Genomic DNA, 113,562 nt, shown 5'->3' with positions numbered 1-113,562 from the left:
AGTTCACTATGTGCCTCCTTGGAGCTTCTGTGTTCATCGCCTATGTCGTCATCGCTGTCCTGCTGTCCCTGATGCTGCTCATGTCCGCTCGGGGCGACATCGTCCGCGACCCGAAAATCGTCGAGCCGCTCAAGGCGATCGGGGTGCGTGACAGCTGGTTCCTGCCCCTCGGCCTTGTCAAGATCGCGGGCGCGCTGGGGCTGCTCGCCGGCATCGCCTACCGCCCGCTGGGCATCGCGGCGGCGATCGGGGTCGTCCTGTACTTCCTGGGCGCCGTGATCACGCATCTCCGTGCGGGCGACAATAAGGGGGTCGTTACGCCGGCCGTCGTCATGCTCGTCGCCGTGGCCCCCCTGGCGCTGGGCGTTGCCACGGCCTGAGGGCATCGGTGGGCCATTGATGGTCATCACTTGACACGTGGTGGTGGCTCACCGATGATTTGGCCACTACGCGCTGCAGCGACGTGACCGTCGGTCGGGCGTGGGTGGCGGCGAGCCCGTCTGCGGCGTACGGCTTTGTGGGGAGTCGGCGTCGCCGGTTGTTTTCGGCCACCCACTCGTTTGTGCCTTCCCGGCGGAAGTTCGCGCGCCGCGCGCCCCGCTACGAAGGACCCCGCATGCCCGTACAGCTCTCCCGGCCCTTGATCGCCCTCGTCGCCACCGGCGCTGTCGCCGCCGGCGCCGTTCTCTCCCCTGCTCTCGCCGCGCACGCCGCCGGCGGCTGCACGGTCGCCTACCGGGTGACCAGCCAATGGCCCGGCGGTTTCGGCGCGAGCGTCGATGTCACCAACCTCGGCGATCCGCTGACCGGCTGGAAGCTGACCTGGTCGTTCGCCGCCGGGCAGACGATCGGTCAGCTGTGGAACGGCACGGTGACACAGTCCGGCAAGAACGTCACGGTCGCCAACGCCGGCTGGAACGGCAACCTCGGCACCGGGGCGGGCACCTCGCTCGGCTTCAACGGCTCCAGCGGCGCGTCCAACCCGGTTCCGGCCGACTTCGCCCTCAACGGCGTCGCCTGCACGGGGAGGGTGGAACCCACGCCCCCGGCAACAGTGAGCCCGACGCCGACGGTCAGCCCGACACCGAGTCCTGGCACACCTGCGGGAGACGTCCTCGGGCAGGTCAGCACGCCGGGCCGGGTACGGGCGGTCACCGCGGGCGTGCAGTTCACCTGGCCCGGCACGTACTTCGAGGGACGTTTCCGCGGCACCGGCGTGGGCCTGAAACTTAACGACTCCAACAACGACTACGTGGTCGAGGTGGACGGGACGATCGCCGGCACCCTCGTGACTCCGGGACAGACCACCTACTGGGTACGGGGCCTGGCGAACGGCGAGCACACCGTACGGCTGGCCAAGCGTACGGAAAGCCCGTGGGCCGTCGGTGAGTTCGGCGGCCTGGTCGCCGCCGACGGGGGCGCGATCCTCGGCAAACCGGCGGCGCGGGGCCGGCAGATCGAGTTCATCGGCGACTCATGGACCGCCGGGTACGGCAACATGTCGGCGACGCGGGACTGCAACAGCAACGGCGGCGTCACCCGCAATTCGAACGCCGACGTGAGCTTCGGGGCGCTGACCGCCAAGGGCCTGAACGCCGACTACCAGCTCAACGCCTGGTCCGGTCTCGGCATGGTCCGCAACTACAACGGCGGGAACCCGTCGTACGACTTCCGCACCTACTACGACACCGACCTGCAGGCCCTCTACAACAGCACGACCTGGCCGGTGCCGCCCACGTGGCGGCCGCAGGTGGTGGTGATCGGCCTGGGCATCAACGACTTCTCCACGGCACTCAACGCCGGCGAGCGGTGGGCGACCATCGACGCGCTGGCCGCCGACTACCGGACGGCGTACCTGGCCTTCATCGGCAAACTGCGGATCCGGTACGGCTCCGGCACCCAGATCGTGCTCACCTACCCCGATCTGTCGTACCAGACCACCGCGTTCGCCAGCTCGGTGCAGCAGATCGTCGAGACGCGCCGCGCCGGAGGCGACACCCGCGTGTCCTCGCTATACTACGACAACAACGCCCTCGGGCTCGATCTCCTCGGCTGCGACTGGCACCCGTCGCAGCGCGACCACCAGATCCTCTCCGGCGCGCTGACCCGGCACCTCACGACGCTGGGGCTGACATGGTGAAAGTCCGAGGCCGATTCCGTACGCTCATGTCCGCCTTTGTTCTCAGCGTCGCCGCGGCTGTCCCGGCCGTCGCCGTGGCCCAGCCCGCCGTCTTCGCGGCCGACGCCGTACGGGTCATGCCGCTCGGCGACTCGACCACCGCCGGTCCCGGATGCTGGCGCGCCAAGCTCTGGAACCGCCTGCAGACCGCGGGCTACAACGGCATCGACTTCGTCGGCACCCAGTCGGACGGGGGAGGCTGCAACCCGGGCTACTCGTACGACTTCGACCACGAGGGTCACGGCGGCTACTCGGCCACCGGCATCGCCGCCAACAACCAGCTGCCACCGTGGCTGGCCGCCGCCCGGCCCGACGTCGTCCTGATGCACTTGGGCACCAACGACATGTGGGGTGGCTACATCCCGCTGGCGGACAAGCTGGCCGCGTACACCAAGCTGATCGGCCAGATGCGGGCCGCGAACCCGGCGATGAAGGTCGTCGTCGCCAAAATCATCCCAATGAGCGCCGCCGCCTGCGCGACCTGCCCGGCCGACGTGGTGGCGCTGAACAACGCGATTCCCGCCTGGGCGGCCGGCCTGAGCACGGCACAGTCGCCGATCACGGTCGCCGATCTGTGGACCGGCTACGACGCCGTGGCCGACAACTCGGACGGCGTCCATCCCAACAACGCCGGGTTCCAGAAGATGGCCGACGCCTGGTACCCGGCCGTCGCCCGTGTGCTCGGCGGCACAGTCCCGACCACCCCACCGACCACCGCCCCGCCGACGACCGCCCCGCCGACCACCGCCCCTCCCTCGCCGGTCGGCGCCTGCACCGCGACCTATGCGGTCGCTTCCCAGTGGACCGGCGGCTTCCAGGGCGAGGTGACCGTCCGCAATGCCTCGGCCTCGACCTCCTCCGGGTGGACCGCGACGCTCGCCTTCGCCGATGGACAGCAGATCAGCCAGGCCTGGAATGCCACCGTCACGCAGTCCGGCTCCGTGGCGACCGCCCGCGACGCCGGCTGGAACGGCCGCCTGGCCACCGGCACAACGGCCACCTTCGGCTTCTTGGCATCCGGGGCCGGCACCAACCCACTCCCGGCGGTGAGCTGCACACTCAACTGAAAGCCGCGATGTTGCGTTGTACCCAATCAGCGAAGGTGCGGGGCGCTCGGCCGAGAACCCGTTCGACGTCGCGGCTGATCCGCTGCTCGGCCGGGTTGGGCTCGCCGATGGCATCCAGCGTGGTCTCGACCACGGGCTCGGGCATGAACTGCAACATCTGCGTACGGGCCTCCTCGCGAGTTTGCTCGACGAACCGCACCGGCTCGCCGAACGCGTCGCCGATCGCCTCGGCTCCTTGCCGGGGTGTGTTGAGGGCAGGCCCGGTCAGCTCGTAGACCTGTCCGGCATGGCCGTCCTCGCGCAGGGCCGCGGCGGCGACTTCGGCGATATCGGCCGGGTCGATGGTCGGCAGACCGATGTCACCGAAGGGGGCGGCGACCGTCCGCTGGGCACGGACCATCGGCGCCCAGGCGTACGCGTTGGAGTTGAAGGCGCCAGGCCGCAGAATCGTCCAGTCCATGCCTGATTGCCGGACGGCGTCCTCCATGGTCCGCATCATGCCGCCATGGGATGCCGACTGCGGTCGAGTGGCGACTCCTATGGATGACAGCAACACAATCCGGCCGACTCCGCCGGCTTTCGCGATGTCGAGGATGTCCCGTGGGCTCAGCCGGTGGGCGCCGGCCCCGCCGTCGTGGAGAAACAGCGCGTCAGCGCCGTCAAAGATGGGCCGAAGACTCTCTGGTTCGGTCAGGTCGGCCTGCCGGTGCCACACGCCGTCCGGTACGGCCGCGTCCGGAATTCTTCGGGATACTGCCGTCACGTGCTCGCTGGCCGCGGCCAGTGCCTGCACGAGCGGTCGGCCGACGTTGCCGGTCGCTCCCGTCACTACGATCATGAACAACTCCTGAGTCAGTCTTCTGGTCGTTCACGGGCCACGGTGGCCTTGCTGCGGCTCGGTGACGCTAACAGCGTCGATACGTTAGGTACCTAGGGGAAAGTGGCTATCCGAGGGGATCGCCAACGGTGGCCACCCGTACGTCCACGCCGATCAACCCGGAACCGACTTGCCCTGTCTCCTAGTGGCATACATCGACCACTTCATATAGGCGAACATAAATGTTAACGTTCACCTCATGACGTCATCCAGGAGACTCTTTCGCTGGTGTTCGGGCGCGGCGGCCGCGGCCGGCATTCTTGCCGCCACGGCTGTGATGGCTCCGAATGCCTCCGCGGCGGTGACCATCACGGTGGCGGCCGACGGCAGCGGCAACTTCAGATCCGTCCAGGCGGCGGTCGACAGCGTGGCGGCGAACAACGGCGTCCCGGTCACCATCACCATCAAGCCCGGCACCTACCGTGGCGTAGTCACCATCCCCGCCAACAAGCCGTACCTCACGCTGGCCGGGGCCGGTAGCACTGCCAGTCAGGTGGTGATCGTCGAAGGGCACGCTTCCGGCCAGACCAAATCCGGTGGCGGCACGTACGGCACGTCCGGCAGCGCCTCGGTGTTCGTCAACGCGAACGACACCACGATCCGGAATCTGACGATGTCGAACGACTTCAACGAGGCCGCCAACAATCTCGACGCCGAGCAGGCCGTCGCGGTCAACACCTACGGCGACCGGGTGCAGTTCGACAACGTCCGCATTCTCGGCAACCAGGACACCCTGCTCGTCAACGCGCCCAACGCCGGCACGGTGCGGCGGCTCTACGTACGTAATTCGTACGTGGAAGGGGATGTTGACTTCATCTTCGGCCGGGGCACCATGGTCTTCCAGAACGGCACGGTGCACTCGCTGACCCGCGGTTCGTCGTCGAACAACGGCTACCTCACCGCTGCGGCCACCGACATCAACAACAAGTTCGGCTTCCTGTTCTGGGGAACCACACTCACCAGCAACGCTGCCGCCAAGACTGTCTACCTGGGCCGCCCTTGGCACCCCAGCGGCGACGTCAACGCCCGCGGTCAGGTTCTCTACCGCGGCGTCACCATGGGCGCGCACATCCGCGATGACCCCTGGACGGACATGTCCGGCTTCTCGTGGAAGAACGCCCGGTTCGCCGAGTACAGCAGCACCGGCGCCGGCGCCGTCATCAACGCCAACCGGCCCCAGATGAGCGCTTCCACCGCCACCCAGTACACACCGACCGCCTACCTGGCCGGTACGGACGGCTGGAACCCCATTCGCTGACCCGAGGAACCTCATGATCGCATGGCGAATCACCCGTACCGGGACGCTCCTCGCCGTCGCCACGGCGGTGCTCATCGCCGCTCTGCCGGCCGCCCGGGCTGACGCGGCGGCCGGTGACGGCACCCCGGGCGACCCGAACATCAGCTTCGTCGGCCGGTGGAACAAGACGAACGCCGCGGCCTACGTTCCGTACTGGGCGGGGGCCTACCTGCGAGTCGGCTTCACCGGCCGAACCGTGAAGCTCAAGCAGCGCAACACCATCCAGCTGTGGGCAAGCATCGACGGCAAGGCGTTCACCTCGTTCACCGGCTCCGGCACCCTCAACCTGACCCCGACCGCGCTGGCGGCCGGCAACCACACGCTGATCGTGAGCTACCGGCAGGTGGCCGGTTCCTACACCGGTGACGCGGTCTTCCGGGGACTGACCCTGGATTCGGGGGCGAGCACGTTCAGGGCGCCGGTCCGCCCCAAGCTGGTCGAGTTCATCGGCGACTCGATCACCGCGGGGACCACGAGCAGTCAGCTGGCCGTGACCGACTACGGCTTCAAGGCCGGTGAGAAGCTCGGCTACGACCACACGCAGATCGCGATCGGTGGCATGTGCCTGGCGGACACCACCGATGGATGCTGGGCCCACGAGACCCGCTATTGGATGTCGTCCGGCGGTCAGGCCGGCTCCGACCAGTGGGACTTCGCCCGCTACACCGCGGACGGCGTAGTGATCAACCTGGGGACCAACGACAAGAGCCACGGCGTGAGCGGTACGGATTTCCAGGCGAAGTACATCACCTTCCTCACCAGGATCCGGGCAAAGTTCCCGAACGCCAAACTCTTCGCCATGCGTACGTTCATCGGACGGTACGCGGCCGAAACCCAGGCGGCGGTGCAGGCGCGCAACGCCGCGGGCGATGCCGGCGTGTACTACGTGGACACGACCGGCTGGCTGCCGGCGGGTGGTCTCAGCGATTCGGTGCACCCGAACGACGCGGGCCATCAGGCCATCACCGACAGACTGGCCCCGATTCTCAGCGCCCGGCTGACCACCACCACCGCCTGCGCGGTCGCCTACCGCAAGACCCCCTGCGCCGCCACTTCCTGATGTCGAGCATTCCCAGCGAGGCAGGAGCAACCCGATGAAGCTCGAACGCTCGCGTGTCGCGGTCGTGGCGGCCACCGCCCTGGCCGTCGTGGCCGGCGGGCTCAGCCTCGCCACCGCGCCGGCAGCCACCGCGCAAGCGGCCGCCACGGCCTGCAGCGTCACCTACAAGGTCACGAGCCAGTGGGCCGGCGGCTTCGGCGCCGACATCGCCATCACTAATCTCGGTGACGCGGTGACCAGCTGGACCCTGGGCTGGACGCTCGCCCCTGGGCAGGGCGTGACGCAGGCCTGGAACGCGGGCGTCACGGTCACCGGCACGGCGGCCACGGCCACCAACGCAAGCTACAACGGCGCCATCGCCACCGGGGCGTCCGTCAGCTTCGGCTTCACCGGCTCGTGGACCGGCAGCAACCCGGTGCCGTCCTCGTTCACGTTCAACGGGGTGACGTGTGGCGCGCCGCAGTCGCCGTCGCCGACGCCTTGCCCCGGCCCGAGCACCCCACCGGTAACCCCACCCACGTCGGCGCCCGCACAGGTCAAGGTCTGGATGGCCGGCGACTCCACGATGATGAATGCCGCCGCCTGCCCGATCGGCTGGGGCAGCCAATTCGGCTCCTACCTCACATCGAACGCCACCGTGCAGAACAGTGCCGTCGGCGGCCGGAGCATCCAGACGTGGCTGTACGAGGGAAACGTGACCTCCACCAAGAACGCCGCCGGCGAGTGCACCCTCAGCTCGACCGCCTACAGCTCGCGGTGGACGGCCATGCTGAACACCAGCACCGGCTTCCAGACCGGCGACTACCTGATCATCCAGTTCGGCATCAACGACGGCGATACGGCGTGTCCGAGGCACGTAGGCGCCGCCCGCTTCAAGGAGCTGCTCGGCGTCATGGCGACGGCCGCCAAAGCGAGAGGCGTGAAGCCCATCTTCGTCACCCCGGTCGCGGCGATCACGTGCAGCGGCAGCACCGCCGTCGGCAACCGCGGCTTCGTCACGGAGACAACCGCGGCGGCAACCGCGAACGGTGTGCCGGTGATCGACCTGCACGCGAGGAGCGTGGCGCTCTACAACACGCTCAAGCTATGCCCCAACAACGGCGACTATTCAACGGGCGCGGTCGGGGCGTTCTTCTGCAACGACCACACGCACTTCGAGACCGCCGGAGCCCGGCAGATCGCCGGCCTGATCGCCACCGCCCTCAGGGCACAGAACATTCCGCTCGCCGCCTATCTGAAATGAGGGCGCAGCAAGTCACGACTTGCGCTCTTTAAAAGCCATGCGCGTGAGCGAGTACGTCCCGGCGTCTCGCTTGTTCCCGACGTCAGCGGCATATCGAGGAGCAGCTGAGCCTCAGCACCGACTGAGAACCGAGGCTGCCGTCTTCCCCCTGCCGAGATCTACGACGTGCGCACCCGGCTTCCGCGTTCCAACAAGGGGATCCCGTGCTGCCCCACGACGCCTGCCTCGACGGGCTTCACTCGACATTTCTTCGACATCGCTTCAACACGGTGAGTGCACCCTGGCAACCAACCTGATCGCGTTAGGTGTCGATCGGGTACGCCATGTCGGCGACGACAACCCGGCGCATCGGCAGGCGATTCCTACTGGCATTCGCCGATCGTCGTGGGGCGTCGGTTCCTCTGGAGGTCCACATGCGCAAGCTGTTCGCCACACTCGTGTCCGTGTTCACGTTGATGGGCGCCCTGACCTGGGCGGCGCCGGCGTACGCGGCTGATTCGCTCGGTTGGGACTCGGGGATGAAGTGCTTCTACTCGGGCACCAACTTGCACTACTCGATCGTGAAGGTTCAATGGGCCTATCACACCTCGAACGGAATCTATCTCTACAAGCCCTATGCGGTGCACGTGCTGGAGGCCGATGGCGCTCACCACTACACGGTCCGGTCCGCGCTCATGAGCCTTTTGATCAACCAGGCTGGAGTGGGCCAGTGGGACAGATGGAGCGGGACGACGACCTACACCTTCGGTCCTACCCGGCTCAGTTCCATTACGAACTACGCGAGCCGTGGGGCGGTTGCGCTGCAGACTTCTCTCACCGCGCCGGACGGCAAAGTCTGCACAGTCCAGAACTCGCCTTCCTGATCGTCGCCGAGGTCTTCGAGCCGCGTTGCTCAGGCAGGCGGCCGCTGTCCCCCACGACGGTCAGGTTCCTCGAGAGCCACGCAATCCCGGATCGGTAGCAGCTCAGGAACCCGCCTCGGTCGACTTCGCCCAGGCGGGTTCCTTCGCCACCGGGCAGCGTCGTAACCACCAACGGCCCGGCACACCAGGCAACCCCGGCCAGCGTAAGCCGTCGAGTCCACACCATGAAAGGGAAGCTACAGGCGGACCCGGCCCCGCGCTGTCCTCAGGTGGGGAGGGGGCGCCTGCGCAACGGCGCCTTGCGCACCTTGCCCGACCCGGTCCGCGGCAGGGACGGCACCACGTCGATGTGAACCGGCAGCTTGTAGCGGGCCAGCCGCCCGGCGAGGAAGGCCAGCAACTCGGCCCGGTCGAGGCGCCGGCCCGGCGTCACCACCACGAAGGCCCGGCCCACCTCGCCCCATTTCTGGTCGGGCACGCCGACCACGGCCACCTCGGCCACCGCCGGATGTTCGAAGCACGCCGCCTCCACCTCGGCCGGGTAGACGTTCTCGCCGCCCGAGATGTACATGTCCTTGAGCCGGTCGACAATGTGGAAATGGCCGTCGGTGTCGACCGTCGCGATGTCCCCGGACCGGAACCAGCCGCCGTCGGCGAACGCGGCCGCGGTGGCGTCGGGGTCGTCCCAGTAGCCGGGCGTGACGTTCGGCCCCCGCACCAGGATCTCGCCCGGCTCCCCCACCGCGACCGGCGTCAGATCGGGCCGCACACACCGCACCTCGGCGAAGAAGACCGGGACCCCGGCCGAGCCGACGTGGGCCGGGCTCTCGCGGGCCTCGAGGAAGGTGGCGCCCGGCGCGGTCTCGGTCATCCCGTAGCCCTGGCAGAAGACCAGACCGCGTTCCTGGTACGCCGTGATCAGGCCGGGCGGGATCGACGCGCCCCCGCTCATCACGCTGCGCACCGACGAAAGGTCGGCCGACGCCCAGCGCGGGGACCGGGTCAGTCCGGCGAACATGGCGGCCACGCCGAACATCCAGGTCACCCGGTGGGCGGCGATCTGGTCGAGGACCGCGTCGACGTCCCAGGCCGGCAGGATCAGGCCGGCGCCGCCCTTGAGGAAGGTGGGCAGCAGACATTGGTCGAGCGCGGCCACGTGAAACAGGGGCGCCCCGATCAGGCACACCTCGTCCCCGCCGACGTCGACGCCGACCAGCAGGTTGAAGCAGTTCCAGACGACGTTGCCGTGGGTCAGCACGGCGCCCTTGGGCCGCCCGGTGGTGCCGGAGGTGTAGAGGATGAATGCCGGGTCGTCGAGCGGGACCTCCACGTCCGCATCCAGTGCCTGACCGGCAAAGGGCTCGTCCCGGGGGACGAGCGGAGGCGGCATGGTCAGCTCCCGCACGGTCGCGGCGCACGTGGGGGCGTACACGAGAAGCTTGGCCCCGCTGTGCGCGAGCATGTAGTCGATCTCGGGCGCGGTCAGGCGGAAGTTCAGCGGCACAAAGGTGGCGCCGAGCCGGTGGGTGGCGAACATCGTCTCGACGAAGGCCGGATGGTTGGGCCCGAGGTAGGCGACCCGGTCACCCCGGCCGACCCCGGCCGTACGCAGGTGCCCGGCCCGGCGGCCGACGCGCTCGTGCACCTCGGCGTACGTGATGGGGTGGTTCTCGAAGATCAGGGCGGTGCGGTCCGGCGAGATCGCCGCTCGCCGGGCCGGCCACCCCCCGAGGCCCGCGTTGCTCATGTCAGGCGTAGTAGCGGTAGAGCGGCCGGGCGACGCAGGCGGGCTTGTCGACGCCGTCGATCTGGACGGTGAAGTTCAGGGCCATCTGCACGCAGCGCTTCGCCACCTCCTCGACCGTGTCGACGGTCGCGGCCAGGCGGATCTTGGAGCCGACCCGGACGGGGCTGGGGAAGCGCACCTTGTCCAGCCCGTAGTTGACGCCCATCTTGAGGCCCTCGACCGCCAGCAGTTCGGAGAAGAACGGGATGACCAGCGACAGCGTGAGATAGCCGTGCGCGATCGTGCCGCCGAACGGTCCGGCCGCGGCCCGCTCGACGTCGACGTGGATCCACTGGTGGTCGCCGGTGGCCTCGGCGAACGCGTTCACCCGATCCTGGGTGATCTCGACCCACGAGCTGTGCCCGAGGTCGCGGCCGGCCAGGGTCCTGAGCTCATCCAGTCCGGTCACGGTGATCATGTGGTGGTCTCCTTGTCGTCGGTCAGCCCGAGCAGCCGGGCGGCGTTGTGCTTGAGGATTCGGGGCCGCACCTCCGGCTTGATGTCCAGGGCGGAGAAGTCGGCCAGCCAGCGGTCGGGAGTCAGCACGGGGTAGTCCGAGCCGAACAGCACCTTGTCCTTCAGCAGGGTGTTGGCGTACCGGATCAGCTGTGGCGGGAAGTATTTGGGCGACCAGCCGGAGAGGTCGATGTGCACGAGCGGCTTGTGGGTGGCCACGGCGAGGGCCTCGTCCTGCCACGGGAACGACGGGTGGGCCAGGACGATCGTCAGGTCGGGGAAGTCCACGGCCACGTCGTCGACCAGCATCGGGTTGGAGTAGCGCAGCCGGATACCGCCTCCGCCGCGCACGCCGGCGCCGATCCCGGTCTGGCCACTGTGGAACAGCGCGGGCACGCCGAGTTCCTCGATCGCCTCGTAGAGCGGGTAGGCGATCCGGTCGTCGGGCGCGAAACCCTGCAGGCTCGGATGAAACTTGAATCCCCGTACGCCGTGGTCGCCGACCAGCCGGCGGGCCTCGCGAACGCCGGCCCGGCCGCGGTGCGGGTCGATCGACGCGAACGGGATCAGCACGTCGGGGTGGGCGGCGCAGCCCTCGGCGACGTCCTCGTTGCCGATGCGGGGATGCCCGGTCGCGTGCTCGGCGTCGACGGTGAAGACGACCGCCGCCATCCGGCGTTCGCGGTAGTAGGCGGCCATCTCGTCGATCGTGGGCTGCCGCGGGCCGCCGGCCGAGAAGTAGGCGGCGGACGCGTCGAGCAGTTCCGGGCTCAGCGATGCGTGTCCGTCCCGGCCGATCTCGCAGTGGGTGTGGACGTCGATGGCCACCAGATCGTCGAGGTTCACGTCAGGCCCCGGGCATTTTCGGGGCCGGGATCCCGTACGTCTCGGGCTCGGCGCCGATCCCGCCGGGCCACTGGGCGGCGATCGCGTCGGCGCTCCATCCGCCTTCGGCGAACGCGACCGTCTTCTCCTTCGGGTGCGACCAGAGGGCGAGCCGGTCGCCGCCGATGCCGATGGCCTGGCCGGTGATGTCGCGGGCCGCGTCCGAGGCGAGGAAGACGATCAGCCCGGCGGCGTCGTCGGCCGTGCCCATGCCCTCGTCGCGCCGCAGCCAGCCGGGTAACGGGTCGCCGGTCCGTTCGGCCTCGGCGATCACGGGCGCGAAGGCCGGGATGGTCTTGGTCATCTCGGTGACCGCGACCGGCACGACGGCGTTGACCGTGATGCCGGCGCGATCCAGCTCGAGCGCCCAGGTGCGGGCCATCGCGGCGATGCCGGCCTTGGCCGCCGCGTAGTTGGTCTGACCGAAGTTGCCACGCTGCCCGGCCGGCGAGGACACCAGGATCAGCCGCCCGCCCTCGCCCTGCTGCCGCAGGTGGATGGCGGCGGCCCGCGCGCAGGTGAAGGTGCCCCGCAGATGTACGTCGATCACGGCGTCGAAGTCGTCGTCGGTCATCTTCCACAGCACCCGGTCGCGCAGGATGCCGGCGTTGGTGACGAGCACGTCGAGCCGGCCGAACTCCCGCACCGCGGCCGCCACGAGCTGGTCGGCGGCCGACGAGTCGCCGACCGCCGCGGTGACCCCGGTGGCGCGGCCGCCGGACGCGGTGATCGCGCCGACCGCCGCTTCCACGGCCGTCTTGTCGACGTCGTTGACGACCACGGCGGCCCCGGCCGCGGCGAGCGCCCGGGCATAGGCGAGCCCGAGCCCGCGTCCGCTGCCGGTCACGACGGCGACCTTGCCGTTGAGATTCATCGGTTCTCCTGCCGATCGGACGGAGGCGGGTACGGAGCCGGCACGTGCGCCCGGCCGGGCCGGATTCTCATGCGCGGCCCTTCCGGGGGACGAGTCGCCGGGCGGCGGGGACCAGGCCGCGCGGCAGATAGCGGACGACGGCGACGAGCAGCAGCGCGTAGACGGCGTAGGACAGCACGCTGGGCGCGTAGCCGGGCATGCCGGGCTGGGTGCCGAGCGTGTTGAGGGCCTGCACGCCCAGCACGATCACGGTGGCCCCGACGACCGGGCCGGCGATGGTGCCCAGCCCGCCCACCACCGCCATCACCACGACCTCGATGGACAGCAGCACCGGGAACGATCCCGGCGACAGGTAGCCGAGGTAGAACGCGTAGACGCCGCCGGCCAGGCCGGCGAACCCGGCCGAGAGGGCGAACACGGCCAGCCGGTAGGCGCTCACCGGGACCCCGCTGGCCGCGGCCGCGGTCTCCCCCGTCGCGGCGGCCCGCAGACCCCGGCCGGCCCGCGACCGCACGACGTTGCGGGAGACCAGCAGGACCACGGCCAGGACGACCCAGGCGACGTACGCGAAGCCGAGGTCCTCGCGCAGTTCGGCGCCGCCGAGGGAGAACCGCGGGATGCCCTGCAGGCCGATCGCGCCGCCGGCCCACGAGCCCTGGCCCAGCAGCGAGAGCAGGATGAGGTGCACGGCCAGCGTGGCGAACGCCAGATGGTGCCCGCGCAGCCGCAGCAGCGGGGCGCCCAGCAGAACCGCGGCCACCGCCGCGATCACCGGCGCGGCCAGCAGGCCTACCAGCGGCGGGAGGCCGTGCACGGCGAGCAGGCCGGCCGCGTACGCCCCGATCGCGTAGAACGCCGCCTGGCCGAGCGAGACCTGACCGGCGTACCCCATCAGCAACGAGACCCCGGCCGTAACGGTCGCGGTGAGCAGGAGCAGCACGTAGGTCGCGAGATACCGCTCGGGCAGCAGCGGCGGGATCGCCAGCGTGACGAGGCCGGCCGCCGGGAGGAGCCACCTGGTCATCGGACCACCGCCCGGATCGAGCCCGCCCGCGCCGCCTGGGCGATCATCACGGTCAGCATGAGCAGCAGCGCGACCTCGAGCTGGTAGGCGCCGCCGCCGTAGCCGGCGATCAGGGTCTGCGCGACCCCGAGCAGCAGACCCCCGGCGAGCGCCACGGCCGGCCGGGTCAGGCCACCGAGGACGGCGGCCGCGAAGCCGTTCACGATCAGGGCCACGTCGCTGTCGAAGGTGACCTGTTGCACCGGTGTGGTGAGCACCCCGGCCAGGCCGCCCAGGGCGCCGCCCAGCGCGAACGCGAACAGCCCCATGCGGCGCACGTCGATGCCGACGACCCGGGCCGCGTACCGGTTGCCGGCGCAGGCGGTGAGCGCCTTGCCGAGGTCGGTGCGGGCGAAGAACGCGGCCAGGGCCACGAAGACCGGCACGGCGACCGCGAGGATCAGCAGGTAGTGGGCCTGGACGCGGGCCCCGCCGACGGTCGCCACGCCGGACAGGCCGGCGAACGAGCGCGGCTGGTCACCCCACAGGACGATTTCGACCGCGTACGCGAACACGCCCAGCCCCAGCGTGATGATGAGCGCCGCGCCGGGCTCGGTTCCGGGCCGGCCGATCGCGACGACGCCGACCAGCAGCCCGACGCCCGCCGCGACCAGCACCGCCAGCGGTTCGGCGAGGCCGTGCGGCAGCCCGGAGGCGAGCAGGGTCGAGGTGAGCATGGCCGCGAGGACGGCGAACGCCCCCTGTGCGAAGTTCACCACGCCGGTGACCCGGTAGATCGCCACCAGGCCGCTGGCCACCAGGGCGTACCCGGCGCCGATGCCGAGACCGGTGAGCACGTACGCGATCAGGTCGCTCATCGTGCCGGCCCGTCGGTGACGACGTGGCCGCCCAGGTAGGCCGCCGCCACCCGGGGATCGCCGGCCAGCTCGGCCGACTCCCCGGACAGCACGACGCGGCCGGCCTCCAGCACGTAGGCCCGCCGGCACAGCGACAGCGCGAGTCTCGCGTTCTGCTCGATGAGCAGCACGGCCAGCCCGCGGTCGCGGTGCAGCGCGCGCAGGTGGTCGACGAGCGAGCCGATCACCAGCGGGGCCAGGCCGAGGCTGAGCTCGTCGACGACCAGCACGTCGGGCCGGGCCATGAGCGCGCGAGCGATCGCGACCATCTGCTGCTGGCCGCCGGACAGGGTTCCGGCGGCGCGGCGGCGCAGGGCGGTCAGCTCGGGCAGCAGCTCGTACATGGCTGTGGTGTCGCGGCCCCGGCGGCCGTTGCGCCAGCCCCCGAGGCGCAGGTTGTCGTCCACGCTGAGGTCGGCGAAGACCTCCCGGCCTTCGGGGACCTGAGCCAGGCGCCCCCGTACGGTGATCCGGCCGCTCGCCACGGCCACCAGGCCGGAGAGCGCCTTGACCAGAGTGGACTTGCCCGCGCCGTTGGCCCCGATCAGCGCGACCATCTCGCCCGCGCCGACGGTCAGGTCGACGCCGTCGAGCGCGGTCGCCCCGCCGTACCGGACGGTCAGGCCCCCGACCTCGACGACCGGGTTCACGCCGGGGACTCCTGCCGGTCGCCCAGGTAGGCGCCGATCACGCGGGGGTCGGCGCGGACCGTGGCCGGCGTGCCCTCGGCGATGACCCGGCCCAGGTCGAGCACGGTGATCCGGTCGGCCAGCCGCATGACGAAGGCGACGTCGTGCTCGACCACGAGCATGGTCAGACCCTCGCGGCGCAGGTCGCCGAGCAGCGCGGCCAGATCTTCGCGTTCCCCGGCGCGCAACCCGGAGGCGGGCTCGTCGAGCAGCAGCAACCGGGGCTGCCCGCAGAGCGCCCGGGCCAGCTGAAGCGCCCGCTGCCGGCCCAGCGGCAACGTCTCGGCCGGCTGCGAGGCCCACTCGGCCAGGCCGACCCGGGCCAGGCAGTCCAGGGCCCGCGCCCGGATCAGCCGCTCCGAGCGGCGGTGGGCGGGCAGCCGCAGCGCCGCCGCCAGAAATCCGTCTCGGGTCAGGCTGTGCGCGCCGACCATCACGTTCTCCAGCGCGGTCATCCCGGTGAAGACGCGGGCCGCCTGGAAGACCACGCCGATTCCGAGCCGGGCCCGGCGGTGGGCCGGGAGCCGGTCGATGCGGGCGCCGTCGAGCGAGACGGTCCCGGCGTCCGGGGCGAGCTGGCCACCGATCAGCGCGAACAGCGTCGACTTGCCGGCGCCGTTCGGGCCGATCACGGCGCGCAGCTCACCCGGTGCGACGGTGAGGTCGACCTCCCGTACGGCGTAGACCCCGCCGAACGCCCGGGACGCGCCGGTCACCGTGAGGGCGGCTCCCATCAGCGGCCCACCGTGGCCAGCTTGGCCTTGGAGTAGGCGGTCGGCTCGAACGCGCCGCCCTTCACCGTGTTGACCGAGATGAAGTCGGTGGTCAGTCCACTGTGGTTGTCGGCGGTGTAGGCGTAGGCGCCGTTCGGCGTGGTGAGCGTGAGGCCTTCGAGGGCGTCGCGCACCTTGTCACGTTCGGCGCTGCCGGCCTTGGTGATGGCGGCGGCGAGCAGTTTGACGCCGCTGTAACCGTCCTGCGCGAACTGCGGCGGCGGGTAGCCGTACTTGGCGGCGAACGTGGTCGACAGTTCCTCGATCGCGGTCTTCTGCTCGCCGGCGGGCAGAGCCGGGCCGACCACGCCGATCGAGCTGATCACGGTGACGCCCTCGGCGGCGGGTCCGGCCGGGTCGAGGAAGAGTTTGCTGGCTTGTGATCCGGTGAGTACCAGCGGCACGTCGAGGCCGCTCGCCGCGTACTGCTTGGTGAGCGCGACCGCGGGAGCGCCGGTCGCCCAGACCATCAGCGCCTGCGCGTCCGACGAGCGTACGTGGGTGAGAACCGCGCTGAACTCGGTGGCGGTGGTCTGGAACTGCTCGATCGGGTTCAGGGTCACGCCGTACTGCTGAGCCTTGGCCTGTAATCCTTTGAAACCCGCGGTGGCATAGCTGCTCCGGGTGTCGTAGGCGACGGCGACCCGGGACAGCTTGCCCGCCTGGAAGTACTGCAGCGCGGCCTCGGCGTAGGTGCCGGAGAGGGCGGGCACCACGAAGACGTACGGATGGACGGGGTTGACCTGCTCGTCGGCCGGGGTCAGCGAGAGGTACGGGATCTGCTCCCGGTCGACCAGCGGGATGGTGGCCAGCGCCGAGTTCGAGAACGGCGAGCCGATGATCGCGTCGGAGTCGGTCTTGAGCTCGTTGAAGGCGAGGACGGCCTGGTCGGGCAGGCTCTTGTCGTCGCGGACGGCAAGCTCGATCCGGCGGCCGCCGACGCCCCCGGCCGCGTTGATCTGATCGACCGCCAGGGCCACGGACTTCTGGTTCTCGGTGCCCAGCGGCGAGTAGTTGCCGGTGAGCGAGACGATCTGGCCGACCCGGATCGGGTCGTCGCCCCCGGACGTCGAGTCGTCGCCGCAGGCAGCAGTGGTCAGGGCCAGGGTCAGCGTGACGAGGATCGGGACAGTGCCGCGCACGGGTGCCTCCCCAAGCGTTGCCAAACGATTTCGGGAGCGTGAAAACCGTCGATGACTGCCATGAAGTTAGGCTCGTCTTCTGCAGCCGTCAAGAATCTGCCTAACATCTTCCTCATGGCGCAACCGCAGACCCTCTTGCTGATGCTTTTCGGCGACTTCGTGCTCGACCGGGAGGTCTGCGTCTTCTCGGGCAGCGTGATCGACGTGTGCGGGCGGCTCGGCATCTCGGAGCACGCCGCCCGCTCGACGCTGACCCGGATGGCGAGCCGCGACCTGCTCCGCCGGCAGCGTGCCGGGCGCCGTATGTATTTCGGGCTCACCGACCGGTCGACGGCGATCCTGCGCGACGGCCGCACCCGCATCTGGCAGACCGGCGCGGTCAACGACCGGTGGGACGGCACGTGGACGCTGCTCAGCTTCTCGCTGCCCGGGTCGTGGCAGCGCCAGCGCCACGACCTGCGCTCCCAGCTGGCCTGGGCGGGCTTCGGCCCCCTGCAGGGCGGGCTCTGGATCGCCCCCGGCCAGGTCGACGCCCACCCGATCGTCAGCTCGCTCGGCCTCGAGGCCCACGCCCGGGTCTTCCACGCCCGCACGGGCGCGCTCACCGACGTCGACACCATGGTCCGGGACGCGTACGACCTGCCGGCGCTGGCCGCCCGCTACGACGAGTTCCTCGCCCGGTGGGACGGCCCGCCGCCGCTGGCCGATCCGCTGGCCGCCCGGCTGAGCCTGATCGCCGAGTGGCTGCACGCCATTCGCCGCGATCCCCGGCTGCCGGTCGAGCATCTGCCCCCGCAATGGCCGGCCGTCCGCGCCCAGAAGCTGTTCCGCGAGCTCGAGACGGCCTCCCTCGAGCCGGCCCGTGCGATCGCCGACGACCTCCTCGAGGTGATCCGCTAACCGTTGACGTCACTGCGGTGAAAGATGATGACGCCTCTGGTGCGCAGCGTGACCTGGTACCCGTAACCCGGTAAGCGGTCGAGGGCGGCAGCCATCGTCACGGGCGCCGCCATCGTGGTGTCCGGCGGGTTGCTGACGGCGACCCACTGGGGTCGTACGCCGGCCTGCGGGTACGCGGGGAAGAAGTAGACGATGCGGCGGGAGGTGAGCTGCGGCGCCAGCCGGTTGTCCGCGGCGACCTGGGCGTTGTCCGGTATCCGGGCCAACGCCAGGCGTACCTGCCGGGCCTCGGCATCGGTGGTCCAGGTGGTCGTGCTCAGCAGGCCGCGTAGCGGTAAGGGGGTCAGCATCGTCGCGGCCACGGCGACCATGCAGGTGGCGTGGACACCCGCCCGGGCCGCGCGTCCGGTCCCCGTCGTGTTGAGCGTGTCGAGGAACGCGACGAACACGATCGGCATCAAGATGGCGCTGTACTGGAAACCGGTGCCCCAGTAGAGCGGGTTCGCCGACCAGAACCGCCAGGCGAGGGTCGGCACGGCGGCGAGGAGCAGCGGTGAGCGTAGTGCGAGGAACAGCGTCGGCGCGACGAGCCACAGCAGAGTGTGCAGCTTCACGGCGGGCAGGAACAGGCGGTGCAGCGGGCCCTGGCCGTCGAGGGTCGCGCTTTCGGCGTACGGGTAGACGTGCGCGGGATGCAGCGCCGGCAGGATCGCGCCGACGATCACCAGGCCCGAGCAGATCGCGATCAGGATCGTCGCCGTGCCGAGACGTCGCCGGCCGCGCAGCATCACCAGCAGGCCGATGACCGCCACCGTTGCCGGCAGGTCCTCCTTCACCGCGATGAGCGGCAGTGTCCATGCGACGGCGGCGAACAAGCGCCGCTCGACGAGCGCGGTCAGACCGAACGCCAGCAAAGGAACGGCGAAGGCGACCTCGTGGAAGTCGAAATCGACAGCCGATTGCAAACCCCAGGACAGCCCGTACGCCAGTCCGGCGCTCACCGCAACCCCCTGGCCCGCGATGCGGACGGCGAGCCGGGTGATCGGTATCGACGACGCGGCGATCAGGGCGGCCTGCGCGACCAGGAGGGTGATCGGGCTCGGGAACAGCCGGTACATCGGGGCGAGCACGACCAGGATGGGATGAAAGTGGTCGCCCAGCAGGTTGAAGCCGGGTGCCTTGATCGTCGCCGCAGGGGCGCCGAGGTGCGCGTAGCCGCGTACCGCCTGTTCGAAGAGGCCAAGGTCGTATCCGCTGGTCTCCAGCCGCATATGTCGATGTATCGACCAGCATGCGTAGGCGAGGAACAGTGCGGCGGACAGCAGATACGGTGCCGCGGCACCGCGGGGTGCGGCCGGCGCGGTGGCAGCCGGGGAACGGACAGCTGTTGCGGACATGCGAGCGAGATTTGAGCGTCGCGGCTGAACCGTCGCTGAAACGACCTGAAGAAGTTTCAGGCATGCGGCGACTTCGGCAGCTCCGCGACGAAGCGGGCGCCGCGGGTGGCATCGGTCGCGGACAAGCGACCTCCGTAGCGTCCGGCGATGTCCCGGGCGATCGCCAGGCCCAGGCCGGCGCCGCCGTGGCGGCGATCGCGGGCCTCGTCGACACGCGCGAACCGCTCGAAAATCCGTTCCCGGTCGGCTTGCGGGATGCCCGGGCCGTCGTCGTGGACCTCGACTCGGACAAGGCCGGGCTCGGGTTCGGTAACGGTCACGGTAATGCGGTCGAGCGCGTATCGGGAGGCATTGTCCAGAAGGTTCTCCAGCATTCTGGCCAGCTCTTCCTCACGCCCGATCACCAGTGCGGGCCCATCGGCCACCACGACGAACCGCTTGTCGGGCGGCACCCGGTAGCGCCGCTCGCCGACCAGTTCTTCCGCGATCGCGGCGATGTCGACCGGCTTCCCGTGAGCCGGTGCCGTGCGTTCCAGGCGCGCGAGCAGCAGCAGGTCGTCGGTGAGCCGTTGCAACCGCTCGGTTCCGGTGCGCAGCGCCTCCGGGTCGACAGCGCCGCCGTGCGTGGCGGCGACCTCGGCGGTGGCGCGCAAGCCGGCGAGCGGGCTGCGCAGCTCGTGCGCCGCGTCGGCGACGAACCGGCGCTGCCGGTCGGCCGCGTCGGCGAGCCGGTCGAGGGTTTCGTTCATGGTGGTGGCCAGCCGGGCGATCTCGTCGCCGGTGCGCGGCTGAGGCACCCGGCTGCTCATGTCCGCGGCAGTGATGCGCGCCAGTTCGTCGCGCATCCGCTCGACCGGGCGCAGCGCACGTCCGGCGGCCCACCAGGCGATCGCGGCGACGAACAGCACGGCGGCGGGAAGACCGAGGCGGAGCCAGCGGTCGACCGGGGCTACGGCGGCCTCCGCGTCGAGCGGAGAGACGAGCAGGTAGACGGTCGCGCCCGAAGGGCTGACGTTGTAGGTCACCAGGGTGACCTCGCGATCGTCGAGCTGCCCTGGTGCGCCGCTGCGGGCGGCTCGCAGGTGGACGTCGATGCGGCCGAAGAAGGCATCATCGTACTGTGGCGGAATGGTCGGGAAGGTCAGACCGCCTTCCCGTACGTAATAGGCCAGTTGATTCTGTGCCAGCAGCACTTTGCCGCGATCGTCGACCACCGCGAAGCTGATCCCCATGCCGTAATAAGGGAACTCGTACCACTTGTCGTAGGCGCAGAGCGCAGGATCCCTCTCGATATCGCAGTCACCCAGGCTGTTGGCCAGTGCGCCTCCGTCCGCGTTGATCCTTGCCGCAGGCGTGTCGTAGGTCGAGGCGATGGCGCGGGCCTGTGACTGCGCGGTGGCGAGGGAACCCGCCACGCTGTTCGCGTAGATCACCTGGCGCAGCCAGAACGCCCCGCCCCCGAGGCACAATGCGGCCGCCAGCGCCGCGGCCGCCGCCGCCCGGACCCGTACCGGTAGCTGTGGCCTAGGCATGGGCGTCGACCAGCCGGTAGCCGGCGCCGCGAATCGTCTCGATGCTCAGCAGGCCGAACGGCACGTCGATCCGGCGACGCAGTGCGCGGATATAGACCTCGACGATGTTCACATCGCCGTCGTAGGCCGCATCCCATACCTCATCCAGGATCTCCGCCTTACTCACCACCGTGTTGGCCCGGCGGGCCAGGCAGGCCAGCACCGAGAACTGCTTGGCCGTCAACGTGATCGGCGCCGGCCCGCGCGAACAGACCCGCCGCGCCTGGTCGACAACCAGATCACCAACCTTCAGCAGCGCCGGCCTCGGCTCACCACCCCGGCGCAGCAGGGCGCGTACGCGAGCAAGCAGGACGACGTACGAAAATGGCTTCGTCAGATAGTCGTCCGCCCCGGTGTCCAGGGCCTCCGCCTCGTCGTACTCGCCGTCCTTGGCCGTCAGGACCAGCACCGGTGTACTCACCCGCGACTCCCGCAGCCGAGCGCACACCTGATAGCCGTTCATCTTGGGCAGCATCAGATCCAGGATGACCGCCTGATAGCCCTCGCTCAACGCCAGTTCGAGCCCGATGTTCCCGTCATGAGCCACATCGACGGCGTAACCCTCCGCTGTCAGCCCGCGACGCAGAGATTCAGCCAGCTCACGCTCGTCTTCGACAATCAGCAGCCGCACCAGGCCATCCTGCCTGCTTCCGGCGATCCGGCCCTGAAATCCTCTTCAGCTTGCCGAGGCGCCGCCAGATCCACCTGGGCCACGGCTATGGTTCTGCCGGGCTGCTCGGGCCTTGCCCGAGCAGCCCGGTCCGGATCCCAGCCGGGGACTACGGGGTCGTGAACAGGGCGAGACCGCTCGGCACCCGGATGTCGTACGCCTTGACCGAGGTGCCGTTCATCTGGAAACGGACGTAGAACGTGTAGGAGCGGGAGCAGGGATATCCGACCCGCGGCAGGCAGGTGCTCGCGCTGATCACACCCTGCATGTAGCGGTAGGCACTGTTGCTGCTCGTGGTCCGCACCGAGGCGCCGTCCAGGAAGAAGCCCAGGTTCTTACCGGTGGAATTGACCTGCGTCTTGGTGACCGAAGCGCTCCACGACGAGGGCGACTGATTGGTGCACACGCCGAAGGAGAAATCCACTTCCGCATAGCGCAATTTACTGGTCGGTGACCCCGGGAAATACTTGAACGTCGGGTAATGACAGCTGGCCGCCTGCGCCGATGCGGGTGTCACCAGTGCCAGGGCGAGCACGGACAGAATTGCGGTCAGGAACGTGGTGAGCAGCTTTCGTGTCGATGACATCGACTTTTCCTCCCAGTGTTGTCGGCGGGACGAAAAGATCGTGATGGCAGCCGGCGGGCACGGACAACGGTCAACTGTCCCCGGCCGCGTCGAACTGTCCCCGGCCGACAGCTAAGACAGCTCGTACGCTGGGCGGGGTCAGATCGGGTGGCAGTCGTCGCTCTCGCCGGGGCGCGCGTCGTAGCAGCCGTACTGGAGGCCGTCCGCGGATTGATCCAGGACGCCGCCCGTGAAATGAACGAGCGAGACCCAGCCCCATTGACCGTTGTCCGACCGCGTGTAGGCCCACCAGAAATTGTGCTTCGAGTTGTTGCTGTCCTCCGCGCCCGGCTGCTGACCGAGGAACCATTGACGACTGCCGCCCGCGACGCCCCCGACGCGCGACGATCGGGAATCCGGCCGGCTCATCACGGGCACATCGCCGGCGGTCAACGAGCAATATTGGCCGTACAGCCGGGCCGGGGCCACCCAGGAGGGAACAGCACAGTTGCCGCCGCCGCCACCGGCCGCGGTGGTGGCGAGCCAGTCGCCCAGCGGTGCCAGGTGATTGCCGCTGAGATAATCAACGCCGGCATACAGCGCGTCGGTCCAATCGCTACGGTCGGGACAATCCGTCAGACCCCACACCCGTACGTGATGTCCGGTGCTCTGCGCCTTGATGATGTCGTCCCAGCGTGCCGTCTGGATCGGCTGCCGGTCGGGGTCAGCGCAATCCTCGTCCGTGCCCGGATTCCGGAAGCTGATCATGGGGACGAGGTCCGCGTTGTACTGATCCTTGTCGACGTCGAAACTGCCGTCCAGGAACGCGTAGGTGTCGAGCTGTTTCGCCAGCAGTCCGCGCACCGAGTCGTGCCCGTCGGGGCCGGCCGGAACCTGGTCGTCGTTGTGGTCGCCGGTGATGACCACCTGCACCGGTCCCCACCGCCGTGCCGTCCCGTCGACGTGGTAAAGCATGCTGCGGTACGGGACGAGTGCGTCCATGATCTTACTGGCCACCACCAGCGGATTGTTGGGGTCGGCGGCGGCCGCGGCTCGATCGGCGGGCAGCGTGCAGCCGTCCGGGCCCGCCGAGCAGGTGATCTCGACGAGGAGCAGGACCGGCTGGTGGAACCCCGGGTACACCCGGCCGTCGTTGGCGGTCACCCGGGTGGCGAGTCCTTGCAGATAGGTCGGCGCGAACGGGTTCGCGGCGATCCGGGTGTTGCCCGGGCCCTGGCAGACAGCCCCCTGGAAATGGTGGCAGAGCATCAGGCGGCCGTCGCGCAGCACGACGTCTGTCCCGAGGCTGGTGAAGCCGTGGTCGAGCGCGTCCTGCAGCGGCCGCGGGTTGAGGTAGTCGTCGTGGGCGTCCCCGTGGTCCAGGACCCTCACCCCGGCCACCGCGGGCGGTTGATCGGCCGGCCCCTGAGCGCGAACAACGACGTCCTGGCTGCGCACGACGGCAAAGACGGCGACCCCGGCCAGCACCAGTACGCCGAGAGCGCCGGCGATCAGTGCCCGGCGCCGGCCGGGGTGGCGAGTGGTGAAGTACCCGGGTTCCTTGACCGGCCGGTCGCCGCCGATGGACCGGGTGGTCCCGGCCGCGGGAGGCGCGGGCGCCGGGAGCGGGTTCCGTTCGTCCGCCAGTCGCGCGGCGTCGAGGAGCGACGACACGTGGGCGCTGGCGACCACCAGACGGTCGGCGTCGGCATCAAGAAACGGTGCGCCGGCGATGAGGTGGCTGGCCCGGGCGACCGACACGACAAGAATCGGATCGGTGATGCGGCGCAGTTCGCCGGCGAGGACCGCGGCCACGTCGTCCTTGTCGACCGAGGTGCCGGGGGCCAGCCGGTGACTTCGGATGACCTCCGCCAGATGGCGCAGGGAGCCGGGCTGCCGGCGGCGGCGCGGGGGCGGCGACCCGGGCGGCGGGGTGTAGACGCCGACCCGGGCGGCATGCGCCACCGAGGCGTTGAGCTGGGAGGCCAGCAACTGCGCGGCGTCGTGCACCTTGGCCCACCCCGGAGACAACGGTTCCTGCACCCTGATCCCCCTCGGGCAAGCCGAACCGACCGGCGCCCCGCACCGTCCGGATATCGACGGCAATTATTACCCGTCGAGGCGGCGGCACGAGGAGCGCGCGCAGCGCGCCTCCTCTCAGCGGTTCCCGCTCTGATCGCGTGGCGGGCTGTTCGACGCGAGCGCAGTGGTTCGTAGTTCAACGAACGGCGTTGCGCAGTGTGCGGAAGAGTTGTCCCAGGCGCTGACGATGGTGCAGGACTATCTCGGTGGAAGGTTCGCCGGCGATGAGGCGGCGCGCGTTGTCGATCAGCACGGTGGTGTAGCCGGATAGGAAGAATGCGGCGAGCAGTGTGCTGTCGCCGTCGAAGTCCGGATCGCGTTCGAGTTCGTCAGCCAGCAGGTGCTGCAGGTCAGCGGCGATTTCTCGCGCCCGCGCGATGAGGGGGGTGGAGCCCGCCACGGTGCGGAAGAACGGGACGGACTCGGCGGCGATGCCCGACAGCCCGTGCTGGTCGTCGGTCAGCCGCAGCACCATGGCCTCCAGCGAGTCCAGTACATCGGTTCCTCGAGGACGGTCGCGGACCGCCGAGCGCAGCATCTGCATGGCGTCCTCGGCCCGGTCCAGCAGGAGGTCTTCCTTGCGCGGGAAGTGCTTGAACACGGTGACGGTGGAGACTCCGGCCTCGCGGGCGACGTCGGCCACGGTGACGGCGTCGAACCCGTGGTCGAGGAAGAGCCGGGTGGCGATCTGCGAGATCCGCGCGCGCGTCTGCGGGCCCCCGCGAGCATCGGTGCGTGGCATGTGGCCCCCTTCTGGCTGCCGCCAGCATAGTAGTTGTGTGACTAACCTTAGTGAGTTAACATAGTGGCATGTCTACTGCTGAGGCGAGCCCCGCCGCCACGGCTCGATCCGAGTCGCTGGGTGACCGATGGATCGCCCTGACCGGGTTGTCCGCAGTGTTCCTGTTCGAGATGCTCGACAACTCCATCCTCAACGTCGCGCTGCCCACGATCGGCCGTGAGCTGCAGGCGACGACGACCGCACTGCAGTGGGTGACAGGCGCGTACTCGGTCGTTTTCGGCGGGCTGATGCTGCTCTTCGGGGCGATCGCCGACCGGTTCGGGCGACGCCGGGTCATGCTGGCCGGCTTGGTCCTGCTGGGCGCCGCGAGCCTTGCGACCGTGTTCGTGTCGACTGCCGGGCAGCTCATCGCGGTACGGGCATGCATGGGAGTCGCGGCGGCGATGACCACCCCGGGCTCGATGGCGCTGGCCTTCCGGTTGTTCCGGGCCGACGACCTGCGTGTGCGGGCCATCACGGTCATCTCGACCGCGGGGCTGGTGGGCCTGGCGATCGGCCCGACCGCCGGTGGGTTCGTGCTCGCCGTCGCCCCGTGGCAGGTCCTCCTGCTGGCCAATGTGCCGATCGCGGCGCTGGCGTTCGCCGGGATCCGCTTCGGCGTCGCCGCGGATGAGCCGAGCGGCCTGCATGCCGGCCCGCTCGACATTCCGGGCGCGGCGCTGGGCACGGCGACGATCATCCTGGCCCTGGTCACGCCGACCTTGTTCGTGGACGAGGGCGCCGGCTCGTGGGCGCCCTGGACCACCGCGGCGGCGGCGATCGCCGTGGCTGCGGCCTTCGTCCGGCGCGAGCGGACGGCACGTCACCCCCTACTCGACCTGCGGTTGCTGGCAGTGCCGCTGGTTTCGAGCGGCCTGGCTTACAAGGCCGCCGCCGGCCTGGCCGTCGCCGGCCTCGGCTACCTGGTGACGCTGCTGCTGCAGTTCGCCTGGGGCTGGTCCCCCGCGATGGCGGCCGTCGGCATGCTGCCGCAGGTCGTCGTGCTGCTCGCCGGCGGCCGCCTCGTGGCGCCCTTCGTGCGGCGCGTCGGCCTTCAGCGGGCGGCCTGGCTCAGCGCCGCAGCGGTCGTCACCGGTCTCGCCGCCTTCGCCGCGCTGAGCAGGTTCGGCTACCCCGGGGTGCTCGTCGCGCTCGTGCTCGTCGCCGCAGGCATGCGCGTCGTCGGGGTGGTGGCCGGCACCAACGTGCTGCGCGGCCTGCCCGAGAACCGCACCTCGATCGGCGCGGCACTCGTCGACACCTCCAGCGAACTCGCCACCGGGGTCGGCATCGCCGCCACCGGCACCATCCTGGCCGTCCTGTTCACCGGCAGCCTCACCGCCTCGAGCTGGAGCCCCGCACAAGCCGGGCAATTCCAGCAGGCGCTGACGATCGCGGCTCTCACCCTCACCGCCATCGCGGCCGCGCTCGTCACCTACGGCCTCATCCGCTCGCACACCACCATTTCCGCCGAGGAGACCCACCATGTCTGACGTCCTGCCGCACCCGCCGTTCGACCCCGAACTCGACGTGTTCCTCAGCGCCATGCACGAACGCGGCCCCTTCACCCTGACCACCGAGATACTGCCGCACATGCGGATGCTGGACACCACCGAACAGGCCATCGACGAGCGGCTGCACGCCCAGGGCCGGCAACGCCGCACCGTCACCGTTCCCGGCTACCGGGGCGCCCCCATCAACCTGGCCGTCATCAGCCGCATCGGGCACACCGGCCCGGCCACGTGCTTCTACACCATGCACGGCGGCGGCATGATGTTCGGCCACTACCTCGGCAACCTCGACTCCTACGACGAATGGCTGCTCTCCCACGACGACGTGGTTCTCATCAGCGTCGACTACCGCCTCGCGCCCGAGCATCCCGATCCCTACCCGGTCGAGGACTGCTACGCCGGTCTGCTGTGGACCGCTGCCCACGCCGGCGAGCTGGGAATCGACCCCGCGCGCATCGTGCTGACCGGGCAGAGCGCCGGCGGCGGACTCGCCGCGGGCACCGCGCTACTGGCCCGCGACCGGCAAGGACCACCACTGTTCGGCCAGATCCTGATCTCCCCGATGCTCGACGACACCGACTCGACCGTCTCGACCCGCCAGATCGACGGCGTCGGCGTTGCTGACCGCGCCATGACCCGCTTCGGGTGGACCGCCTACCTCGGCGACCGGCGCGGCGGTGACAACGTATCCCCCTACGCCGCCCCGGCCCGGGCCACCGACCTGACCGGCATGCCACCCACCTACCTCGACTGCGCGAGCGCCGAGGTGTTCCGCGACGAAACCGTGGCCTACGCCGGCAAGCTCTGGCAGGCCGGCATCGACGCCGAACTGCACGTCTGGCCCGGCGGATTCCACGGCTTCACCAGCATGATGCCCCAAGCAGCACTGTCCCGGACCGCCACCGCAGCACTGACAACCTGGACCAGCCGGCTGCTCGCGGCATGACCGTCGGCAACGAGCAACCCTGCGTTCCGCCTCAGACGCGTGGTGACGAAACGATTCCGGGTGGCTTCCCTCATAGCGAGCGTGAACCGGCTCCTGCTGTAGTTTCCGGTGCGGCGGTGACCCGGTTGCGGCCCTCGTGCTTCGACCGGTACAGCGCCTCGTCCGCCCGGGCCACGAGCTGCTCCGGGATCTCCCGGCCGTCCCACAGCGCGACACCGGCCGAGAAGCTCTGGCCGCTCGGAGTGACCGCGCGCATCCGGTCGAGTACGGCGATCGCGGTCTCCAGGGACTGGCCGACCAGTACCACGCCGAACTCTTCGCCGCCGTAGCGAGCCAGCAGGTCCCCGGCGCGCAGCTGGTCGCGCCAGGCGGCCGCGGCCTCCTTGAGCAGCCGGTCGCCGGCCGGGTGGCCGTGGGTGTCGTTGAACCGCTTGAAGTGGTCGATGTCCATCAGGGCGACGGCAACCGGCTCGCCGCTGCGGACCGCTTTGGCCATCTCCCGGCTGAGCTCGAGGTCCCAGGCCCGGCGATTCGGCACCCCGGTGAGCGCGTCGTTGTGGGCCAGCGCCCGCAGCTGGGCGGCCTGGTCCTGGACCCGCGAGATCAGGCCGGCCATCCGGGCGAGCACCAGGAGGAAGAGCACGACCGAGCTGATGGCGATCGCCGGCCAGTCGATGTCGGCCGGAGTGGTCAGGCCCTGCACGGTCAGGACAACCGGGGCCAGCAGCGAGGCGACCGCCAGCAGGGTGAGGCGGCTCCTGGTGAACCGTTCCGTCCGGTCCGGCGCGATCTCCGACAGTGCCCGCATCGACGGATGCAGGGCGGCGGCGCCGAACAGCACGTACATGCCGAGCCAGCCGGCGTCGAGGATGCCGTCGCTGTAGGTGGTGAACATGTTCACCACCGCGTAGCCGATGTCGCTGACCAACTCGGCGATGAGCCCCGCGATCACCAGGCGGTAGCTGGCGGTGCGGGCTCCCGGCGTGGTGAACAAGCGCACCACCATGATCAGCAGCAACAGATCTCCCGCCGGATAGGCGAGCGAGGCCAGCCGCTCGAGCACGCTGAGGGACTCGTCGACGGCGATCGGCCGCATCAGGAACGACCAGCACAACAACGACAGGCTGGTGGAGACGATGGCCGCGTCGAGCAGGCCGGCCCGGTCACGGCCGGAGATGCGACCCTTGATCAGCTGGAAGGCGCCGGCCGCCAGCATCGGATAGGCCAGCAGGTAGAGCCCGTCGGCCGGGGCCGGGAAGGTCTCCCAGTTCCAGACGAAGAACTGCACCTGATAGACGACGTCGCCGGTCGCCCACACGGCCAGCGCCGCCGCGAACCAGTACCACGGTCCGGACCGGCGCGGCCGGTTGCGGCGGACCCCGATCACGATGGCCGCGGCCGAGGCGAACCCGACCACGTTGTAGAGCCCCCAGGCCCACGGATTGTTTGACGGAAGAGCCAGATAGACGGCACCCATCAAGGCGCCGACCAGAAGCCACCAGTGCCACACCGGCCGACCACGCAGAAGCATCACGCCGCAGCCATCGACCGCCGGAACATCGGCTTGAGGTCACATGCCCATGGCATGGCTCACACCCTCCGCGATACCGGCCCGCACCCATGGCGCAACCCCCAGCACGTCAGCGATCTCGCACATGGCGCCCGAACCACGCCGAGGCCCCGGGCGCCCGGGGCCGGCGCGTATCACCGCGAACAGGGGCCAGTCGCCCTCGCACTTTCGGTTAGCAACGACGGGTTGCCTGTTGACAACGCCGCGTCGCGGGTACGGTGGTCGGCGTCACCGTCCACATGGGGTTGGCAAGGCGGAGGTAAGGGTGCCGGTCACAGGCCAACGCGTGGTGCGGCGAGCGTTGGGGCGGCGATTGACGCGCCTGCGCACGGCGTCCGGGATGAGCCGGCGTGATGTGGTGGAAGCGCGCCTGGGCATCTCCGAGCCGACGCTGCACCGCATCGAGACGGGCAAGGTGCCGGTCACCGGGGCCAACGTACGCGCGCTGTGCTGGCTCTACGGCGCTGACCAGAGCATCACTGACGCGCTGGCCGACCTCGCGCTGGGCACATCACAGCAGGAGTGGTGGGACGCCAGCCCGGTCATCCCCGAGTGGTTCAAGCTGTATGTCGGGCTCGAGGCGTCCGCATCCCGGATGTTCGGGTACGACGGCGAGATCGTTCCCGGCGAGCTGCAGACTCCGGAGTACGCGAGCGCCATCTTCGGCGCCGAGCAGCCGGTCGACTCGGAGCTGGCCGAGCGCCACATCAACCTCCGCATGCAGCGGCAGAAGACGCTTTTCGCTCGTACCCCGCCGATCCACCTCGTGACGGTTCTGGGCGAGGGAGCGTTGACCCGGCCGGTCGGCGGCGAACAAGTGATGAAAGGGCAGATCGAGCATCTCCGACGGCTGTCCCGGGAAGATACCGTCGACATCCGGGTGCTGCCGTTCTCGATCGGGGCGCACGCGGCGATGGCCGGCGCCTTCCGGATCCTGGAGTTCAACGACCCGGACGATCCCGACGTGGTCTACCTCGAATCGCACGTCGGCGCGCTCTACCTGGAAGAGCAGGTCGAGGTGGACGAATACCGGCGGATCTTCGATCTCATCAGCAAAGACTCCGTACCGGTCGGAGAGTTCCGCTGACGAACTGATCAGTCGGCCAAGAGCTGGTCGAACTCGCCGCGCTTGGCGCCGAACAGGAACGAGTCCCACTCCTCCGTCGTGAAAACCACGGTGCCGGCCTCGCGCGCCTTGCTGTTGCGGACCTCGATGAGGCCGTCCTGGCGGCGGGCCTCGACGCAACTGCCCCCGTTGCCTGTCGACCTGCTGGAAATGATCCAGCCGGATTCGCCACTCATCAGTGCCCCTCCTTTTGGAGTTGCTCACTGTGGGTCATCAACTTGCCACTGGTTCGGAGGCTTGGCGTGCCTCCCAATGCCCGCCTGACGTGCAAAATCAGTGCACCAGGCTCAACGGCGACTCTTTCACCACGAAAGTGCACGCACCTAGAGTAGCCGAAACCCTTCTTGGATGCATCTTGTCATCGTGATAGTCGTCGCCGTGAAATCTTGCACGTCCCCCGTACGGCTGCCATGATTCGCATGTGGCGCTCGGCGATGCCTCGCCGTCGACTCGACAGCTCCCGCTGGTCCGCCGCAGTTCTGAGAGGACGGCCGATGCGGATCCTCGATCCTGCCGCCGCCGACACGGGTGGCTCACTGCAAGACGACGCTCCGCTGCGGACCCAGCCGGAAACTGCCCGCCTCCAGGCCCGCATCGATCAGCTCTCGGCGCACGTCCAGCGGCTCGAGCAGGAACGGGCCTCGCTCCGATGGATGGCCGGCCACGACGAGCTCACCGGGCTCGCCAACCGCCGGCTCTTCCACGCGCTCGCCTCGGACCTGCTGCGCGGCGACGACGGCTCGTCGGCCGTTCTGGTTCTCGACCTCAACGGATTCAAGCCCATCAACGACACGTACGGGCACGATGCCGGCGATGAGGTCCTCTGCGTGGTTGCCCGCCGCATGGCGGCCTGCCTCGGCGACCATCTGGTGGCCCGGTTCGGCGGTGACGAGTTCGCCGCGCTGCCCCGCGCGCCGCGCGCCGGCGTCCCGGAGGCGTGGTGGCACGACATGGCCGGCTCACTGAGCGCTGCGATCGCGCCGCCGATGGACGTGCAGGGCCACACCCTGTCCGTCACCGCCTCGATCGGCGTCGTGCCGGCTGGGCGCTCCGCCAACCTTCCCGACCTGCTGCGCCGCGCGGACCGGGCGATGTTCAGCGCCAAGCGGCACGCCGGCAACGCCGGCAAGGCCGCCATCACCTGGGTCGTGGCCACCGAGAGCGGCGACCACACCGAGACGTACGGGGGCGCCCCAGTGTCCCCGCCGGCGGGCCTGACCGCCTCGGAAGTCGCCGAGGCGTGCCGGCCGGGCGACCCGGTATGGGTGCACCGCAGTGGAGCCCGTCGTGCGGGAGTGGTCGAGAGCGCCTGCGAATGGGCGGCCCTGGTCCGCTACCGCTCCCCCAACGGCGCCGGCACGATGGTCGACACGATCCCCACGAACTGCCTCACGATCCGCGCCGAAGCCGATCCGTACCTGGACCGGAAGTCTTCCGCCTACCGCTGAGCGCCGAGCTGACAGCCGTCACAGCGGCAGGCTCAGCCCACCGTCAGCACGAGCTTGCCGCGCAGGCCACCGGCCAGGACCCGCCGGTGCGCGTCGGCCGCCTCGGTCAACGGCATCGTGGCCGCCACGCGCGTACGCAGCCGTCCCGCCGCCACCTGACCCACCAAGTCCGCCAGCAGCTCGCGATCGTGCGAGATCAGTTGCAGCTCTTGGCGCACACCACGTGCCGGAACCAGGGCCGGCGTGGGCCGGGTCGCGACCACGACCCCCCTGTCCTCGACGGCCGCGGCCGCCGCCTCGCCGACGGGGACCGCGTCGAACACCGCGGCCACCGGCCCGACCGTGGCCAGATCGACGGAACGGGGAACCACTTCCTGAGCGCCGAGACCGTGCACCCATTGCTCATCCCCGGGGGCGGCCTGCGCCAGGACACGGTAGCCGCTCTGAACGGCGAGCTGGGTGGCGAACCCGCCGACACCGCCGCTGGCTCCGGTGACCAGAATGCTGCTGCCGGCCGAGAGCATGGCCAACGACACCAGTGACAGCCCCTGGTGTGCGGTCTGGGCGTTGAGCGGCACCGTGGCCGCGGACACGAAGTCGAGCTCGTCGGGCAACCGCACCAACCAGTCCGTGTCGGCCGCCACGAACTCGGCGTAGCCACCCGGCACACCGCGGGTCAGGTACCACGGAATCATCCCGACGACCCGATCGCCCACCCCGAACTCAGTGGTGTCGGGGCCCACCGAGGCCACCTCGCCGGCGATGTCCCACCCGGGCGAGAACGGCGGCCGATCCGGCCCGCGAGGAATCTCGCCGGTGGTGGCGGCCACGTCAGCCGGGTGCACACAGACCGCACGGATCCTGACCACAACCTGCCCGGGCTTCGCCTCAGGCTCGGGCAGTTCGGTTACCTGCAACACCTCAGGACCGCCAAGCGCGGCCGCGACGACTCCCAGCACGGGTCCACTCTAGACCCAAGGTCCCCAATAGATAGTCCCCGACGAGGTGGCGCCAGGGCCGGGGTCGAGGCAAGGCGCCGTTTCCTGCATCGCCAGGCAGATACATCTGATTAATTTTCTCAAAATGCACGCCCCGTGGACAGACTGAGGCGCGAGCCGTATAGATACATCTGATGTATGCGGCTCCCGAACCTGAGAGCCCCCACCAAGCGGAGGCTCCGTGACCGAGCGCATCCTGTCCATCGACACCTTCGACGTACGGTTCCCGACGTCAGAGCATCGCGACGGATCCGACGCGATGAACCCCTTCCCGGACTACTCCGCCGCGTACATCGTGCTCCGCACCACCGCGGGCGCCGAGGGCCACGGGTTCGTCTTCACCGTCGGCCGCGGCACGGAGATCGAGGTCGCCGCCCTGCGGTCGCTCGCCACGATGGTCGTCGGGCAGCCGGTGGACGAACTCGTCGCCGACCCCGGGGCGCTCTCCCGGCGGCTCATCGGCGACAGTCAGATCCGCTGGCTCGGCCCGGCCAAGGGGGTCGTGCACATGGCCGCGGGCGCCCTGGTCAACGCGGTCTGGGATCTGGCGGCCAGGCGAGCGGACCAGCCCCTGTGGAGGCTGCTCGCGGCACTGTCCCCCGAGCAGATCGTGGCCCAGATCGACTGGCGGTACCTGCGCGACGCGCTCACCCCGGACGAGGCGCTGGACCTGCTGCGAGATGCGGCCGATGGCCGGGCCGAGCGGGAGCGGATCCTGCTGGACGAAGGCTATCCGGCCTACACCACCACGCCGGGCTGGCTCGGCTACGACGACGAGAAGCTCGCCCGGCTGTGCGCGGAGGCGGTCGCCGACGGCTACCGGCTCATCAAACTGAAGGTGGGCGCGAACCTCACCGACGACGTACGGCGGCTGGCCATCGCCCGGCGCGCGGTGGGCCCGGACGTACGCCTCGCGGTCGACGCCAATCAGATCTGGGGCGTGCCCGACGCCATCGGCTGGATGCGGGAACTCGCGCCGTTCGACCCGTACTGGATCGAAGAACCGACGTCACCCGACGACATCCTCGGGCACGCCGCGATCCGTGCGGCGCTGGCGCCGGTGAAGGTGGCCACCGGAGAGCATGCGCACAACGCCGTCATGTTCAAGCAACTGCTGCAGGCCGGCGCCGTCGATGTCGTGCAGATCGACGCCTGCCGCGTCGGCGGCGTCAACGAGAACCTCGCGATCCTGCTGCTGGCGGCGAAGTTCGGCGTCCCGGTCTGCCCGCACGCGGGCGGCGTCGGCCTGTGCGAGCTCGTGCAGCACCTGGCCATGTTCGATTTCGTCGCGGTCAGCGGCACGACCGAAGACCGCGCCATCGAGTACGTCGACCATCTGCACGACCACTTCACCGCCCCGGTCCGCATCGAGAACGGCCGTTACGTCGCGCCGCGAACGGCCGGGATGAGTGCCGAGATGCGCCCGGAGACGCTAGCCGCGTACCGGTATCCCGACGGTCCCCAGTGGGCCACCACCTAGCCCGAACCCCTTGCCGATTCATCTGATGACTCCGACGCGAGTTTCTCGATTTTGTGCGGAGATCATCCGTTGACCGGCACTACACCGAGGCATAACGTCAGATGTCCATAGTGCCGTCCGTCACACCTCCCCGATCACTGCCTTCTCCGCAGCATGGAAGGACACCGATGAACCGCAGGATCAAGGTCAGTCTGGCGGTCGTCATGACGCTCGGCGCCACGTCGTCCCTCGCGGCGTGCAATCGTGACTCGCCGGCGGCCACGGACGCCGGCGCCGCGGCCCCACTGATCGGTGTGGACTATCCGAGGTCCGACACCGACTTCTGGAACTCCTACATCAAATACGTTCCCCCGTCGGCCCGGGAGCTGGGCGTCGAGCTCAAGACGACGAACTCGCAGAACGACGTCGCCACGCTGATCTCGAACGTGCAGACGTTCGTCAGCCAGGACGTCAAGGGCGTCGTGATGGCCCCGCAGGACACCGCCGCCATCGCACCGACCCTCGAGCAGCTCGCCACCAAGAAGGTCCCGGTCGTCACGATCGACACCCGCCCCGACACCGGCTCGGTCTACATGGTCGTGCGGGCCGACAACCGCGCCTACGGCACCAAGGCATGCCAGTTCCTGGGGGCCAAGCTTCGCGGGAAGGGCAAGGTCGTCATGCTCCAGGGCGACCTCGCGTCCATCAACGGCCGCGACCGCACCGAGGCCTTCAACGACTGCATGAAGAAGGACTTCCCCGGCATCCGGGTCTTCGGCGAGGTGACCGACTGGAAGGGCGACGTCGCGGCGTCCAAGCTGCAGACCCGCCTGGCGTCCGACCCCGACGTCAAGGGTGTCTACATGGAGTCGTCCTTCGCCCTCTCCGGGACACTGCAGGTGCTCAAGCAGAAGGGCCTGCAGGTGCCACCGAGCGACCCGAAGCACGTCTTCATCGTCTCCAACGACGGGATTCCCGAGGAGCTCAAGGACATCAAGGCCGGCCTCATCGACGCGACGGTCAGCCAGCCCGCCGACCTGTACGCGAAATATGGCCTCTCCTACATCAAGGCCGCCATCGACGGGAAGACGTTCCAGCCCGGACCGACCGACCACGACAGCACGATCATCCAGGTCCGCGACGGCGTGCTCGAGGATCAGCTCTCCGCTCCTCTGGTCACGGCGGACGGCGCGACGATCGGCGGTGAGAAGACGGCGAAGTACGACGACACGTCGCTGTGGGGCAACAACTCATGACGTACGAAGGACAGTCCCCGGTCGTCGAGGCCGTCGACATCGGCAAGCGCTTCGGGTCCACCGTCGCGCTCGACCGGGCCGGCATCACGGTGCGAACCGGCGAGACCCACGCCCTGGTCGGCCGCAACGGCGCCGGGAAGTCGACGCTGGTCGACATCCTGACCGGGCTCCAGGCGCCGGACACCGGCCGGGTCACCTTCGGCGGCCGGGCCGCTCCGCCGCTCGGCGACCGGGACGCGTGGCGCCGGCGAGTGGCCTGCGTCTACCAAAAATCGACGATCATCGGAGCTCTCACCGTCGCCGAGAACCTGTTTCTCAACCGGCACGATCGCGGCGCCGGCGGCCTCATCCGGTGGCGGGCGCTGCGCCGCTCCGCACGCGACCTGCTGGCGACCTGGTCGGTCGACGTCGACGTCGACCAGCCGGCGTCGGCGCTGACCGTCGAGCAACGGCAGTTCGTGGAGATCGCGCGGGCGCTGTCGTTCGGGGCCCGCTTCATCATCCTGGACGAACCGACCGCCCAGCTCGACGGCACCGGCATCACCCGGCTCTTCGACCGCATCCACGCGCTGCGCGCGCAGGGCGTCACGTTCCTGTTCATCAGTCATCACCTGCAGGAGATCTACGAGATCTGCGACGTGGTGACCGTCTTCCGCGACGCCCGGCACATCGTGACCGCCCCGGTCGCCGAGCTCGATCGCCCGGCCCTGGTGGCCGCGATGACCGGTGAGGACGTGAGCCTCGCCGGCGCCACGCACCGCTCGCCACCGCCCGCCGACGCCGAGGTCCGGGTCGTCGTCCGTGACCTGGTGACCGCCTCCGGCGCCGGGGCGTCGTTCGAGGCACGCACCGGCGAGGTGATCGGGCTGGCCGGTGGCGGCAGCAGCGGCAAGTTCGAGGTGGCCGAGGCTCTGGTCGGGCTCTCGAAACCGGCCGGGGGCACGGTCACCGTCGACGGCCGTACGCTGCGGCGCGGCAGCGTGCCGGACGCCCTCGCGGCCGGCGTGGGTCTCGTCCCGCAGGACCGGCACCGCCAAGGCCTGGTGCCCCTGCTGTCCATCGCCGAGAACGTCACCATGACCGTGCCCGGGCGGATCGGCCGGCACGGTCTCATCTCACCGGCCCGACGTGATGCCGTCGCCCACGGACTCATCACCGACCTGGCCATCAAGGCGTCCGGGCCGTACGTACCGGTCTCCGACCTCTCCGGAGGCAACCAGCAGAAGGTGGTCATGGGCCGCGCCCTGGCCGGCGATCCCAAGCTGCTGGTGCTCGTCACCCCGACCGCCGGCGTGGACGTGCGATCCAAGCAGACCCTGCTCGGCGTGGTCGAGCAGGTGCGCCGGCGCGGCACCGTCGTGCTGATCGTCTCGGACGAACTCGACGACCTGCGCATCTGCGACCGGGTCCTGGTGATGGTCCAGGGCCGGATCGTGCGCGACATACCGGCCGGATGGCGGGACAACGACCTGGTAGCCGCGATGGAAGGGGTCGATCTCGACCATGTCTGACACGCTGTCGAGCACCACCGCCACCGAGACTCCGCCGCGCCGTGGCCCCCGCCGGACCCCCGCGCTGGCCCGGCTGCGTGACCTCGCTCTGGTGCCGGCCATCGTCACGGTCGCCATCGTCGGATACATCGTCAGCCCCGTGTTCCTGCGGACCGACAACATCATCAACGTGCTACAGAGCATGTCCGAGATCGCCATCGTCGTGCTCGCCGAGACGCTCGTGCTCATCACCGGAAAGATGGACCTGTCGCTGGAGTCGACCTTCGGCCTGGCGCCGGGCATCGCGGCCTGGCTCATCGTCGACCCGGCCGTGACGCACGGCCTCGGCCTGCACGCCGCGCCGGGCGCCCTCGCCATCCCGCTGGTGCTGCTGACCGGCGCGCTGATCGGGGCGTTCAACGGTTTGCTGATCGTCCGGTTCGGGCTCAACGGCTTCATCGTCACGCTCGGCATGCTGATCGTCCTGCGCGGCCTGCTGACCGGCATCTCCGGCGGCAAGACGTTCTTCGCCCTGCCGGAGTCCATGACCTACCTCGGCTCGGCCTCGTGGCTCGCCGTGCCCGCATCGATCTGGATCACCCTGATCCTGTTCGCCGTGGCGGTTGTGGTCCTGGGTTACACCCGGGCCGGCCGGTCGCTGTACGCGATCGGCGGCAACGCCGACGCCGCCCGGGCGGCCGGCATCCGCACCGACCGGGTCGTGTGGCTGACCCTGATCATCGCCGGCACGCTGGCCGCGCTCGCGGGGCTGCTCATCAGCGGAAGGCTCGCGTCGGTCACGGCGGCCCAGGGCGACGGGGCGATCTTCCAGGTGTTCGCCGCGGCCGTCATCGGGGGCGTCAGCCTCAACGGCGGCAAGGGAACCGTCTTCGGAGCGTTCACCGGCGTCCTGCTGCTTTTCTTGATCATCAACGTGCTGACGCTGGCCGGCGTGCCGGCGCAGTGGACGAACTTCCTCAACGGTGCGGTCATCCTCGTCGCGCTGGTCGTTTCCCGGGTCACCGGCGGCAAGGCGCAGACTTGACCAGCGTCAATACATCTGATGAATCATGGTGCCGACTGCCGCGGCGCGGCGGCCAGCACGGTACGCAGCCACGACTCGGACGTGTTCACATGGATCAGCGCGCTCGCCTGGGCCAGGAGCGGGTCACGGTTGCTCAGGGCCCGGAAGATCGCCTCGTGCTCGTTGAGCGTGATGTCCGCGGAGCCACCCTCGATCAACCCCCGCCACACCCGGGCCCGCAGCGTCTGCCCGGACAGGCCGTCGAGCAGCGAGGTCAGCGTCTCGTTGCCGGTGACCGCGATGACGGTCCGGTGGAACTCGGCGTCGTACCGGATGAGCTGCTCGGCGTCGTCCGCCGCCCCGCGCATGTCCTCGAGGATCTCGCGTAGCCGGTCCACGTCGGCGTCGGTGATCCGCAACGCGGCGACCCCGGTGGCCACCGGCTCCAGCATCCGGCGCACCTCCATCACCTCGAGCAGGGTGTCGTCGCGAAGCAGTTCGACCGCGACACCCAGACCCTGCAGCAGCAGGCGCGGCGCCAGACTCGTCACATATGTGCCGTCACCGCGGCGCACGTCGAGCACCCGCGCCGCCTCGAGCACCTTGACGGCCTCGCGAACGCCGCTGCGCGACAAGCCCATCTCCTGCGAGAGCTGCTGCTCGGTGGGCAGGCGGGCGCCCGGCGGCAACTCCCCCGACTGAATCATCCCGCGGATCTTCGTGATCGCCTCGTCGGTCAGCGCCACCGGGTCCTCCTGCACACCATGAGGCAGTCATCTTATCTTTGCCCGCCGACGGAACGGTCCGCGGACGACGCCTTCGTCGCTTCGGTCGCGAGAACGGCCTCGCGGCGCAAGTTACATCCCCGGGGCAAACGCCTCGGCAATCGACGCGCTGCGGTCCGGCGGCCTGACGGGACCGCGAGCGCCCCAGAAACGACGACTCGCTGTCAACAGCTCGCGCGCAACTTCACGCTGGTAGCACCAACCGCGATGAGGGACGCAGCGATCACCTGCTCGGCCCCCTCCGGCAGATTGGCATCGCCCATGGCGGGCAGCAGCAGAAGGACGCGCTCTGCCGCACTTCGGGTCAGGTCTGGCTGACGCGCGACAACTACGAGATCCCGCCACGAAAGCCCCGGTCCCTGGAAGTGGCCTTCAAGCGCAGCCAACGTGATCACCGTGTCAGCGCCTTCTGGCTGGAGAACGTAGTCCCATCCCCCTTCTCCCTCGAAGTTGCGGAAGAGCACGTACAGGCGGTGGCCAAAAGCGAGCTGCAGCACCAGGAACGGCCAGATTCCCGAGTGATGCAGTTCCTCCGCGTACGCCTCGACATCAGCCGGATCGGTTCCGAAGGCAGTGATTGCGATCGCGGAGCCACCCACCGACCGACCGCAGAAACGCCGGCCAGAACAGCTCGTCCCCTGTCCACGACGTGGCATCGGTGAGCACCGACTCGTCAACCGGCGGATGAGAATCGCTCAGATAGCTCCGCAGAGACACTGCGGCAGTGTGCCAGGCCGCTCAGCGGACCGGCAGTCAGCATCCGATGAAGCGTTTGTCGCCTGACCAACCCGTGTTGGCCCATGTCTCGGCGGCCGGAGGGCGGAAACCGGGATAGAGCTTCGTGAGCTCCTTGAGCAGCCAACTGGTGAAGCGTGCGGCGCCCTGCGGGCAGGTATGGACGCCGTCGGAGCTGCGATCGGCCTTGCCGTTGCGGATCTGCTGGTAGGTGCTGCCCCATACTTCGTCGGCGCCGAGCACGACGGTGCCGGCACCTACCTTCCGCGCGGCCTCGGGCGCTCGGTGCAGGTCGTCCATGTGCGGGCGGTAGAAGTCGTCCGGTCTGATCGGCGGCATGGTGACGAAGACCAGTCGTGCGCCGACGTCGGTGACCGTGGTCGCCAGTCGGCGGTAGGCGGCTTGCTGTTCCTGTTCGCTACCCCAGTCGTACGTGGTGATCTGGTAAATCACGGTGCTGGGCCGGGCGGTGGCGAGGCGGTCCGGCAGTGTCTTCCACAGGTCTTCGGAGACGGGGCCGACCACGGTGCCGCCGCCGTCGGAGGCCATCGACTCAAACTCGACCCCGGCGGCGGCGAGCGCTTCCCTCAGGGGAATTGCTTGCCCGGCCGCCACGGAGTCGCCGAGCCAGATCACCCGGGCCGGTCCGGTGTTCGATGTGGCGGGGCGCGGGCCCGGTTCGTCGTGCCCGGCCGAGCAGCCCGCCGCCAGGGTGAGCAGCCCGGCCAGGCCGGCGATGAGAAGAACGTGTCTGGTCATGGCACCGAGCGTGCTCGGCGTCTGTCCCAGGCCGTACGGGATGATGTCGCAACTCTGTCGCAAGGCTCGCGGTGATCCCGGTCCGCCGGCGGGCCGACGGCATACTGCGTGGATGGCATCGGTGCTTCTCATCGAGGATGACCCGCTGGTGCGGCGTGGACTGCGGCTCGCGTTGAGCCGGCACGGCCACGACCTGCGCACGGCCGATTCCGGAGAGGCCGGGCTGGCCGAGTTCCGCCGCGCGGCGCCCGACCTGGTGGTGCTCGACCTGATGCTGCCGGGCATCGACGGCCTCGAGGTGTGCCGGCGGATCCGCTCGGACAGCGAGATACCGGTGATCATGCTGACGGCGCGTGGTGACGACTTCGACGTGGTCGGTGGCCTGGAAGCGGGCGCCGACGACTACGTGATCAAACCGGTGCAGCCGACGGTGCTCGACGCGCGGATCCGGGCGGTGCTGCGGCGCAGCATCGGCGCGCCGGACGGCACCAAGGTGTTCCGGGACCTGACGATCGACACCGCCGGACTGGTCGTGTCGGTGAGCGGCGAGCCGGTGACGCTGACGCCGACCGAGCTGCGGCTGCTGCTGACCGTCAGCCGGGCGCCGGGCCGGGTGTTCAGCCGGCAGCAGCTGCTCAGCGAGGTGTGGGAGCAGGATTTCCTGGGCGACTCCCGGCTGGTCGACAACTGCGTGCAGCGGCTCCGGGCCAAGATCGAGGCGGATCCGGCGAATCCGGCCTACATTCAGACGGTGCGGGGGTTCGGCTACCGGTTCGGGCCGCTGTGATCCGGCGTCTGCGGCCCCGTGGGCTGCGCGTCCGGCTGGTCGTCGCGTTCGCGCTGGTGGCCGCGCTCAGCGTCGCGGTGACGGCCTGGTCGAGTGCCGAGTCGGCGGGCCGCGCCCTGGTCGCCTCGGCCCAGCAGCAGCTGGTCCGGGGCGTCGCCGACCAGATCAGCGCGACCGCTCCGGCGCTCACCTATCCGCCCGGCCAGGACAGCCTCGACCGGCTAAGGGCCGCGGTCGGAGCCAACACGTTGGTCGTCTACCGCTCACGACGGTCCTCGACCGGCTCGGGTCCCGGCCTGATCACCCCCGAACTGCGCGGTGCGGTCACGGATCAGACCAGGCTGGTGATCCAACGAGTCTTGTCCGGTGACCGGCCGTGGCTGCTGATCGGCACCCCGGTGATGATCACCGCACCGGACGGTACGCGTACGGCCTCCGGCATTCAGGTGTACGCCGCCCGTGACCTCACCGGTGTCGAGAAGCAGATCGATGATCTCGTACGCTCCGCGCTGCGCACCGCCACGCTCGCCCTGGCGCTCGCGGTGCTGCTGGCGTTGCTGGCCGCGGGCAGCGTCCTGCGCCCCGTGGCCAAGCTCCGCGACACCGCCCGCCGGCTGGCCGACGGCGACCTGGACGCCCGGACGCCGCCGCTGGGCGCCGACGAACTGGCCGACCTGACCGTCACCGTCAACGAGATGGCCGCCTCGGTGCAGACCTCGATGACCACGATGCAGCGCATGCAGACCGAGGCCCGGCGGTTCGCCGCCGACGCCTCCCACGAGCTGCGGACACCGCTGAGCACGCTCACCGCGGTGGTGGAGGTCCTCGGTGACGCCACCGTGACGATGGACCCCGACGCACGTGAGGCCGTGGTGCTGGCCGTCGCCGAGACGAACCGGCTGGTGACGCTGGTCGAGGATCTGATGGAGGTGTCCCGCTTCGACGCGGGCACGGCCGGCCTGCGGCTCGAGCTGATCGATCTGCCGTCCGCGATCCACGGCACGCTGAGCGCCCGCGGCTGGACGCACCAGGTCGAGGTGACGGTGCCGGTCGCGCTCAGCGCGCGGCTGGACCCGCGCCGGCTCGACGTGATCGTGGCCAACCTGGTCGGCAACGCCCTGCGGCACGGTGCGCCGCCGGTGCAGGTGGACGTGGTGACGACGGCCGGCCAGGTGCGGATCGAGGTCACCGACGGCGGTCCGGGGCTGCCGGACGAGGTGCTGGCCCACGTCTTCGACCGCTTCTGGAAGGCGGACGCCGCCCGTACACGTACCCCCGGAAGTGGCCTTGGCCTGTCCATCGCCCGAGAGAACGCGCGCCTGCACGGAGGCGACCTGACCGCCGGCAACTCCGACCACGCCGGCGCCCGGTTCGTCGTGGTGCTGCCGGCCGGACCGGAGGGCGCATGAGGCGGGCCTGGTGGCTGGCCGCGGTGCTGCTGCTCGCCGGTTGCGGCATCGAGCCGTCCGGTGTGACCGACGGCGGCGACGCACCGACCGGCGTGGCGCCCGGCATGACGCTCTACTTCATCGACAACACGGGCGCCCTGATGCCGGAGCAGCCGGCCACGGGCAGCCTCGGTTCCATCTCCGACGCCCTGTCGCTGCTGCTGGCCAGCACGAGCAGCCCCGACCGGCGCACCGAGATCGCCGACGTCGGGGTGACCCGGGTCGGCGTGGTCGTCGCCGGCGACACCATCGAACTGCGGATGCCCCTGGCGGCCCGGGATGTGACCGCCCGGGGCATCGACCAGATCGTGTGTACTGCGATCGCCGCCCATGTTCAGAGTGGAGGCTCGCCCGGCACCACCGTCCGGATCATGTTCACCGTGGCCGGACCCGGCGCGGATCACGCCCGCACCTGCCCGGTGATCGGCTGATCAGTCCAGGTCGCCGACGTCGACGGCCGGGGCGGGCGGCGCGGGCAACGCCGTCCACAGCAGCACCAGCAACGCCGTCACCGCGCCGAACGCCAGCACCCCGCGCCGCCCTCGCGCCCACCGGGCCCGGAACCGGATCGGATCCTCCACCAGGTATTTCGACAGCACGGCCAGAACAACCGAGACAACGCAGACCAGCCCCGTCCACAACCAGCCGCCGATTCCCGTACGGTCCGGGGACAGCAGTTCGATGACCGGCCAGTGCCACAGGTACAGACTGTAGGAAAGCTGCCCCAGCCACCGCAGCGGCCACGCGCTGAGCATCTGCGAGGTCAGCGAAGCGGGCCGGTGAACGCACAGCCCGATCAACGCCGCCGACGCCACCGAGTGCGCGAACAGTCCCCCGGGGAACAGCCACGCCGACCCCATTCCGTCGGCCAGCGCCCACATCGTGGCGATCCCGGCGGCCAGCACCGGCGCGGCGGCACCGGCCCACCGTCCGGCGGCCAGCCCGTTCCGGACCGGCACGGTCGCGGCGAGGGCACCGATCAGCAACGAGAACGCCCGCGTGTCCGTGCCGGTGTAGACCCGGGTCGGATCGGCCGGATCGACCAGCACGGCCATCAGCGCCACCGACACCAGCGACAACCCCAGCGCCACCGCCGCGACCCACCCGTCCGCCCGCCGGCCCCACCGCGCGACGATCCATACGATCACCGGCCACACCAGGTAGAACTGTTCCTCGACGGCGATGCTCCACAGATGTTCGAACACCCGCGTAGCGCCGAACCGGTCCCAATATCCCGCCGACTCCGCCAGCAGATGCCAGTTGACCAGGTTGGCCTGCACCCACGGCCCGTCGGCCAGCGTGGAGCGCACCAGATCGGCCGGCGCCCGCGCCCACACCAGCAGCGTGACCGACCCGAGCATGAGGGCGAGCGCCGGCATCAGACGGCGGGTCCTGCGGCCCCAGAAGGAACGCAGCGACAATGCTCCGGTCTCATCGATCTCGCGCAGCAGCAGACCCGTGATCAGATATCCGGACAACGCGAAGAACAGATCCACCCCGAGGAACCCGCCGGCAAGATTCCCGGTGTGGAACAGGAGCACCCCGGCAATCGCCGCACCCCGCAAGCCATCCAGCGCGGCCACGTACGGCCCGTGCGTGTTCGACATGGCGCCAACGGTCGCGGTCCCGCGTCGGCACCAGGTCCGAGCAATGTCCCGTTCGTGTCGCAGGCCGCCGGACACGACCTCCGATTTCACCAACGACAGTCGTGAAGGACGTAGACAACTCCTTGACCGCCGCTGTTCCACTGGCGTGCGGCTGGCTGTTGGTCCGTCAGGTAAGGGCATGAGGTTTCCGGTCCGCCGGGCGCGGGCGGTCGCCGTGCTCGCCCTAGCGCTCGTGGTGCTGCCACTACTCGTGAACTTCCTGTCCGACGACGCCCCGGACTGGCTGACCTCGCCGGCCCTCATCATCCCGGTCACAGTGTGCGTTTTCGCGGCCCTTGCCTACGACCAGCTGCAGCCGCCCGCCAACGCCCAGGCACTGACCGCTGCCGCAGAGTCACGGTTCTCAGCCCGGCTGATCAATACGACCCGCAAGACCCTCGAGGCGAGGGACCGTGGCTCGATCGACGTCGAGGCCGGGGTGTTGCTCGGGCCGGCCGCCCGGCTCCCGTTGACGTTGCGGCCCGCCGACGAGGCCGACGGACCGCACCAGGCTATGTCGAGCATGGCCGATCTGGTCGGCGCGGTGGTCGACCTGCGCGGTGGTCTCTCGCTCACGCTGGTCGGCGAGCCCGGTTCGGGAAAGAGCACCTTCCTGCGCGACGCCACGTGGGCGCTCACCGAGGACGCGGCCGCGCGGCTCGACCGCGGTGAGGAGCCGGTCATGCCGGTTCTGATCGATGCCGGCTCGTGGCCCACCGAGCTTGACCTCGCCGGGCACGTGCGACAGGTCGTCCGGCAGCGCAGTGCGGTACCGGGGGCGGCCGTCGACCGCTGGCTGGCCGCCGGAACCGTCTACCTGCTCATCGACAATCTGAGCTGGCTACCGCCGCTGCGCCGCAAGAAGGCGATCGAGCAGGTGAACGCCTTCCGGAGGATCCATCCCGCGGTCGGTCTGCTGCTCGGGGCCAATCCGGAAGGCACCCGGGCCGGTGGCGTCGAGCTCGACCTGCCGGCGCTGGTCATCGAGCCGGTCAGCGCCGGTCAAGTGCATCTGCATCTGGACCGGTTTCGCGGCACCCACGACGAGCTACGTTCGGTGGCGCGCGACTCTCCCGCGCTGGTCGATGTGCTCCGGACCCGGCTGTTCTTCACCACGGCCCTGCTGGCCTTCCCGGATCGGGACGGCACCACCATGCTGCGGCTGCGCGACGGTAATCCACGAAGGGCGATCATCGAGTCGTACGCGGAATCCATGTTGCTCCGTGACGACCGCGCAGGAGCGCTCGCCGCACCGCAGGCCCGGGCGGAGCGCGAGGCGTTCCTGCGCGACCTCGGCTGGATCGCCGCCCAGCTTCATCGCCTGAACACCTTCTATCTGCGTGACTACCTGATGGTCGAATGGATCCCGCAGCGGACGGCCCGCCGGGTGATCAACCTGTCCGTTGGTCTGCTGGTGGCCCTGGTCGCCGCCCTGAGCGCGGCCGCGATCCTTGTGCCCCGCCACGCGGCGGTCGGGCTCGGCGTCGCGCTGAGCCTGTTCGTCTTGCTGAGCGCCGTCCACGTGCCGGACCGTACGGGCGACACCGCGATTCCCGTACGGACGGCGCGGCCTCGCATCTCGTGGTCGCCCCGCGAGTTCCGGGGCGGGTTCCGTCGGTTCGGCGGGTTGGTGACGATCGTCTGCGCGCTGTACGACGCCTATCGCCTCTATCAAGGCCTGTCGGTCTGGGGTTCGCTCGACGCCGGTCAGCGGCAGCGTCTGCTGATCTTCGTGGTGGTCGCGGTGCTTTCGGTGAGCGCGCTGGCCCTGCTCCAGGGCGTCGAGTGGGGGTGGACCGACACGGAGAATTGGGCCGTCGGGCCTGTCGTGCGCCCGTTCGGCCCGTTCGCCCTGCGCAGCGCGCGCTGGGCCGCGTACGTCGCCATCACGTCCGGCCTCGTCACGACGCTGGTGTTTGCCACCGGGCGCCTGATCCTGACCGCATTCAGCACTGCCGACCGGCCGTACGCGGAAGTGTTCGCCTCGCTGCGCCCTGCGTTCGACGGCGGCGTTCTGGCCGCCGCCGTCTGCTTCGTCACCGTGCTCGTCGTGCTGCTCAGCGCTCGCCTCGAGGTAACCGTGGTGGAAGCCAGGCTGCGCGACGACCGTCTCATCCCCGCCGACCTGCCGGCCTTCTTGCACCGCGCCACCCGGCTTGCGCTCCTGCAACGCACCGGCGGCAACGAGTACACGTTCAGCCACCAGATCCTCCGCGACCACTTCGCGACCCGGCCACCGGCCCCAGGGGAAAAGTAAGGTTCGAGATCCCGGCGTCGGTGCCCCTCCGGCTCGATCACATCCGTGACCGGCACTGCCTCGTCACCTCGACCAAGGGACTCCCGTGACTGACACCCTGCAGCACCGCATCGGCGAACTCACCCTCACTGTTCCCGGGCCGGACGGGCAGCCGCTGGCCGACCGCGACGTCACCGTGGCCCAGCAGCGGCACGCTTTCGCGTTCGGCAACATCGGGTTCGACTTCGTCGGTCTGGTCGGCGGGCCGCCACCGGACGCGTCCGGCCCGGCTTTCGGCGGCGCGACCGAGCTCGACCTCGAGCGCCTCGGTGACTTGTGGCTCAACCTGTTCAACACCGCGACGCTCCCGTTCTATTGGGGGCCGTACGAGCCGCGGCCGGGCGTGACCGACGTCGAGCGCCTGACCAGGACCGCGCGCTGGCTGGCCGATCGTGGCGTCACCGTCAAGGGTCACCCGCTCGTCTGGCACACCGTGCAGCCGCCGTGGTTGCTCGACCGCGACCTCGATGAGGTGGAACGCCTGCAGCGCAACCGGATCCGTGAGCTGGTCGGTGGGTTCGCCGGCGTTGTCGATGTCTGGGACGCCATCAACGAGGCGGTGATCATGCCGGTCTTCGAGAACGGCGACAACGCGATCACCCGGCTTGCCCGGGCCCGCGGGCGCATCGCGATGGTGCGGATGGCCTTCGAGGAGGCCCGCGCGGCCAATCCGGCGGTGACGCTGGTTCTCAACGACTTCGACCTCAGTTCCGCGTACGAATGTCTGATCGAGGGAGTACTTGAAGCGGGCATCCGGATCGACGCGATAGGGCTGCAGACCCACATGCACAAGGGCTATCGGGGCGAGGAGTACATGACCCGGATGCTCGACCGGTTCGCCCGCTACGGCCTGCCGCTGCACCTGACCGAGAGCACCCTGGTGTCCGGTCACCTGATGCCGCCCGGCATCGAGGACCTCAACGACTATCAGATCCCGGATTGGCCGACCACGCCCGAGGGGGAAGCTCGCCAAGCCGACGAGATGGCCCGGCACTACCGCTCGCTGGTGGCGCATCCGGCGGTGCAGTCGATCAACTACTGGGGACTGACCGACGACGGCGCCTGGCTGGGCGCGCCGGTCGGGCTGATCCGCAAGGACGGCACCCGCAAGCCGTCGTACGACGCCCTGGCGAACCTGATCAAGGGCGAGTGGTGGCTGCCGCCGACGCCGATGCGCACCGGGCCGGACGGGACCTTGACCGTACGCGGATTCCACGGCGACTACACCGTCTCGATCCCCGGCCAGGCGCCGGTCGCGGTGACCCTCACTTCGTAGCCGTACGGGGCCTTCTCACCTTATGGGAGCGCTCCCACGCCTCCACCAGGACATTGACGTACGTCGTTGCCTTGATGTTGCCGAGCCCCTAACCTGCGGGAACCCCACCGCTCCCACTCCTCCCCCAAGGAGAGCCATGTCTCCCCACCGCTTCACCGCGCCGACGTGGTCACTGTTCCGGATGGTCGTCGGTTTCCTGTTCCTGTGCCACGGGCTCGCCTCCGTCTTCGGGGTGCTCGGCGGCAACCGCGGCTCCGGCCAGGCGATCGAGCCGGGCACCTGGCCGAACTGGTACGCCGGAGTGATCCAGCTGGTCTGCGGCGCCCTGGTTCTGGCCGGACTGGCCACCCGCCCCGCGGCCGTCGTCGCCTCCGGCTCGATGGCGTACGCCTATTTCGTCGTCCATCAGCCCCAGGCCCTGCTGCCGATCCAGAACGGCGGTGTCACGCCGGCGCTCTACGCCTGGACTTTCCTGCTGATCGCGGTGGCGGGCGCCGGTCCGTGGTCCGTCGACGCCCTCATCGCCCGGCGCCGCGGCGTTCCGGCCACCGTGGCCGGCGATCGCGAGCTCCAGACCAGCCATCGCTGACACCTCATCACCCGCCACGAAGGAGAACCCATGCGTCACCTCGTCGCCGCGGCCGCCGCGGCCCTGATGCTCGGCGTCGTGGCGGGCAGCGCCCCGGCCGGCGCGGCCAGCGCCGCCCATCCCGGCACGTGCACCAGCAACCTGCTGTTCTGCGAAGACTTCCAACGCCTGCCGACGGGCGGACCCAGCACCCTGAAGTGGGGCACCGACACACGCAACGGCACGCTCAGCGTCGAGCGGGCCCGGCGCGGCAACCAGGTGCTGCACGTGCACACCGTCGACAACGGGCGTGCCTTCCTGCGGGTCGACGACCTGACCGTGCCGGGCAATCGTCTCTACGGCCGGATGCGGCTGCGCACCGACGCGTTCCCCACCGCCCCGGACTGGGCGCACTTCACGCTCGTCGAGGCCACCGGCAGCGGCAGCTCCGAAGTGGTCCGCCCGATCGGCGGCCAGTACGCGCCCACGGTCCCCGGCACCTTCTGGGGCGTGGGCGCCGACGGCGGCCCCACCGGCGACTGGACCAACTGGCGCGAGTCGGCGCCGGTCGTCGAGGACACGTGGCAGTGCTTCGAGTGGACGCTCGACCGGACGGACAACCGCGTCGCGGTGTGGATCGACGGCGTCGCGAATCCGGACCTGACCGCCTCGACCAGCGAGCACGGCGGCAACGACGTGCCGTTCGTGCTGCCGGCCGTGGACACCGTCAAGATCGGCTGGCAGCTGTATCAGAGCGGCACCACGCCGGGCGAGTTCAACCTGTGGATCGACGACGTCGCCCTGAGCACCCGGCGGCTGGGCTGCTGAGCGTCCCGGCCCGGCTGCGGCTACGGCATCGCCGTTCGTCAGCGTTGCGCGTACGGGATGGCCCAGTCCGACCGGTCCACTTCGTCGAGTCGCCGCAGCTGGTCCGCGCTCAGTTCCAGAGCCACACCGTCGAACGCGGCGTCGAGCTGGTAGAGCTTGCTGCCACCCAGCATCGGCCGGATGCCGCGGCTCAGCAGCCATGCCAGCACCACCTGCCCCCGGGCGGCGTCGGCCTCCTTGGCCACCTCGTCCAGGACAGCCAGACGGGAGGTGTTTCCGAGATGGTCGTACACCTCGGGGATGTCTTTCTGCGGGTTGTCGTACGCGCCCGCAAGCAACGGCGTGTAGGCCCACACGTCCATGCCATGCTCGGCGGCGTAGTCGGCTTGTTCGTCGCTGAGCACGCCGAAGCGGTGTGCGACGCCGGGTGGAAGCGTGCCCGGACGGGGCCGCAGATAGGTGGCATTGAGTTGCAGGGCGTCAAAGGGTCGCGCCCCGATCGACCGGGCATGCGCACGGCCCCGCTCGACCAGCCAGGCCGGGTGATTGGAGACGCCGAATCGGTCGGCGGGCAACCCGTTGAGCGCGTCGACGGTCTCCTCGATCGGCACCGAGCGATCCTCCTGGTGCAGCCACAGCAGATCGACGCGGTCGACACCGAGGCGGTCGAGGCTGCCCGCGAAAGCCGTTCGCACCGCGGCGGCAGACAGCCCTTCTCGGCGGTCGGGCCAGGAACCCGCCTCGAGCGGCTCGGCTCCCAGCTTGGTGGCGATCCGCACCTTTTCCCGGACGCCGGGGCGGGCCGCGAGCCATCGTCCGAGCACCCGTTCACTGTCACCACCGTGGCCCGTGTCGCTGGCCCAGAACGCGTAGCAGTCAGCGGTGTCCAGCCACACGCCGCCGCGTTCGACGAACCGGTCGAGCAACGCAAACGATGTGGCCTCGTCAACGGTGGTACCGAACATCATCGCGCCGAGCACCAACGAGGACGGCATCGCATCAGTCATGCCCCACACCCTGGCACTTAGAGTGCACTCGAAGTCAAGGACGCCTTGCCGTACGCGAAAGCCGAATGGTGCTTCTCAAGAGTAGTGACGGGAGGCTTGCCCGGTATGGGCTCCGCCGTCACGCGGACGAGGAGGATGCTCGCCGCGCGGTGTGTCGAGGGTTGCCTGGTCGGTCACGTAGTCGCGGTAGCTTCGCGGGGCGCGGCCGAGCAGCTTTGTCGTTGCGGTGACCGCTTTGGGGACCACGAACGACCGCCGGCCGAGGAGCACGAAGCTGTTGTGCATGTCCTGCAGCTTCTTTCCCTCCAGACGCTGGCGGAAGATTGATTGCCAGGCCGCTTCGTCGTCGCCGACATAGGCCACGGGCCGGCCCAGCGCCTGCGACCAGATCCGCGCGCACTCCTGGCCGCTCAACGACTCCGGCCCGGCGATCGTGTGCTCACCGGACGGGTACGAAGGTTCGAGCAGCGCCCGGGCGCAGAGTTCGGCCAGGTCGCGGACGTCGACGCGATTCACCCGGCGCATCGGCATGGGAAATTGTCCGGCGCGGATGTCCTCGGCGAAGATCTCGTCGTTCTGGTAGAAGTTCGTCGGGATGAAGATGACGGGCCTGGTGGCGCTGCGGGCGATGAGCTGACCGATGCGGAACTTCGGCCGGTAGGCGGGGAAGAGCCGCTGGGTCACGGCAAGCTGGAGCTGGCCCAGGACGGTGCGCGCCGATATGTGGACACCGGCGAACACGATCCGCGTGCCGGCGCCTTCCGCCGCCCGGACGAAGTTCCGGGCGAGGTCCTCCTCTGTCTGCTCGTGCGGCGAGATGTAAAGGGCCGCCCGGACATCGGCCAGGGCCGCGGGCAGGGCGTCGGAGTCGCGCAGGTCGGCGACCACCTGGGTGACGCCGGGCGCGAAGGAGTCAGCCGGCCGCCGCCTGCGCACCAGGACACGGACGTTGGCGTGCCGGGCGACGAGTTCGTCGAGGACGAGACCGCCCATGGTGCCGGTCGCGCCGACGACCAGGATGGGTGATGTGGGCATGAGGATCCTCCGGTGGCGGTGGGGTCAGTTCAGCGGGTGCCGGTGTCCGGCGTTGCGCCGAAGGCGGCGAACTCCAGACGGGCGAACGACCTGCGGGTCAGCCACCAGATGGCAACGATCGGCGCTCCCCCGGCTGCGAGGACGGTCCGGCGTACGTCGGCGGGCAGCCCGGCCATGGTCCACGGCACTACGGAAAAGACCTCCCGCAGCGCGTACGCGGGCCGGAAGTGCTGCCGTTCCACCCGTAGCCAGTCGTCCTGGCCGAGGTGGCGCTGCAGGACCGCCATCGCGTCGCGCTCTTCGTGCCCGAGGTGCCCATCGAGAAGTTGCCAGGCGTCGTCGAGCGAGCGCTGCAGCGCGGCGTGCGTTCCCTGCGCGAACCGTTCGGCCAGCCGGGTGAACCCGTCGGAGCACTCGTCCAGCAGCGGGTCGATGCGGGCGTGCTCGGCCTGCATGCTGTCGAGCACGTCGCGCGCGTCGTCGTCGCCGGCCCGGGCCACGCGGTCAAGCAGCAGCGGCCACAGACCGGCGTCCTCGGCCGCGTGGTGGTGGTGCAAGGCGGTGGCGAACATCTGCCACCGACGCAGGAGCGCCCGCCAACGGCCGCGGTCATCGGGCGGCACGCGGCCGACGGTGGTGCGGAAGGCCGACAGGTCACGCCGGAACGCGTGGTGCATGACGTACATGTTCGTGAGGTCAACGGGGCCGGCCGGTGCGGCGTGCTGGCCCGGGAGGAGAACCTGTGGCGCGGTCTTGTTGGTCATGGCTCGTTTCTTTCCAGTGGTCGGCCCGCTTCCGGGTCGCTCGTGACGAGTCTGTGCCGGCGTTCTGACCGGCCTCTGACTGCCGGACCGGTCAGGGGGTTCGCGTCCTGGTCAGCCACTGACCGGGGGCCTACGCTGTGGACTTGTGATGACGTTCGGCGTTCTCGGACCGCTCGCGGTCTGGCTGGACGGGCAGGCCGTTGAGCTGACCGGCTCGCGGCAACGTGCAGTGCTGGCCCGGCTGCTCGTGGCCAGGGGGCGGGTCGTACCGGTCGACCTGCTCATCGACGACCTCTGGCCGGACGGGTTGCCCGAGCAGCCGGCCGCCGCCATTCAGGCCTTCGTCTCCCGCCTGCGACGTCAGCTGGAGCCCGGCCGCCAGCCGCGCAGCACGTCGAGCATGGTGGTCACCTCGAGTCCCGGTTACGCGCTCCGGCCGGACCCCGATCAGGTGGACGCCTGGAGGTTCGAACGGCTGGTCGGCAGCGCAACAGCCGGCATGGACACCGACCCGGCCGGCGCGCTGGCTACTTTGGACCGGGCTCTGGCCCTGTGGCGTGGCGCCGCGTACGCCGGATTCGCCGACGCCCACTGGGCCAGGGCCGACACCCTGCGGCTGGAGGAGCTGCGACTGCAGGCCGTGGAGCATCGGGCCGACGCGGGGCTCCGGCTCGGGCAGGCGCCGGAGGTGATCACGGCCATGGGCCCGCATGTCCTCGAGCACCCGTTGCGTGAGAGGGGCTGGGCCCTGCTGGCCGCCGGGCAGTACGCCGGTGGGCGCCAGGCGGAGGCGCTCGCTACCCTGCGTCGCGCCCGCGCTGCGTTGGCCGACTCGGCCGGCCTGGACCCGGGACGCGCGCTTCGTGTTCTCGAGGCCGACATCCTGGCCCAGGCCGAGCGCCTGGTCACCGTGCCGCCGCCGCGAGCACAGTCCGCGCCGGCGGCGGACACCGACTGGTTCGTCGGACGGCAGAGAGAGATCGACCGTCTGCTGTCCATCGCCGAGCGTGGTGGTGTGGTCCAGCTGACCGGTGAGGCCGGCGCCGGCAAGACAGCCCTCCTGGATCGACTGGCCGGCCTGCTGGCGGAACGCGGCTGGCTTGTCGGCCACGGCAGGTGCGCCGAGACCGGCGGCGTGTTGCCCGGCTGGCCCTGGGCCGAGGCGGTCCGGGAACTGGCCCGGCTGCGGCCGCCGCGGCCGGGCGTCGGCGAGTCCCTCGGCTGGCTGCTGCGCGACGACAGCCCGCCCGACCCCGACCCGGTCATCGGGCAGCACCGCACCCGCCGGGCCCTGCACGATTACCTGGAGGAGCTGTCGGACGGACAGCCGCTCCTGCTGGCCCTGGACGACCTGCATCGCGCCGACGAGGAGACCCTGAACATCCTCGTCTCCACCTGCCGGGCGCTCACCGGCCGGCCGGTGCTGGTGGCGCTGACGCGGCGTGGCACCGAGACCTCCAGCCCGCTGGAGGACGCCCTCGCGCAGCTGGCCCGCCACCAGCCCCATCGGCTCGCCCTCGAAGGACTGCGGGCACCGGCGGTCGCCGCCATCCTGACCAGCACGGTCGGCGGGGCGGTGGACCGCGAGGTCGTCGAGGCGCTCACCGAACGCACCGGCGGGAACCCCTTCTTCGTCGGGGAGTCGGCGCGGCTGCTGGCCACGGCCGGACGGGACGCCGCCCTCACCGCCGTGCCGGACGGCGTTCAGGAAGTGCTGAGCCGCCGGATCGGGCAGCTGGCGGCCCCGGCGCGCGGCATGCTGGCCCACGCGGCGGTGTTCGGCCGGGACATCACCCTGGACCTGCTGATGGACCTCAGTGGCGAGGCCGAGGAGATCGTCCTCGAGCACATCGACGCGGCGCTTCTGACGGGACTTCTCCTCGAGCCTCGGCCAGGCGTGCTCGCGTTCCCGCACGCCCTGATCCGCGACGCCGTCTACAGCACGATGTCGCTCATGCGCCGGACCCGCATGCACATCCGGGCGGCGGCGGCCATCGAGCGGCACCGACCGGATGATGTGACCGCGATCGCCTACCACTACGAGACGGCCGCCGACCCGGCCATGGCGGCGTCCGTGCTGCGCTTCGCCCGGCTCGCCGCCGGGGAGGCCGAGCGCCGCTACGCCTATCGGGAAGCCGTACGGTGGTGGCAGACCGCCCTGCGTGCCTTCGACCAGCAGGGCGGGGCGCCCGCCGAACGGCTGAACCTGCTGGTGTCGCAGGTGCGGGCGACGGCATCCGCGGGTGATCTGGTCGCGGCCCGGTCCCTGCGGGCGGAGACCCTTCGCCAGGCCGACGCCATCGACGACCCCGTTTTCGCGGCCGCGGCGATCGCCGCCTTCGACGTACCGACCCTCTGGACCAGCCACTCGTACGGATCGGTCGACCTGGACCTGGTGCGCAGTTCCGAGGAGATCCTTCGGCGGTTGCCGCCGGGCGACTCGGAATCCCGCTGCCGGATGCTGATCAGCATGGGCATCGAGCTGGAGGGCGAGAACGACGAGCGCGGGCTTTCCGCCGCCCGCGCGGCCGAGGACATGGCGCGCCGCATCGGCGATCCGCACCTGCTCACGATGGCTTACAACGCGGTGCTGCTCGAGAACTACTGGCCGGGCGGACACGATGAGCGCCGCCGGGCCGGCGCCGAGCTGCTCGAACTGGGCCGCGGCGAGCAGATCATCTCGGCGCAGCTTCTCGGCAACATGGCGCTGGCGCAGACCTCGGCCGCCGTCGGCGACCTGAGCTCGGCCGACGGGCACGTGGCGGCGGTCGAATCGCTGGCCGAGGCGTACGGTCAACCGCTGGCCCATGCGATCGCGTCGTGGTACCACGGCCTGCGCCACGTCGTCGCCGGGGACCTCGAGGCCGCCCAGACGGCGTACCGGGAATCGGAACGGCGGATGGCGCGGCTGCGCATGCTGCTGGAGGTGGGCGACGCGGTGACCGTCACGACGGCCTGTGCCTGGCTGGCTGTCGGCCGGATGGGCGAGCTCGTATCCCGCTGGGACGCCGGGTCGGCGGGTGCCCGGGTCTACCCCGAGCTCTACGCCCTCGCGCTGGCGCACGCCGGCCGGGTCGAGCAAGCCCGCGAGTTCGCGGGCCGGCCGGCGCCGATCCGGCGGGACTACGCATTCGATCTGCACTGGGCGGTGCGCGGGCTGCTCGGCATCGCGATCGATGATCCGCGACGCGCCGCCGACGCCTACCGGGAACTGCTGCCCTATGCCCACATGCTCGCGGCGGCCGGCAGCGCGGTGCTCGCCGTCGCGCCGGTGGCGCAGGTGTTGGGCGACCTGGCCGTCTATCGCGGTGAGCCGGCGCTCGCCGCCGACCACTACCGGCAGGCGATCAGCATCGCTCGGCGAGCCGGATCAGGTCATTGGACGCAGCGCGCTGCCCGAGCCGCCGACCGGCTCAGCGAAGGGTCCCACTGACCTTTCCCTGCGGAGTATTCGTCATCGGGGACGGAACCGGCCGGGACGGGGTTCGTACGGCGCCGATGTTGGCCGCGACGACCAGCGCGATGGCCAGCCCTTCGACACCGGTGAGCTGCTGGTGCAGGACGACATAGCCGGCAATCGCAGCGACGGCGGGTCCGAGGCTCATGAGTACGGCGAAGGTCGTGGTCGGCATGCGTCGTAGTGCCAGCAACTCCAGGGTGTAGGGCAGCGCGGAGGACAACAGCGCCACTGCGGCGCCCATCGCCAGGACGTCGGGGTGCACCAGCGTGGATCCGGCTGTGCCGGCGCCGAACGGAAGGGTGAGGACCGCGGCGGCGGTCATGGCCAGGGCCAGGCCGTCAGCCTTGGGGAAGCGTTGCCCGACCCGCGCGCTGGCCATGATGTATCCGGCCCACACGGCGCCTGCCGCGGCCGCGAATCCGACCCCGGCCGGGGTGAGCCGATCGGATCCGGTGCTGCTCAGCAACGCCACCCCGGCGGCGGCCAGGCCGGCCCACAGCCAGCTCGCCGCGCGGCGGGCGGTCACCACCGACAGCACGAGCGGCCCCAGCACTTCCAGCATCACCACGGGACCGAGCGGGATCAGCGCGATCGCGTGGTAGGCCAGCGTGTTCATGCCGGCGAGCGCCGCACCGAATCCGCCGATCAACAACCAGTCCGCTCGTCGATATCCCCGTACGCGGGGCCGGCACACCGCCAGTAGTAGGAGCGCGGCGATCGTCAGCCGAAGAGTGACGACCCCGTCCACCCCGACCCGGGGGAACAGCAGCGCCGCGACCGCGCCGCCGAACGGACCCGACAGCAAGGCTCCCAGTACCAGCGTTACCGCCCCAGGGGTGTTGGTCATGCGGTCGACGGTAGGAGTCACCTTTCGGCCCGTGAAATGCCAAATCAGCTGCGGTTATGCTCTGTGGTTATGACCGTTGAGCTGCGGCATCTGCGGGCCTTCCTGGCCATCGCCGCCGAAGGCACCATCACCCGGGCCGCGGCCCGGCTGCATGTGACGCAACCCGCGCTCTCCCGCACCCTGAGCCAGCTGGAAGCGCACCTCGGCGCCCGCCTGATCGACCGGTCCACCCATCATCTGCAGCTCACCGCGGCCGGACAGGCGTTCCAGCCGCGAGCCGCCGCCGCGGTCACGGCCGTCGACGAGGCGCTCGACCCCGCACGCGCCGGAACATGGCCCTTACGCCTCGGCCACGCCTGGTCAGCCCTGGGCGAACACACCATGCCACTGCTGCGACGCTGGAAGCAGGAACACCCGGACACGCCCCTGCAGCTGCTGCGCGTTGACGATCGTCTCGCCGGGCTGGACCACGGCACCGTCGACGTCGCCGTCGTCCGGGGCGAGGCCGCCGACCTGCCCGCTGAGGTGAGCACCGTGGTCCTCCTGCTCGAGCCGCGCGTCGCCGCGGTCGCCGCCGACAGCCCTCTCACCCGGAAGGCACGGCTCACGTTGCACGATCTGCTCGCCAAGCCGATCGCCGTCAACACCATCGCCGGCACCGCGACCCTGGGCCTCTGGCCGCCGGATGACAGCCCGAACAACACCATGGAGGTCGCCAACACCGACGACTGGATCGCTGCCATCGCCGCCGGCCATGCGGTTGGCGTCACTACCACCGCCACCGCGGCCACATACCCGAACCCGGCCGTCGCCTACATTCCGCTCATCGACGTACCAGCCGTCCCGGTCTATCTGGCTTGGAAGCAACCCCCGAGCCATCCCGCCGTACGGGATTTCATCACCCTCGCGCGGCAACTCATCGCGCCCGCCCCTGCTTGAACGAGAATCATGCCAGCGTGGCCAGGATCTGCTCGGCCTCAGCGCTCGTGCGCAGCAGAACCTCGCGGCTCGCTTCACCCGGCGTCTTCGAGAGCGCGACGGCCACGGCGCCGATCTGATCGGCGCTGACCCAGGTGGGTTCGCCCGGCATCAGACGCGTGCGTACCGGGCCGAGCACCAACGCGTGGACTCGCCGGCTGTCCCCGGCCTCCGCGGCGAGAACCTTCTGCATCATCAGGACGGCTGCCTGCTCCATGCTGACGAGCCCGCTACCGGGTACGGGATAGACGGCCGATTCGCCCACGACGATGGCGTACGAGCCGCGCCCGCTGAGTCGCGGCATGACGGCACGAGCGACCGCCATGTGGGTCGTGGCCAGTCCGGCGAAAGCGGTGTTCCAGTCGGTCTCGGCGATCTCCCAGAGCCGCTTGCCGGCCCACCAGCCGCCGATGGGCGCCATCACATCGTCGATGCCACCGAGTCGATCCTGCATCGTGGCGGCGAGCGACTCGGCGCCTTCGAACGTCGAGTAGTCGTGGGTGAACAGGTGTAGATGCTCTGTCGCGGCGTCCCCGAGCAGCCGGCGGAATTCGTCCGCCCGCTTTTCGGTACGAGCCGGAACGACTACCTTCGCGCCGGCCGCCAGGTAGGCACGTACCGCGCCCTCGCCCACCGCGCCGGTGCCACCGGGAATGAGAACCCGCATCACAAACTCCTTGGTCGAACCAACGTTGTCGGGACCAACGTACAGGGAACTGTTGGTCGCGACAACGAATTCGTTAGGATGGCCACATGACCGACCACGGAGCCGACGTCGGGGCGCCGGCCCTGCTTCGCAACCTGGCCAGCTGGCAGACCGGACGCGTCTCTGTCCTCGGCGCGCGCTTCACCGCCGCCCGGATGCCGCTGGAGGCACGATCCGATTTCGCGGTCCTCGCCGCCCTCCAGGAGTACGGCGAGCTCAGCCAGGCCGAGATAGGTCGCCGGCTGGGACTGGACCGCAACAACGTCAACGCGATCGTGACGCGCCTCGAGAACCACGGGCACATCGAACGACGCACCGATCCGGCCGACCGCCGCCGCAACATCGTCGCCGCCACCGAGGCGGGGCTGCGGCACCTCCACGAACTGCACGAGCTGGCCCTGGACGTACAGGATCGCCTGCTCGCCGCCCTTGACGCGGACGAACGTCAACAGTTGAGGATGCTGCTGGACAAGGTTCTCACCAGCCACCCGGCGCAGCCGGCTTGACCTCGATCATGTGGCGCCCGCTCAGAGTGCACCCGGCGTCGACCAGTGGCCGCTCAGCTGAGGAAGCGTGGCCCGACGCCTCGTATTGCCAGGCGGTGCTCACGTCGATCTCGAATCCACAGGAGACAGCGCGACGAGAACGGCTCACTGCATGGCGCGCTGACCGAGATTACCGAGTCTGAGACCGTCGGCCTTGGAGCGCAGTCGTGCGGCTGATCTTGTTGCTCCCGGCGTTCTTCGACCTGTGACTCTCACGAACGTGGTCTTCATAGCCAGGCAGACGAAGCCGACAGGCTCCTGAAGTCCAGGGTTCACCAGCTCCTGCAGCTCCACGTGATGACGCGGTGGAGCGGAGGCCGGGCAGATGCTCCTCCGAGCGATCGTAAACCATTTTTACATGTTCGAAACGTTGCTCCAGGGGAAAGACGTACCTACCCTTATGGCCCTTATGGGTGGCATTTCCGCAGTTCGCGGGCCGTGGACGGAGGACCTCGAACGTGGACGGACTCGGACGCTGCGCCGACTGCGGGCGCGGGATCTCCTCTGTCTCCGCGAAGTACTGCCGCAACGCCTGCCGGCAACGGGCCTATCGACGGCGGCAGGAGGCGGGCGGCGTCGCCGACCCGTCCGGTCGCCGGGGCGAGAGCTTCGTCGGGCGCGCGGACGATGTGAAGCGGCTGACCGCTCTGCTGCGGGTCGAGCGCATGGTCACCGTCGTCGGCGTCGCGGGCGCCGGCAAGTCAAGGCTCGTGCGGGAGGTTCTCCGGGAGGAGACCGTGGGCGGGGGCGGGCCGCGGCACTGCGTCGATCTCCGTGACGGTGGCGAGGCCCTGGACAGCATCCGGGATGTCGAACATGGAGTGTTGTTCCTCGACAACACCGACCATCGGTCCGCGGCCCTCGCCCATCGGCTCGCATATCTGCTGGCCCGGCATCCGCGGCTGAAGGTCGTCAGTGCCGGCCGGGAGGCGTGGGGCCTACCGGGAGAGGTGCGCTACTCGGTGGAAGGCCTGGCTTTGCCAGATCCTGACAACGTTGTCACCCGGCTGCATGCGATGCCGGACTCGGTACGCCTGTTCATCGATCGCAGCACCGCGTACGAGGGTTTCACCGCGAACGACGACAACCTCGCGCTCATCGACGCGATCTGCGTACGGCTGGCGGGCTTGCCGTTGCTGATCGAGTTCGCCGCCCGGCTCACCAGATCGCTGTCGCTCGTCGAGATCGCCGAGCACGCGTGTGGTGACCTGAGGCTGCTCAGCGGCGGCTGGCACGGCGACGACCCGCGGCACCGCTCCTGGCGGGCCGCCCTGGAGACAAGCCACGATGCGCTCTCCCCCGACGAGCGGCTTACCCTGCGCCGCATCTCCGTCCACGTCGGCTCGTTCGACGCACACGCCGCGCATGCCGTGCTGCGTGACCGGATGTCGCATCCGGAGGTCGTCGCGGCACTCGTCCGGCTGCACGACAAGTCGCTGGTCAGCGTCGCTTTCCCGGCCTCCGGGACGGTTCCGGCCCAGTTCCGGCTGCTGGAGCCGGTGCGGTTGTTCGCACGCGCGACGCTGACCGTCGCCGGCGAGGACCAGATTGCCGGCGAACTGCTCACCGACTGGGTGCTGGAGGAGACCACGGACATCTGCACGCCGTATCTCCCGGCCGAGGAGCAGGTGCGGCGGCTGGACCCGGTGGCCGGCCGGATCAGGCCCGTGCTGGCCGACCTGCTGGCCCGGCAGGACCCCCGCGGCGCCCGGCTGTGCGCGGCGTGGACGGCCTTCGGCATGGAGACCGACGAGAAGTTCAGCGACGCCGTCGGCCAGTTCGCGGCCACTACGCCCGCCGGCCGGGAGCACGGCTGGGCGGTGGATCTGACGATCGCCCGGCTGGCGACGCTGCGCGGGGACCACGAGGCAGCCGTGCGGTGGCTGCAGGACGCCGCCCGGCGGGCCACGGAACGAGGGCGCACCGCTCCGCCGACCCGTCGCCTGTTCCTCGAGCTGGGCGTGGCGTGCGAGCTCGCCGACCTGGAGAGCGCCGGGCACGAGGCGATCCAGAACTGCCTGGCGCTCAGCTGGGACGCGGGCGACGAGGTGATGGCGGCGGCCTGTTACGGCCGCCTGGCCCGGCACCGGCTTCGCGGCGGCGACACCGAGGCCGCCATGTATCTCCTCGGGCGGGCGTTGCCGCCGCTGGCCGCGCGACGTCCCGCGGTTCATCTCGCGGCGGCGCTCAACGTGCTTGGCGCACTGGCCCTGGAACGCGACGACGCGCCGGCCGCCGCGCAGCACTTCGTGGACGCGCTACGGGAGGCCGATCCGCGCAGCGGCACGGCGGCCGAGAGCGTGATCGGCATGGCGCTGTGCGCGGCCGGCACCGCGAACCCGCGGCGGACGGTCCGCCTGCTCGCCGCCGGTGGTGCCGAGACGCCGGGATCGACCGTCATCCGGCGGTGGATGAGCCGGATCGACCAGGCGCTGGCCACCGCGCGGTGCTCGCTCGGCGAGCGCGACACGCGCGAATGTCACCGGGCCGGCGCCGCCATGCGCCGGCCCCAGGCGGTGGCGTACGCGTTGCAAAGGTGCGCCGGCGTCCCCGCCGAGCCGGCATCGCAGCAGCTCAGTGACCGCGAGTGGCAGGTCGTGACAATGCTGTCGCGCGGGCTGACCAACCGGGAGATCGCCGCACGGCTGTTCCTGTCGGTCCGCACGATCGAGGCGCACGTACGCACGATCCGCCGGAAGGTCGGCCTCCGCTCGCGGACCGAGATAGCCACCTGGGCGGTTCTGCGCGATCCCCCGCTCCCCGGGTCATCGGCCGGGGGTGGCTGACCGGCCTGGCGCCGGCGCGTGGGCGCGGGCGGCGAAAACCGCGGCCAGCAACGCGATCGGCGGTACGGCCAGCAACGCGGTGGTGCTGCCGGCCGCGGTCGCCAGGTGGGCGGCGAGCGCCGCTCCGGCCGCGCCGCCGGCCTGGCCGAGGCTGCTGAGCCAGGCCATCGTCTCGGTGACCTGACCGGGCGGCGCGAGATTGCCGCCGATCGTGAACAACGCGCCGAAGGTGGAGCCGACCACGATCCCGGCGACCGGAGCGGCCAGCAGCACGGTCAGCGGAGTCCCCCGGGTCGCCAGCGCGAGCAGGGCCGCGGCCAGGGCGAAGCCGCAGAGCAGGGCCGGCACGGCGTACCGGCGCGACAGCAGGTGCGGCACGGCGCCGAGCGCCAGGCTGCCCAGCAGGCTTCCGACCGACATCGCGCCCAGGTAGAGGCCGGTGAACAGCGGCGCCCCTTGTTGCACGGCGAACACCGGCAGGACGACGTCCACCGCGGTGATCCCCACCAGATAAAGGGTGTAGGCGGCGAACAGGCGGCGCAGGGGGGCCGAGGCCAGCGGTCCGAGCCAGTGCGCGGCGCGGTCCGCCGACGCGGGGAACGGCAGGCCCAGCAGGAGCGCCACGGCCAGCGTCAGCAGGACTGCGACGACCGCGAACGGCGCCACCGGGCTGACCGCGACGCTCAGCCAGCCGGCCAGCACCGGCCCGGCCACCAGCGCCGCGCCGGTCATCGTCGCGTCCAGGGCCATCGCGGTGGGCAGGGTGCGCGCACCGGTGCCGGCGTGCCAGATCGACCGCATCATGATGCCCACCGGCGGCGCCATCGCACCGGCGGCCACCGCGGCGGCCACCGGCAGCACCGCCGGTCCGTGCGCCCGCACGCTCAGTACCAGCAGCAACAGCGCGCCGAGATAGCCGGTCAGGCAGGTGAGCAGGATCGGGGCGGGGCGGTGCCGGTCGACCAGCCGGCCGCGTACCGGATCGGTCATGCCCTGGCCGATCGCCAGGCCGCCGACGGCCAGGCCAGCCAGGCCGTAGGAATAGCGGGGCCCGACCAGCAGCAGCACGCTCAGGCTCAGGACGGCGGGCGGCAGCTTCGCCGCGAGGCCGGCCACCACGATCCGCCGGAAACGGGGTACCCCCAGCAGATCGCGGTAGCCGGCGAGCGCGGCACGGGGCGCGGTGTCGGTCACCCGGCCGCTTCCCGGCGGATCTCCAGACGGACGAGTTGCCGGAGCTCGGCCAGCACCCGCTCGACCGACTGCTGATCCGGGCCGGACACCCAGGCGCCGAGCGGGATCGTCTTGTCGTCGCGGGTGACGGGCACGTGATCGCCGGGCTGACAGTCGACCAGCACCTTGTCGACGCCGCGATGCGCGCGCATCGCGTCCAGCCCGTGGATCGCGACCAGCGTTCCCGGGGCCTCGTCGTTGCGGATGGCGATGGCGCCGAACACCGCCCGCCGGTTGATCGGCTTGTCCATGATCGCGGGCCGGCCGCCGAGATAGCACTCGATCGCATCGTGATACGGGCGGATGTCGGTGTAGGTGGTCCACTGATCGGTCGCCGGGCCGCCCGGCAGCCGGCCTCCGATCTCCATCAGGAACACGCCGTCGGTGGAGACCTTCACCTCGGTGTGGCTCGGTCCCCGGCGCATCCCGTACGCCCTCAGCACCTCGGTCACGTAGGCGGCGACCCGGTCCCAGTCCGGGTCGTCCGGCAGCGCCTCGACGTTGTCGTAGAGCGGGAAGTCGTAGTCGCGGCCGTCGGGTTGCCGGTATTCCCACATGTCGATGACCCGATGCTCGCCGGCGCCGCTGAAGCAGTTGACGGCGAGCTCGCGGCCCCGCACATACTGTTCGACCAGCCAGTCGGTGATCGGCCAGCCGAACAGGTCGGTGGTCTCGGAGATCGCGAATCCGGCCGCGGCGGCGGCGTCGGGGATCAGCGTGACGCCGTGCGCGCCGGAGCTGGTGCCGGGCTTGACGATGGCCGGGAAGCCCACCGCCGCGGCCGCGGCGGGCACCTCGGCCGCGCTGTGTACCACCCGGTAGGCCGGTATCCGCAGGCCTGCGGCGGCTGCCCGCTCGCGCATCGCGGCCTTGTCGCGCCGCGCCCGGGCCAGCGTCACGTCGTTGCCGGGCAGCCCGAGCTCGTGTGCGATCAGGTCGGCCAGGTAGACCGCCGACTCCCAGGCGGGGACCACAGCGACGATCTCGTATCCGGTCGCGGCGAGCGCGGCGACGGCCTCGGCGGGGTCCGACGTGTGCAGGGACCGGTCGTCGCCGTCGCGGTGGTCCGGGAACCGGGAGTTCAGCTCTCCCGGCTCCACCGTGTAGAGAGAGACGACGGCCAGCCCCAGATCCCGGGCCGCCTTCTTGTAGGGCAGACCGGTCTTGAGCGGATCGACGAGCAGGATCGCCGGCGCGGCGGCGGTCACCGGGTGCCGGCCAGCAGCTCGGGGTGGTGGGCGGCGATGACCTCCGGGAACGCGCGGATCATTCCCTTCATGACGTTCTCGCCGTAACCGGCGAACAGCGGGTTGGCGGGATCGACGACCACGCCGTCGGCGGCGTTCACATACGGGCTCGGCAGCGGTCGCATGGTCGCGCCGAGGCGGGGGTTGTAGAAGAAGGGCGCGGAATAGCGGTCGACACCGGGCGCGGGCCGCACCACCCGGTGCACGGTGGCGGACAGGTAGCCACGGGTGGCGACCTCCAGCAGCTCGCCCAGGTTGACCACGAACGCGCCGGGCACGACCGGCACGTCGGCGAAGCGGCCGTCGCCGGTGTCGACCTGCAGGCCGCCCTTGTCGTCCTGCAGCAGCAGCGTCAGCAGCCCGTAGTCCTTGTGCGTGCCGACGCCCTGGCTGCGGCCGATGTCCTCGCCGACCGCCGGACCGGGGTAATGCAACAGCTTGAAGTGCACGTGCGGCTCGGGCGCCACGACGTCGTCCATGAAGTCCACCGGCACCTCGAGCGCCTCGAGGATCAGCTGCAGGAGCCGGTGGGCGACGCCGGTCAGATCGGTCATCCACCGCAACACGATCGGTTGGAGCTCCGGTTGCCCGGTTGGCCACTGGTTGGGTCCGGCGAGCCAGCGGTATGCCGGGCCGTCGGCGGCCGGGTCCGGCGGCGGCAGCTCCGGTCCGACGTCAAGCTGGCGGCGGAAGTCCGGGACGCCGCCGGTCAGCTCGCGGCCGGGCTCGGAATAGCCCCGGAAGTACGGCGACTTGAGCATGCTGATCGCGGCCCGCTGCTCCTCAGGCAGGTCGAAGAACGCCCGGATCGCGGTGAGCAGGTCGTCGGCGCCGGTGACACCGTGGCCGACGAGCTGGAAGAAGCCGATGTCGTGGACCGCGTCCCGCAGCCTGTCCAGGAACGCGTCGCGGTCGGCGCCGGTGCGGTCGGCGTCGCGCAGGTCGATGATCGGGAAGATGTTGGTCATGCCGGCTATCCCTTTCGGTCGGTGCTCAGAGGTCACGGATCAGCCCGAGCAGTTCAGCGCGGGACGCCTCGTCGTCGGTGAACGCGCCGTGGAACGACGTCGTGGTCATCCGGGCGCTGGTCCGGATCCCGCGCATGGTCATGCACAGGTGCTCGCCGCGGCCGATGACCGCCACGTCGGCGGCGCCGGTGATGCGCAGGATGTCCGCGGCGATATCGGCGACCAGACGCTCCTGGACCTGCAACCGGTGCGCGTGCTGCTGGGCGATGCGGGCGAACTTGGACAGGCCCAGGATCTGTTTGGTCGCCCGGTAGGCGATGGTCAGCGTGCAGTTGAACGGCAACAGGTGGTGCTCGCACAGCGACCACACCTCGACGCCGTTGACCAGGACAAGCTGCCCGGAGGTGGTGGTCTCGAACAGGGTCTCGATGGTGCCGGGGTCGTACCGGGTGAACTCGCGCCACCAGCGGGCGAAGCGTTCCGGGGTGCCTTGCAGGCCGTCGCGGTCGAGGTCCTCCCCGATCTCGGTCAGCAGCCGCCGGCCCAGTTCCACCAGCGGATCCGCGTCGCCGTGGGGATGCGGACCCTGTGTGTCGATCTGTTCGTCGAGCATCGTTCAGACACCCCTTCGCGATTCCCAGGCCAGCACGTGCAGCCTGGTGGTGATGTTCCAGCCGCGGTCGATGACGGCGTCGACGAGTTCGCGCAGGCCGGCCGTGACCTGTGCGCTGTTCTGGCCCTCCGGCATCACCCAGACCGAGCGGATGCCGTACCGGGCGACCAGATCGGCGACGTCGTCCAGGTCCCCGCGGTCACGGCAGACGAACTTGAACGTGCTTTCCGGCAGCTCGGCCAGGCGGCGCAGTGCCTCCGGCACGATGCGGCGGTGCTCGGCGTCGCCGGTGTGCGCGAGCTTCGGTGAGACGTTGAACCGGGTCCCGGCCCGTACGAGCCGGTCGTCGGGCACCTTGGTGCCGTTGGTCTCGATCTCCACGTCGACGCCGTGCCCGGTGAGGGTGTCGACGAGCGGGACGAGGTGCCGCTGCTGGCTCATCGGCTCGCCGCCGGAGACGACCAGCAGACCGACCTCGAGGGCCAGGATCCGTTCGGCGACCGTACGGACCGGCATCCGGTGCAGCTCGGCCTTCGGATCGTATTTGACGCCGGACGCGCTGACCCCGGTCCAGTCCCATGTGTACGGCGTGTCGCACCAGTGGCAGGACAGGTTGCATCCGCCCAGCCGGACGAACGCGCACCGCCGGCCCAGGGATCGGCCTTCACCCTGTACGGCCTCAGGTGGGGCCGAAGATCTCGTTGACGACAAGTTCCGGTTCCACTGGGCACCACCTCCTTGCTGTGGTCGGCCCGCACTCATCCGGTACGGGCGTCGGGGGGTGTCGGGCAACGATCAGGGGCGGAACTCGGCCCAGGTCTTGGGTGTCTCGGACACCCGTACGGCGCTCAGTTCCGGATAGACGTCGTCCCACTGCTCGTAGATCCACACCGCGAGGTTCTCCGCGGACGGGTTGGCCTCCTTGACCACGTCGTTGAGGTGCCGGTGGTCCAGCCACTCGTCGATCCAGCCCTTGAACCCGGAGAGGTCGCCGTAGTCGCGCACGAAACCGGTCGGGGTGAGTTCGTCGCGGGCGGCGCTCAGCTCGATCTCCACGACGTAGTTGTGGCCGTGCAGGCGGGCACACTGGTGCCCGTCCGCCAGACCCTCGAGCTGATGGCTGGCCGAGAACGTGAACTGCTTGGTGATGCGTAGCGTCATGCCGGCTCCCTCTGATAGGTGGTCGGATCGTCGATCCCGCTCTCCCGGAAGGCCCTCTGCCGGTCCCAGCAGGACGCGCAGCGCCCGCAGTGCAGCGACTCGCCGCGGAAGCACGTCCACGTCTGCGCCCATGGCACACTCAGCCGCTCGCCGAGCCGGACGACCTCGCTCTTGGGCCGCGACGCGAGCGGCGTGAGCAGCGCCAGCCCCGGAGCGGCGTACCCCTGGGTGGCCAGCCGTTCCATCGCGATGAACGCGGCCAGGAACTCCGGGGTGCTGTCGGGCACCGACCCCACGTCGTCGGCGTTCACCCCGATCGCAACCGAGTCGGCCTTCTCCACCACGGCTATCGCGAACGCGACCGCCAGGATCAGCGCGTTACGGTTCGGCACGATGTTCGGGCTCTCGCCATAACCGGTCCAGGTGCGCTCCGGGACGTCGACCGTGGGGTCGGTCAGCGAGGAGCCACGGAACATCGCGCCGACCGCGCTCAGGTCGGCGATCTGGTGTACGGCGCCGAGGCGGGCGGCCGTGGCGGCGGCGTACGTGTGCTCCTTGCGGTGGCGCTGGCCGTAGTCGACCGACAGCAGGTGCAGTTGGTCGCCGTTGTCCTGCAAGTAATGCGCCATGGTCACCGAATCCATGCCGCCGGAGACCACCGCGATGACCCGGCTCATGACGCCGGCTCCCCGCCGACCAGCGCGTCGCCGCGGACCGTGACCGCGGCCGCCGCCTCGTCGAGGGCTGCGACACACCGCTTCTCGGTGTCCGCGACGGCGGCGACCAGCGCGTACCGCGAGTAGACGTGGTCCTCCGGCGGCAACCGCAGCTCGCTGCCCGGGGCCGCGAGCACCCGCACGTCGCAGATCTCGGGTGGCAGCGCCTGGCGGGCCACGTCGACCGAGCCGACCCGCAGGCCGACGGGTGGGTAGAGGAACCGGATCCCGGCCACGGCCGATGTCGTGGCCCGGGTGTCCGGCACTGCGCCGGCGGCCAGATCGGCGGCGATCAGCGCGGCGTCGCGGCCGGTGGCCAGACCGCCGAGGTATGCGGTGCGGTCACCGCCGACCCGAGCGTTGATCTCCACCACCCGGGGTCCGTCGGCGGTCAGGATCAGTTCGGTGTGCGTGACGGAGTCGGTCAGCCCCAGCGCGGTGTGCGCCGCCTGCACGACACTGAGAACGTGCGGATCGGCCAGCAGCGGATCGTCGCCGTGCACCAGGTGGCCGACGGACTCGAAGCCGGGCGGGTAGCCGAGGGTCTTGTGCGCCACGAACAGCGCGGTGACCCGCCCGTTCCGGCACACCGACTCCACGCTGATCTCGGGACCGTCGAGGAACTCCTCGACCAGCACCGCCTCGTCGTAACCCGGCACAGCGTCGAACCAGATGCGGGTCGCCTCGGCGAACGCCCAGGCCAGCTTGTCCGGACCGGGCACCAACGTCACGCCGTTGCTGGCCGAGAGCGCGCGCGGCTTCACCACCACCGGGTAACCGATGTCCTGAGCGGCCCGCTCGGCGTCCTCGAGTCCGGCGACCGCCACCGACCGCGCTTGCGGCACACCGGCCCGGTGCAGTGCCTGCCGGCCGGCGTACTTGTCCCGGCACGCCCGGACAGCGGACGGCGGGCTGCCCCGGTGCCCGACGGCGGCGGCCAGCAGCGCGGCGGGCTCCACCCGGGTTTCCTCGTACGTGAGGGATCCGGCGAACGGCTCGGGATGAGCCCGTACGGCGTCGGTCATCGTGGCGACATCGAGCGTGTCGAGCACCGTGCAGCCGGTCAGGTAGGGGTCCTCCCAGGACGCCGGCCGAGGGCTGAACAGGTGCAGCCGGTAGCGCGAGGCCATGGAGCGCAGCATGTACTCCCGCCAGACCTGCTCGCCGCTGCCGATCAGCAGCAGCGCCGGTCCGCCGGCCGTCATGCGTCGCCTCCGCTGACGCCGGCGAGCTTGTCGTACTCCCGTTGCAGTTCGTCGGGGCGGCCGGCCTGCACGGAGAAGAGGCCGCCGATGCCGAGCAGCCCGTCACGGCGCCGGGCGGCCAGCTTCTCGGCGAACCGGGCACGCGGCATGCCCTTCGTGTAGAACTCTTTGCTGCGGATCGGCAGTTCGATGGGCGAGTTGACGGCCGGGTCACGGACGGTGCCCGGCGGGTCCTCGCCTCGCGCCACCGCGTCCATGGCGTCGAAGAAACGACGGCGCAGCAGCGTGATGCCGCGATCGGTGCGGCCGAGGTGTTCGGTGGTGCGGTCGGTCACCACGCCCTGCCCGGTCCACGCGGCGAAGTCCTGGTTGGCCGTGTACGACGTCAGCACGCGGCCGGTCTGCGGGTCGGTGAGCGGCCCGTACCAGTACGGGATCGCGTCGTCCTCCTGGACGGTCACCGTGGCGTCGTCCGGCAGCACCGAATACTGCCAGGTCACGTTCATCGTGCGATGCTCGTCGACCGGAACCCGGAACTCGATGGTGTTGCCGGACACCAGCAGATAGGGGTAGAGACTCAGAATTCCGCCGTCCTCCACGTTGCTGGTTCGTGCGTACTCACCGGGCGGCGCATTTTCGGTCTCGATCACCCGGCCGTTGACGAATCCGTATTCGAATTCCAAGAAGTCGATGTCGAGATGGCTCGGCACGTAGTGCGGATCGGCCGGATTCTGCCGCACGGCGTTGCCATTCGAGTGCAGCCATTCAAAATGGACGGGATCCATCGAGTTCTCGTGGCACTGGAACCAATTGCAGGGCAGTTCGGTGACGATGATCTCGACGAATCCGTGGGCCCACCGGAACGGTTCGTAGTTCGGCAGCAGCGGCGCCGGATCAGGGCCCAGGTAGGCCCAGACCAACCCGCCCAGGACCTGCGTCGGGTATGCGGTCAGGCCGGCCTTGTCGCGGAATCCACCAGCCGGCCCCGCCTCCTCGAACGGCTGGTGGGCGCAGTTTCCGGCCGAGTCGAACGCCCAGCCGTGGTAGGCGCAGCGCAGCGTGTCTCCGTCCGTCCAGCCGAAACTCAGGTCGGCATTGCGATGAGGACAGGACCGCGCGATGAGGCCGTGACCGCCCGACCGTTTCCGGAACAACACGAGTTCCTCGCCGAGCAACGTGACCGGCTTGACCGACACGTCCGCGATTTCTTTGGCGGGCGCAATCGGATGCCAATATCGGCGAAGCAGATCACCCATCGGGGTATTCCGGCGCACTTCGGCGAGCAAGGCGTTCTTTTCGGCAGAGAGCATGTCCGGCCCTTCGGCTAGCAGCGTTTCTGTTCCTCCCACGATCCGGGGATCGAGGAGGCCGATAACGCAATGATCTACAACGATGCCGGATATTAAATCGGCGAAACCCGCAGGAACGACCGTAACGGGCCCCTGAGAGCAAACGCGCAGACGCGTTACGGCAGGGCGCACGAGTGCCCCGGCGGACGGGAGAACGTTCAACGCCGCAGCGAGATACCCGGCGAAGACGGACGGAGGGCAGCCGCTCGTGGGCGTGCGGGCTCGACACCGCCCCTGGAGCCGGTCAGCTCACGGCCTCGCCGTCGGGCCGACGGACCGATCGACTTGAACGATTCGGCCCATCAGGCGCGGCGTCTGCTGCTCGAGATCCGCCGCTGGTCAAGGGGGCGTGCGCCTCGGTTGAGTCTTACCGGCGGCCCCGCAGCCGGAGCCGTTGCCGCCACGTCCACGGTTGCAGCAGGACGAGCCCGGCCAGGAACGCAGCGGAGAACCCCGCGAGGAGGACTGCCGACAGTCGCCAGCTCTGGTGGTCGTCGATCCGGTAGACGCCGTTCGGGTCGCCGGCATCACGGGCGGCGATCGCGTCACCCACCTGGGCGCCCGGCGGCAAGCCTCCGTCCAGCTCTACGTCCGTCTTGACGATCTTGCCGTCACCGCTGCGGAAATCTCCGGACCAGCCGCATCGCTGTTTCGGCGGTTCATAGCGGTCACACCCGTTGGGCTCGGTGAGGGTAAGGGTGCCGACAACGCCGTCGCCTCGGTCGGCCCGCACGTCCGGCACCAGCATCAGACCGGCGGCGCAGGCCCCGAGCGCACCGAAGATCACCGCCGAGATCGCCACGACCAGAAGGACGGCGCGCCTTCTGGCCGCCTCGGCGGGCGAGGCACCCACGTCCATCCAGCTTCCCCCCTGACCGTCGACGGTACGCCGGACACGGCGACCGCCTTGCGGTCAGGCGGCCGGGCGCTCCGGAACCGGAGCGGCGACCGGTGCCACCGGCTCCGGCCGGTTGTGCTTGAGCGCCAGGTACGTGCAGAACACCGCGGGCACCGCGATCAACAGCACCGGCAGCACGCTGCCCACCAGCACGGTGGAGATGGCCAGCAGCGCCAGCCCGAAGATGAGCTCGCTGCGGTTGGCGACCAGGGCCTGCCGTAGCGAGACGTGCTGGTCCTCCTTCGGCGTGACCAGGAAGACGGACTTGCCGAACGCGGAGGTCACCGACGACCGGATGCTGATGAACAGCATCGAGCCGTACAGCAGCATGGTGTGCAGTGTGTACCAGATCAGCCGCCGCTTGGGCATGCTGCGCCAGTGGAACACGATGTCGTTGAGCATCGGCGAGCAGGAAGACCGCGGTGGGCAGCAGCATCCACAAGGGGAAGACGATCTGGTAGCCGAGCAGCGGCAGCGCGATCACGTGCAGCACCACGTACAGGGAGAAGATCGCCGTGAGTGGCAGGTTGTAGGTGAACAGGACGATGTCCAGCTTCTCGAACCAGGTCATGCGGGAGCGCAGGATCACGGCGGTGTAGCGCTTGATGAACTCCATGTTGCCCTGGGTCCACTTGGAGTGCCGCTTCTTGAACGCCAGATAGTCGACCGGGTACTCCTCCTCGCAGATCACGTCCGGCGCGAACACGGTGAGGAACCCGGCGTCCCGGGCGGCGATGGAGAAGCACAGGTCCTCCGCGACCACGTGGGGGAAGCCGCCGGCCGCGTCGTAGCAGGTGCGGCTGACCATCGCGCCGTGCCCGAGCAGGGACAGGAAGCCGTACCGGTCCTTCACGGTCTGGTACGCCACCCAGTGCGAGTCCACGCCGATGGAGAACATCCGCATGAACGCGTTGCGGTTGCGGGTGGCCACGTGGTTGGCCTGGACGATGCCGGCGTTGCCGTAGTGCGCGAAGTAGTCGAGGCTGCGGTCGATGTAACCGGGCGGGATGATCTCGTCGCTGTCCAGGATGACGAAGTAGTCGAACTCGGCCGTACGCAGGAAGTTGTTGAGGTTGCCGGCCTTGAAGCCGGCGCGGTCGGCGCGGCGCACCACCCGGACCCCGTGCTCGGCCGCGAAGGCGTCGACCATCGCCAGGTATTCCGGCTTGGTGGAGTCGTCCAGGATCACGACGTCGGTGTTGTCGTACCGCTGGCGCATGCTGCGGGCCAGGCTGTCCGCGGAGAAGTCGTTACAGGTGCAGTACACGAGCACGACGCGTGGCGGCGCACCGTCGGGCCGGCGCGGCACCGGGCTGGCCTTCCGTGCCGCCACCACGTGGTAGTAGAGCGTGTAGACGATGTCCTTCGTGCCGTTCAGCCAGAAGTACGCGATGAACACGGCGCTCGCTACCACCAGCGTGAGCACCGGCCAGCCGGCGTCGGCCGCCTGGACGGCCTGGTGGCACGAGGTGGGAACGAGCAGGGCCAGGAGGGCAGCCCAGGCGCCCAGGATGATTAGGTAGACGCGCGGTGATTTGGACACAGGGGTACCTCTCGGATGCAGGGGAGGTGACGCTCAGGCGGCCGTCGGGGCCGCGAGCGCACGGGCCCGGTCGTGCTGAGCCAGCGCCGTACGGAACGCGTCGTCGATGAGGCGATGGTCGACCGGCATCGACGGCCGATGCGGTTCGGTGACGCGGGTGATGCGCCGCAGGGTCGCGGGCGCCGCCGCGCCGGCCGCGGCGGTCAGGGCCAGGGCGCACAGCCGCCGGTGTATGCGGCGCGCGGCGGCATCGTCGCCGGTCCGGCACGCGTCGTCGAGGTCGGCCAGCCCGTCCGCCGGCCAGTCCGCCGCCACCGGGGACATCGGCACCACGTCGGCCTCCGGACACGGCGAGGGCCGGGCGTACGGCGCCTCGAGCGCGTTGATCAGCGGGCTGATGCCGCCGGCGTAGCGGGGATCGAAGAGCCCGGGATAGGCGGCGCAGTCGTAGCCGGGTTCCGGGCCGGTGATGTACAGCGGCACGACGGTGTGCCGGGCCGCCATGACGCCGAGGGCCAGGTCGAGCAGGCTCACCGGCCAGCCCAGGTCGCGGATCGTGTACATGCGGTACACGTCGTCCGCCGGCGCGGTCAGCGCGGTGAGCAGCAGTTGCGCCGACTCCCGCGCGGACTGGACGTAGAACATCGTGTCGGTGGCGTGCAGCCGCACCACGTCGCCCCGCTCGCACCAGGATCGCAGCCGCCGCGCGATGATCGAGTTGTCCACCACGTGGGTGAAGCGGACGCCCGAGCACGCCGTCGTGCCGCGGGCCGCAGCCCGGGCCACCAGCCCCTCCCCCAGCCGTTTGGAGCCGGCGTAGACGTCCGGCGTGTACGGCCGCATCGCTTTGCCGGTGGACGCGTAGACGAGCCGCCGCACCCCGGCCCGCTCGGCCTCGGCCAGCACAGTGCGGGTGCCGATCAGGTTGGTGGCCAGCGCGTCCGCCGGTTGCGCCTCGGCCCGCCCGGGGTCGCGCTGGGCGGCAAGGTGAAACACGACGGACGGACGGTGGTGGGCGAGCACGCGGCGGACGAGTGCGTCGTCGCGGACGTCGCCGAGCTCGTACCTCACGCCCGGCACCGGCCGGCCCGGGGCCAGGTGGGCGAGGCTCACCAGCCGGGCCGGGCCCAGCGCGGCGAGCTGGTGCAGCAGTTCCCGGCCGACGCAGCCGGTGCCGCCGGTGACCAGCACGACGCGCCCGGCGACGGCCCGGGCCACCGCCCCCGGCGGGCTGATCGAGCGGTGCCGGACCGCGGCGAATCGGCGGTGCTCGGCCGGCGCCTCCGGCCGCGCCGCGAGCAGCTCGGCGGTGAGCCCGCGCAGCGCTGCGACCGTCGCGGCCGGCAGCGTCGCCTGCCCCGGCGGCGCGACCCGCCTCATCTGGTGCAACGGATCCATCGGTCGGCCCTCCGGGTCACGCTGCGGGATCGCGCCGGGAGCGCCGCTCGGCGAACGCGAGCCCGCAGGCGACTACCAGGAACAGCACGCCGGCCATGGTCAGCACCAGCAAACCGGCGCTCTGACCGAGAACGGTGACTCCGGTGCCGGCCAGCGAAAGCGATGACGAGTTGTCGTACATGATCCTGCCTCCTACGCTCGTGAATGTGTTCCGATGTGGGTCGGTGGCACCGGCACAGCGTAGGAGCTACGCATATTACATTGGCGTAAAACGATGACGTACGATTCGTTTCCGACCCTTCCGACCTGGCCTTGTTTCGGTCAAATAAAATGCGGGACAATGAAATGACGAGTGACCCGCCCCACAACCGCGAAGGTATTCGTCCACGGTGATGAAAAACGTCGAACATTCCGGTGAACGCGCCCGGTTCGCGGGGGCGTCGCGGGCGCTGCTGGCGGCCGGCGCCGTGACGCTCGCGCTCGCCGGCTCGCTGTGGGCCCTGCGCCCGTCCGGCCCGGAACGCTGCCCGCCGTCCGGCAGCGGCCCGCCCGGCGCCCTCACGCCCTACCCCGTCCCCGCGCCGCCGGAGCGCTTCCTCCAAGGCGCGACGCTGGACGCGGCCGGGCTGGACGGCTCCGAGCTGGTCGCCACGCTGCGACGGATGCGCGACGAATACCACGTCAACACCGTGAACGTGTACGGCCTGGAGCGCTGGGACGCCTCCGGCGGGCGCCTGGACCGGCTGTTCACCGCCGTGCGCGACCTGGACCTGCGCATCGCCCTGCGGGTCGAGGCGTACGACCCGGCCACGTTCGCCTTTCGCCCGGAGGACGTGGCCGCGGTCGTCGCGGCGCACCGCACCCTGCTGGCCCACGCGGCGGCGCCGGGCCACCGGGGCCGGGTGACGCACATCATGCTCAACATGCCGGTCGACGACCCGGCGGTGCAGCAGCGCCTCGGCGGCGTGAATTCCGCCACCTCCCGGGCGCGGCAGGCCGCCTACGCGGCCGGCCTGGTCGCCGCGGTGCGGGCGGCGACCGGCCTGCCCGTCTATCTGGGGCTGTTCTTCGGCTGGGACGGCTCCTATGACATACCGTCCTATTCCGCGGCCGGCGCCGACGGATATGTGCTGACCAATTACAGCTATCCCGACCCGCCGGACCGGCTGCGGGCCGCCGGTGACGACCCGTCGGCCTCAATCAACGAACCCAGGCTGCGGACCGTCGCGGACCGGGCCGTCCGGATGTCCGGCGACAAACCGATCGTGGTCGAGTACGGATTTCACACCTTGACGTATCAGCACGGAAACATGCCGGATCAGGTCGCCGGACTGGTGGCCGATCGAAACGCGAAGGAAAAGGCGTTGCGCGCCACCACCGATCTCTATTGCGGCCGTTACCCGACCGTCATCGGCACGATCTATTTCGGCTACAACACCTTGACGACGGAGGGCACCCCGCCGCGCCGGCTGGACTTCGCCCTGCTCTGAGCCGACGGCTCCTAAGGCGTGTTCATAACTGGGGTAGGCCTGCGGCGAGGTCCAGATTTCGTCTGCGTGTGGCCCGCGGAAGGCAGGCTACCGGTGTTGTAACCGGCCTTTCGCGGGACGCGCGCAGGCGGAATCTGGGCCCCGGCGCAGGCCTACCCCAGTTATGAACACGCCTTAAGCAGCCTTGCCGTCACAGGCGGCGGTTGGTGGGCAGCGACGTCAAGCGCTGAGCCCGTACGAGAACCTGGCGACGGGCGACGTCCCGGCCGGTCGAGCTGACTTCGACACCGTCCACCTCGTACCAGAGGTCGCCGTTGTACTCCACGGGGCTGTCCCAGTGAACACGGTCGACCCGTAGTCCTAGAGATCCGCTGCCGAACAGGTAGTCCTCCTGCGCGAATTCACTCACCGGCCGCTCGGGACCGCGGTTCTTGTCCATGCCCCTGTCCCATCGCGCCGCCGATTCTGGTGTAAACCAAGGATGTGCGCCTGCACTCGCGTAATCAAGTGCGTGTGCACGTGCATATGCACACCGGGCGGGAAATGGAAGATCGGAGTCCGGCGGTAGCCGATCAACCGAGTGGATCCGGCTAAGCGGCGGAAGCGTACGGGCTGAGGAAGCGGCGGATGACCGCCTCGGCGCCGCTGGGTGGCACGGCCGCGGCGCACGCGCGCTCCATGGCCAGGGCGTACTGCTCGATGTCGAGCGGCCGGTCCAGGTAGACGGCGCCGGTCGGCTGCTCGGCGTAGACCATGTCCGGCAGTTCGGGCTCGGCGAAGCGCAGGATGGCGAACGGCAGCCCCGCGGTGGCCAGGGCGTCGGCCTGGAAGGGGGCGATGTGCAACCGGATGTTGGGAGATCGGCTGGCCTCGGCGAGTGCCTCCAACTGGCCGCGCATGACGTCCGGGCCGCCAAGCTGGCGGCGTAGCGCCGCCTCGTCCATGGCCACCCACAGCACCGGCGGGTTCTTGCCGCGCAACACGCGCTGGCGGCCCTGGCACAACGCGACCCGCCTGCTCAACTGCGCCGGGGACGACCCGTGGGAAAGCTCCAGCAGCGCCCGGGTGTAGTCGGGTGTCTGCAGCAGGGACGGGACGAAGTGCAGGTCGTACGTGCGGATCATCGTGGCGGCCTGCTCGAGCCCGAGGTACGACAGGGACCACGGCGGGACGACGTCGGACAACGGCTGCCACCACGCGGGCGCATTCGCCTGCCGCACCAGGTCCAGCAGGGCGTCGCGCTCGTCACCCTGCACGCCGTACAGAGTGAGCAGATCGGCGACGTCGCGCTCCTTGAACGGGACGCGGCCCAGCTCCATCCGGCTGATCTTCGATTCGGACGCCCTGATGTGCCAGCCGGCGTCTTCGCGGGACACCTGCCGGGCCAGGCGGTGCCGGCGCAGCTGCACGCCCACCCGCATGCGAATGGCCGTCGGGGCGCCTCGGTCGTCCACGAAAGCCGCCGTCATGAGCCCTCCTCACGCCATGGCATCGACTCCCCATGGCCGTACCCGCATGCACGTGCATCCAATCGTGCATCCTCACGCCACGTCATCCGACCCACCCGACCGAGGGAACCCCCGCCCGCATCCGGCCGGTGACGTCCACAACCTTGCTGATCCTGGATGGCAGCACGGTGATCGCCTGGCCGCCGCCCAGCCGCTGGCGGGCAGTCGCCGACCTAATCCGTGTGGCGACCCGCCTCTGACCCGTTCACCGGCTGAAGACGTCTTCCGTCCCTGCTCCTGCTCGCCGCCCCGGCAGGCCTCAACAGCCTTTCGCCGCGTCAGCGGTCCAGGGCGCGCGGCCTCGCCGTAGCCAGTTTGTGCAGCAGGTCGCCGGCGGCAAAGGGTTTTTCGATGAAGGTGATGTCGTCGTCGAGGACGTGGGTTTCACCGAGGAGGCCGTTGCTGTAGCCGGACATGTACACCACAGGCAGACCCGGATCGAGTTCATGGAGGAGTTCAGCGAGCCGGGGCCCGGACATTCCCGGCATGATGACATCAGTGAGTAATATGTCGCATCCGTGCTCGGTGTAAATCTGCAGTGCTTCCGTACCGTTCGCCGCGGCGAGGACGCGATATCCGCCGTTGACGACGATGCGGGTTATCACCCGGGCCAGTGCGAATTCGTCTTCCACGACGAGGACGGTGCCGCCGGCGCCCGGCAGCGGCATTTGCGGAGCGATCACGGTCTCGGCGCCGGCCGGTGCTGTCACCAGCGGCAGGTAGATCCGGAAGGTGGTGCCGATGTCCAGCTCGGAGTACACGTTGATGCCGCCGCCGGCTTCAGTGACGATGCCGTACACGGTGGCCAGGCCGAGTCCGGTGCCCTTGCCGCACGGCTTGGTGGTGAAGAACGGCTCGAAGATCCGCGCGACGGTCTCGGCCGACATGCCCTGCCCGGTGTCGCTGACCAGCAGCCGGGCGTAGACGCCGGCGGGCAGGACGGGCTGCATGCTGATCTCGTCGCCGTCGAGCGTGGTGACGTTGGCCTCCAGCACGAGAGTGCCGCCGTCGGGCATCGCGTCGCGGGCATTGATGGCCAGGTTGAGCAGCACCTGCTGTATCTGGCCAGGATCGGCGTGCACGACCAGCGGCTGCGCGGGGGGCCGCGCGATCAGGTTGATGTGCTCACCGATGGTGCGCTGCAGCATGGCGTGCACCTCGGCGATCGAGGCGTTCAGGTCGATGTCGTGGGGCTGGATGGCGTCGCCGCGTGTGAAGGTCAGCAACTGACGGGTCAGGTTGCCGGCCCGATCCACCGCGGTCCGCGCCTGCTTCAGGTCGGCCTGGACCTGCGGCTTGTCCCGGGTGTCCTCGATCGCGAAGTCGGTGTAGTTACCGATGATGGCCAGGATGTTGTTGAAGTCGTGGGCAACGCCACCGGCGAGCTTGCCCAGGCTTTCCATCCGCTGCGCCTGGTGGGTGCGGTCCTCCACGGCGCGTTGCCGCTCAGCGGCCTCCTTGGCCGCGGTGATGTCCCGCGCGATCACCGAGATCCCGATCACCGTGCCGGCCTGATCAGCGATCGGGGTGACGGTCAACGCAAGATCGACGGCCGTACCGTTCTTTCGCAGCCGCCGGGCTTCGTACGACCGGCCACCGCCCCCGTTGCGGATGCCGGCCAGCACATCTTCCTGATGCTCGGCACCCTGCAGGTCGGCCAGCATGGTGGCGGGCCGGCCGAGCATCTCTCCCGCGGTGTAACCGAACAGCTTCTCGGCGCCGTGGTTCCAGGCGGTGATCAGCCCGTCCGGGGTGAGCCCGATGATCGCGTCATCGCTGTGCTCGACCACCGTGGCCAGCGTCGCCCGTTGCGCTTCGGCGACATCGCGGGCGGCACGTTCCCGGGCGGTCGCCTCGTCCAGCCGGCGCTGCCCCCACGGGTCGACGTAGATCGCTCCCTGGCCCAACAGGACGCCGTAGCCGCGGCGCAGACTCCAGTAATACACACCAATGGCCGCCGTGCCGACGTCCCACAGCGCCGACGTCCAGGACCACCCAGGCGTCTCACTGGCCCGGTGATGCACCGCCGGGTTCTGGATAATCGTCTCGTATGCCATGACCGCGTGCAGGGCATGCCCCACCGCGCAGCTGAAGAAGATCATCGACGTGGCCACGGCCAGCTTGTTCGTACGCAGTTGTCCAGCTCGAGCCACCGGCACCACGATCGCCACCGTGATCGACGCGTAGGCGACCGTGATGACCACATTCGCCAGCAAGAACATCTGATCCGGCATAGTCCACACTTCGGCCGCGAACCACGGCCACTGAGTATGGGACACCGGGGACGATGCGAACTCCGGACACCCGGCGCACGGAGGCAGCTAACGCCGTGGTGAGCTCCGCGCAAGCCGAACACCACGCTCCCCCGCTCAAGTTTCCCCGGCCGCGGCCGATGAGGCTCACGGCGCATGTCCGAGCAAGCCGAGGGGGCGATGGACTTGTCAGCACCTTCGCAGCTGCCCTTCGGCGGCGCACGGTGGGCTCTGGGACGGGTTCCCTTTGTCCCGGGCATGATCGTGTATGCCGCGGTTATGTACTTCATGATGGATTTTTTGTCCCGGCTGGGCGTTTTGCTAGCCCCTCCGGCCGTCATGACGGCGCTGCTTGCGCTCTTCCTGGCCGGTAGCCACGAACGTTGGCAGCGCCTGCTCGGCGGTGGCCACATGCACAATCGCGTCATCCTGCGGCTGTCGGTCGCCACGTTCGGGGCCGCCGTCCTGAACGCCTACGCCGGCTGGAGCTTCATGATTCCGGGCTGGGCGGTTCTCATCGCTTCCGTGCACATCGGGTGGTCCGGGGCGAGGAGCCGGTTCTCGGCCGGCGTGATCACCGTGGTGGTCACGGTCGCGGCGCAGGCCGCCGTCCATGCCGGGCTGGCCCCAACGATCATCCCCCTCAAGTTTTCCGACGGTGCCGCTTTGTGGGGGCTTCTGATGGCGGTGGCCGCGCTGAACAACATCGGGGTGTCAGCCGCCCGCGGCGAGGACGCCGCCAAGCGGCTGCACCAAGCCGAGGCTCGCTTCCGGGCGCTCGTGGAAAAGTCCTCGGATGTGGTCGCGGTGCTCGATACCGATGCCACCATCACGCTGATAAGCCCGGCGATCCGGCATGTCGCCGGCTGGGAACCCGGCGAAGTGCTGGGGCTCGACCGGATGGTGTTCGTGCACCCCGACGACGAGCCGGCCGCCCGGGCCGCCTTTCACCAGGTGGTCGCGGGCGGCGACGGGGCCGAGGTCCGCTTCGAGAGCCGGTCGCGGCGCAGCGACGGGGCATGGCGATGGTACGAGACCACGATGCGCAACCTGCTGGCCGATCCCGCCGTCGGTGGCATCGTCTGCAACGAACGTGACGTCACGGATCGGCGGCAGCAACAGGACCAGCTCGCCTACGCCGCCACCCACGACAGCCTGACCGGTCTGCCGAACCGTGCCGAGATGAGCCGGCTTCTCATGGCCGAGCTACCGGACGCACGGCCGGGACACCTGGTGGCCCTGCTCTACGTGGACCTCGACGGCTTCAAGGGCGTGAACGACACGTACGGGCACTCCGTCGGCGACGCCTTGCTGATAGCGGCGGCCGAGCGGCTCCGCAACGGGTTACGGCCGCAAGACCGCTTGTACCGGCTCGGCGGGGACGAGTTTGCGGCCGTCCTGACCGGCATGCCCGGTGCGACGGCCGTCGATGACCTGGTTGCCGGACTGGTCGAGGCCGTACGCCGCCCGTTCGTCTTGTCCGGGCAGCCGGTGCGGGTGGGCGCGAGCATCGGGTCGGCGATTGCCGACGCCGCCGACGTCGACGCGAGCGCGCTCCTCGAACGCGCGGACTTGGCGATGTATGCGGTCAAGCACGGTAAGGCGGTCTCCAGCCCTCGGTAGCCTCGATATCACTGGCGCCGGATCCAAAGTTCGCGTGGGCCGCGGACCATCCCGGAGGTGCGGCGGCGTACCGGGCGGTCGAGATGCATGCCGGGCAGTCGCTCGGCCAGCCTGCGCAGCACGGTGGTGGCTTCCAGCCGGGCCAGTGGCTGTCCGACGCAGTAGTGGATGCCGCTGGCGAACGCGAGATGGGCTGTGGTGCGTGGCCGGCCGGGGTCGAAGCGGGCGGCATCCGGGAAGGCCACCGGGTCGCGGTTCGCGCCGCCCAGGAGCAGGAAGATGTACTGGCCGGCGCGGACGTGACGGCCGGCCACCTCGACGTCCTCCAGCGCGAGCCGTCCGGCCCGCTGGACCGGCGGGTCATAGCGCAGGGTCTCATCGATGACGGCGTCCACCTCGCCCCGGGGGTCGGCGCACAGGGCCTCCCAGCAGCCGGGGTGCATCATCAGGGCGAGGACCGCGTTGCCGATCAGATTGACTGTGGTTTCGAACCCCGCCACCAGAAGCAGGTTGACCAGTGGCAGCAACTCGGCCGGTTCGATGCGGTCCCGCGGCTGGACGACGAGGTGGCTGATCAGATCGTCGGCGGGTTCCCGCGAGCGCAGGGCGAACAGGTCGGTGAACAGTCGCTCCAATTCGAGGGAGGCATCACGCAACCGGGCCGCGTGGGTGAGGGAATGTATGCCGTCGATCGCGCTGCCGACAACGGCGGCGCTGCGGCTGAACGCGTCGCGGCGGTCGGCCGGAACGCCGAACATCTCCATCATCACGACCATCGGCAACGGAGCGGCGACGGCGGCCATCAGGTCGATCGCGTCGCCCGGACCGGCCTCATCGAGCAGCCGGTCGGTGGCGCGTTCGATCAGTGGCGCGTAGCCGGCCACTCGAGCAGGCCCCAGGAACGGCTGGACGAGGCGGCGTAGCCGCGTGTGGTCGGGTGGGTCCATCCCGAGGAACGACACCTCGAACTGGCCGGCGAGGGCGTCGTCCACGGTGAGTCTGCTCGGTCGCACGCCGAACGCGCGATGCCTGAGCACGGTGTCACAGACCTGATGGCCGGCAGTGACCCAATCGCCGGATCGCGTACGCACGAGGGGTCCGGCGGCCCGGACGCGGTCATAGAGGGCGTACGGGTCCTCGCGGCCGGCCGCCAGGTGCAGGCGCGCGTTGAGGTCACCCCGCAGGTACCCGTCGCGGGCGAACGTCAGTTTGCGCCGCTGGATACCCGCGACGAAGGTCAGGAAGGTGCGGAACTCGCTCATGGGTTCTCCGGCCCGGGCAGCTCGCCGGCGGTGATCCAGTTGCTGTGCGCCCCGACCGGCACGCGGACCGGCAGGTGGACGACGGCGACCGGTGAGCCTGCGATGTCACGGGCGTCGAGGACGACCAGGTCGCTGGCGTCACGTTCGGCGTCGTACCGGAAGAGCAGCAGCCATCCGTGGTCCTCGGCCACCGAGCTTGCCGACGGCACGAACACCGTCTCGCCCGGCACGTGGTCACTTTCCAGGCGTCGGTGCTCCGCGGCGCCGCGATGGAAGTCGTACTTGAGCAGTCCGTGCTTGTCGTTGCCGGGCTCATTGGTGACCGCGTAGTAGTAGCGACTCGCCAGCCCCTGCCGGCGCGGGTCGCTGCGCGGCAGTTCCTGCGGCTGGTCGTCGATCTCCTGGCCCGGGGCGAAGTCGCGGCCGGGCTCGATCCGCCACTCCCACAACGTCGCCGGGCCCGCCAGCGGGTCGCTGTTCCGCCGGTCGAACAGCCGCTCGTACCGGATGCCGCGCACGACCAGACCGCCGTCCGGCGTCTCCTCGGCGCCGACCAGGTGGTAGAGAAAGCACTGGTCGACGGCAACCCAGCGCACGGGACCCCCGCCGCGCGGCAGGACGCCGATGCGGGCCTGGTGGGAATCGCGCCAGCGATACGGGAAGCCACCCGCCAGCCCGGTACTCACATGGAAGCGTACGGGCGTGTCGAAGAAGACGACGTGTCCGGGCGTAAGAGCGATGTCGTGCACCAGCGGCCGCCCGCCCATGTCCACCCGATCCATCTTGGACACGCGGCCCGACGCCGTGATGACGATGTGCTCGGCCCAGGTCCGCACCGGCGAGTACGCCAGCAGGTGCATGTCACCGGTGGACACGTCGATCTTCGGGTGCGCCGCGAAGCCTCGCGGGAGCTGCCCGCCGAGATCGGTGTACCGCACCGTGTCGAGGGTCGCGCTGAGCTCGACCGGCAGGCAGCCGGACTCGACCAGGGCCAGGAGCAGACCGTGATGGGCGACGAGGTTGGTGTTCACCGAGTCGTGCGGGAAGTGCCGCGGACCCTCGGCCGGGCTCACCCCGAGTGACCGGGCCGCCCGGCGTGACCGGATCCAGCGGTTGCGGAACCACCTCGCCTGCCCGCCCTGCAAGCGAACCCCGCACACCAGCCCGTCCTGCATGAACCACGGATAGTGGCCGCCCCAGGCACGCCGCGGAGAACCGGCCGGCGCGGGACCGATCTGGGTGAACAGACCGTCCAGTTCCACGGGCAGGTGCCCGACGACCTTGAGCCGGGTCTCGGTGTGCTCGCCGGACAGCGGACGGAACTCACCGGCCAGAAACCGGCTCATCGGCGCTGCAGCCGAGCCTCGAACCCGCCCGCGGCATGCAACGTGAGGGAGGGATCCGGCCGTGGGAGCCCGCCGCCGACGGGTTCCAGGTGGTATGCCTGGACCAGGGTGGCCAGGATCAGGCAGGCCTGCATCACCGCTGCGCCCGAGCCCAGACAGGCCCGCGGACCGAGACCGAACGGCGCCACCGAGTGCCGGGCCCAGTCCGGTCCGCGGTCACCGGCAGACTGCCAGCGTTCCGGCCGGAACTCAGTGGGCCGGCGCCACACCTGCGGGTGGCGGTTGCCGACGTACGGGCTCCAGGCGATCAGGTCTCCGGCGCGCACCTCATGGCCGCCGATCTCGTCGGGCCCGAGGGCCCGGCGCATCATGATCCAGACTACCGGGTAGAGCCGCATCGCCTCGTCCACGACCGCCCTCGTCCAGGTCAGCTCGGGCAGGTCGTCCGCTGAGGCCGGGCGCCCGCTCAGCACCCGCGTCACCTCCTCATGCAGCCGTTCCTCCGCCTCCGGATGCGTCACGAGCAACGACCAGCACCAGGTCAGCGTGTGCGCGAGCGTCTCGTGTCCAGCGAAGAACAGGCCGAGCAACTCGTCGCCGACCTGCTCCGGCGTGGAACCGCCGTCCCGCGCCTCGGCGTCGAGCGCCGCGACCAGGTCGGTCGCCGGATGCGCGACCAGTTCCCCGATGAAGGCCCGGATGCGTCCCATCGCGGCCTTGAACTCGCGGTTGCGGCGCGTCGGCACACCCGGCGGCGGGAACGGCCGGGCCAGAAAGCCCACCACGAAGTCGCACACCATCCGCAGATCGGCCGCGACCTCGGAGGCGCCGCCGGTCAGGTCCATCCCGAAGAGGTGGCGACAGGAGATCCGCATCGTCAGATCGGTCATCGCCGGCGCCACGTCCACGATCTCGTTGCGGCGGGCCGGCTCGGACCACGCCGTCACCAGGTCGCCGACACAGTCCGCGGTGATGGCGGCGGCAGCGCCGAGGGTGTCGCGGTGAAACGCCGGCTGCACAAGGCGGCGCCGTCGCATCCAGTCGTCCCCGCCGGCGGCGACGGTGAGCCCGTCACCGAGGAACGGCCGGGCAGCCCGATAGACCGGCGCATCCTTGCTGTACTGACGGTGGTTGTCGCGCAGCACCCGAGCCACGTGGTCGGGATGGGTGATGAACAGCAGGCGCCGCCCGGCCACCGAACTCAGGGCGACACCGTCGGGCCGGTCGGCGATCTGCGCGAACAGCTCGAGCGGATCACGCCGGAACTGCCCGAAAGCCCGTACGGCCGGGATCCGCGTGGTGGCTTTCAACAAATCCTCCATCGAACGGCGAGACGTTGATCGGAACGTCGGCGCCGAATGTGCCACAAAGGATCAACCATGAGGATTCAGACCGGGGATCGCTACGGGGCGGGCCTGACACCGGTTTCACAACGTCATTGATTCGTGCCAGGCCGTCCGCGGGTGGCCCTGGGGCGGGTCCGACGGCAGCAGAGTCGGCAACACCTGATCCGCTCCGCCGACAAAGGACTCCGCATGCGTCGCCTGATTCTGACCGTTTGTGCGATCGGCACTGCCCTGCTGGCCGGGGCATGCAGCGTCCCGTCCGCGGTGCCTTCGCCGGCCTCCACCACACCCTCAGCGGAGGCGCCGGCTCCGGAATCTCCGACGTCTCGAGCGACGGCGAAAGGCGGCGGCGTGGCCGGCGGCAGTGGCGGGAGGAGCGCCGCCGCTTGCCGGACCGGTGGCATGAGCGCGGTTGTCACCTGGCAGCCCGATCGGGACAGCGGCCGGACCCACATGGGGCTGGTCACGCTGACCAACAGATCGAAGACCACTTGTACGGTCGACGGCTGGGTCGCCGTCTCGCTGGTCAACGCGGCCGATGAGGTCGTGCCGGTGAAGACGGGCCGGGTCGATCAGCCCGGTAAGCCGGTGAGCGCTGCCCTTGAACCGGGCGCTTCAGCCTGGGCGGGCATCAAGTGGACCGCCTGCGACAAGGACGACTCGGCGTGCGGCGTCGGCAACACGCTCCGCTTCAACCTGGAGGCCTCGACCGACGGCGATGTGGCAACGCTGGAGGGCTTCCCCAACCCGGCCGCCAGCGCCATCGCGATGAAGAGCCTGATGATCGGCTCGTTGCAGCCGAGTCGCCAGGGCGTAGTCGCCTGGTGATCGCCGGGCAGAGCCGGCCGAACCTCGACCGCCGGTTGCCATGATGCTTGCTGCTGCTCGACGCCCGCGACCGCAGGTCGCGGGCGTCAACGCGATCGGCCGACTCGTCAGCACCTTGCCCAGCTGATGTTGAACAGCGTGTCGACGTCGCCCTCGCTGGAGGTCATCGACAGGCTGCTGCGGGCGCTCGAGGTGCCCTCGTCGACGCGCAATTCGGTGTTGATGTTGAGGATGCGCTGCTCGTCGCAGGGGGCGTACACCAGGGCGGGCGCCACGTCACCGGTGGCCCAGAAGCCGTTCAGCGGGCCGGTGAAGGTTTCCTCTGTGCGGTGGTTGGCGGACGAGCCCTGCCAGTAGTAGTTCGTACGCTGTAGTCCCGTCGCGCCGGCCTGGAGGCGCGCCCGTCCGCGGTAGTCGGCCTCGGCGATCGCGAAGGTCCACCCGGCGGGGAACGACATGAGGACGCCGAGCTGGCAGTTCTTGCGCCGGTCGGTGGGGTCGGCGTCGCCGCCCGCGGTGGCGACGAAGTCGCGGTATCGCACCCGGAAACCGGACCGGTCGCCGTACGGGACCACGGTGGCCGTGCCGGGAGGGCAGCCCGAGCCGTTGGCCGCCACGACCACGGCGGTGATGTTGCCGTCCGGGACGGCCGACGCCGAACCCGCGTCGGTGGCGTACGCCGCGGTCGGCAGGGACAGCGCGACGACCGTGCCGATCGCGGCGAGGATTGCCGGTGTCCGGCTGCTCGTGTTCTGGGTCATGTGCATTCCCCTCGGATGGTCCGGCCGAAAAACGACCGGAAAATAGCGCGAATGGGCGGTTTATCAACCCGGGCATCGGTGCCTCGAGGGTGCTCCGCAATTGTTGGCGAAATCGCCGTCCGTGTCCGGAGGAATGCTAGCCACACGACTCGCGTGAGCACAAGCATTGACGTACGTCGATCTATAACTGATCTTCGCGGGAGAACGTTGTGGCTGGCCAGCGCGCTGCGCTGCCGAATAAATCGGACCTTTATGTTGATCGAGCGCCCAATATGCGGTCGGAACAGCCCGCCCGAGACGTTGTTGCCGGCGCGGAAATAGGGAGCCAAGTTCCATATTGCGGCGCTTGTGAAAACCATTGACGTACGTCGATGCCTGACTTAACAATTGGCTCGCGCGCGCACCGTCGTCAAAACACGAAGGAGTCTCATGCTTAAATTGCTTGTGCGTGGAGGTGCCGTTCTCGCGTTGCTCGCCTCTTCGCTCATGGTGAGCTCACCCGCCACCGCCGGGAACATCCTCGACGACCCGCCGGCCGACCACATCGTCATCGACCTGGTCGCCATGGCCGGCTCCGGCTGCCCACCCGGCTCGGCGGCCGTCGCGGTGTCGCCGGACAACACCGCCTTCACCACCATCTACAGCGAGTACCTGGCCGAGGCCGGCCCGGGGATCCCCACCACCCAGGGCCGCAAGAACTGCCAGCTCAACGTGCTCGTGCACGTACCGCAGGGCTTCACGTTCGCGATCGCCAAGGTCGACTACCGGGGATACGGGCTGCTCCAGAGAGGAGCCGTCGCCTCGCAGCGGGCCAACTACTACTTCCAGGGCATGACCCAGAGCACGTACGTCAACCACCCGATCACCGCACCGCTGGACGACAACTGGATGATCAGCGACGACGTCCCGATCGCCGCCATGGTGTGGCACCCCTGCGGGGAACGGCGCAACCTCAACATCAACACTGAGCTGCGGGTCGCCAAGGGGACCTCGACGGTCGCCAGCTTCCTGACGATGGACTCCACCGACGGCAGCATCGAGACGACGTACCACTTCGCGTGGAGGACGTGCTCGTAACGCTTCGGCAGGTGCGGGGCGGGGGAAACCGGCGCGGCCGGCAACCCTCGCCCCTGCGGAAGACGCGCCGCTCTTGCTACTGCTTGCGGGCTGTCATCGCAGGACCGCGGCGAAGCCTGCCGTGACGGTCTCCCCCACCCGCATCGCCTTCCTCCAGCGCCCCGGACCGGGCCGGGTCAGCGGCGGTTTCGACGCTCACGATATTCGGCGACCACGAGCTCGGTCAGTTCTTCGAGGGACACTTCTGCGGTGGGCTTGTCAAAGGTGATCGTGCCGTGCTGGAGCAGGTTGACCCGGTCGCAGACGTCGAGGACCTGGGCGTAGTTGTGGGCGATGATGATCACCGAGATGTCACCGCGGGCCTTGAGGTCGCGGATCAGGTCGAGGATCAGGGTGCCTTCCTTGGCGCCCATCGCCGCCAGTGGCTCGTCCAGCAAAAGGATTTTGGCGTCCGAGTAGACGGCGCGGGCCACCGCCACCGCCTGCCGCTGGCCGCCGGAGAGCTTGGCGACCTCGGCGGTGACCCGGGGGATGTTCACCCCCATGTCCTCGAGGTGAGCGCGGGCCAGCCGCCGCATGGCCCGGTTGTTGAGCAGTGGCCCGATCCGCAGTTCCCGGTTGAGGAACATGTTGTGGTAGACGGACAGTTCGTTGATCAGGGCGAGGCCCTGGTAGACGGTGTCGATGCCGAGCGACCGGGCGTGGTCGACGCTACGCAGCACCACCTCCTGGCCGTTCACCACAAGGCGTCCCGAGTCGGGCCGGTGGAATCCGCACATGATTTTGATGAGGGTCGACTTGCCGGCGCCGTTGTCGCCGATCAGCCCGAGCACCTCGCCCCGGTCCAGGCGCAGCGAGACGTCGCGCAGGGCGGTCAGCGCGCCGAAGCGCTTGGCGACGTGGTCCACCTCGAGTACGCGCGCCATCACGACCCTCCCGTCCGCCGCAACCGCGACAGGTACTGGTTGACGATCATCGACAGCAGGATCGCGGCGCCGAGGATGATGTTGAACGGGTTGGCGCTGATCCCGATCAGGTTGAAGCCGTTCTGCAGTTCGGCCAGGATGAGCGCGCCCAGCAGCGCGCCGATCACCGTGCCCGAGCCACCCGCCAGTGCGGTGCCGCCGATGACGGCCGCGGAGATCGCGGTGAAGGTCAGCGCGGTGCCGCCACCGATGTTCGGGTCGATGCTGTTGATCCGGAAGGCCTCCAGGAGCCCGGCGAGCGCGCCGAGCATGGACGCCATCATGAAGTTGCCGATCTTGATGCGGTTGACCCGGATACCGGCCTCGGTGGCGCCGATCAGGTTGCCGCCCACCGAGATCGTGTGCAGTCCCCACCGGGTACGCGTGAGCACCACGTGATAGACCGCGACCACGCCGAGGCACCACAACAGCGACGACCAGTCGGCCGCTCCGAAGATCTGCTGTATCCGGCCCTGCGCCGCCTCGGGGATCTGCGCGGGATAGGCGTGCGAGGTGGTGAGCAACAACCCCAGCAGCAGATAGTACGAGCCGAGCGTGGCCACCAGGGACGGCACCTTGAGCTTGGTGACGATGAACCCGTTGGCGAACCCGATGAGCGCCGAGATCGCGAACGCCAGCAGGAACGCCGGGATGACCGGCATCGCGTACAGGTCGACCGCGTAGTGCACGAGGAACGGCGCGAACGCCGCGACCACCCCGACCGACAGGTCGATCTCGCCGGAGACCAGCAGCATCACGATGCCCACCGCGACGATGGCGGCCGGCGCCGTGGCCTGCGCGATGTTGCGCAGGTTGTCGTGGGTGAGGAAGGCGTCGTCGGACGCCCGGAAGTAGATCGCCATGGCGATCGCGACAATCAGAACGCTGGCCTCGCGCCAGCGCACCAGCACCGTGCCGCTGCGGCGCAGCATCGGCCGGAAGCGCCGGCCGCGCGGGGCGGCCGGCACCTCCGATTCGGGAACCGTCTCCTGCATCGACTGCTCCGTCACTGGTGGGCAATCGGGCCGCTGCGCTCGACGAGTTTCACGGCGGTGGCCGAGCCCTCGTAGCGGGTCTGGCTGTTCTGGTACGCCTCGACGTTGTCCTTCGTGACGAACAGCAGCCCGGTGTTGGTCTGCGGCGGCGAGATCAGGCCTCCAGAGATCTTGAACAGGTACAGATAGAGCACCGGCAGGAAGCCTTGAAGGTAGGGCTGCTGATCGATGGTGTAGTCGAGGTCGCCGGCCTTGATCGAGGCAAGCGTCTCGGGGATCAGGTCGAAGCCGCCGGCCACTTTCAGGCCTTTGCCGCGCAGGTTGTACTTCTTCACCGTCTGGCCGACGGCCTGCGTCGAACCCGCGTCCACGGCCAGCATCCCGGCCAGGCCGGGGTGCCCCTGCACGTACGCGTCGACGATGGACAGGCCCTTGGTGATGTCGGCGTTCGTCGCCACCGCGGTGAACCGCACGGCGCCGCCGGCATCCTTGAACGCCTGCTCCGCGCCGTCGATCCGGGGCTGGATGTTGAGCTGCCCCGGCGTGGCGATGAAGCACACCACCTCACCGGACTGCACCTGGGTCAGCGCCCGCTGCCCGAGCGCGTATCCGGACTCGTACAGACCCTGCCCGACGTACGCGATCCGATTGGTTCCCGGGTCGTCGCGGGCGCCGTCGGCGTTGTACGACACCACCGGGATGCCGGCGCTCAACGCCTGGTCGGCCGGCGCCTTGAACGCCGCCTTGTCGACCACGGCGATCGCCAGGCCGTCGGCCTTTCCGCTGATCGCCGTGTTCGTGGCGTTGACCATCTCGGCCACCACCGAGTTCTGCGAACCGGTCCACTGGTAGGAGCAGCCCAGCAACTTGCACGCGTCCTCGGCGCCGTACTGGGTGGGCGTGAAGAACGGGTTGGTGGTGACGTGGTTGACGAAGACGAACTTCCAGTTCGGCGTCTCCGGGAAGTTCCCGATCGCATCCGCCGCGGCCTTGTCGTCGCCACAGGCGGAGAGCAACGCCGTCGCGGCCAGCGACGCGCCGGCCAAGCCCGTGCCGGCCAGCAGCCGGCGGCGGGTCGCCCCGCGCGAATCGAGTTTGCCGGCCGCCCGATCGACGACCACGGGTGTCTTCGGCATGTCAGCCTCCGGCCGCGGCGTCACCGGGCCACGCCCAACTCGTAGACGGTCGTGGACCGGTAGGTCTGGCCGGGCCGCAGGACCGTCGACGGGAAGTTCGCGTGGTTGGGTGAGTCCGGGAAGTGCTGCGTCTCGAGGGCGAATCCGTCGCCCTGCCGGTACATCCGGCCGCTCGTGCCGACCAGCGTGCCGTCCAGGAAGTTGCCGCCGTAGAACTGGATGCCGGGCTCGGTGGTCCACACGGTGAGCCGGCGACCGCTCGCCGGGTCGGTCGCCCGGGCCGCCAGCTCGAGCCGCCGATACGAGTCGTCGCGCCGGTCGAGCACCCAGTTGTGGTCGTAGCCCCGGCCGATCACCAGTTGCGGGAAACCGGCCCGGTTACGGGCGCCGATCGGCGTGGGCCGGCGGAAGTCCATCGGGGTGCCGGCGACCGGGTCGATCGCGCCGGTCGGGATCAGCGTCGGATCGACCGGGGTGTAGCGGCTCGCCTTCAGCTGCAGCTCCGTGGTGTCGATCGTGCCGGCCCCCTCGCCGGCCAGGTTCCAGTAGTTGTGGTTGGTGAGGTTGACGACCGTCGCCTTGCTGGTGGTGGCCAGGTAGTCCATCCGGATGCCGTGATCCCGGGTGAGCGTGTACGTCACGGTGACGGTCAGCTCGCCGGGATAGCCCTGATCCCCGTCGGCGCTGATGAGCTGGAGCCGCAGCGCCACGGCGTTCCCGGTCCGCAGCGGCGTGGCCGTCCAGACCCGCTTGTCGAAACCGGTGGTGCCGCCGTGCAGGCTGTTCGGATCGTTGTTGATCGGCAGGTGGTAGGTGACGCCGTCCAGGGGGAACGTGCCCTTGGCGATCCGGTTGCCGTACCGGCCGATGAGCGCGCCGAAGTACGGGCTGCTCGTCTCGTAGCCGGCCAGGTTGTCGAAGCCGAGTGCCACATTCGTGGTCCGGCCGCGCCGATCCGGCATCTCGATCGACTGGAGGATGCCGCCGTACGTAAGGATCTTGATCCGGATCCCGTCGTTCGTGAGGGTGTACCGATCGACGGCGACACCGCCGGCCGTGGTGCCCCAGCCTTCCTTGGTGATGGTCGCGGACCCGCCGGCGTACGAGGTGGACGCGGAGACCACGCCAACCCCACCGGCCATCAGCAGAACCGCTCCGCACCGGACCACGGTCCGGGCGAATGGAATCTTGTGCATCGTGTCTCGCCTCTCTCAATGGCGCCACGCGACACGTGGCGAAGCGAAGAGAAATGAATGTCCGGATGCGCCATGACGTTTTCCATGGCGGAAATGATCAGCCGAGCGATCCGACGTTCTCCCCGGCCCCACCGATCCGGACACCAGGGCGCCGGCCACGGCGGACAGCGCCGATGTGGAGCCGGCGGACAGGTCGAAGCCCCGGGTCACGCTGCGCGAACCGGAGGCCACACCTCGGTAGGCCTCGTGCTTGCTTGTATCGGATGCCATCAGTACCTCCACCGGGGCCGGACGCGGCTGGTGAGTAGGTGGCTGCGATGAGTAGTCGGAAATGTAGTCCCGGATTCATCTGATGTCTATAGAGGACTTCCGACCGATGCCACAGACCGGATCGCCCCGATCAGGGGCTTATCCCAGCATTAGTGCGGGACCACCTTGACGATCACCCGGTAGCTTCGAATCAATACATAAGATCAATTCATCGCGCGTGACATGTCGGCACCGCGACGAGGCCTACCGGGTGGTTGCCCTTGCCGGCGGCCGCGCACCCTGTGTCGACGGCTCCGTCGGTCGGCAGGGTTACGAAAGTGTTGCGTGGCGACGCCTTGCGCTCGGTGTGACGCCCGTCATAATCTGGCGGCATCTATTTGTTGAAGCGGTTCGACGATACGCATCGACTACTCCTGGGATTTGCCCATGGCTGCGTTCACGAGCAAGGATGTCGCCCGGCTCGCGGGTGTCTCGCAGAGCACGGTGTCGTACGTGATGACCGGCAAACGTCAGATCTCCGAGCCCACCCGGCGGCGTGTGCTGGCCGCCATGGAGCAGCTGACCTACGAACCCCATGCCGGTGCGCGAGCGCTGGCCGGACGGCGTACGCAAGTGGTCGGTCTGGTCGTGCCGTTCGACTCGATGTCGGAGATGACCGGGCTGTTGCCGTTCATCGAGACCATCGCCAGTTCCGCGCGGGCCAACGACTACGAGGTTCTGCTGGTCACCGCGGATGAGGGCTCGGCGGGGCTACGACGGCTCGCCGGGCGGGCGCTGTGCGACGCGATCATCATGATGGACATCCAGGAGCAGGACGAGCGGGTCCAGGTGGCCGCCGCCTTACCCATTCCGGTCGTGCTCGTCGGCATGCCCGACGACCCGGCCGGCCTCTACTGTGTGGATCTCGACTTCGAGGCGGCCGCCCGGATCGCCGTCGACGAGCTCGTGGACAGCGGGCATGACGAGGCGTTCGTCATCGGCTATCCGGCGGCGGTGACGGACCGCCGGCTCAACTTCGCCGGCCGGTTCCTGCGATCGGTGCGCCGCCACGCAGAGTCGCGTGGCCTCCCGCTCACCGTGCTCGAGCCGGTCGAGCTGGGCCGGGCGGGGGCCGCGGCGGCGGTCGAACACGTTCTGGCGCACCGGCGCCCGGGCCGGACGGGCGTCGTGGCGCCGTACAACGCGAGCATCGGACCGTTGCTGCACGCGTTGCGGGCCCGTGCGGTGGTGCCCGGGCACGACCTGTCCCTCATCGGCATCAGTACCGACCATCAAGCGGACGAATCGGAGCCGCCGTACACCAACGTTTCCGAGGAGCCGCGAGACGTCTCGCGGCGCGCGATGAAGACCCTGTTCTGGTTGCTCGATCCCGGTCCCGGGGTGGGCCATCCGCCGGTGGACCTGGTCGCACCGCGCCTGACCCGCCGGGGCACCGTGATGCCCGCGCCCGCCTCCGCGGCGCGCTCGAGTTAGAGCCAGATCCGAAGACGCCACATCGGTCCGCCGCATCCGTAATCGATACGTATCGACGGGCGATCACCGCACGACGGTGTCGATACGTATCGACAACGGCTCACGTTTTCCTACGGTGCGCTTCGATCGAAAGGACGCCCGACATGTTCCGGCCCACTCGTTCACGCAAAGCCCCGGCCGCACTCGCCTCGATACTCGCCCTCCCGCTGGCGCTCACCGCCTGCGGTGGCTCGGACAACGGGCCGGACAGCGGCGGCACCACGACCCTGCGCGTACTCGACTACTACAACAACGAACCGGGCAAGACGGTCTGGCAGAAAGCCCTCGAGGCGTGCGCCTCGCAGGCCGGCGCCACCATCTCCCGCGAGGCGGTGCCGGGCGCGACGCTCATCCAGAAGGTTCTGCAGCAGGCCTCGTCCAAGACCCTGCCGGATCTGCTCATGCTCGACAATCCCGACCTGCAGCAGATCGCCCAGACCGGGGCGCTGGTGCCGCTGGACACCTTCGGCCTCAACGCCGACGGCTTCGCCCAAGGCGTTGTCGACGCTTCGACCTATCAGGGCAAGCTCTATGGTCTGCAACCCGTCACCAACACCATCGGGCTGTTCTACAACAAGGACATCCTGGCCAAGGCGGGCGTCACCCCGCCGGCGACCTGGGAGGAACTGAAGACGGCGGCCAAGAAGCTGACCTCCGGCAGCCAGTACGGACTGGCCTTCTCGGCGCCGGCCAACTATGAGGGCACCTGGCAGTTCCTGCCGTTCATGTGGTCGAACGGCGGCGACGAGAAGAACATCGCCACCCCGCAGACCGCGCAGGCGCTGCAACTGTGGGTGGACCTGATGACGGCCGGCTCGGTCTCGAAGTCGGCGCTGAACTGGACCCAGGCGGACGTCAACGACCAGTTCCGGGCCGGCAAGGCCGCGATGATGGTGAACGGGCCGTGGCAGTTCCCCGTGCTGGACGCGGACAAGGCTCTGCACTATGCGGTGGTGCAGATACCGGCCCCGGCCGCCGGTCGGCCGATCGTCGCTCCCCTCGGCGGCGAGACGTGGACCGTCCCCCAGACCGGCAACAAGGACAAGCAGGAAAAGGCGGCCAAGGTCGTCGCTTGCCTCAACTCCGACGAGAGCCAGGTCAACCTGGCCAAGCAGAACCAGACCATCCCCACCAAGACCGCCCTGCTGGCCGGCTTCAGCTCGTCGAACCCGAACGTGAAGGGCTTCGCCGACCAGATCCCGACAGCACGGTCGCGTACCGGTGAACTCGGTGCGGACTGGCCGAAGGCCGCCACGAAGATCTACACGGCGTTCCAGTCCGCGTTGACCGGGCAAGCTGATCCGGCCAAGGCCCTGGAACAGGCCCAGAATGGCTGAGTACGAGTCCCCGGCCGGCTCACTGCCCCCGGGATCCGAGTCCGGATCCCGGGGCACCACCACCGCGCACCGCCCGGCGGATCCGCCGCCCCCGCCCGATCCGGCGCCCCCGGACCGGGTCCGTCGCTGGCAGTCGCGGCGCGGGCAGGACCGGCTCGCACAAGTGCTTTTCCTGGCCCCGGCCCTGATCTACATGGTGGCGTTCTTCGGCTATCCCGTGGTCAAGAACTTCCTGATGGCCTTCCAGAAGTACTCCACGAGCACCTTCTACACCGGCGAAGCACCGTGGGCCGGGCTCGACAACTACCGCGCCGTGATCGCCTCGTCGGTGTTCAGCAAGGCGCTGCTCAACACCGTGCTGTTCACCGCCGGTTCGATTCTCGGGCAGTTTCTCATCGGGCTGGGGCTGGCGGTCTTCTTCCGGCGCCGCTTCCCGCTCGGCGGGGTGCTCCGCTCCCTGTTGCTGATCCCGTGGCTGATCCCGCTGATCGTCTCCGGCGCGGTCTGGCGCTGGATCCTCGACAAAGACAACGGCGCCCTGAACCGGTTCCTGGCCGCCATCCACCTGGCGCCCGGCCACCCGGGCTGGTTGACCAGCACCTCGCTTGCCCTGATCGCGGTGATCATGGTGAACATCTGGATCGGCATCCCCTTCAACCTGACCATCCTGTACGGCGGCCTGCAGGACATCCCGGAGGAGCTGTACGAGGCGGCCATGCTCGACGGGGCCTCGGGGTGGCAACGGTTCCGCTACGTGACATGGCCCCTGCTGCGCCCGGTCGTGAGCGTGGTGCTCGTGCTCGGGGTGGTCTACACGATCAAGGTGCTCGATGTCATCCTGGGCCTGACCAACGGCGGGCCGGCCAACGCCAGCCAGACCATCGCCACCCAGTCGTACCACTTGTCCTTCGTGCAGTTCGACTTCGGGCAGGGCGCCGCCCTGGGCAACATCCTGATCGCCATCTCCCTGCTGTTCGCCGTCATCTACCTGCGCGCGAACCGGCGTGCCGTGGACGAGTGAGGTCGTCATGTCCGTCACCGTGCCCCCGAGCCGGCACCCCAAGCAGGCCTGGCCACGCTGGGCCAGCACCGTGATCGGGATCGGAATCCTGGCGGTTCTGCTGTTTCCGATCTACTGGATGATCAACGTGTCGCTCCAGCCCGGCGGGTCCGCGGTCAGTACGCCGTGGCTGCCGGCGCACCTCAGCCTCCACGGCTACTCCACCGCGCTGAGTCAACAGGGCCGCAACCTGCTGACCAGCCTGATCGTGGCGCTCGGTTCAGTGGTCTTCTGCCTGGTGATCGCGACCCCGGCGGCGTACGTGCTGGCGCAGTTCCGGCCACGCTTCGCCGGCGCGATCCTGTTCGGCGTCCTGATCTCCCAGATGATCCCCGGCATCGTGATCGCCAACGCCCTCTACACCGCGTACAACGACGTCGGCCTGCTCAACTCGATCCCCGGACTCGTCCTCGCCGACTCGACCGCGGGTATCCCTTTCGCGATTCTCATCGTGCGGGCGTTCATGACCAACATCCCGCAGTCGGTCATCGAGGCCGGCCGGGTCGACGGCGCCGGGCACCTGCGGACGTTCGTCTCGATCGTGCTGCCGATGAGCCGCAACGCGCTGATCACCGCGGCACTGTTCAGCTTCCTGTTCGCGTGGGCGGACTTTCTGTTCGCACTCACGCTCACCACCACGGCAGACGTCCGGCCGGTGACGCTCGGCCTCTACACCTACATCGGAACGTACGTCAGCGACTGGAGCTCGGTCATGGCGACGGCAGTACTCGCCTCCCTCCCGGCGATGGTGCTGCTCGTCGTGGCTCAGCGCTACGTTGCGGCGGGAACCACCACCGGCGCCGTCAAATAAGCGACATCAGAAGGAGCCAAGCCGTGACGTCGACAGAGACCAGACCCTTGCGCGTGACAGTGTGGGGAGAGAACCGCCACGAAAAGGCCGAAGAGCACGTGGCAAAGATCTACCCGCGGGGCATGCACACGACGATCGCCGAGGGCATCCGGGAAAATCTCGGCGACAGATGCACCGTACGGACGGCCACCCTCGACGACCCCGAACACGGGTTGACCGAGGACGTGCTCGCCCAGACCGACGTCCTCACCTGGTGGGGACACGCAGCCCACGCCGAGGTGGCCGACGAGGTCGTCGAACGGGTACACCGCCACGTGCTCTCCGGAATGGGGCTCGTCGTGCTCCACTCGGGACATTGGTCGAAGATCTTCACCAGGCTGATGGGCACCACCTGCACACTGCGCTGGCGCTCGGAGCACGATCGCGAGCTGATCTGGACGGTCGACCCCACGCACCCCATCGCGCAGGGCATACCGCACCCGCTCATCATCGACGAGGACGAGATGTACGGCGAATACTTCGATATCCCGGCTCCCGACGAACTCGTCTTCGTCAGCTCGTTCACCGGCGGGGAGGTCTTCCGCAGCGGCTGCACATTCCGGCGCGGCCACGGCAAGATCTTCTACTTCCGCCCCGGGGACCAGGACTATCCCACCTACCATCACCGGGACGTACGCAAGGTGATCGCGAACGGCGTCACCTGGGCCCGCAGCGACCGGCCGACGCGCGAGCATCCGACACTGCTGCGCTACGACACCGGCGCCTTCTTCAACGGTCAGAGCTACCGCGGACCGGTGTCGTGAGCTTCCGGACCATCGCCGGCAGCCCGGCGCAGCCGCTGCGGGTCGTCCTCGCCGGGGCCGGCGGCATGGGCCGGGCCTGGCTGGCCACCATCGCCGCGGCGCCCGACGTGGAGCTGACCGGGGTCGCCGATCTGAACCTGACCACCGCGAGGGACGCCATCGCCGCTGCGGGCCTGACCGGCCTGGCATACGGAAGCGACGCCGTCGAGCTGGCCCGGCAGACCGGCGCCCAGGCGCTGATCAACGTGACCGTCCCCGAGGCCCACCACCCGGTGACCACCGCGGCCTTGTTCGCCGGCCTGCCGGTGCTCGGTGAGAAGCCGGTCGCGGACTCGCTGAGTCGTGCGCTCTCGTTGGCGGCGGCGGCCGAGGTGACCGGCGAACTGTTCATGGTCAGCCAATCCCGGCGGTGGAACCCGCAGTTGTCCCGGCTGCGCGCCATGACGCGGCACCTCGGGCCGGTCGGCATGATCAGCACGGACTTCTTCCGGGCTCCGCACTTCGGCGGCTTCCGCGAGAAGATGGCCCAGCCGCTGCTCATCGACATGGCCATCCACGCCTTCGACGCGGTGCGGTTCCTGCTCGACTGCGAGCCGGTGTCCGTCTATTGCCAGTCCTACAACCCGGAATGGAGCTGGTATGCGGGGGACGCCAACGCGACCGCCGTGTTCGAGATGGAATCCGGAACCCGATACGTCTACAACGGCAGCTGGTGCAGCGCGGGCGCGGAAACCTCCTGGAACGGCCTGTGGCGGGTCAGTGGGCAGAACGGCACCGCACTGTGGAACGGCGACGACGACCCGGCCCTGCACACCGCGACGGAAACCACGATCCCGGACACGTCGCCCCACTCCGGGATCGGCGGCGCCCTGCACGTGTTCGTCCAGGCCCTGCGGACCGGGCAGCGGCCCTCCGGCGAGGTGCACGAGAACGTGATGAGCCTGGCAATGGTCGAAGCGGCCGTGCAATCGGCCAGGACCGGCCGGCCCACCCGGATCGACGCCGTCCTCACCCGGGCGCACGCGGACGCCATCCGTGCCGAGGACCGGACCGACGTATGCCGCGTTCTGCAGAACTGGCCCGGCGTGCGCGACGCCCTAGCGACGCCGGCGGCACGGGGTTGCGGGCGGCAGCGATGATGGCCGACATGCGACGCGTATTGATTGTCATGATTTCGGTGATGGTGGGGCTGCTGGCCGCTACCGGGCCGGCCGTGGCACAACCACGGGGAATTCCGGATCGGCTCATGTTGCAACCCGAAGAACTCGGCGGCGCGGTGCCGGGACCGGTCGAGGAGGGACTGGCGTGGTCGCTGCTCCCCCAGCCCTGCGCGGACCGGCCGATCCCGCGGCCGGTGGCCACCCGAGCGCAGGCCGCCGACTACAACACCCGGTTCCGGGTCTATCAGAACGTGACCCGGTTCCGGGGTGACGGCGCTCAGCGGTACCTCACCGAACTGAAGGCCCAGCTCGCCGACTGCGGTGTCGGTGGCGGCGACAACGGCTTCGACCCCGTCGCCGAGGACCACCTCGGGCCGGACACCGTGCTGTTCCTCGGCAACTACGACCTGGGTGACCGGTGGGTCGCGTACGTGGCGGCGGCGGTGGGCCGGCACGTCGTGGTGATCATGGTGTCCGACTCGTACCTGGGGGCCGGTGATCCGACCCTGGCGAACGGGCTCGCCCAGGCGGCCATGACCCGCCTGCGATAGACAGCGTCGGGCCCGGACTGCACGGTCCGGGCCCTTTCCCGATCAGCTGGGCGTCGACGTCTCGACTGCCGATCATGACCTGGGACGAGCTCAGTCGTCAGTGCGTGGACGGCATTTCGCGGTCGAAGCCGGGCAGGGCGTCCAGTCTGGCCCGTACACTGCGCGCGTCGCTGTGGTCGACGTCGACAAAGATGCGCAGAGCATCGGTCCATTCGCCGCGCGCCGCCGCGGGATTGCCGGCTGCCTCGTACGTGTCGCCCAGATGCACCAGGATCTGCGCCTCGGCCACCCGGTCGCCGATGTCCCGCACCAGGTCCACGCCGCGCCGGTAGCAGTCCCGCGCGGCGTCGTAGCGGCCCAGGTGGTGATGGGCATGGCCGATGGTGTCCCACACGTCGGCCTGGCCGCGCTTGTCGCCGACCCGCTGGTTCACCGCGAGCGACCTCTGCCCGTACTCGATGGCCTGGTGATGGTCGCCCAGGAGGGTGCTGTGCCAGGCCATGCTGCTCAACGCCACGGACTGTCCGCGCAGGTTGCCTGCTTCCTCGTAGAGCGCGAGGGCGTTGCTCGCGTGCTCCACGGCCTCCGCATTCCGGTGCTCGTTCCCGCTCATGACCGCCAAGGTGTTGTGAACGAACGCCTGGCCGCTTCGGTCGCCGGTGCGGACGCTCAACTCCAGAGCGTGGCTCAGGTGGGCGCGGGCCACCTCGGGCCGGTCGAGGATGATGTTGGCTCGCGAAAGGCTGCGGTGGGCGCTGGCCAGTGGTTCCGCGCCGAGGCGTTCCGCTGCGGTGAGCGCGTTCGTCCAGGCTTCGAGCCGGTCGTAACGGTGTCCGCCGCGAAAGAGGTAGGTGTCGAGCGCCCAGGCGAGCTGCCAGACACGCGGGTCCCGCCCCGTGGCGGCGGCCTGCCGGGCGACCGCCAGCAGCGCTGGCTGTTCGGCGGCGAACCAGGCCAGGGCTTGCCGGTGGTTGGTGAAGCCGTCCGGGCCGGAGTCGGTGGCCGGCGGCAGCGGTACCTCGATCGGGTCCCGGGCCGGGTAGAGCAGCCGGTCCGCGGCGTGCGCGGTGCGCGCGTAGTAATCGATCAGGCGGCCGGTCGCGGCGTCGCGTTTGGCGTCGGAGTCGTGGACAGCGGTCAGGTCGGTGGCGTACACGCGCAGCAGGTCGTGCCACGAGTATCGGCCCGGAGAATGCTCGACGAGCAGGCTGGCGTGCGTCAGCTCGCCCAGGAGCCGCCGGGCCCGCGCCGGGCGATGCCCGCCGAGTGCGGCCACGGTGGCCGTCGCGATGTCCGGCCCGGGATGGAGGGCCAGAAGCCGGAACAGCCGCTGCGCTTCGCCGCTCAACGCGGCATACGACCAGGAGAACACCGCCCGTACCTGCACCGCCGGATCGCCGGTGTCCAGGGCGTCCAACCGGTCGTCCGCCTCGGCGAGTTCACCGGCCAGCGCGGCGAGCGGGAAGTCGTTCTGGCGGGCCCGGGCCGCGGTGATGGCCAACGCGATCGGCAGGCGCGCACAGGAGGCGATGATGCTGTTCACGGCGTGGGGTTCACGCCGGGTCCGTACGGTGCCGAGCCGGCGGCTGAGAAGGTCACGAGCCTCTTGGGGGGACAGCACGCCCAGCGTCACCGGATGGGCGCCGAGGGTCGCCACCAGCCCGGTGAGCTGGTTGCGGGACGTCACCACGACCTGGGTGCCCGCCGTGGCCGGCAGCAGAGGGTGAACCTGCTCGGCATCCCGGGCGTTGTCGAGCACGACCAGGATCCGCTTGCCGGACAGCAGGCTGCGGTAGAGGCCCGCTTGAGCGTCCAAGCTGGCGGGTATGCCGTCGGCGGGCACACCGAGGGCGTCGAGGAAACCACGCACGGCGTCGGCGGGATCCGTCGGCCGCCCGGACGGATCGAAGCCGCGAAGATTCACATACAGCTGGCCGTCAGGAAAGTGGTTCACGACCCGGTGCGCCCAGTGCACCACGAGTGTGGTCTTGCCGACCCCGGCCACACCGGAGACCACAATGACCGGCCGGGCCGGCCCGGTGGCGGGCAGGAGGCTGTCCAGCAGGGCGAGCTGGTCGTCGCGGCCGGCGAAGCCGGAGACGTCGGCAGGCAGCTGCGCCGGTGCGGCCTCGACCGGAGCAGGGGCGGCAGGGGCAGGGGCAGGGGGCGCCGCGCCGCGCAGGATCGACTGGTAGATCTTCTGCAACTCGGCGCTCGGATCGGCGCCGAGCTCGTCGAGCAGGTGCCGGCGTACGACGTCGTAGTAGGACAGCGCCTCGGCCGGCTGGCCGGCCAGGGACAGCGCTTCGATCACGACCGCGGCCAGCGCCTCGTTGAGTGGATGCTCCCGGGACAGGTCGCCGAGAACGGGGACCACGCCGGCCGGATTCGCCGTCAGCTCGGCCCGGCCCCAGGCCACCGACGCCGCCAGATGTTCGCGCCGCCACGCTTGCCGGGCCCCCTCGGCCCACGCTCCGCCCACGCCGGCCAGGGGCTCCCCTCGCCACAGCCCGATGGCCTGGCGCAGCGGCTCCAGCCCGCCCAAGGCGACAAGATGCCGAAAGCGGTGCAGATCGACCTGTAGCGGATCAACGTCGAGCAAGTAGGCGCCAGCCGTGTATCCGAGAGTGATCGTCTTCTCACCCGGCGTCGTCGCCTGCTCAAGCATTTGCCGGATTCGGGTGATGTGGGCCTGCAACGACGGGCGAGCAGTACGCGGTGGCTCCTGCGCCCACACCCGTTCGACCAGCGTGCCGACGGGAACGGGCCGCCCGGCGTCGGCCAGCAGCGCCGCCAGGACCGCTCGCTGCCGTGGCTGCCCGGCGTCGACCCGTCGGCCGCCGGAGGACACCTCGACCGGACCCAGCAACTGAAACTCGATCACGTCGCTCCCGCCCGCTTGCTCCGAGCCACAAGGATTCCACAAGCGGGCCGAAGGGCAGCATCGGTGATCCTGGAGGAGGACGTCAGGCGATCAGCATGGACGTCCTGCGATACGCAACGGGGGTCTTTGATCGGCGGCCGGACGACTCCGGCCGCCGATCAAAGGCAAGACCCCCCGCTCCCCCGCATGGCGTCGAGCGGTCACTGTCCCGGACGTACGGACTCGCCGGCCTTTCTGCGAAGCAGGGCGGTGGAGAGGACGGCGGTACCCACGCCGAAGCTGCCCGCCAAGGCGACAAGGTGCCGCGACTCCTGTGTTCTCAAGGTCTGGAACTCGGACTCACTGATCACCGTCGTCTCCCCGTGGTTGTTGACGACGTACGTGCCATCGCGTTCTTCCGTCACTCCGTTCGAGTCCATGGAGGAAAGGACGGCGACCAGCCAGAAGCCGGTGGACAGCAGAAAGCTGGCGACGAGCAGCCACCCCGGCAATGTTTCGCGCAACAGAACCCACAACGCCCGGGCCCGATCGACACGGCCGCCGCCGTTCGATCCAGTCAGATTCCGGCCCGTCACCACCACGGCGACAAAGCCCGGCAGCACCGGCAACAACGCCGACACCACGATGACGGGCATGGGCCACGAGAGCCCAGCCGGGAGTGTCGTGGCTACCAGGAGCCCGGCACACCAAACGATTCCGGCCAGCGCAAGCCCCCGCAGCCACTCCATGAGGGAAAGCTACAGGGCATCAAGAGCCCCGCGCGACCGCTAACCGCGCGGCGACCGCGTCGGCTCCGGCGCCGCGCAGGTGACGTCCTTGGCCGGCAGCCGGCCTGTGGTCAGGTACGCGGTCACCCGGTCCCGAGCGCAGCGGTCACCCTGCTCGAGATAGATGCCGTGCCCCTCGCCGTTGCGGACGGTCACCATCCGGGAGCCGGCCAGCACCCGGTGCGCGGCGCGAGCGCCGGCCAGCGGCGTGTTCGCGTCCCACTGGTTCTGCACGATCAGCGCGGGCACGGTGTTACGCACGGTCACCGGCGGTTCCGCCGAGCGGTGCTTCCAGTACGCGCAGGGCTTGACGTTGGCCTTGAGGTCGCCGCCCAGCGACCCGCGCGCCCGCGCCGCCGCCGCCTCCCGGCGGTACCGGGCCTCGCCGGCCGGCCAGTCCCGGCCCTCGCCGCACTGGATCGTCATGTTCAGCGCGTAGAAGTTGGCGTCCGGGTCCTCAGCGGACGGCAGCACCGAGGGCGGACCGGACGGCTCCGCCGGGTCGGGCTCTGCCCCGCCGTCCGGGTCTGACCCGTCGACCGGGTCCGGGTTGTCGACCACGTCCGGATCGTCCGCCGACTGACCGGTCTTCTGCGTGACCACGTACTCGGAGGTCTCCTTGACGTGCACCGCGCCCAGAGTCATGTACGCCCGCAGCTGATCGCCGTAGCTGCCGTCCAGCTCCTCACCCGGCGCCGGCTCGGTGGGTCGCCGCAGCAGCTCACGGAACGTCTTGCGCACCTGCTTCGGGGTCCGGCCGAGGTGATAGGTCGCGTCGTGCCGCGCGGCCCACGCCACCCAGCGGTCGAACGCCGGCTCGGCCGCCTCGGCCTGCAGAAGGCTCACGCCCCGCCAGGCCCGGGTGGGGTCGACCGCGCTGTCCAGCACGATCCGGTCGGCGCGCTGCGGGAACAGCTGCGTGTAGACGGCGCCCAGGTACGTGCCGTACGAGACACCGAAGTAGGAGAGTTTCGGCGCGCCGAGGAGGGAGCGGACGAGGTCCATGTCCCGGGCGGTGTTCGCGGTGGTGAAGTGGGCCATCCGCGGCCCGACGGCACGGGCGCACGCCTCGGCGACGCGGCGGCTGCTGTCGGCGGCCGTGCGGAAAGTCTCCGGGCGGTAGGGATAGGACCACTGGTCCACGAACATCTCCTGCTCGTCGGTGAGCTTGCAGTCCAGCGGCGTGCCGTGCCCGAGGCCGCGCGGGTCCATCCCGATCAGGTCGTACTGCCGCAGCAGGGCCGCCGGGGCCGCCGACCGGAACGCCGCCGGCATGTCCAGCGCCGGACCGCCGGGACCGCCGGGGTTGAGGAACAACGGCCGGTGCGGGCCACGGCCCGTGCCGCGCAGCCGGGACACCGCGATCTGGATTCGCTCGCCGCCCGGCCGGCGGTAGTCCAGCGGCACGGCCACCGCGGCGCACTGCAGGCCCTCGATGCTCTCCACGTCCGCCGGGCAGGCGCCCCACACGACGCTCTGCTCCTGGTAGTCGCGCAGCGGGTCCGGTGCCGGCCGTTGCCGCGCGTCCGCGCCCGCGTCGGTGCCGAGGCCGATGGACAAGGTCGCCAGCAGCACACCGGCGGCGGCCGCGATAACCCGGCGGGGCGAATACGACGAGGTGGCTCGTTGCTGGTCGGTCATGACGGAAACGCTATGCGGGGCACCGTGTCCACCACATCCGTCCACGCATTGACCCCGTCCGCCGCCCGCTACGACTATCAGCCGCCGCGCCGTACGACCCCAGTCGTACACCGCCGCTCACGCGAGTCACCGACGGTTGAGGGCGATGTGCTGGACGGCCCCGCTGGCCTCCAGCAGACGGGCACCGGTGTCCCGGCGGTAGATGCGCACCGCCTCGACCAGGTCGTCGCGGTCGACGGCGGCCAGCACCTCGGCGCGCGTCGCCGCCAGGTTCACCGGCCGGGCCGGCCGGGCCGCCCGGGCCTGCCGCGTCAGAGCGGCCGAGACGATCAGCATGACGATTCCAAGGGCACCGATGACCAGGATCAATGTCAAAATCATGCGAAGAGCATCCCGATCAGGGCCGGTCCCCCGCGTCTGCGGAAGGCATGATTCGGTATCGAACTTTGGTTGACGTCGCCACCCCAGCTGACCGATCGGCCAGCTGGGATCCCGCTACACCTCCGTCGCCGCTTACAACTGGTAGAGCTGGATGGCGTTGTCGCGAAGGACCATCGTCGCCAGCCGATCGACGTCGTCGGGGCGGATGACGTGGTCGCGGAGCATATCGGTTAGTGCGATGGCGATCGCGTCGCGCGCCGTGCGGTCCAGGAGCCAGGCCTTTTCTTCCCAGCCCTGCAGAAAATTCGACCGTGGTTCGGCGCCGGCCAGAAAGGCCAGCGCGACATCGCTGTACGCGTCGGTTCCATAGAGGACTTTCTCAGGGAACCACTCCAGGGCGTTGCGGACGATCCCGGCCAGGTTTCGTCCGTAGAGGTGCACAGTCGCGCACGAGATGTCCATGAAGACGTTGTCATGAGACAACGACGCGACGGCTTGCCGGTCGAACGGCCAGCCGGCGTGCAGCATCAGGAACTTGGTGTCGGGCGAGGCCACCATGGCCGGTTCCATCAACAGCGGATCGCTGCCCGAGTTGCGGAAGTGCTGCCTGGGGCCCTGTCCGGTGTGCATCTGGACCGGCAGGCCGAGTGCAGCTGCCTTGCGGGCGATCACGCCGAAGAGGTAGTCCTCGAGGTCGCGGTGTTGCGCGGTGGCGATGCCGTCAGTCGTGGCGCGCCGGTACAGCTCGGCTGCTTGCGCTTCGGCGACCTGGGCGAAGTTGATGGGCCGGTAGTAAGGCGTGTGGAACTTGAGTGCGACCGCCCCGTTGGCTTTGCGCTGTTCGAGTTCCGGCTCCAGGACGCTGTGCACATATTCCTCGAGCGTCGCCGGCGGGTTTTCCACACCCGCCTGCTTACAGGCAGCCTCGATCAGAGGCTGGTACTGATAGGTGAAGCCATCCTGGTCGACGGCCGGGACTGGCCACATCAGCCAGTCAGCGAACGTGATCCAGCGGAAACGCGGCGCCGGGAACGACGGCTGCGGGAAATTGTCGACTGCCAGCATCGTCTCGGTGTTGATCTGGTCAAGCACCCAGCTGCCGTAGTTCCGACCCTGCGCCGCCTGCACCTGCTGCTTTTTTTCGATCACTTCCCGGAGGTGATGGTCGTGCTGGTCGACGTAGTCGTAGCCCCAGAGGGCGCGCCAGGCGTCGACGTACTCCGGATTGCCAGGGCGCATGCGCAGGGGCAATGCGTGATCGTACGGGGAGATCGGGTTTTCGGGGTTCGGCGGCACCTCCCATTCGAGCGGGATGGGATGAGCGTGGTCGTCAACGGCAGAGATCTCGCGGACCATCCGGGCGACGCCGGGATCGATGAGCTGCTGGTCGGGCATGAGAGTTCTCCTGACTATGCGAGGGTGTTGCGGAACTGTCCGCGGGTGTTGTGGACGCGGTGGGTATTCACCGCGCGGCCGGCTCGGCATCTGTGACGCCGGCAGCCGGCTGCGTCGCGCCGCCGCGGCCCGTTCGCACGAGGGCGGTCACGGCGAGGGCCGCAGCGAGTGCGAGGCCGCCCGCCAGAAGGAAGAGGCGGTCGAGTCCGGCCAGGGCGGCATCGTGCAGGGCTGCCCGGAGCGTGTCTGAGCCGGCGCCGGCATCGCCGATCAGGTTTGCGGCCTGACCTGCGGACAGCGCGGTGGCGGCGGCGTCAGCGTCCGGGACTGCACCGGTGGTGAGAGACGCTGCGGCGCCGGCCGTGAACGCGGCGCCGAGCAGGGCGATGCCGATCGCGAAGCCGAGCTGGCGGGCAGTGTTGACCGTGCCGGAGGCGATGCCGCCACGGTCCGGCGGAACGCTGCCCATCGCCGCTGCGGTCAAGGTCGGTACGGCGAGTCCGGTGCCGACGCCGATCAGGGTGAAGCCGGCCATCAGCGCGGGCCAGGTCGCGGCGCCGTGCAGCAGCGCCGCGTTGATGAACGAGCCGAGGGCGACGAAGGCCAGACCGGCGGCGATCACCCGTCCCGGTGGGAGGCGATGCAGCAACCGGCCGGCCTGCCAGGACACCAGGAACGCCGCGACGGCCAGCGGCAGGGTGGACAGGCCGACACCGACAGCGGAGACGTTCTCGACACCCTGCAGCCAGATCGAGGTGTACGTCAGCGGCGCGAAAGCCACGAAGTTGACGACCAGCGCCGCGACCAGCACTCCGTTGAAGCCCGCCCGCCGGAACAACGAAAGGTCGAGCATCGGGTGGCGGCCGAGCCGCTGCGAGCCCACGAACAGGGCTGACGCCGCGACAACGACCGCGATCAGGAGGTAGGACCGGACGGAGTTCCAGCCGTGTTCGCCGGCGTCGATGAGGGCGTACATCAGGGCCGCGGCCGCGATGGTGAACGTCACGACTCCGACCCGATCCACGCTGCGGCCGCGACCGGCACGGTCGGCCGGCACAAAGCCCAGCGCGAGCACGACGGCGGCCACACAGATCGGCAGGTTGACAAAGAAGATCCACCGCCACGAGATCTCCTGGACAAGCACCCCGCCGATGATCGGCCCGACCGCCGCTGCCGCGCTCGCGACCGCCGCCCACAATCCGAACGCTTTTCCGCGATCGGCTCCCTGATACGTCGCGTTGAGCAACGCGGTCGTGGTGGCGAACAGCGCCGCGGCCCCTACCCCTTGCACGATCCGGAACACGACCAGCGTCAGATCGTCGGGGGCGGCGCCGCACATCGCCGACGCCACCGCGAACAGGGCCAGTCCACCCACGTAGGTGCGACGATGACCGAGCCGGTCAGCGAGCGAACCGGCCCCGAGCATCAACGCGGCGAGCGCCACCACGTAGCCGTCGATGACCCACTGCAACGACGAATACGAGGCGTCGAGATCAGTGGCGATGTCCGGGAGCGCGACCTGCACGATTGTGGTGTCGATCAGCAACATGAAGGTGCCGAGGCTGACGGAGATCAGCGGTATCCACTTTTTCACAGGAAATACAGCCCGCCGTCGACGTTGAGCGTCTGCCCGGTCAGGAACGCGGCGTCGTCGGACGCGAGGAAGAGGATCGTTCCGACCAGGTCCGCCGGCGTTTCGTCACGATGCAACGAGCGCAGGTCCCGCTGCATCTGCAGCAGAGATTCCGGAAGCACTCCGGCGGTCATCGGGGTGATCGTCAGCCCTGGAGTCAGCACATTCACGGTGATGCCGTACGGGGCGAGCTCGCGCGCCAGAACCCGGGTCAGGCCCGTTACCCCGCCCTTGGCCGCCACGTAATGAGCCTGGCGCGGCGTGCCGTTGTAGAACGATCCCGACCCGATGTTCACAATGCGGCCCCGACCGCTTGCCTTCATCAGCGGCAGGAAAGCCCGGACCATCAAGAAAGTCCCGGTCAGGTTGATGTCGATGATCCGGCGCCACTCCTCGGTGCTCATCTCCTCGACAAGGGTGTGTGAGAAGAAACCGGCGTTGTTGATCAGTACGTCGGCCGTACCGAAACGCTGCCGGACCTCCTCGGCCAGCGCGGCGACGCTGTCCTCATTCGAGATGTCGGCAGCCACGGTGTGCAGCAGGGCGGACCGTCCTGCGTGCGCGCCGGCGTCCCAGCGGTCACGCCACTTCTCGAGCTCGTCTTCCGAGAGGCCGGAGGCGACGACTGTGTCGCCTCCGGCCAGGAAGCGGTCGACGATCTCGGAACCGATGCCGCCCGGCGCCCCGGTGACCACGACTGTGCGACCTGAAGCCATGACGTCCTCCCCTAGGTAACTTCTCAGTCAGCTTATAACCTGACTGATAAGGCGCAAGATGGATAGAGTGTCGGCTGAAGCACAGAGCCGCGACCAACCGGACCGAAGCGGGGGCACATGGCGGAGAACTTCGAGGAGCGGCTCACCTATCTGATGCGGCGAGTGAGCACAGCGCTGGCATCCGAGGTCGACCGGGCACTGCGGGACTTCTCACTCACCCACGCGCAATACGGGGCCCTCGCCCAGCTCGGTCTCGTCGAGCCCGAGGCGCTCTCCGCCGCCGTCATGGCCGAACGCAACGGAATCACCGCGCAGTCCATGTCGACGGCCATCGCCGCGCTGATCGACAGGAAGCTGGTGCGCCGCGAGCCGCACCCGACGCACGGACGCATCCTTCAGGTGCGGATCACGCCGGAAGGCGCCGAGCTGCTGGCCCGCGCCCACGCCGCCACCGGCAAGGCCGAGCAACGAGCCCTGGTTTTCCTCGACGAGGAGCAGCAGCGGGTACTCCGCGACGCGCTGCGCACTCTGATGCAAGCGATGGGCCTCTACCTGTACGCACCGATCGCCGACGACGACAAAGCCGGCCGGCCGTGAGCCTGGCCGCCTCGCCGAGAGATGTGACCAGTGCGGCACCTTGCCGGGTGAGTCGAGGTCAAGCGCCGCGATGGTGGCGTCGGCATGCATCCACGACCGTTTGTACTCCGCGATGACCTTCTCGCGCGTCTCCTCCGGGCGGACGAGCAAGTCCTCCGATTCAGCGGGATCAACCAGCCACTCCCCTGCGTGGGCGGGCCGGTCGAACACTTCCCCGAAGTAGCCGAACTCGTTGCCGGTCATGTGTTTCACCAGTCCGAGCAGGTTGGTGCCGGTCGGGGTGAGCGGTCGGCGCACGTCGCGTACGCCTTCTGCAAGCTCGGCCGCGCCCGCAGGAGCGCCACCCGGCGCTATCTGCGGGCTGTCAGTGCGGTCCGCGCCAGCGCGTGATTTCCAGGGCCACGCCGACCCGGAGAACGTCGTGGGACAACGGCGCCGGCAGAAGCTCGTCGGCGCGGGCCAACCGGCGGATCACTGTGTTTCGGTGGGTGAACAGGCGGGTCGCGGCGCGGGAGACGTTGCATTCCTCGGCGATGTAGGCGCGGACCGTGTCGGTGAGTTCGGCCGGCGCGTGTTCGAGCGCCCCGAGGGTGCGGCGGACGAACTGGTCGGCGTGCTCGGCGTCGTGGGTGACGAGGGCGGCGACCTCGACCTCGTCGTGCGTGGCGACTGGCCGGGCAGATGAGAGACGGGCGAGTATACGTTGGGTGGTGAGGGCCTCCAGGTGGCTCCGCCGGAACCCGTCGAGCCCGGCCGCGGCGGTTCCGAGGGCGATGCGGACGCCTGGCGCGTCGGCCGGGACCGCCGGTGTGACGTCGGGGCGGCCGGTCAGCCACACCCAGCGAGTCGCCGAGTCGGCCAGCACGGTCAACGACCGGAGCCCCAGCCCGGCGAGGCTGTCGGCGGTCCGATCGAGTGCCCCGAGATCGGGCTGCGCAGCGTCGCTCCACACGACTGCGGCGATGTGCTCGCCGGCCAACGGATAACCCAGTCGTAGTTCGGCACGTTGCTGCGGGATGGGTGCGCCGTCGAGGAGCAGCGCGACGACCTCCCGGCGCTCGGCATGGGTGCCGCTGGTCAGCTCGGCGCGCTCGCGTTGCATCTGCGCGGAGAACGCCTCGACCGTATCGTCGACAAAGGTGGTGATCGAGCGGACCGCGAAGTCGACCAGTTCGTGCAGCTCCGTGGGTTCCGAGGTCAGCGAAAAGGCAATGCGGGTCCAGAGCCGCAGGGCGACGCCCTGGCCGTGGCGGTAGGCGTCCAACGAGGACTCGTACAGGCCGCGGCGGACGAGGTCCCGTGCGACCGCGACGAGGTCGTCGCCGGTGTCGGGTGGCACCCGCTCGCCCGGGGATCGGACGTTGGCGGCTGCCCAGTGCAGCATGGTCGACGCGATCGTGCGCCTGCTCGACGCGGCCAACACCGGGTCGCTTGCGATCGGTTGCATCGTCGCGCCGCTGAGCGTCACGTCAGTCAGCTCCGTCAGCCACGCCGCGGGCGGGTTCAGGGCGATCTCCGCGCCGGCGCGGATCAGCTCCCGGACACGCGGCGAAGGCAGGTCCCACGACATGCGCGCAGTGTAGCCAGGCTGGTGCGACGTGCACCAGGACGCGATAAAGGTGGTGCAGTTTGCCTCTTCGTCGCCGCGATCCCGGTGCGCATGATGATGGCACCACGCACGCCTGGTGCTGGGCACAATCCCGGCCCCCATCACCGGGATCCCGATGTGGTTGATCACCCGGGGACCACCGCTCACAGACAAGGCTGCGGCACCATGAACCTCGACCCGTCCACTACAGCCGCCGCCGCCGCGCCACCGACACCGGCGCCCCGGCGCACCTTTGACGTCGTGCTGCACGGCGCGACCGGATTCGCAGGCCGCCTCACCGCGAAGCATCTGGCGGCGAGCGCCCCCGGTGCCCGCGTGGCCCTGGCAGGGCGTGACCCGCGCAAGCTCGCGACTCTCCGAAACGAGCTCGGCGTCGCCTGGCCCGTCATCGCGACGGACCTGAACGACCCTGATGCGGTCCGGGAATTGGCGACGTCCACCAGCGCCGTCGCGTCCACCGTCGGGCGACACGGACTGCCGCTCGCGCTCGGCTGCGCCCGCGCCGGGACGTCGTACGCGGACCTGAGCGGCGAGATCCCGTTCGTCCGGCGCAGCTACGAGGCCCTGCACCACCTCGCCACCGACACGGGCGCACGCATCGTGCACGGCTGCGGCTTCGAGGCGGTCCCCTCGGACCTCGGCACCTTCGTTCTCGCCGACCGCGTACGGGAAGACGGCGAGGGCGGCCTCACCGACACGATCCTCATTGTCGAGTCGCTCAGGGGCAGTCTCAGCGGCGGCAACCTGGCATCGAATCGCGCGCTCAGCGCAGAACTGGCGGCCGACCCGGCCCTCCGGACGATCGTCGACGACCCATGGGCGCTCAGTACCCCGGCGGCGACCGGGTCCGGCCGCGACACCGATCCGTCCGGCGTCTTCCGGGACGACCTGACCGGTCGTTGGCTCGCTCCCGCGATGGGCGGACCGTTCAACAGCCGGCTGGTCCGGCGCAGCGTGTCGCTCATCCCCGGCGGCTACGGCCCGGACTTCCACTATCGCGAGGGCTTGAGCGCCGGCACCTCCCGGGTGGCGTACCTGCGGGCGCAGAGCCTGCGGGCCGGGACCTCACTGCTGAAGTACGCGCTCACTGCCCGGTCGATGCGTCCCATCATGGATCGCCTGCTGCCGCCAGGCTCCGGCCCGTCGCCGAAGAGCCGGCGGGAGGGCAACTTCCGCGTCACCGTGCACACCCGGACCTCGACGGGCGCACGATATGTCGCCACGGTCGCCGCCCAGGGCGACCCCGGCTACACAGCGACCTCGACGATGCTCGGCCAGAGCGTGCTCTCGCTGGCGACCGACCCGCTCGCCGCGCCCGGCGGCGTCCTGACCCCCGCGACCGCCATGGGCCACCACCTCGCGAACCGCCTCCGCGACCAAGGCTTCACGCTTTCCGTCGAACGCTCCGACCCCTGGTGACCGGCTCGGGCACGACCACGACCGTCCTCTGGACACCCGAACTGATGCCCGAGAAGTAGAGCCCGGCTCTGGATCCGGGGCGTGTGCTCGCCACAGTCGTCGCCATTCGGCGATCCGGCGGGCCCGGGATCGGTCAGCGCCGCGACGGGTCTGGTGGTCCGGCCGGGTTCCTGGGTGAGGAAGCCGTCGAAGGGGGCGGCGACTTAGCGTCGTGCCAACGAACCCGCGCCGGCACAGCGCGTACCCCGAGTGGACCCGTTCCGGGGGCGCCCGAATCAGCGGCTTGGGCGCCTGCGGTCCGGGGCGAGCCGTTGCGGCCGCTGGCCGAGGACCCGCGTGAAAAGTGCCTCTCGGAGCGCCAGCTCACGCGGGTCGTTCCAGAGCCGGAATCCGGTTCGGTTCATGGCGTAGGCGAATCCCGTGCCGGTGTCGGGGTCCGCGAAGGCGAACGACCCACCCAGGCCCATCGTTCCGAACGCCCGATCCGACTCGGATCCGAACCGGAACGCCGGGAACGGCTTGATGTAGCCCAGGGAAAACCTCGTCTCCACGCGAAGCACCTCGTCGAACAGTCCGCCTGCCGGAGGCGAGGCGGCGTTGCGCAACGCGTCCAGTGAGGCGACGGTAAGACCGAGAGCCGCGCCACCGGCGGCCACCTCGCCGTAGAGTCTGGCGATCGACCGCACCTGGCCGAGGCCGTTGCCCGCCGGAATCTCGGCCGCCTGCACATCCGGCCGGTTGAAGTTCTCCACAGTGCCCAGGATTCGTGGATTGCGGAACGCCCGGGCGGTCAAGCTGCGCGGGTTCGCGAACGCCCGGACAAACGATGCCGGCATCTCCCCGACGTGCAGCATCATCTCCCAGTTGCGGAAGCCGTGGATGCGAGCCACCCGGCCGTGATCGGCATCTGGCGGCAGGCCGAGGTGGAAGTCCAGGCCGAGCGGCGCCGCGACCTCATCGGCGAAGAACCGCCCGATACGACGTCCGCCCGGATCGATCCGGCTGACGAGCTCACTTTCGTACCAGCCCAGTGACTGACCGTGGTAGCCGTGCCGGGTGCCGGGCTCCCATGCCGGACGCTGCTCGGCCAGAGCCCTGGACAGCACGGGAGATCCAGTCAGATCAGCGAGTCCGAGTGGCTGGTCGATCACGGCCAGCCCGGCCTGGTGGGCGAGCAGTTGGCGTACGGTGACCGTGCTCTTGCCGGCGGCGGCGAACTCGGGCCAGTAGGTCGCCACACGTTCGTCGTGATCGATCAGGCCACGTGCGTGCAGCACGGCAAGCGCCACCGCGGCCACACCCTTGGACGTCGAGAAGACCGGCACCATCGTGTCCGCCTCCCAGGGGATACGGTTCACACCGTCCCGGTAGCCGCCCCAGAGGTCGACGACCTTGCGTCCGCCGCGGTAGACAACGCAGGCGGCCCCGATCTCGTGGCGTACAGCAAAGTTACGGCGGAACTCGTCAGCCACCGCACCGTAACCTTCGTCAACGTCTCCGCGAACCAATCGTGCCGGCACGTCAACTTTGAGTACCATCGTGTTCCCTTCCACTCCGGGGATCTTCCGGAAGCGAGTAGCGGATCGCATTGACGAGGCCGCGCTTTGGGTGGTGCCGGGTCACAGGTCTCCCTTCGGCGCTGGACGGCATCGCCGCAGTGGGGCCGCGCCCGTCGATCATTGGGTGCGGCCCCACATGCGGCGGGATGCCGGTACGACTCAGCGGGCGTTGCAGAGGGC

Annotated in this window: 101 protein-coding genes and 1 pseudogene; 40 read left to right on the top strand and 62 right to left on the bottom strand. The window is 69.7% G+C overall.

The features are described from left to right. The first annotated feature begins 29 nt into the window (after positions 1 to 29). The 3 genes from ACZ3I4_RS20575 (at position 30) to ACZ3I4_RS20565 (ending at position 3,246) form a co-directional block, all read left to right on the top strand. Positions 30 to 380 carry a DoxX family protein gene (locus ACZ3I4_RS20575; RefSeq protein WP_465383566.1) on the top strand — a complete coding sequence of 117 codons (351 nt, stop codon included), beginning with the start codon at positions 30 to 32 and terminating at the stop codon, positions 378 to 380. A gap of 236 nt (positions 381 to 616) precedes the next feature. Then, positions 617 to 2,140 carry a cellulose binding domain-containing protein gene (locus ACZ3I4_RS20570; protein ID WP_465383565.1) on the top strand — a complete coding sequence of 508 codons (1,524 nt, stop codon included), beginning with the start codon at positions 617 to 619 and terminating at the stop codon, positions 2,138 to 2,140. Between the two features lie 26 nt (positions 2,141 to 2,166). Next, entirely contained in the window at positions 2,167 to 3,246 is a 1,080-nt protein-coding gene (locus tag ACZ3I4_RS20565) for a cellulose binding domain-containing protein (RefSeq protein ID WP_465383564.1), read from the top strand. Here the strand turns inward: ACZ3I4_RS20565 and ACZ3I4_RS20560 are convergent. After that, positions 3,239 to 4,084, bottom strand: a complete 846-nt coding sequence (locus tag ACZ3I4_RS20560; RefSeq protein WP_465383563.1) for an NAD(P)H-binding protein — start codon at positions 4,082 to 4,084, stop codon at positions 3,239 to 3,241. The genes ACZ3I4_RS20565 and ACZ3I4_RS20560 overlap by 8 nt on opposite strands. A gap of 238 nt (positions 4,085 to 4,322) precedes the next feature. On the opposite strand from ACZ3I4_RS20560, the gene ACZ3I4_RS20555 reads away from it, so the two are divergent. The 4 genes from ACZ3I4_RS20555 (at position 4,323) to ACZ3I4_RS20540 (ending at position 8,586) form a co-directional block, all read left to right on the top strand. Beyond that, positions 4,323 to 5,381, top strand: a complete 1,059-nt coding sequence (locus ACZ3I4_RS20555; RefSeq protein WP_465383562.1) for a pectinesterase family protein — start codon at positions 4,323 to 4,325, stop codon at positions 5,379 to 5,381. 13 nt (positions 5,382 to 5,394) lie between these two features. Then, positions 5,395 to 6,480 (top strand): SGNH/GDSL hydrolase family protein, encoded by a 1,086-nt coding sequence (locus ACZ3I4_RS20550; protein ID WP_465383561.1) that lies wholly within the window; start codon positions 5,395 to 5,397, stop codon positions 6,478 to 6,480. A 34-nt stretch (positions 6,481 to 6,514) separates the two neighbouring features. Continuing rightward, positions 6,515 to 7,723, top strand: coding sequence for a cellulose binding domain-containing protein (locus ACZ3I4_RS20545; protein WP_465383560.1), 1,209 nt, complete (start codon positions 6,515 to 6,517; stop codon positions 7,721 to 7,723). A gap of 413 nt (positions 7,724 to 8,136) precedes the next feature. Then, complete coding sequence (locus tag ACZ3I4_RS20540) at positions 8,137 to 8,586, top strand: hypothetical protein (protein ID WP_465383559.1); 450 nt, start codon at positions 8,137 to 8,139, stop codon at positions 8,584 to 8,586. Between the two features lie 265 nt (positions 8,587 to 8,851). Here ACZ3I4_RS20540 and ACZ3I4_RS20535 read toward each other — a convergent pair whose 3' ends face one another. The 9 genes from ACZ3I4_RS20535 to ACZ3I4_RS20495 all read right to left on the bottom strand — a co-directional run bounded on the left by ACZ3I4_RS20535 (position 8,852) and on the right by ACZ3I4_RS20495 (position 17,111). Then, a complete protein-coding gene (locus tag ACZ3I4_RS20535; RefSeq protein WP_465383558.1) occupies positions 8,852 to 10,333 on the bottom strand; it encodes an acyl-CoA synthetase in 1,482 nt (493 codons plus the stop codon). Between the two features lies 1 nt (position 10,334). Continuing rightward, entirely contained in the window at positions 10,335 to 10,790 is a 456-nt protein-coding gene (locus tag ACZ3I4_RS20530; RefSeq protein ID WP_465383557.1) for a MaoC family dehydratase, read from the bottom strand. Further along, positions 10,787 to 11,674: an amidohydrolase family protein gene (locus ACZ3I4_RS20525; protein ID WP_465383556.1), complete on the bottom strand. Its 888-nt coding sequence runs from the start codon at positions 11,672 to 11,674 to the stop codon at positions 10,787 to 10,789. Before ACZ3I4_RS20525 ends, ACZ3I4_RS20530 begins: the two co-directional genes overlap by 4 nt. A gap of 1 nt (position 11,675) precedes the next feature. Further along, on the bottom strand, positions 11,676 to 12,587 hold the full coding sequence (locus ACZ3I4_RS20520) for an SDR family oxidoreductase (RefSeq protein ID WP_465383555.1): 912 nt from the start codon (positions 12,585 to 12,587) through the stop codon (positions 11,676 to 11,678). Positions 12,588 to 12,654: 67 nt separating this feature from the next. Next, the gene (locus ACZ3I4_RS20515; protein ID WP_465383554.1) at positions 12,655 to 13,611 is read right to left on the bottom strand and encodes a branched-chain amino acid ABC transporter permease; all 957 of its coding nucleotides are present in this window, start codon (positions 13,609 to 13,611) and stop codon (positions 12,655 to 12,657) included. Further along, positions 13,608 to 14,468, bottom strand: coding sequence for a branched-chain amino acid ABC transporter permease (locus ACZ3I4_RS20510; RefSeq protein WP_465383553.1), 861 nt, complete (start codon positions 14,466 to 14,468; stop codon positions 13,608 to 13,610). Before ACZ3I4_RS20510 ends, ACZ3I4_RS20515 begins: the two co-directional genes overlap by 4 nt. Then, a complete protein-coding gene (locus ACZ3I4_RS20505; protein WP_465383552.1) occupies positions 14,465 to 15,157 on the bottom strand; it encodes an ABC transporter ATP-binding protein in 693 nt (230 codons plus the stop codon). The genes ACZ3I4_RS20510 and ACZ3I4_RS20505 overlap by 4 nt, the downstream gene beginning before the upstream one ends. Continuing rightward, complete coding sequence (locus ACZ3I4_RS20500; protein WP_465383551.1) at positions 15,154 to 15,930, bottom strand: ABC transporter ATP-binding protein; 777 nt, start codon at positions 15,928 to 15,930, stop codon at positions 15,154 to 15,156. The genes ACZ3I4_RS20505 and ACZ3I4_RS20500 overlap by 4 nt, the downstream gene beginning before the upstream one ends. Then, positions 15,930 to 17,111: an ABC transporter substrate-binding protein gene (locus tag ACZ3I4_RS20495; RefSeq protein WP_465383550.1), complete on the bottom strand. Its 1,182-nt coding sequence runs from the start codon at positions 17,109 to 17,111 to the stop codon at positions 15,930 to 15,932. The genes ACZ3I4_RS20500 and ACZ3I4_RS20495 overlap by 1 nt, the downstream gene beginning before the upstream one ends. Positions 17,112 to 17,225: 114 nt before the next feature. On the opposite strand from ACZ3I4_RS20495, the gene ACZ3I4_RS20490 reads away from it, so the two are divergent. Continuing rightward, a complete protein-coding gene (locus ACZ3I4_RS20490) occupies positions 17,226 to 18,011 on the top strand; it encodes a PaaX family transcriptional regulator (RefSeq protein ID WP_465383549.1) in 786 nt (261 codons plus the stop codon). Here ACZ3I4_RS20490 and ACZ3I4_RS20485 read toward each other — a convergent pair. The 6 genes from ACZ3I4_RS20485 to ACZ3I4_RS20460 form a co-directional block, all read right to left on the bottom strand. After that, on the bottom strand, positions 18,008 to 19,282 hold the full coding sequence (locus ACZ3I4_RS20485) for a DUF2079 domain-containing protein (protein WP_465383548.1): 1,275 nt from the start codon (positions 19,280 to 19,282) through the stop codon (positions 18,008 to 18,010). The two genes, ACZ3I4_RS20490 and ACZ3I4_RS20485, sit on opposite strands and share 4 nt — an antisense overlap. A gap of 182 nt (positions 19,283 to 19,464) precedes the next feature. Continuing rightward, a complete protein-coding gene (locus ACZ3I4_RS20480) occupies positions 19,465 to 20,841 on the bottom strand; it encodes a sensor histidine kinase (RefSeq protein WP_465383547.1) in 1,377 nt (458 codons plus the stop codon). A gap of 91 nt (positions 20,842 to 20,932) precedes the next feature. Further along, entirely contained in the window at positions 20,933 to 21,610 is a 678-nt protein-coding gene (locus ACZ3I4_RS20475) for a response regulator transcription factor (RefSeq protein ID WP_465383546.1), read from the bottom strand. A 148-nt stretch (positions 21,611 to 21,758) separates the two neighbouring features. Continuing rightward, positions 21,759 to 22,235: a hypothetical protein gene (locus ACZ3I4_RS20470; protein ID WP_465383545.1), complete on the bottom strand. Its 477-nt coding sequence runs from the start codon at positions 22,233 to 22,235 to the stop codon at positions 21,759 to 21,761. A 138-nt stretch (positions 22,236 to 22,373) separates the two neighbouring features. Then, positions 22,374 to 24,257, bottom strand: coding sequence for a PI-PLC domain-containing protein (locus ACZ3I4_RS20465; RefSeq protein WP_465383544.1), 1,884 nt, complete (start codon positions 24,255 to 24,257; stop codon positions 22,374 to 22,376). A gap of 175 nt (positions 24,258 to 24,432) precedes the next feature. After that, the gene (locus tag ACZ3I4_RS20460) at positions 24,433 to 25,038 is read right to left on the bottom strand and encodes a TetR/AcrR family transcriptional regulator (RefSeq protein ID WP_465383543.1); all 606 of its coding nucleotides are present in this window, start codon (positions 25,036 to 25,038) and stop codon (positions 24,433 to 24,435) included. Between the two features lie 68 nt (positions 25,039 to 25,106). On the opposite strand from ACZ3I4_RS20460, the gene ACZ3I4_RS20455 reads away from it, so the two are divergent. Both ACZ3I4_RS20455 and ACZ3I4_RS20450 read left to right on the top strand, forming a co-directional pair. Next, the gene (locus ACZ3I4_RS20455; RefSeq protein WP_465383542.1) at positions 25,107 to 26,570 is read left to right on the top strand and encodes an MFS transporter; all 1,464 of its coding nucleotides are present in this window, start codon (positions 25,107 to 25,109) and stop codon (positions 26,568 to 26,570) included. Next, positions 26,563 to 27,534 carry an alpha/beta hydrolase gene (locus tag ACZ3I4_RS20450; protein WP_465383541.1) on the top strand — a complete coding sequence of 324 codons (972 nt, stop codon included), beginning with the start codon at positions 26,563 to 26,565 and terminating at the stop codon, positions 27,532 to 27,534. Before ACZ3I4_RS20455 ends, ACZ3I4_RS20450 begins: the two co-directional genes overlap by 8 nt. Before the next feature lie 70 nt (positions 27,535 to 27,604). Here the strand turns inward: ACZ3I4_RS20450 and ACZ3I4_RS20445 are convergent, their stop codons facing one another. Next, the gene (locus ACZ3I4_RS20445; protein ID WP_465383540.1) at positions 27,605 to 29,065 is read right to left on the bottom strand and encodes a GGDEF domain-containing protein; all 1,461 of its coding nucleotides are present in this window, start codon (positions 29,063 to 29,065) and stop codon (positions 27,605 to 27,607) included. A gap of 43 nt (positions 29,066 to 29,108) precedes the next feature. Here ACZ3I4_RS20445 and ACZ3I4_RS20440 point away from each other — a divergent pair, with 43 nt between their 5' ends. Continuing rightward, positions 29,109 to 30,191, top strand: coding sequence for a helix-turn-helix domain-containing protein (locus tag ACZ3I4_RS20440; RefSeq protein ID WP_465383539.1), 1,083 nt, complete (start codon positions 29,109 to 29,111; stop codon positions 30,189 to 30,191). Positions 30,192 to 30,199: 8 nt separating this feature from the next. Here the strand turns inward: ACZ3I4_RS20440 and ACZ3I4_RS20435 are convergent, their stop codons facing one another. Then, positions 30,200 to 30,406, bottom strand: coding sequence for a DUF397 domain-containing protein (locus ACZ3I4_RS20435; protein ID WP_465383538.1), 207 nt, complete (start codon positions 30,404 to 30,406; stop codon positions 30,200 to 30,202). A 318-nt stretch (positions 30,407 to 30,724) separates the two neighbouring features. On the opposite strand from ACZ3I4_RS20435, the gene ACZ3I4_RS20430 reads away from it, so the two are divergent. Next, on the top strand, positions 30,725 to 31,678 hold the full coding sequence (locus ACZ3I4_RS20430) for a diguanylate cyclase domain-containing protein (protein WP_465383537.1): 954 nt from the start codon (positions 30,725 to 30,727) through the stop codon (positions 31,676 to 31,678). A 32-nt stretch (positions 31,679 to 31,710) separates the two neighbouring features. On the opposite strand, the gene ACZ3I4_RS20425 is transcribed toward ACZ3I4_RS20430, so the two are convergent. Then, positions 31,711 to 32,637 carry an NADP-dependent oxidoreductase gene (locus tag ACZ3I4_RS20425; RefSeq protein WP_465383536.1) on the bottom strand — a complete coding sequence of 309 codons (927 nt, stop codon included), beginning with the start codon at positions 32,635 to 32,637 and terminating at the stop codon, positions 31,711 to 31,713. Between the two features lie 220 nt (positions 32,638 to 32,857). Here ACZ3I4_RS20425 and ACZ3I4_RS20420 point away from each other — a divergent pair, with 220 nt between their 5' ends. The 4 genes from ACZ3I4_RS20420 (at position 32,858) to ACZ3I4_RS20405 (ending at position 37,926) form a co-directional block, all read left to right on the top strand. After that, positions 32,858 to 34,156 carry an enolase C-terminal domain-like protein gene (locus tag ACZ3I4_RS20420; protein WP_465383535.1) on the top strand — a complete coding sequence of 433 codons (1,299 nt, stop codon included), beginning with the start codon at positions 32,858 to 32,860 and terminating at the stop codon, positions 34,154 to 34,156. 167 nt (positions 34,157 to 34,323) lie between these two features. Continuing rightward, the gene (locus ACZ3I4_RS20415; protein WP_465383534.1) at positions 34,324 to 35,391 is read left to right on the top strand and encodes a sugar ABC transporter substrate-binding protein; all 1,068 of its coding nucleotides are present in this window, start codon (positions 34,324 to 34,326) and stop codon (positions 35,389 to 35,391) included. After that, positions 35,388 to 36,902, top strand: a complete 1,515-nt coding sequence (locus ACZ3I4_RS20410) for a sugar ABC transporter ATP-binding protein (RefSeq protein ID WP_465383533.1) — start codon at positions 35,388 to 35,390, stop codon at positions 36,900 to 36,902. The genes ACZ3I4_RS20415 and ACZ3I4_RS20410 overlap by 4 nt, the downstream gene beginning before the upstream one ends. Continuing rightward, a complete protein-coding gene (locus tag ACZ3I4_RS20405) occupies positions 36,895 to 37,926 on the top strand; it encodes an ABC transporter permease (protein ID WP_465383532.1) in 1,032 nt (343 codons plus the stop codon). Before ACZ3I4_RS20410 ends, ACZ3I4_RS20405 begins: the two co-directional genes overlap by 8 nt. A 23-nt stretch (positions 37,927 to 37,949) precedes the next feature. Here the strand turns inward: ACZ3I4_RS20405 and ACZ3I4_RS20400 are convergent, their stop codons facing one another. The 3 genes from ACZ3I4_RS20400 to ACZ3I4_RS20390 all read right to left on the bottom strand — a co-directional run bounded on the left by ACZ3I4_RS20400 (position 37,950) and on the right by ACZ3I4_RS20390 (position 40,184). After that, positions 37,950 to 38,666: a FadR/GntR family transcriptional regulator gene (locus tag ACZ3I4_RS20400; RefSeq protein ID WP_465383531.1), complete on the bottom strand. Its 717-nt coding sequence runs from the start codon at positions 38,664 to 38,666 to the stop codon at positions 37,950 to 37,952. Positions 38,667 to 38,854: 188 nt separating this feature from the next. Next, positions 38,855 to 39,289 carry a hypothetical protein gene (locus ACZ3I4_RS20395; RefSeq protein WP_465383530.1) on the bottom strand — a complete coding sequence of 145 codons (435 nt, stop codon included), beginning with the start codon at positions 39,287 to 39,289 and terminating at the stop codon, positions 38,855 to 38,857. Between the two features lie 154 nt (positions 39,290 to 39,443). Next, positions 39,444 to 40,184, bottom strand: coding sequence for an SGNH/GDSL hydrolase family protein (locus tag ACZ3I4_RS20390; RefSeq protein WP_465383529.1), 741 nt, complete (start codon positions 40,182 to 40,184; stop codon positions 39,444 to 39,446). Between the two features lie 112 nt (positions 40,185 to 40,296). On the opposite strand from ACZ3I4_RS20390, the gene ACZ3I4_RS20385 reads away from it, so the two are divergent. From ACZ3I4_RS20385 to ACZ3I4_RS20375, 3 genes are read left to right on the top strand one after another with little or no spacing between them, the layout of a single operon-like run. Then, positions 40,297 to 40,971: a response regulator gene (locus ACZ3I4_RS20385; protein WP_465383528.1), complete on the top strand. Its 675-nt coding sequence runs from the start codon at positions 40,297 to 40,299 to the stop codon at positions 40,969 to 40,971. Next, positions 40,968 to 42,380: an ATP-binding protein gene (locus ACZ3I4_RS20380; RefSeq protein ID WP_465383527.1), complete on the top strand. Its 1,413-nt coding sequence runs from the start codon at positions 40,968 to 40,970 to the stop codon at positions 42,378 to 42,380. The genes ACZ3I4_RS20385 and ACZ3I4_RS20380 overlap by 4 nt, the downstream gene beginning before the upstream one ends. After that, entirely contained in the window at positions 42,377 to 42,850 is a 474-nt protein-coding gene (locus tag ACZ3I4_RS20375; RefSeq protein ID WP_465383526.1) for a hypothetical protein, read from the top strand. Before ACZ3I4_RS20380 ends, ACZ3I4_RS20375 begins: the two co-directional genes overlap by 4 nt. On the opposite strand, the gene ACZ3I4_RS20370 is transcribed toward ACZ3I4_RS20375, so the two are convergent. Beyond that, positions 42,851 to 44,026 (bottom strand): acyltransferase family protein, encoded by a 1,176-nt coding sequence (locus ACZ3I4_RS20370; RefSeq protein WP_465383525.1) that lies wholly within the window; start codon positions 44,024 to 44,026, stop codon positions 42,851 to 42,853. Between the two features lie 178 nt (positions 44,027 to 44,204). Here ACZ3I4_RS20370 and ACZ3I4_RS20365 point away from each other — a divergent pair, with 178 nt between their 5' ends. The 4 genes from ACZ3I4_RS20365 to ACZ3I4_RS20350 all read left to right on the top strand — a co-directional run bounded on the left by ACZ3I4_RS20365 (position 44,205) and on the right by ACZ3I4_RS20350 (position 49,033). Then, positions 44,205 to 46,322: a hypothetical protein gene (locus tag ACZ3I4_RS20365; RefSeq protein ID WP_465383524.1), complete on the top strand. Its 2,118-nt coding sequence runs from the start codon at positions 44,205 to 44,207 to the stop codon at positions 46,320 to 46,322. 85 nt (positions 46,323 to 46,407) lie between these two features. Then, complete coding sequence (locus tag ACZ3I4_RS20360; protein WP_465383523.1) at positions 46,408 to 47,637, top strand: endo-1,4-beta-xylanase; 1,230 nt, start codon at positions 46,408 to 46,410, stop codon at positions 47,635 to 47,637. A 136-nt stretch (positions 47,638 to 47,773) separates the two neighbouring features. Next, positions 47,774 to 48,226, top strand: coding sequence for a DoxX family protein (locus ACZ3I4_RS20355; protein WP_465383522.1), 453 nt, complete (start codon positions 47,774 to 47,776; stop codon positions 48,224 to 48,226). 30 nt (positions 48,227 to 48,256) lie between these two features. After that, positions 48,257 to 49,033, top strand: a complete 777-nt coding sequence (locus ACZ3I4_RS20350) for a hypothetical protein (protein WP_465383521.1) — start codon at positions 48,257 to 48,259, stop codon at positions 49,031 to 49,033. A 38-nt stretch (positions 49,034 to 49,071) separates the two neighbouring features. Here ACZ3I4_RS20350 and ACZ3I4_RS20345 read toward each other — a convergent pair whose 3' ends face one another. The 3 genes from ACZ3I4_RS20345 to ACZ3I4_RS20335 form a co-directional block, all read right to left on the bottom strand. After that, a complete protein-coding gene (locus ACZ3I4_RS20345) occupies positions 49,072 to 50,040 on the bottom strand; it encodes an aldo/keto reductase (protein ID WP_465383520.1) in 969 nt (322 codons plus the stop codon). Between the two features lie 75 nt (positions 50,041 to 50,115). Further along, the gene (locus tag ACZ3I4_RS20340; protein ID WP_465383519.1) at positions 50,116 to 51,075 is read right to left on the bottom strand and encodes an SDR family oxidoreductase; all 960 of its coding nucleotides are present in this window, start codon (positions 51,073 to 51,075) and stop codon (positions 50,116 to 50,118) included. Between the two features lie 29 nt (positions 51,076 to 51,104). Further along, positions 51,105 to 51,839 carry a hemerythrin domain-containing protein gene (locus ACZ3I4_RS20335; protein ID WP_465383518.1) on the bottom strand — a complete coding sequence of 245 codons (735 nt, stop codon included), beginning with the start codon at positions 51,837 to 51,839 and terminating at the stop codon, positions 51,105 to 51,107. A gap of 148 nt (positions 51,840 to 51,987) precedes the next feature. Here ACZ3I4_RS20335 and ACZ3I4_RS20330 point away from each other — a divergent pair, with 148 nt between their 5' ends. Next, a complete protein-coding gene (locus tag ACZ3I4_RS20330) occupies positions 51,988 to 55,272 on the top strand; it encodes a BTAD domain-containing putative transcriptional regulator (protein ID WP_465383517.1) in 3,285 nt (1,094 codons plus the stop codon). On the opposite strand, the gene ACZ3I4_RS20325 is transcribed toward ACZ3I4_RS20330, so the two are convergent. Then, the gene (locus ACZ3I4_RS20325) at positions 55,253 to 56,146 is read right to left on the bottom strand and encodes an EamA family transporter (RefSeq protein WP_465383516.1); all 894 of its coding nucleotides are present in this window, start codon (positions 56,144 to 56,146) and stop codon (positions 55,253 to 55,255) included. The genes ACZ3I4_RS20330 and ACZ3I4_RS20325 overlap by 20 nt on opposite strands. Before the next feature lie 69 nt (positions 56,147 to 56,215). Between ACZ3I4_RS20325 and ACZ3I4_RS20320 the strand changes: the two genes are divergently transcribed. Beyond that, positions 56,216 to 57,085 (top strand): LysR family transcriptional regulator, encoded by an 870-nt coding sequence (locus tag ACZ3I4_RS20320; protein WP_465383515.1) that lies wholly within the window; start codon positions 56,216 to 56,218, stop codon positions 57,083 to 57,085. A gap of 7 nt (positions 57,086 to 57,092) precedes the next feature. Here the strand turns inward: ACZ3I4_RS20320 and ACZ3I4_RS20315 are convergent, their stop codons facing one another. Further along, positions 57,093 to 57,791, bottom strand: a complete 699-nt coding sequence (locus ACZ3I4_RS20315; RefSeq protein WP_465383514.1) for an SDR family NAD(P)-dependent oxidoreductase — start codon at positions 57,789 to 57,791, stop codon at positions 57,093 to 57,095. An 86-nt stretch (positions 57,792 to 57,877) separates the two neighbouring features. Here ACZ3I4_RS20315 and ACZ3I4_RS20310 point away from each other — a divergent pair, with 86 nt between their 5' ends. Together ACZ3I4_RS20310 and ACZ3I4_RS20305 are read left to right on the top strand one after the other, a co-directional pair. Further along, positions 57,878 to 58,336 (top strand): MarR family winged helix-turn-helix transcriptional regulator, encoded by a 459-nt coding sequence (locus ACZ3I4_RS20310; protein ID WP_465383513.1) that lies wholly within the window; start codon positions 57,878 to 57,880, stop codon positions 58,334 to 58,336. Positions 58,337 to 58,833: 497 nt separating this feature from the next. Continuing rightward, entirely contained in the window at positions 58,834 to 61,161 is a 2,328-nt protein-coding gene (locus ACZ3I4_RS20305) for an ATP-binding protein (RefSeq protein ID WP_465383512.1), read from the top strand. Here the strand turns inward: ACZ3I4_RS20305 and ACZ3I4_RS20300 are convergent. From ACZ3I4_RS20300 to ACZ3I4_RS20240, 13 genes are all read right to left on the bottom strand, one after another. Continuing rightward, complete coding sequence (locus ACZ3I4_RS20300) at positions 61,141 to 62,355, bottom strand: MFS transporter (RefSeq protein WP_465383511.1); 1,215 nt, start codon at positions 62,353 to 62,355, stop codon at positions 61,141 to 61,143. The genes ACZ3I4_RS20305 and ACZ3I4_RS20300 overlap by 21 nt on opposite strands. Further along, the gene (locus ACZ3I4_RS20295; protein ID WP_465383510.1) at positions 62,352 to 63,602 is read right to left on the bottom strand and encodes an ATP-grasp domain-containing protein; all 1,251 of its coding nucleotides are present in this window, start codon (positions 63,600 to 63,602) and stop codon (positions 62,352 to 62,354) included. Before ACZ3I4_RS20295 ends, ACZ3I4_RS20300 begins: the two co-directional genes overlap by 4 nt. Beyond that, a complete protein-coding gene (locus ACZ3I4_RS20290) occupies positions 63,599 to 64,609 on the bottom strand; it encodes an isopenicillin N synthase family dioxygenase (protein ID WP_465383509.1) in 1,011 nt (336 codons plus the stop codon). The genes ACZ3I4_RS20295 and ACZ3I4_RS20290 overlap by 4 nt, the downstream gene beginning before the upstream one ends. A gap of 25 nt (positions 64,610 to 64,634) precedes the next feature. After that, on the bottom strand, positions 64,635 to 65,222 hold the full coding sequence (gene folE / locus ACZ3I4_RS20285; RefSeq protein ID WP_465383508.1) for a GTP cyclohydrolase I: 588 nt from the start codon (positions 65,220 to 65,222) through the stop codon (positions 64,635 to 64,637). Positions 65,223 to 65,225: 3 nt separating this feature from the next. Continuing rightward, positions 65,226 to 65,984 (bottom strand): 7-carboxy-7-deazaguanine synthase QueE, encoded by a 759-nt coding sequence (locus ACZ3I4_RS20280; protein WP_465383507.1) that lies wholly within the window; start codon positions 65,982 to 65,984, stop codon positions 65,226 to 65,228. Between the two features lie 33 nt (positions 65,985 to 66,017). Beyond that, entirely contained in the window at positions 66,018 to 66,383 is a 366-nt protein-coding gene (locus ACZ3I4_RS20275) for a 6-pyruvoyl trahydropterin synthase family protein (RefSeq protein WP_465383506.1), read from the bottom strand. Further along, positions 66,380 to 67,060 carry a 7-cyano-7-deazaguanine synthase gene (locus ACZ3I4_RS20270; protein WP_465383505.1) on the bottom strand — a complete coding sequence of 227 codons (681 nt, stop codon included), beginning with the start codon at positions 67,058 to 67,060 and terminating at the stop codon, positions 66,380 to 66,382. Before ACZ3I4_RS20270 ends, ACZ3I4_RS20275 begins: the two co-directional genes overlap by 4 nt. Continuing rightward, entirely contained in the window at positions 67,057 to 68,304 is a 1,248-nt protein-coding gene (locus ACZ3I4_RS20265) for an ATP-grasp domain-containing protein (protein ID WP_465383504.1), read from the bottom strand. Before ACZ3I4_RS20265 ends, ACZ3I4_RS20270 begins: the two co-directional genes overlap by 4 nt. Further along, positions 68,301 to 69,815, bottom strand: coding sequence for a Rieske 2Fe-2S domain-containing protein (locus ACZ3I4_RS20260; protein WP_465383503.1), 1,515 nt, complete (start codon positions 69,813 to 69,815; stop codon positions 68,301 to 68,303). Before ACZ3I4_RS20260 ends, ACZ3I4_RS20265 begins: the two co-directional genes overlap by 4 nt. A gap of 205 nt (positions 69,816 to 70,020) precedes the next feature. Then, a complete protein-coding gene (locus ACZ3I4_RS20255) occupies positions 70,021 to 70,206 on the bottom strand; it encodes a hypothetical protein (RefSeq protein ID WP_465383502.1) in 186 nt (61 codons plus the stop codon). Positions 70,207 to 70,321: 115 nt separating this feature from the next. Then, positions 70,322 to 71,977: a glycosyltransferase family 2 protein gene (locus tag ACZ3I4_RS20250; protein ID WP_465383501.1), complete on the bottom strand. Its 1,656-nt coding sequence runs from the start codon at positions 71,975 to 71,977 to the stop codon at positions 70,322 to 70,324. A 150-nt stretch (positions 71,978 to 72,127) separates the two neighbouring features. Next, positions 72,128 to 73,492: a polysaccharide biosynthesis protein gene (locus tag ACZ3I4_RS20245; protein ID WP_465383500.1), complete on the bottom strand. Its 1,365-nt coding sequence runs from the start codon at positions 73,490 to 73,492 to the stop codon at positions 72,128 to 72,130. Between the two features lie 16 nt (positions 73,493 to 73,508). Continuing rightward, positions 73,509 to 73,673: a hypothetical protein gene (locus ACZ3I4_RS20240; RefSeq protein ID WP_465383499.1), complete on the bottom strand. Its 165-nt coding sequence runs from the start codon at positions 73,671 to 73,673 to the stop codon at positions 73,509 to 73,511. 211 nt (positions 73,674 to 73,884) lie between these two features. Between ACZ3I4_RS20240 and ACZ3I4_RS20235 the strand changes: the two genes are divergently transcribed. Next, positions 73,885 to 74,982 (top strand): hypothetical protein, encoded by a 1,098-nt coding sequence (locus ACZ3I4_RS20235; protein ID WP_465383498.1) that lies wholly within the window; start codon positions 73,885 to 73,887, stop codon positions 74,980 to 74,982. 190 nt (positions 74,983 to 75,172) lie between these two features. On the opposite strand, the gene ACZ3I4_RS20230 is transcribed toward ACZ3I4_RS20235, so the two are convergent. The 3 genes from ACZ3I4_RS20230 to ACZ3I4_RS20220 form a co-directional block, all read right to left on the bottom strand. Next, positions 75,173 to 75,421, bottom strand: a complete 249-nt coding sequence (locus ACZ3I4_RS20230; RefSeq protein WP_465383497.1) for a hypothetical protein — start codon at positions 75,419 to 75,421, stop codon at positions 75,173 to 75,175. Between the two features lie 151 nt (positions 75,422 to 75,572). Continuing rightward, positions 75,573 to 76,451 (bottom strand): helix-turn-helix domain-containing protein, encoded by an 879-nt coding sequence (locus ACZ3I4_RS20225; protein WP_465383496.1) that lies wholly within the window; start codon positions 76,449 to 76,451, stop codon positions 75,573 to 75,575. A gap of 317 nt (positions 76,452 to 76,768) precedes the next feature. Then, complete coding sequence (locus ACZ3I4_RS20220) at positions 76,769 to 78,604, bottom strand: hybrid sensor histidine kinase/response regulator (RefSeq protein WP_465383495.1); 1,836 nt, start codon at positions 78,602 to 78,604, stop codon at positions 76,769 to 76,771. Between the two features lie 294 nt (positions 78,605 to 78,898). Between ACZ3I4_RS20220 and ACZ3I4_RS20215 the strand changes: the two genes are divergently transcribed. Next, on the top strand, positions 78,899 to 80,365 hold the full coding sequence (locus ACZ3I4_RS20215; protein ID WP_465383494.1) for a diguanylate cyclase domain-containing protein: 1,467 nt from the start codon (positions 78,899 to 78,901) through the stop codon (positions 80,363 to 80,365). An 8-nt stretch (positions 80,366 to 80,373) separates the two neighbouring features. Here the strand turns inward: ACZ3I4_RS20215 and ACZ3I4_RS20210 are convergent, their stop codons facing one another. From ACZ3I4_RS20210 to ACZ3I4_RS20200, 3 genes are read right to left on the bottom strand one after another with little or no spacing between them, the layout of a single operon-like run. Beyond that, the gene (locus tag ACZ3I4_RS20210; protein WP_465383493.1) at positions 80,374 to 81,627 is read right to left on the bottom strand and encodes a cytochrome P450; all 1,254 of its coding nucleotides are present in this window, start codon (positions 81,625 to 81,627) and stop codon (positions 80,374 to 80,376) included. Further along, positions 81,624 to 82,973, bottom strand: coding sequence for a carotenoid oxygenase family protein (locus ACZ3I4_RS20205; RefSeq protein WP_465383492.1), 1,350 nt, complete (start codon positions 82,971 to 82,973; stop codon positions 81,624 to 81,626). Before ACZ3I4_RS20205 ends, ACZ3I4_RS20210 begins: the two co-directional genes overlap by 4 nt. Continuing rightward, entirely contained in the window at positions 82,970 to 84,283 is a 1,314-nt protein-coding gene (locus ACZ3I4_RS20200) for a cytochrome P450 (RefSeq protein ID WP_465383491.1), read from the bottom strand. Before ACZ3I4_RS20200 ends, ACZ3I4_RS20205 begins: the two co-directional genes overlap by 4 nt. 225 nt (positions 84,284 to 84,508) lie before the next feature. Here ACZ3I4_RS20200 and ACZ3I4_RS20195 point away from each other — a divergent pair, with 225 nt between their 5' ends. Beyond that, a complete protein-coding gene (locus tag ACZ3I4_RS20195; protein ID WP_465383490.1) occupies positions 84,509 to 85,147 on the top strand; it encodes a DUF4232 domain-containing protein in 639 nt (212 codons plus the stop codon). A 107-nt stretch (positions 85,148 to 85,254) separates the two neighbouring features. Here ACZ3I4_RS20195 and ACZ3I4_RS20190 read toward each other — a convergent pair whose 3' ends face one another. Continuing rightward, positions 85,255 to 85,908, bottom strand: a complete 654-nt coding sequence (locus tag ACZ3I4_RS20190; protein ID WP_465383489.1) for a DUF4360 domain-containing protein — start codon at positions 85,906 to 85,908, stop codon at positions 85,255 to 85,257. Positions 85,909 to 86,337: 429 nt separating this feature from the next. Between ACZ3I4_RS20190 and ACZ3I4_RS20185 the strand changes: the two genes are divergently transcribed. Then, positions 86,338 to 86,985, top strand: coding sequence for a DUF4360 domain-containing protein (locus tag ACZ3I4_RS20185; protein WP_465383488.1), 648 nt, complete (start codon positions 86,338 to 86,340; stop codon positions 86,983 to 86,985). 176 nt (positions 86,986 to 87,161) lie between these two features. Here the strand turns inward: ACZ3I4_RS20185 and ACZ3I4_RS20180 are convergent, their stop codons facing one another. Genes ACZ3I4_RS20180 through ACZ3I4_RS20165 form a run of 4 tightly spaced genes read right to left on the bottom strand, consistent with a single transcriptional unit; the run spans position 87,162 to position 91,223 of the window. After that, positions 87,162 to 87,911: an ATP-binding cassette domain-containing protein gene (locus tag ACZ3I4_RS20180; protein WP_465383487.1), complete on the bottom strand. Its 750-nt coding sequence runs from the start codon at positions 87,909 to 87,911 to the stop codon at positions 87,162 to 87,164. After that, positions 87,911 to 88,945, bottom strand: a complete 1,035-nt coding sequence (locus tag ACZ3I4_RS20175) for an ABC transporter permease (RefSeq protein ID WP_465383486.1) — start codon at positions 88,943 to 88,945, stop codon at positions 87,911 to 87,913. Before ACZ3I4_RS20175 ends, ACZ3I4_RS20180 begins: the two co-directional genes overlap by 1 nt. A gap of 11 nt (positions 88,946 to 88,956) precedes the next feature. After that, positions 88,957 to 90,081, bottom strand: a complete 1,125-nt coding sequence (locus ACZ3I4_RS20170) for a substrate-binding domain-containing protein (RefSeq protein ID WP_465383485.1) — start codon at positions 90,079 to 90,081, stop codon at positions 88,957 to 88,959. A 20-nt stretch (positions 90,082 to 90,101) separates the two neighbouring features. Continuing rightward, positions 90,102 to 91,223, bottom strand: coding sequence for an aldose epimerase family protein (locus ACZ3I4_RS20165; protein ID WP_465383809.1), 1,122 nt, complete (start codon positions 91,221 to 91,223; stop codon positions 90,102 to 90,104). Positions 91,224 to 91,973: 750 nt separating this feature from the next. On the opposite strand from ACZ3I4_RS20165, the gene ACZ3I4_RS20160 reads away from it, so the two are divergent. From ACZ3I4_RS20160 to ACZ3I4_RS20130, 7 genes are all read left to right on the top strand, one after another. Then, entirely contained in the window at positions 91,974 to 93,020 is a 1,047-nt protein-coding gene (locus ACZ3I4_RS20160; RefSeq protein WP_465383484.1) for a LacI family DNA-binding transcriptional regulator, read from the top strand. Positions 93,021 to 93,163: 143 nt separating this feature from the next. After that, the gene (locus ACZ3I4_RS20155) at positions 93,164 to 94,396 is read left to right on the top strand and encodes a sugar ABC transporter substrate-binding protein (RefSeq protein ID WP_465383483.1); all 1,233 of its coding nucleotides are present in this window, start codon (positions 93,164 to 93,166) and stop codon (positions 94,394 to 94,396) included. After that, positions 94,389 to 95,417, top strand: a complete 1,029-nt coding sequence (locus tag ACZ3I4_RS20150) for a carbohydrate ABC transporter permease (RefSeq protein ID WP_465383482.1) — start codon at positions 94,389 to 94,391, stop codon at positions 95,415 to 95,417. The genes ACZ3I4_RS20155 and ACZ3I4_RS20150 overlap by 8 nt, the downstream gene beginning before the upstream one ends. A 7-nt stretch (positions 95,418 to 95,424) precedes the next feature. Beyond that, positions 95,425 to 96,267, top strand: coding sequence for a carbohydrate ABC transporter permease (locus ACZ3I4_RS20145; protein WP_465383481.1), 843 nt, complete (start codon positions 95,425 to 95,427; stop codon positions 96,265 to 96,267). Between the two features lie 23 nt (positions 96,268 to 96,290). Then, complete coding sequence (locus ACZ3I4_RS20140; RefSeq protein ID WP_465383480.1) at positions 96,291 to 97,070, top strand: ThuA domain-containing protein; 780 nt, start codon at positions 96,291 to 96,293, stop codon at positions 97,068 to 97,070. Continuing rightward, positions 97,067 to 98,209 carry a Gfo/Idh/MocA family protein gene (locus ACZ3I4_RS20135; RefSeq protein ID WP_465383479.1) on the top strand — a complete coding sequence of 381 codons (1,143 nt, stop codon included), beginning with the start codon at positions 97,067 to 97,069 and terminating at the stop codon, positions 98,207 to 98,209. Before ACZ3I4_RS20140 ends, ACZ3I4_RS20135 begins: the two co-directional genes overlap by 4 nt. A 107-nt stretch (positions 98,210 to 98,316) precedes the next feature. After that, positions 98,317 to 98,781, top strand: coding sequence for a hypothetical protein (locus tag ACZ3I4_RS20130; RefSeq protein WP_465383478.1), 465 nt, complete (start codon positions 98,317 to 98,319; stop codon positions 98,779 to 98,781). A gap of 97 nt (positions 98,782 to 98,878) precedes the next feature. Here the strand turns inward: ACZ3I4_RS20130 and ACZ3I4_RS20125 are convergent, their stop codons facing one another. The 7 genes from ACZ3I4_RS20125 to ACZ3I4_RS20095 all read right to left on the bottom strand — a co-directional run bounded on the left by ACZ3I4_RS20125 (position 98,879) and on the right by ACZ3I4_RS20095 (position 108,198). After that, positions 98,879 to 101,665: an AfsR/SARP family transcriptional regulator gene (locus ACZ3I4_RS20125; protein WP_465383477.1), complete on the bottom strand. Its 2,787-nt coding sequence runs from the start codon at positions 101,663 to 101,665 to the stop codon at positions 98,879 to 98,881. Positions 101,666 to 101,865: 200 nt separating this feature from the next. Next, the gene (locus ACZ3I4_RS20120) at positions 101,866 to 102,393 is read right to left on the bottom strand and encodes a hypothetical protein (RefSeq protein ID WP_465383476.1); all 528 of its coding nucleotides are present in this window, start codon (positions 102,391 to 102,393) and stop codon (positions 101,866 to 101,868) included. Between the two features lie 39 nt (positions 102,394 to 102,432). Then, complete coding sequence (locus ACZ3I4_RS20115) at positions 102,433 to 104,073, bottom strand: alpha/beta hydrolase (protein WP_465383475.1); 1,641 nt, start codon at positions 104,071 to 104,073, stop codon at positions 102,433 to 102,435. Positions 104,074 to 104,199: 126 nt separating this feature from the next. After that, a complete protein-coding gene (locus ACZ3I4_RS20110) occupies positions 104,200 to 104,454 on the bottom strand; it encodes a hypothetical protein (protein WP_465383474.1) in 255 nt (84 codons plus the stop codon). A gap of 132 nt (positions 104,455 to 104,586) precedes the next feature. Beyond that, positions 104,587 to 105,849 (bottom strand): amidohydrolase family protein, encoded by a 1,263-nt coding sequence (locus tag ACZ3I4_RS20105; protein ID WP_465383473.1) that lies wholly within the window; start codon positions 105,847 to 105,849, stop codon positions 104,587 to 104,589. Between the two features lie 67 nt (positions 105,850 to 105,916). Then, entirely contained in the window at positions 105,917 to 107,443 is a 1,527-nt protein-coding gene (locus tag ACZ3I4_RS20100; RefSeq protein ID WP_465383472.1) for a DHA2 family efflux MFS transporter permease subunit, read from the bottom strand. Then, the gene (locus ACZ3I4_RS20095) at positions 107,440 to 108,198 is read right to left on the bottom strand and encodes an SDR family NAD(P)-dependent oxidoreductase (RefSeq protein ID WP_465383471.1); all 759 of its coding nucleotides are present in this window, start codon (positions 108,196 to 108,198) and stop codon (positions 107,440 to 107,442) included. The genes ACZ3I4_RS20100 and ACZ3I4_RS20095 overlap by 4 nt, the downstream gene beginning before the upstream one ends. Positions 108,199 to 108,315: 117 nt before the next feature. Here ACZ3I4_RS20095 and ACZ3I4_RS20090 point away from each other — a divergent pair, with 117 nt between their 5' ends. Continuing rightward, on the top strand, positions 108,316 to 108,795 hold the full coding sequence (locus tag ACZ3I4_RS20090; protein WP_465383470.1) for a MarR family winged helix-turn-helix transcriptional regulator: 480 nt from the start codon (positions 108,316 to 108,318) through the stop codon (positions 108,793 to 108,795). A 33-nt stretch (positions 108,796 to 108,828) separates the two neighbouring features. On the opposite strand, the pseudogene ACZ3I4_RS20085 reads toward ACZ3I4_RS20090, so the two are convergent. Both ACZ3I4_RS20085 and ACZ3I4_RS20080 read right to left on the bottom strand, forming a co-directional pair. Further along, positions 108,829 to 109,092 (bottom strand): annotated as a pseudogene (locus tag ACZ3I4_RS20085) (mycothiol transferase); the annotation flags it as partial. A 67-nt stretch (positions 109,093 to 109,159) separates the two neighbouring features. Further along, positions 109,160 to 110,533, bottom strand: coding sequence for a PucR family transcriptional regulator (locus ACZ3I4_RS20080; protein WP_465383469.1), 1,374 nt, complete (start codon positions 110,531 to 110,533; stop codon positions 109,160 to 109,162). A gap of 36 nt (positions 110,534 to 110,569) precedes the next feature. On the opposite strand from ACZ3I4_RS20080, the gene ACZ3I4_RS20075 reads away from it, so the two are divergent. After that, on the top strand, positions 110,570 to 111,823 hold the full coding sequence (locus tag ACZ3I4_RS20075) for a saccharopine dehydrogenase family protein (protein ID WP_465383468.1): 1,254 nt from the start codon (positions 110,570 to 110,572) through the stop codon (positions 111,821 to 111,823). A 275-nt stretch (positions 111,824 to 112,098) separates the two neighbouring features. Here ACZ3I4_RS20075 and ACZ3I4_RS20070 read toward each other — a convergent pair whose 3' ends face one another. Next, positions 112,099 to 113,376 carry a serine hydrolase domain-containing protein gene (locus ACZ3I4_RS20070; protein WP_465383467.1) on the bottom strand — a complete coding sequence of 426 codons (1,278 nt, stop codon included), beginning with the start codon at positions 113,374 to 113,376 and terminating at the stop codon, positions 112,099 to 112,101. Positions 113,377 to 113,562 lie beyond the last annotated feature (186 nt).

Source organism: Actinoplanes sp. NPDC021490, from assembly GCF_055562135.1.
Note: the sequence above shows the minus strand (reverse complement) of the source record. Positions and strands in the feature narration are given on the sequence as shown.

Bases quoted from the DNA above. Each gene is read 5' to 3' on its own strand.
- ACZ3I4_RS20570 (WP_465383565.1), top strand. From the start codon at position 617: ATGCCCGTACAGCTCTCCCGGCCCTTGATCGCCCTCGTCGCCACCGGC.
- ACZ3I4_RS20565 (WP_465383564.1), top strand. From the start codon at position 2,167: ATGTCCGCCTTTGTTCTCAGCGTCGCCGCGGCTGTCCCGGCCGTCGCC.
- ACZ3I4_RS20560 (WP_465383563.1), bottom strand. From the start codon at position 4,084: ATGATCGTAGTGACGGGAGCGACCGGCAACGTCGGCCGACCGCTCGTG.
- ACZ3I4_RS20555 (WP_465383562.1), top strand. From the start codon at position 4,323: ATGACGTCATCCAGGAGACTCTTTCGCTGGTGTTCGGGCGCGGCGGCC.
- ACZ3I4_RS20550 (WP_465383561.1), top strand. From the start codon at position 5,395: ATGATCGCATGGCGAATCACCCGTACCGGGACGCTCCTCGCCGTCGCC.
- ACZ3I4_RS20545 (WP_465383560.1), top strand. From the start codon at position 6,515: ATGAAGCTCGAACGCTCGCGTGTCGCGGTCGTGGCGGCCACCGCCCTG.
- ACZ3I4_RS20540 (WP_465383559.1), top strand. From the start codon at position 8,137: ATGCGCAAGCTGTTCGCCACACTCGTGTCCGTGTTCACGTTGATGGGC.
- ACZ3I4_RS20535 (WP_465383558.1), bottom strand. From the start codon at position 10,333: ATGAGCAACGCGGGCCTCGGGGGGTGGCCGGCCCGGCGAGCGGCGATC.
- ACZ3I4_RS20530 (WP_465383557.1), bottom strand. From the start codon at position 10,790: ATGATCACCGTGACCGGACTGGATGAGCTCAGGACCCTGGCCGGCCGC.
- ACZ3I4_RS20520 (WP_465383555.1), bottom strand. From the start codon at position 12,587: ATGAATCTCAACGGCAAGGTCGCCGTCGTGACCGGCAGCGGACGCGGG.
- ACZ3I4_RS20515 (WP_465383554.1), bottom strand. From the start codon at position 13,611: ATGACCAGGTGGCTCCTCCCGGCGGCCGGCCTCGTCACGCTGGCGATC.
- ACZ3I4_RS20510 (WP_465383553.1), bottom strand. From the start codon at position 14,468: ATGAGCGACCTGATCGCGTACGTGCTCACCGGTCTCGGCATCGGCGCC.
- ACZ3I4_RS20500 (WP_465383551.1), bottom strand. From the start codon at position 15,930: ATGGGAGCCGCCCTCACGGTGACCGGCGCGTCCCGGGCGTTCGGCGGG.
- ACZ3I4_RS20490 (WP_465383549.1), top strand. From the start codon at position 17,226: ATGGCGCAACCGCAGACCCTCTTGCTGATGCTTTTCGGCGACTTCGTG.
- ACZ3I4_RS20485 (WP_465383548.1), bottom strand. From the start codon at position 19,282: ATGCGGCTGGAGACCAGCGGATACGACCTTGGCCTCTTCGAACAGGCG.
- ACZ3I4_RS20470 (WP_465383545.1), bottom strand. From the start codon at position 22,235: ATGTCATCGACACGAAAGCTGCTCACCACGTTCCTGACCGCAATTCTG.
- ACZ3I4_RS20460 (WP_465383543.1), bottom strand. From the start codon at position 25,038: ATGCCACGCACCGATGCTCGCGGGGGCCCGCAGACGCGCGCGCGGATC.
- ACZ3I4_RS20455 (WP_465383542.1), top strand. From the start codon at position 25,107: ATGTCTACTGCTGAGGCGAGCCCCGCCGCCACGGCTCGATCCGAGTCG.
- ACZ3I4_RS20450 (WP_465383541.1), top strand. From the start codon at position 26,563: ATGTCTGACGTCCTGCCGCACCCGCCGTTCGACCCCGAACTCGACGTG.
- ACZ3I4_RS20445 (WP_465383540.1), bottom strand. From the start codon at position 29,065: ATGCTTCTGCGTGGTCGGCCGGTGTGGCACTGGTGGCTTCTGGTCGGC.
- ACZ3I4_RS20440 (WP_465383539.1), top strand. From the start codon at position 29,109: ATGCCCATGGCATGGCTCACACCCTCCGCGATACCGGCCCGCACCCAT.
- ACZ3I4_RS20435 (WP_465383538.1), bottom strand. From the start codon at position 30,406: ATGAGTGGCGAATCCGGCTGGATCATTTCCAGCAGGTCGACAGGCAAC.
- ACZ3I4_RS20430 (WP_465383537.1), top strand. From the start codon at position 30,725: ATGCGGATCCTCGATCCTGCCGCCGCCGACACGGGTGGCTCACTGCAA.
- ACZ3I4_RS20415 (WP_465383534.1), top strand. From the start codon at position 34,324: ATGAACCGCAGGATCAAGGTCAGTCTGGCGGTCGTCATGACGCTCGGC.
- ACZ3I4_RS20410 (WP_465383533.1), top strand. From the start codon at position 35,388: ATGACGTACGAAGGACAGTCCCCGGTCGTCGAGGCCGTCGACATCGGC.
- ACZ3I4_RS20405 (WP_465383532.1), top strand. From the start codon at position 36,895: ATGTCTGACACGCTGTCGAGCACCACCGCCACCGAGACTCCGCCGCGC.
- ACZ3I4_RS20390 (WP_465383529.1), bottom strand. From the start codon at position 40,184: ATGACCAGACACGTTCTTCTCATCGCCGGCCTGGCCGGGCTGCTCACC.
- ACZ3I4_RS20385 (WP_465383528.1), top strand. From the start codon at position 40,297: ATGGCATCGGTGCTTCTCATCGAGGATGACCCGCTGGTGCGGCGTGGA.
- ACZ3I4_RS20375 (WP_465383526.1), top strand. From the start codon at position 42,377: ATGAGGCGGGCCTGGTGGCTGGCCGCGGTGCTGCTGCTCGCCGGTTGC.
- ACZ3I4_RS20370 (WP_465383525.1), bottom strand. From the start codon at position 44,026: ATGTCGAACACGCACGGGCCGTACGTGGCCGCGCTGGATGGCTTGCGG.
- ACZ3I4_RS20365 (WP_465383524.1), top strand. From the start codon at position 44,205: ATGAGGTTTCCGGTCCGCCGGGCGCGGGCGGTCGCCGTGCTCGCCCTA.
- ACZ3I4_RS20355 (WP_465383522.1), top strand. From the start codon at position 47,774: ATGTCTCCCCACCGCTTCACCGCGCCGACGTGGTCACTGTTCCGGATG.
- ACZ3I4_RS20350 (WP_465383521.1), top strand. From the start codon at position 48,257: ATGCGTCACCTCGTCGCCGCGGCCGCCGCGGCCCTGATGCTCGGCGTC.
- ACZ3I4_RS20345 (WP_465383520.1), bottom strand. From the start codon at position 50,040: ATGACTGATGCGATGCCGTCCTCGTTGGTGCTCGGCGCGATGATGTTC.
- ACZ3I4_RS20340 (WP_465383519.1), bottom strand. From the start codon at position 51,075: ATGCCCACATCACCCATCCTGGTCGTCGGCGCGACCGGCACCATGGGC.
- ACZ3I4_RS20335 (WP_465383518.1), bottom strand. From the start codon at position 51,839: ATGACCAACAAGACCGCGCCACAGGTTCTCCTCCCGGGCCAGCACGCC.
- ACZ3I4_RS20330 (WP_465383517.1), top strand. From the start codon at position 51,988: ATGACGTTCGGCGTTCTCGGACCGCTCGCGGTCTGGCTGGACGGGCAG.
- ACZ3I4_RS20325 (WP_465383516.1), bottom strand. From the start codon at position 56,146: ATGACCAACACCCCTGGGGCGGTAACGCTGGTACTGGGAGCCTTGCTG.
- ACZ3I4_RS20320 (WP_465383515.1), top strand. From the start codon at position 56,216: ATGACCGTTGAGCTGCGGCATCTGCGGGCCTTCCTGGCCATCGCCGCC.
- ACZ3I4_RS20315 (WP_465383514.1), bottom strand. From the start codon at position 57,791: ATGCGGGTTCTCATTCCCGGTGGCACCGGCGCGGTGGGCGAGGGCGCG.
- ACZ3I4_RS20310 (WP_465383513.1), top strand. From the start codon at position 57,878: ATGACCGACCACGGAGCCGACGTCGGGGCGCCGGCCCTGCTTCGCAAC.
- ACZ3I4_RS20290 (WP_465383509.1), bottom strand. From the start codon at position 64,609: ATGACCAACATCTTCCCGATCATCGACCTGCGCGACGCCGACCGCACC.
- folE (WP_465383508.1), bottom strand. From the start codon at position 65,222: ATGCTCGACGAACAGATCGACACACAGGGTCCGCATCCCCACGGCGAC.
- ACZ3I4_RS20280 (WP_465383507.1), bottom strand. From the start codon at position 65,984: ATGAGTGCGGGCCGACCACAGCAAGGAGGTGGTGCCCAGTGGAACCGG.
- ACZ3I4_RS20275 (WP_465383506.1), bottom strand. From the start codon at position 66,383: ATGACGCTACGCATCACCAAGCAGTTCACGTTCTCGGCCAGCCATCAG.
- ACZ3I4_RS20270 (WP_465383505.1), bottom strand. From the start codon at position 67,060: ATGAGCCGGGTCATCGCGGTGGTCTCCGGCGGCATGGATTCGGTGACC.
- ACZ3I4_RS20265 (WP_465383504.1), bottom strand. From the start codon at position 68,304: ATGACGGCCGGCGGACCGGCGCTGCTGCTGATCGGCAGCGGCGAGCAG.
- ACZ3I4_RS20245 (WP_465383500.1), bottom strand. From the start codon at position 73,492: ATGGATCCGTTGCACCAGATGAGGCGGGTCGCGCCGCCGGGGCAGGCG.
- ACZ3I4_RS20240 (WP_465383499.1), bottom strand. From the start codon at position 73,673: ATGTACGACAACTCGTCATCGCTTTCGCTGGCCGGCACCGGAGTCACC.
- ACZ3I4_RS20235 (WP_465383498.1), top strand. From the start codon at position 73,885: ATGAAAAACGTCGAACATTCCGGTGAACGCGCCCGGTTCGCGGGGGCG.
- ACZ3I4_RS20230 (WP_465383497.1), bottom strand. From the start codon at position 75,421: ATGGACAAGAACCGCGGTCCCGAGCGGCCGGTGAGTGAATTCGCGCAG.
- ACZ3I4_RS20225 (WP_465383496.1), bottom strand. From the start codon at position 76,451: ATGACGGCGGCTTTCGTGGACGACCGAGGCGCCCCGACGGCCATTCGC.
- ACZ3I4_RS20215 (WP_465383494.1), top strand. From the start codon at position 78,899: ATGTCCGAGCAAGCCGAGGGGGCGATGGACTTGTCAGCACCTTCGCAG.
- ACZ3I4_RS20210 (WP_465383493.1), bottom strand. From the start codon at position 81,627: ATGAGCGAGTTCCGCACCTTCCTGACCTTCGTCGCGGGTATCCAGCGG.
- ACZ3I4_RS20205 (WP_465383492.1), bottom strand. From the start codon at position 82,973: ATGAGCCGGTTTCTGGCCGGTGAGTTCCGTCCGCTGTCCGGCGAGCAC.
- ACZ3I4_RS20195 (WP_465383490.1), top strand. From the start codon at position 84,509: ATGCGTCGCCTGATTCTGACCGTTTGTGCGATCGGCACTGCCCTGCTG.
- ACZ3I4_RS20190 (WP_465383489.1), bottom strand. From the start codon at position 85,908: ATGACCCAGAACACGAGCAGCCGGACACCGGCAATCCTCGCCGCGATC.
- ACZ3I4_RS20185 (WP_465383488.1), top strand. From the start codon at position 86,338: ATGCTTAAATTGCTTGTGCGTGGAGGTGCCGTTCTCGCGTTGCTCGCC.
- ACZ3I4_RS20180 (WP_465383487.1), bottom strand. From the start codon at position 87,911: ATGGCGCGCGTACTCGAGGTGGACCACGTCGCCAAGCGCTTCGGCGCG.
- ACZ3I4_RS20175 (WP_465383486.1), bottom strand. From the start codon at position 88,945: ATGCAGGAGACGGTTCCCGAATCGGAGGTGCCGGCCGCCCCGCGCGGC.
- ACZ3I4_RS20170 (WP_465383485.1), bottom strand. From the start codon at position 90,081: ATGCCGAAGACACCCGTGGTCGTCGATCGGGCGGCCGGCAAACTCGAT.
- ACZ3I4_RS20165 (WP_465383809.1), bottom strand. From the start codon at position 91,223: ATGGCCGGTGGGGTTGGCGTGGTCTCCGCGTCCACCTCGTACGCCGGC.
- ACZ3I4_RS20160 (WP_465383484.1), top strand. From the start codon at position 91,974: ATGGCTGCGTTCACGAGCAAGGATGTCGCCCGGCTCGCGGGTGTCTCG.
- ACZ3I4_RS20155 (WP_465383483.1), top strand. From the start codon at position 93,164: ATGTTCCGGCCCACTCGTTCACGCAAAGCCCCGGCCGCACTCGCCTCG.
- ACZ3I4_RS20150 (WP_465383482.1), top strand. From the start codon at position 94,389: ATGGCTGAGTACGAGTCCCCGGCCGGCTCACTGCCCCCGGGATCCGAG.
- ACZ3I4_RS20145 (WP_465383481.1), top strand. From the start codon at position 95,425: ATGTCCGTCACCGTGCCCCCGAGCCGGCACCCCAAGCAGGCCTGGCCA.
- ACZ3I4_RS20130 (WP_465383478.1), top strand. From the start codon at position 98,317: ATGTTGCAACCCGAAGAACTCGGCGGCGCGGTGCCGGGACCGGTCGAG.
- ACZ3I4_RS20120 (WP_465383476.1), bottom strand. From the start codon at position 102,393: ATGGAGTGGCTGCGGGGGCTTGCGCTGGCCGGAATCGTTTGGTGTGCC.
- ACZ3I4_RS20115 (WP_465383475.1), bottom strand. From the start codon at position 104,073: ATGACCGACCAGCAACGAGCCACCTCGTCGTATTCGCCCCGCCGGGTT.
- ACZ3I4_RS20110 (WP_465383474.1), bottom strand. From the start codon at position 104,454: ATGATTTTGACATTGATCCTGGTCATCGGTGCCCTTGGAATCGTCATG.
- ACZ3I4_RS20105 (WP_465383473.1), bottom strand. From the start codon at position 105,849: ATGCCCGACCAGCAGCTCATCGATCCCGGCGTCGCCCGGATGGTCCGC.
- ACZ3I4_RS20095 (WP_465383471.1), bottom strand. From the start codon at position 108,198: ATGGCTTCAGGTCGCACAGTCGTGGTCACCGGGGCGCCGGGCGGCATC.
- ACZ3I4_RS20090 (WP_465383470.1), top strand. From the start codon at position 108,316: ATGGCGGAGAACTTCGAGGAGCGGCTCACCTATCTGATGCGGCGAGTG.
- ACZ3I4_RS20075 (WP_465383468.1), top strand. From the start codon at position 110,570: ATGAACCTCGACCCGTCCACTACAGCCGCCGCCGCCGCGCCACCGACA.